Annotated in this window: 120 protein-coding genes, 3 tRNA genes and 1 other RNA gene (2 of these 124 running past the window's edge); 31 read left to right on the forward strand and 93 right to left on the reverse strand. The window is 44.8% G+C overall.

All coding sequences use genetic code 11. The features are described 5' to 3' along the window. Positions 1–7: the end of a DUF2759 family protein gene (locus tag C6Y45_RS00880; RefSeq protein ID WP_107583022.1), read on the forward strand. The gene continues 179 nt to the left of window position 1, outside the view; the window shows 7 of its 186 coding nt (coding positions 180–186); the start codon falls outside the window, past its left edge; its stop codon occupies positions 5–7. 135 nt (positions 8–142) lie between these two features. Here C6Y45_RS00880 and C6Y45_RS00885 read toward each other — a convergent pair whose 3' ends face one another. The 4 genes from C6Y45_RS00885 to C6Y45_RS00900 form a co-directional block, all read right to left on the reverse strand. Beyond that, positions 143–835 (reverse strand): DUF1385 domain-containing protein, encoded by a 693-nt coding sequence (locus C6Y45_RS00885; RefSeq protein ID WP_107583024.1) that lies wholly within the window; start codon positions 833–835, stop codon positions 143–145. A 4-nt stretch (positions 836–839) separates the two neighbouring features. Then, positions 840–1,358, reverse strand: a complete 519-nt coding sequence (locus C6Y45_RS00890; RefSeq protein WP_107583026.1) for a hypothetical protein — start codon at positions 1,356–1,358, stop codon at positions 840–842. A 3-nt stretch (positions 1,359–1,361) separates the two neighbouring features. After that, positions 1,362–2,327 carry an ROK family glucokinase gene (locus C6Y45_RS00895; protein ID WP_107583028.1) on the reverse strand — a complete coding sequence of 322 codons (966 nt, stop codon included), beginning with the start codon at positions 2,325–2,327 and terminating at the stop codon, positions 1,362–1,364. Positions 2,328–2,562: 235 nt separating this feature from the next. Beyond that, positions 2,563–2,772: a YqgQ family protein gene (locus tag C6Y45_RS00900; protein WP_107583030.1), complete on the reverse strand. Its 210-nt coding sequence runs from the start codon at positions 2,770–2,772 to the stop codon at positions 2,563–2,565. 172 nt (positions 2,773–2,944) lie between these two features. Here C6Y45_RS00900 and C6Y45_RS00905 point away from each other — a divergent pair, with 172 nt between their 5' ends. After that, the gene (locus C6Y45_RS00905; RefSeq protein WP_107583032.1) at positions 2,945–3,346 is read left to right on the forward strand and encodes a YueI family protein; all 402 of its coding nucleotides are present in this window, start codon (positions 2,945–2,947) and stop codon (positions 3,344–3,346) included. Positions 3,347–3,369: 23 nt separating this feature from the next. On the opposite strand, the gene C6Y45_RS00910 is transcribed toward C6Y45_RS00905, so the two are convergent. From C6Y45_RS00910 to C6Y45_RS00925, 4 genes are all read right to left on the reverse strand, one after another. Further along, complete coding sequence (locus C6Y45_RS00910) at positions 3,370–4,968, reverse strand: rhomboid family intramembrane serine protease (protein ID WP_107583035.1); 1,599 nt, start codon at positions 4,966–4,968, stop codon at positions 3,370–3,372. 113 nt (positions 4,969–5,081) lie between these two features. Then, positions 5,082–6,038, reverse strand: coding sequence for an L-lactate dehydrogenase (locus tag C6Y45_RS00915; protein ID WP_107583037.1), 957 nt, complete (start codon positions 6,036–6,038; stop codon positions 5,082–5,084). A 96-nt stretch (positions 6,039–6,134) separates the two neighbouring features. After that, a complete protein-coding gene (locus C6Y45_RS00920) occupies positions 6,135–6,914 on the reverse strand; it encodes a DUF92 domain-containing protein (RefSeq protein ID WP_107583039.1) in 780 nt (259 codons plus the stop codon). A gap of 7 nt (positions 6,915–6,921) precedes the next feature. After that, positions 6,922–7,479, reverse strand: a complete 558-nt coding sequence (locus tag C6Y45_RS00925; RefSeq protein WP_107583041.1) for a 5-formyltetrahydrofolate cyclo-ligase — start codon at positions 7,477–7,479, stop codon at positions 6,922–6,924. Between the two features lie 343 nt (positions 7,480–7,822). Between C6Y45_RS00925 and C6Y45_RS00930 the strand changes: the two genes are divergently transcribed. The 3 genes from C6Y45_RS00930 (at position 7,823) to C6Y45_RS00935 (ending at position 9,066) form a co-directional block, all read left to right on the forward strand. Next, positions 7,823–8,287: a hypothetical protein gene (locus tag C6Y45_RS00930; RefSeq protein ID WP_107583043.1), complete on the forward strand. Its 465-nt coding sequence runs from the start codon at positions 7,823–7,825 to the stop codon at positions 8,285–8,287. A gap of 22 nt (positions 8,288–8,309) precedes the next feature. Continuing rightward, entirely contained in the window at positions 8,310–8,447 is a 138-nt protein-coding gene (locus C6Y45_RS17240) for a hypothetical protein (protein ID WP_160058031.1), read from the forward strand. Between the two features lie 340 nt (positions 8,448–8,787). Next, on the forward strand, positions 8,788–9,066 hold the full coding sequence (locus C6Y45_RS00935; RefSeq protein WP_107583045.1) for a hypothetical protein: 279 nt from the start codon (positions 8,788–8,790) through the stop codon (positions 9,064–9,066). 647 nt (positions 9,067–9,713) lie between these two features. Here C6Y45_RS00935 and rpmG read toward each other — a convergent pair. From rpmG to C6Y45_RS00980, 9 genes are all read right to left on the reverse strand, one after another. Further along, positions 9,714–9,863, reverse strand: coding sequence for a 50S ribosomal protein L33 (rpmG, locus tag C6Y45_RS00940; protein ID WP_107583048.1), 150 nt, complete (start codon positions 9,861–9,863; stop codon positions 9,714–9,716). Positions 9,864–9,979: 116 nt separating this feature from the next. Further along, a complete protein-coding gene (locus C6Y45_RS00945; RefSeq protein ID WP_245922449.1) occupies positions 9,980–12,013 on the reverse strand; it encodes a peptidoglycan D,D-transpeptidase FtsI family protein in 2,034 nt (677 codons plus the stop codon). A 164-nt stretch (positions 12,014–12,177) separates the two neighbouring features. Next, positions 12,178–12,361, reverse strand: a non-coding RNA gene (ssrS, locus tag C6Y45_RS00950) — 6S RNA. A gap of 192 nt (positions 12,362–12,553) precedes the next feature. After that, a complete protein-coding gene (locus C6Y45_RS00955; protein WP_107583052.1) occupies positions 12,554–13,162 on the reverse strand; it encodes a superoxide dismutase in 609 nt (202 codons plus the stop codon). Positions 13,163–13,268: 106 nt separating this feature from the next. Then, complete coding sequence (locus tag C6Y45_RS00960; RefSeq protein ID WP_160058033.1) at positions 13,269–13,616, reverse strand: iron-sulfur cluster biosynthesis family protein; 348 nt, start codon at positions 13,614–13,616, stop codon at positions 13,269–13,271. A 100-nt stretch (positions 13,617–13,716) separates the two neighbouring features. Next, positions 13,717–13,809: transfer RNA gene (locus C6Y45_RS00965), tRNA-Ser, on the reverse strand. Positions 13,810–13,817: 8 nt separating this feature from the next. Continuing rightward, a tRNA-Ile gene (locus tag C6Y45_RS00970) sits at positions 13,818–13,894 on the reverse strand. 18 nt (positions 13,895–13,912) lie between these two features. Beyond that, a tRNA-Met gene (locus C6Y45_RS00975) sits at positions 13,913–13,989 on the reverse strand. A 152-nt stretch (positions 13,990–14,141) separates the two neighbouring features. Further along, positions 14,142–15,737 (reverse strand): Na/Pi cotransporter family protein, encoded by a 1,596-nt coding sequence (locus C6Y45_RS00980; RefSeq protein WP_107583257.1) that lies wholly within the window; start codon positions 15,735–15,737, stop codon positions 14,142–14,144. A gap of 233 nt (positions 15,738–15,970) precedes the next feature. Here C6Y45_RS00980 and C6Y45_RS00985 point away from each other — a divergent pair, with 233 nt between their 5' ends. The 3 genes from C6Y45_RS00985 to C6Y45_RS00995 all read left to right on the forward strand — a co-directional run bounded on the left by C6Y45_RS00985 (position 15,971) and on the right by C6Y45_RS00995 (position 17,604). Further along, a complete protein-coding gene (locus tag C6Y45_RS00985) occupies positions 15,971–16,753 on the forward strand; it encodes a DUF1189 domain-containing protein (RefSeq protein WP_107583056.1) in 783 nt (260 codons plus the stop codon). A 142-nt stretch (positions 16,754–16,895) separates the two neighbouring features. After that, entirely contained in the window at positions 16,896–17,234 is a 339-nt protein-coding gene (locus C6Y45_RS00990; RefSeq protein WP_107583058.1) for a helix-turn-helix domain-containing protein, read from the forward strand. A 148-nt stretch (positions 17,235–17,382) separates the two neighbouring features. After that, entirely contained in the window at positions 17,383–17,604 is a 222-nt protein-coding gene (locus C6Y45_RS00995) for a helix-turn-helix domain-containing protein (RefSeq protein ID WP_107583060.1), read from the forward strand. 121 nt (positions 17,605–17,725) lie between these two features. On the opposite strand, the gene C6Y45_RS01000 is transcribed toward C6Y45_RS00995, so the two are convergent. Together C6Y45_RS01000 and C6Y45_RS01010 are read right to left on the reverse strand one after the other, a co-directional pair. Beyond that, positions 17,726–18,382: an NfeD family protein gene (locus C6Y45_RS01000; protein ID WP_107583062.1), complete on the reverse strand. Its 657-nt coding sequence runs from the start codon at positions 18,380–18,382 to the stop codon at positions 17,726–17,728. A 315-nt stretch (positions 18,383–18,697) separates the two neighbouring features. Beyond that, positions 18,698–19,585 (reverse strand): DUF1002 domain-containing protein, encoded by an 888-nt coding sequence (locus tag C6Y45_RS01010; protein ID WP_107583066.1) that lies wholly within the window; start codon positions 19,583–19,585, stop codon positions 18,698–18,700. Positions 19,586–19,878: 293 nt separating this feature from the next. On the opposite strand from C6Y45_RS01010, the gene ispG reads away from it, so the two are divergent. Both ispG and C6Y45_RS01020 read left to right on the forward strand, forming a co-directional pair. Then, on the forward strand, positions 19,879–20,994 hold the full coding sequence (gene ispG / locus C6Y45_RS01015; protein WP_107583068.1) for a flavodoxin-dependent (E)-4-hydroxy-3-methylbut-2-enyl-diphosphate synthase: 1,116 nt from the start codon (positions 19,879–19,881) through the stop codon (positions 20,992–20,994). 158 nt (positions 20,995–21,152) lie between these two features. Continuing rightward, on the forward strand, positions 21,153–21,731 hold the full coding sequence (locus C6Y45_RS01020) for a 5' nucleotidase, NT5C type (RefSeq protein WP_107583071.1): 579 nt from the start codon (positions 21,153–21,155) through the stop codon (positions 21,729–21,731). A gap of 36 nt (positions 21,732–21,767) precedes the next feature. Here the strand turns inward: C6Y45_RS01020 and C6Y45_RS01025 are convergent, their stop codons facing one another. The 4 genes from C6Y45_RS01025 to C6Y45_RS01040 are packed head-to-tail and all read right to left on the reverse strand — an operon-like array spanning position 21,768 to position 24,722. Then, positions 21,768–22,193: a Fur family transcriptional regulator gene (locus C6Y45_RS01025; RefSeq protein WP_107583073.1), complete on the reverse strand. Its 426-nt coding sequence runs from the start codon at positions 22,191–22,193 to the stop codon at positions 21,768–21,770. Further along, positions 22,190–23,047 (reverse strand): metal ABC transporter permease, encoded by an 858-nt coding sequence (locus tag C6Y45_RS01030; protein WP_107583075.1) that lies wholly within the window; start codon positions 23,045–23,047, stop codon positions 22,190–22,192. The genes C6Y45_RS01025 and C6Y45_RS01030 overlap by 4 nt, the downstream gene beginning before the upstream one ends. Positions 23,048–23,052: 5 nt before the next feature. After that, entirely contained in the window at positions 23,053–23,901 is an 849-nt protein-coding gene (locus C6Y45_RS01035; protein WP_107583077.1) for a metal ABC transporter permease, read from the reverse strand. Beyond that, complete coding sequence (locus C6Y45_RS01040) at positions 23,898–24,722, reverse strand: metal ABC transporter ATP-binding protein (protein ID WP_107583079.1); 825 nt, start codon at positions 24,720–24,722, stop codon at positions 23,898–23,900. Before C6Y45_RS01040 ends, C6Y45_RS01035 begins: the two co-directional genes overlap by 4 nt. Before the next feature lie 207 nt (positions 24,723–24,929). Here C6Y45_RS01040 and C6Y45_RS01045 point away from each other — a divergent pair, with 207 nt between their 5' ends. Further along, positions 24,930–26,474: a Ppx/GppA family phosphatase gene (locus tag C6Y45_RS01045; RefSeq protein WP_107583081.1), complete on the forward strand. Its 1,545-nt coding sequence runs from the start codon at positions 24,930–24,932 to the stop codon at positions 26,472–26,474. A gap of 42 nt (positions 26,475–26,516) precedes the next feature. After that, the gene (locus C6Y45_RS01050) at positions 26,517–28,592 is read left to right on the forward strand and encodes an RNA degradosome polyphosphate kinase (protein ID WP_107583083.1); all 2,076 of its coding nucleotides are present in this window, start codon (positions 26,517–26,519) and stop codon (positions 28,590–28,592) included. A 273-nt stretch (positions 28,593–28,865) separates the two neighbouring features. Here the strand turns inward: C6Y45_RS01050 and C6Y45_RS01055 are convergent, their stop codons facing one another. The 4 genes from C6Y45_RS01055 to C6Y45_RS01070 form a co-directional block, all read right to left on the reverse strand. Beyond that, the gene (locus C6Y45_RS01055; protein WP_107583086.1) at positions 28,866–29,744 is read right to left on the reverse strand and encodes a metal ABC transporter permease; all 879 of its coding nucleotides are present in this window, start codon (positions 29,742–29,744) and stop codon (positions 28,866–28,868) included. After that, positions 29,741–30,493, reverse strand: coding sequence for a metal ABC transporter ATP-binding protein (locus tag C6Y45_RS01060; protein WP_107583088.1), 753 nt, complete (start codon positions 30,491–30,493; stop codon positions 29,741–29,743). The genes C6Y45_RS01055 and C6Y45_RS01060 overlap by 4 nt, the downstream gene beginning before the upstream one ends. 413 nt (positions 30,494–30,906) lie before the next feature. Further along, positions 30,907–31,809 (reverse strand): deoxyribonuclease IV, encoded by a 903-nt coding sequence (locus C6Y45_RS01065; RefSeq protein ID WP_107583090.1) that lies wholly within the window; start codon positions 31,807–31,809, stop codon positions 30,907–30,909. Positions 31,810–31,830: 21 nt separating this feature from the next. Further along, on the reverse strand, positions 31,831–33,114 hold the full coding sequence (locus tag C6Y45_RS01070; RefSeq protein WP_107583093.1) for a DEAD/DEAH box helicase: 1,284 nt from the start codon (positions 33,112–33,114) through the stop codon (positions 31,831–31,833). Positions 33,115–33,276: 162 nt separating this feature from the next. Between C6Y45_RS01070 and C6Y45_RS01075 the strand changes: the two genes are divergently transcribed. Next, a complete protein-coding gene (locus tag C6Y45_RS01075) occupies positions 33,277–33,771 on the forward strand; it encodes a CarD family transcriptional regulator (protein ID WP_160058035.1) in 495 nt (164 codons plus the stop codon). A gap of 89 nt (positions 33,772–33,860) precedes the next feature. Next, positions 33,861–34,820 carry a 4-hydroxy-3-methylbut-2-enyl diphosphate reductase gene (locus C6Y45_RS01080; RefSeq protein ID WP_107583097.1) on the forward strand — a complete coding sequence of 320 codons (960 nt, stop codon included), beginning with the start codon at positions 33,861–33,863 and terminating at the stop codon, positions 34,818–34,820. 415 nt (positions 34,821–35,235) lie between these two features. Here C6Y45_RS01080 and C6Y45_RS17245 read toward each other — a convergent pair whose 3' ends face one another. From C6Y45_RS17245 to lepA, 34 genes are all read right to left on the reverse strand, one after another. Further along, the gene (locus tag C6Y45_RS17245) at positions 35,236–35,421 is read right to left on the reverse strand and encodes a hypothetical protein (RefSeq protein ID WP_160058037.1); all 186 of its coding nucleotides are present in this window, start codon (positions 35,419–35,421) and stop codon (positions 35,236–35,238) included. 65 nt (positions 35,422–35,486) lie between these two features. Further along, the gene (locus C6Y45_RS01090; protein ID WP_107583101.1) at positions 35,487–36,626 is read right to left on the reverse strand and encodes a Nif3-like dinuclear metal center hexameric protein; all 1,140 of its coding nucleotides are present in this window, start codon (positions 36,624–36,626) and stop codon (positions 35,487–35,489) included. Next, the gene (locus C6Y45_RS01095) at positions 36,602–37,306 is read right to left on the reverse strand and encodes a tRNA (adenine(22)-N(1))-methyltransferase (protein WP_107583104.1); all 705 of its coding nucleotides are present in this window, start codon (positions 37,304–37,306) and stop codon (positions 36,602–36,604) included. The genes C6Y45_RS01090 and C6Y45_RS01095 overlap by 25 nt, the downstream gene beginning before the upstream one ends. A 104-nt stretch (positions 37,307–37,410) precedes the next feature. Further along, positions 37,411–37,782 (reverse strand): c-type cytochrome, encoded by a 372-nt coding sequence (locus C6Y45_RS01100; protein ID WP_107583106.1) that lies wholly within the window; start codon positions 37,780–37,782, stop codon positions 37,411–37,413. 152 nt (positions 37,783–37,934) lie between these two features. Beyond that, entirely contained in the window at positions 37,935–38,654 is a 720-nt protein-coding gene (locus C6Y45_RS01105; protein ID WP_107583108.1) for a glycerophosphodiester phosphodiesterase, read from the reverse strand. Between the two features lie 83 nt (positions 38,655–38,737). Beyond that, on the reverse strand, positions 38,738–39,853 hold the full coding sequence (gene rpoD / locus C6Y45_RS01110) for an RNA polymerase sigma factor RpoD (RefSeq protein WP_107583110.1): 1,116 nt from the start codon (positions 39,851–39,853) through the stop codon (positions 38,738–38,740). A gap of 49 nt (positions 39,854–39,902) precedes the next feature. Continuing rightward, positions 39,903–41,699 carry a DNA primase gene (gene dnaG / locus C6Y45_RS01115; RefSeq protein WP_107583112.1) on the reverse strand — a complete coding sequence of 599 codons (1,797 nt, stop codon included), beginning with the start codon at positions 41,697–41,699 and terminating at the stop codon, positions 39,903–39,905. A 34-nt stretch (positions 41,700–41,733) separates the two neighbouring features. Beyond that, positions 41,734–42,183 (reverse strand): DUF188 domain-containing protein, encoded by a 450-nt coding sequence (locus C6Y45_RS01120; protein ID WP_107583115.1) that lies wholly within the window; start codon positions 42,181–42,183, stop codon positions 41,734–41,736. Positions 42,184–42,435: 252 nt separating this feature from the next. After that, positions 42,436–43,251 carry a pyruvate, water dikinase regulatory protein gene (locus C6Y45_RS01125; RefSeq protein ID WP_107583117.1) on the reverse strand — a complete coding sequence of 272 codons (816 nt, stop codon included), beginning with the start codon at positions 43,249–43,251 and terminating at the stop codon, positions 42,436–42,438. 23 nt (positions 43,252–43,274) lie between these two features. Then, on the reverse strand, positions 43,275–43,901 hold the full coding sequence (gene ccpN / locus C6Y45_RS01130) for a transcriptional regulator CcpN (RefSeq protein WP_107583119.1): 627 nt from the start codon (positions 43,899–43,901) through the stop codon (positions 43,275–43,277). A gap of 38 nt (positions 43,902–43,939) precedes the next feature. Further along, a complete protein-coding gene (gene glyS, locus C6Y45_RS01135; protein WP_107583122.1) occupies positions 43,940–46,030 on the reverse strand; it encodes a glycine--tRNA ligase subunit beta in 2,091 nt (696 codons plus the stop codon). After that, positions 46,023–46,907: a glycine--tRNA ligase subunit alpha gene (glyQ, locus tag C6Y45_RS01140; RefSeq protein WP_107583124.1), complete on the reverse strand. Its 885-nt coding sequence runs from the start codon at positions 46,905–46,907 to the stop codon at positions 46,023–46,025. Before glyQ ends, glyS begins: the two co-directional genes overlap by 8 nt. A 259-nt stretch (positions 46,908–47,166) precedes the next feature. Beyond that, positions 47,167–47,943, reverse strand: a complete 777-nt coding sequence (gene recO, locus C6Y45_RS01145; RefSeq protein ID WP_107583126.1) for a DNA repair protein RecO — start codon at positions 47,941–47,943, stop codon at positions 47,167–47,169. 24 nt (positions 47,944–47,967) lie between these two features. Then, positions 47,968–48,876 carry a GTPase Era gene (gene era / locus C6Y45_RS01150; RefSeq protein WP_107583129.1) on the reverse strand — a complete coding sequence of 303 codons (909 nt, stop codon included), beginning with the start codon at positions 48,874–48,876 and terminating at the stop codon, positions 47,968–47,970. After that, complete coding sequence (locus C6Y45_RS01155; protein WP_107583258.1) at positions 48,869–49,267, reverse strand: cytidine deaminase; 399 nt, start codon at positions 49,265–49,267, stop codon at positions 48,869–48,871. Before C6Y45_RS01155 ends, era begins: the two co-directional genes overlap by 8 nt. A 20-nt stretch (positions 49,268–49,287) precedes the next feature. Next, the gene (locus C6Y45_RS01160) at positions 49,288–49,680 is read right to left on the reverse strand and encodes a diacylglycerol kinase family protein (protein WP_107583131.1); all 393 of its coding nucleotides are present in this window, start codon (positions 49,678–49,680) and stop codon (positions 49,288–49,290) included. Further along, complete coding sequence (ybeY, locus tag C6Y45_RS01165) at positions 49,664–50,131, reverse strand: rRNA maturation RNase YbeY (RefSeq protein ID WP_107583133.1); 468 nt, start codon at positions 50,129–50,131, stop codon at positions 49,664–49,666. The genes C6Y45_RS01160 and ybeY overlap by 17 nt, the downstream gene beginning before the upstream one ends. Before the next feature lies 1 nt (position 50,132). Further along, entirely contained in the window at positions 50,133–52,325 is a 2,193-nt protein-coding gene (locus C6Y45_RS01170) for an HD family phosphohydrolase (protein WP_107583135.1), read from the reverse strand. Positions 52,326–52,390: 65 nt separating this feature from the next. Then, a complete protein-coding gene (locus tag C6Y45_RS01175; protein ID WP_107583137.1) occupies positions 52,391–53,371 on the reverse strand; it encodes a PhoH family protein in 981 nt (326 codons plus the stop codon). 260 nt (positions 53,372–53,631) lie between these two features. Then, positions 53,632–54,150: a hypothetical protein gene (locus C6Y45_RS01180; protein WP_107583139.1), complete on the reverse strand. Its 519-nt coding sequence runs from the start codon at positions 54,148–54,150 to the stop codon at positions 53,632–53,634. A gap of 22 nt (positions 54,151–54,172) precedes the next feature. Beyond that, on the reverse strand, positions 54,173–55,183 hold the full coding sequence (floA, locus tag C6Y45_RS01185) for a flotillin-like protein FloA (protein WP_107583141.1): 1,011 nt from the start codon (positions 55,181–55,183) through the stop codon (positions 54,173–54,175). Beyond that, positions 55,183–56,541, reverse strand: a complete 1,359-nt coding sequence (locus C6Y45_RS01190) for an NfeD family protein (protein ID WP_107583143.1) — start codon at positions 56,539–56,541, stop codon at positions 55,183–55,185. Before C6Y45_RS01190 ends, floA begins: the two co-directional genes overlap by 1 nt. 300 nt (positions 56,542–56,841) lie before the next feature. Further along, entirely contained in the window at positions 56,842–57,162 is a 321-nt protein-coding gene (locus C6Y45_RS01195; protein WP_107583145.1) for a hypothetical protein, read from the reverse strand. A 492-nt stretch (positions 57,163–57,654) separates the two neighbouring features. Continuing rightward, on the reverse strand, positions 57,655–58,104 hold the full coding sequence (locus tag C6Y45_RS01200; protein WP_107583147.1) for a GatB/YqeY domain-containing protein: 450 nt from the start codon (positions 58,102–58,104) through the stop codon (positions 57,655–57,657). A 13-nt stretch (positions 58,105–58,117) separates the two neighbouring features. Further along, entirely contained in the window at positions 58,118–58,291 is a 174-nt protein-coding gene (gene rpsU, locus C6Y45_RS01205) for a 30S ribosomal protein S21 (protein WP_107583149.1), read from the reverse strand. Between the two features lie 96 nt (positions 58,292–58,387). After that, positions 58,388–59,725: a tRNA (N(6)-L-threonylcarbamoyladenosine(37)-C(2))-methylthiotransferase MtaB gene (gene mtaB, locus C6Y45_RS01210; protein ID WP_107583151.1), complete on the reverse strand. Its 1,338-nt coding sequence runs from the start codon at positions 59,723–59,725 to the stop codon at positions 58,388–58,390. A gap of 6 nt (positions 59,726–59,731) precedes the next feature. Next, positions 59,732–60,478 (reverse strand): 16S rRNA (uracil(1498)-N(3))-methyltransferase, encoded by a 747-nt coding sequence (locus C6Y45_RS01215; RefSeq protein WP_107583153.1) that lies wholly within the window; start codon positions 60,476–60,478, stop codon positions 59,732–59,734. Position 60,479: 1 nt separating this feature from the next. Beyond that, on the reverse strand, positions 60,480–61,427 hold the full coding sequence (gene prmA / locus C6Y45_RS01220) for a 50S ribosomal protein L11 methyltransferase (protein ID WP_107583155.1): 948 nt from the start codon (positions 61,425–61,427) through the stop codon (positions 60,480–60,482). Between the two features lie 26 nt (positions 61,428–61,453). Then, positions 61,454–62,578 carry a molecular chaperone DnaJ gene (dnaJ, locus tag C6Y45_RS01225; protein WP_107583157.1) on the reverse strand — a complete coding sequence of 375 codons (1,125 nt, stop codon included), beginning with the start codon at positions 62,576–62,578 and terminating at the stop codon, positions 61,454–61,456. Between the two features lie 122 nt (positions 62,579–62,700). Then, positions 62,701–64,524, reverse strand: coding sequence for a molecular chaperone DnaK (gene dnaK, locus C6Y45_RS01230; protein ID WP_107583159.1), 1,824 nt, complete (start codon positions 64,522–64,524; stop codon positions 62,701–62,703). 23 nt (positions 64,525–64,547) lie between these two features. Continuing rightward, positions 64,548–65,093, reverse strand: a complete 546-nt coding sequence (gene grpE, locus C6Y45_RS01235) for a nucleotide exchange factor GrpE (protein WP_107583161.1) — start codon at positions 65,091–65,093, stop codon at positions 64,548–64,550. A 22-nt stretch (positions 65,094–65,115) separates the two neighbouring features. Beyond that, positions 65,116–66,144, reverse strand: coding sequence for a heat-inducible transcriptional repressor HrcA (gene hrcA, locus C6Y45_RS01240; protein ID WP_107583164.1), 1,029 nt, complete (start codon positions 66,142–66,144; stop codon positions 65,116–65,118). A 96-nt stretch (positions 66,145–66,240) separates the two neighbouring features. Then, positions 66,241–67,386, reverse strand: a complete 1,146-nt coding sequence (gene hemW / locus C6Y45_RS01245) for a radical SAM family heme chaperone HemW (protein WP_107583166.1) — start codon at positions 67,384–67,386, stop codon at positions 66,241–66,243. A gap of 66 nt (positions 67,387–67,452) precedes the next feature. After that, on the reverse strand, positions 67,453–69,279 hold the full coding sequence (gene lepA / locus C6Y45_RS01250) for a translation elongation factor 4 (protein WP_107583169.1): 1,827 nt from the start codon (positions 69,277–69,279) through the stop codon (positions 67,453–67,455). 188 nt (positions 69,280–69,467) lie between these two features. On the opposite strand from lepA, the gene rpsT reads away from it, so the two are divergent. Continuing rightward, the gene (gene rpsT, locus C6Y45_RS01255) at positions 69,468–69,743 is read left to right on the forward strand and encodes a 30S ribosomal protein S20 (RefSeq protein WP_425427842.1); all 276 of its coding nucleotides are present in this window, start codon (positions 69,468–69,470) and stop codon (positions 69,741–69,743) included. Positions 69,744–69,854: 111 nt separating this feature from the next. Here the strand turns inward: rpsT and holA are convergent, their stop codons facing one another. After that, a complete protein-coding gene (gene holA / locus C6Y45_RS01260) occupies positions 69,855–70,892 on the reverse strand; it encodes a DNA polymerase III subunit delta (protein WP_107583173.1) in 1,038 nt (345 codons plus the stop codon). 150 nt (positions 70,893–71,042) lie between these two features. Between holA and C6Y45_RS01265 the strand changes: the two genes are divergently transcribed. Further along, entirely contained in the window at positions 71,043–71,174 is a 132-nt protein-coding gene (locus C6Y45_RS01265) for a YqzM family protein (RefSeq protein WP_107583175.1), read from the forward strand. An 86-nt stretch (positions 71,175–71,260) separates the two neighbouring features. Here C6Y45_RS01265 and C6Y45_RS01270 read toward each other — a convergent pair whose 3' ends face one another. The 11 genes from C6Y45_RS01270 to C6Y45_RS01320 form a co-directional block, all read right to left on the reverse strand. After that, positions 71,261–73,480 (reverse strand): DNA internalization-related competence protein ComEC/Rec2, encoded by a 2,220-nt coding sequence (locus tag C6Y45_RS01270; protein ID WP_160058052.1) that lies wholly within the window; start codon positions 73,478–73,480, stop codon positions 71,261–71,263. A 96-nt stretch (positions 73,481–73,576) separates the two neighbouring features. Continuing rightward, positions 73,577–74,146: a ComE operon protein 2 gene (locus C6Y45_RS01275; protein ID WP_107583179.1), complete on the reverse strand. Its 570-nt coding sequence runs from the start codon at positions 74,144–74,146 to the stop codon at positions 73,577–73,579. A 99-nt stretch (positions 74,147–74,245) separates the two neighbouring features. Continuing rightward, positions 74,246–74,857: a helix-hairpin-helix domain-containing protein gene (locus tag C6Y45_RS01280; RefSeq protein WP_107583181.1), complete on the reverse strand. Its 612-nt coding sequence runs from the start codon at positions 74,855–74,857 to the stop codon at positions 74,246–74,248. Between the two features lie 209 nt (positions 74,858–75,066). Further along, positions 75,067–75,792 carry a class I SAM-dependent DNA methyltransferase gene (locus C6Y45_RS01285; protein WP_107583183.1) on the reverse strand — a complete coding sequence of 242 codons (726 nt, stop codon included), beginning with the start codon at positions 75,790–75,792 and terminating at the stop codon, positions 75,067–75,069. An 18-nt stretch (positions 75,793–75,810) separates the two neighbouring features. Beyond that, complete coding sequence (gene rsfS / locus C6Y45_RS01290; protein WP_107583185.1) at positions 75,811–76,164, reverse strand: ribosome silencing factor; 354 nt, start codon at positions 76,162–76,164, stop codon at positions 75,811–75,813. Between the two features lie 4 nt (positions 76,165–76,168). Continuing rightward, a complete protein-coding gene (yqeK, locus tag C6Y45_RS01295; RefSeq protein ID WP_107583187.1) occupies positions 76,169–76,741 on the reverse strand; it encodes a bis(5'-nucleosyl)-tetraphosphatase (symmetrical) YqeK in 573 nt (190 codons plus the stop codon). After that, a complete protein-coding gene (gene nadD / locus C6Y45_RS01300) occupies positions 76,734–77,312 on the reverse strand; it encodes a nicotinate-nucleotide adenylyltransferase (RefSeq protein WP_107583189.1) in 579 nt (192 codons plus the stop codon). The genes yqeK and nadD overlap by 8 nt, the downstream gene beginning before the upstream one ends. A 15-nt stretch (positions 77,313–77,327) precedes the next feature. Beyond that, entirely contained in the window at positions 77,328–77,621 is a 294-nt protein-coding gene (gene yhbY / locus C6Y45_RS01305) for a ribosome assembly RNA-binding protein YhbY (protein ID WP_107583191.1), read from the reverse strand. A gap of 2 nt (positions 77,622–77,623) precedes the next feature. Continuing rightward, positions 77,624–78,460 (reverse strand): shikimate dehydrogenase, encoded by an 837-nt coding sequence (gene aroE / locus C6Y45_RS01310; protein WP_107583193.1) that lies wholly within the window; start codon positions 78,458–78,460, stop codon positions 77,624–77,626. Positions 78,461–78,475: 15 nt separating this feature from the next. Further along, positions 78,476–79,582 (reverse strand): ribosome biogenesis GTPase YqeH, encoded by a 1,107-nt coding sequence (yqeH, locus tag C6Y45_RS01315; RefSeq protein WP_107583195.1) that lies wholly within the window; start codon positions 79,580–79,582, stop codon positions 78,476–78,478. After that, positions 79,567–80,082, reverse strand: a complete 516-nt coding sequence (locus C6Y45_RS01320) for a YqeG family HAD IIIA-type phosphatase (protein ID WP_107583259.1) — start codon at positions 80,080–80,082, stop codon at positions 79,567–79,569. Before C6Y45_RS01320 ends, yqeH begins: the two co-directional genes overlap by 16 nt. Positions 80,083–80,467: 385 nt before the next feature. On the opposite strand from C6Y45_RS01320, the gene C6Y45_RS01325 reads away from it, so the two are divergent. Genes C6Y45_RS01325 through mnhG form a run of 7 tightly spaced genes read left to right on the forward strand, consistent with a single transcriptional unit; the run spans position 80,468 to position 86,221 of the window. Further along, positions 80,468–82,891: a Na+/H+ antiporter subunit A gene (locus C6Y45_RS01325; protein ID WP_107583197.1), complete on the forward strand. Its 2,424-nt coding sequence runs from the start codon at positions 80,468–80,470 to the stop codon at positions 82,889–82,891. After that, positions 82,888–83,313 carry a Na(+)/H(+) antiporter subunit B gene (locus tag C6Y45_RS01330; RefSeq protein WP_107583199.1) on the forward strand — a complete coding sequence of 142 codons (426 nt, stop codon included), beginning with the start codon at positions 82,888–82,890 and terminating at the stop codon, positions 83,311–83,313. Before C6Y45_RS01325 ends, C6Y45_RS01330 begins: the two co-directional genes overlap by 4 nt. Beyond that, complete coding sequence (locus C6Y45_RS01335; RefSeq protein ID WP_107583201.1) at positions 83,313–83,651, forward strand: Na(+)/H(+) antiporter subunit C; 339 nt, start codon at positions 83,313–83,315, stop codon at positions 83,649–83,651. Before C6Y45_RS01330 ends, C6Y45_RS01335 begins: the two co-directional genes overlap by 1 nt. Next, complete coding sequence (locus tag C6Y45_RS01340) at positions 83,644–85,128, forward strand: Na+/H+ antiporter subunit D (RefSeq protein WP_107583203.1); 1,485 nt, start codon at positions 83,644–83,646, stop codon at positions 85,126–85,128. The genes C6Y45_RS01335 and C6Y45_RS01340 overlap by 8 nt, the downstream gene beginning before the upstream one ends. 3 nt (positions 85,129–85,131) lie before the next feature. Then, the gene (locus tag C6Y45_RS01345; protein ID WP_107583205.1) at positions 85,132–85,608 is read left to right on the forward strand and encodes a Na+/H+ antiporter subunit E; all 477 of its coding nucleotides are present in this window, start codon (positions 85,132–85,134) and stop codon (positions 85,606–85,608) included. 48 nt (positions 85,609–85,656) lie between these two features. Continuing rightward, complete coding sequence (locus C6Y45_RS01350; RefSeq protein WP_245922451.1) at positions 85,657–85,893, forward strand: Na(+)/H(+) antiporter subunit F1; 237 nt, start codon at positions 85,657–85,659, stop codon at positions 85,891–85,893. Beyond that, complete coding sequence (mnhG, locus tag C6Y45_RS01355) at positions 85,874–86,221, forward strand: monovalent cation/H(+) antiporter subunit G (RefSeq protein WP_107583260.1); 348 nt, start codon at positions 85,874–85,876, stop codon at positions 86,219–86,221. Before C6Y45_RS01350 ends, mnhG begins: the two co-directional genes overlap by 20 nt. Positions 86,222–86,542: 321 nt before the next feature. Here the strand turns inward: mnhG and asd are convergent, their stop codons facing one another. Continuing rightward, the gene (gene asd / locus C6Y45_RS01360; RefSeq protein ID WP_107583210.1) at positions 86,543–87,328 is read right to left on the reverse strand and encodes an archaetidylserine decarboxylase; all 786 of its coding nucleotides are present in this window, start codon (positions 87,326–87,328) and stop codon (positions 86,543–86,545) included. Positions 87,329–87,519: 191 nt separating this feature from the next. On the opposite strand from asd, the gene C6Y45_RS01365 reads away from it, so the two are divergent. From C6Y45_RS01365 to deoD, 3 genes are all read left to right on the forward strand, one after another. Further along, on the forward strand, positions 87,520–90,102 hold the full coding sequence (locus tag C6Y45_RS01365) for a CBS domain-containing protein (protein ID WP_107583212.1): 2,583 nt from the start codon (positions 87,520–87,522) through the stop codon (positions 90,100–90,102). Between the two features lie 171 nt (positions 90,103–90,273). Further along, positions 90,274–90,717, forward strand: a complete 444-nt coding sequence (locus tag C6Y45_RS01370; RefSeq protein WP_107583214.1) for a TlpA family protein disulfide reductase — start codon at positions 90,274–90,276, stop codon at positions 90,715–90,717. A 196-nt stretch (positions 90,718–90,913) separates the two neighbouring features. Then, positions 90,914–91,627 (forward strand): purine-nucleoside phosphorylase, encoded by a 714-nt coding sequence (gene deoD, locus C6Y45_RS01375; protein ID WP_107583216.1) that lies wholly within the window; start codon positions 90,914–90,916, stop codon positions 91,625–91,627. 112 nt (positions 91,628–91,739) lie between these two features. Here the strand turns inward: deoD and lplA are convergent, their stop codons facing one another. Next, the gene (lplA, locus tag C6Y45_RS01380) at positions 91,740–92,729 is read right to left on the reverse strand and encodes a lipoate--protein ligase (RefSeq protein WP_107583218.1); all 990 of its coding nucleotides are present in this window, start codon (positions 92,727–92,729) and stop codon (positions 91,740–91,742) included. Between the two features lie 321 nt (positions 92,730–93,050). On the opposite strand from lplA, the gene C6Y45_RS01385 reads away from it, so the two are divergent. Next, positions 93,051–93,875, forward strand: coding sequence for an aldo/keto reductase (locus tag C6Y45_RS01385; protein ID WP_107583220.1), 825 nt, complete (start codon positions 93,051–93,053; stop codon positions 93,873–93,875). 284 nt (positions 93,876–94,159) lie between these two features. Further along, positions 94,160–94,396, forward strand: a complete 237-nt coding sequence (locus C6Y45_RS01390; protein WP_107583222.1) for a hypothetical protein — start codon at positions 94,160–94,162, stop codon at positions 94,394–94,396. Here the strand turns inward: C6Y45_RS01390 and dapF are convergent. The 3 genes from dapF to C6Y45_RS01405 all read right to left on the reverse strand — a co-directional run bounded on the left by dapF (position 94,363) and on the right by C6Y45_RS01405 (position 96,818). Further along, positions 94,363–95,340: a diaminopimelate epimerase gene (gene dapF / locus C6Y45_RS01395; RefSeq protein WP_107583223.1), complete on the reverse strand. Its 978-nt coding sequence runs from the start codon at positions 95,338–95,340 to the stop codon at positions 94,363–94,365. The genes C6Y45_RS01390 and dapF overlap by 34 nt on opposite strands. A 208-nt stretch (positions 95,341–95,548) precedes the next feature. Continuing rightward, positions 95,549–95,686, reverse strand: coding sequence for a hypothetical protein (locus tag C6Y45_RS17250; RefSeq protein WP_160058054.1), 138 nt, complete (start codon positions 95,684–95,686; stop codon positions 95,549–95,551). A 208-nt stretch (positions 95,687–95,894) separates the two neighbouring features. Next, positions 95,895–96,818 carry a metal ABC transporter substrate-binding protein gene (locus C6Y45_RS01405; RefSeq protein WP_107583261.1) on the reverse strand — a complete coding sequence of 308 codons (924 nt, stop codon included), beginning with the start codon at positions 96,816–96,818 and terminating at the stop codon, positions 95,895–95,897. Between the two features lie 196 nt (positions 96,819–97,014). On the opposite strand from C6Y45_RS01405, the gene C6Y45_RS01410 reads away from it, so the two are divergent. Beyond that, positions 97,015–98,967, forward strand: coding sequence for a S9 family peptidase (locus C6Y45_RS01410; RefSeq protein WP_107583225.1), 1,953 nt, complete (start codon positions 97,015–97,017; stop codon positions 98,965–98,967). A 71-nt stretch (positions 98,968–99,038) separates the two neighbouring features. After that, on the forward strand, positions 99,039–99,674 hold the full coding sequence (locus C6Y45_RS01415) for an NUDIX hydrolase (protein WP_107583226.1): 636 nt from the start codon (positions 99,039–99,041) through the stop codon (positions 99,672–99,674). Positions 99,675–99,700: 26 nt separating this feature from the next. Here the strand turns inward: C6Y45_RS01415 and mtnN are convergent, their stop codons facing one another. Further along, the gene (mtnN, locus tag C6Y45_RS01420; RefSeq protein WP_107583227.1) at positions 99,701–100,402 is read right to left on the reverse strand and encodes a 5'-methylthioadenosine/S-adenosylhomocysteine nucleosidase; all 702 of its coding nucleotides are present in this window, start codon (positions 100,400–100,402) and stop codon (positions 99,701–99,703) included. A gap of 475 nt (positions 100,403–100,877) precedes the next feature. On the opposite strand from mtnN, the gene C6Y45_RS01425 reads away from it, so the two are divergent. Continuing rightward, entirely contained in the window at positions 100,878–101,093 is a 216-nt protein-coding gene (locus C6Y45_RS01425) for a DUF2536 family protein (protein ID WP_107583262.1), read from the forward strand. A gap of 118 nt (positions 101,094–101,211) precedes the next feature. Here C6Y45_RS01425 and C6Y45_RS01430 read toward each other — a convergent pair whose 3' ends face one another. The 14 genes from C6Y45_RS01430 to cymR all read right to left on the reverse strand — a co-directional run. Continuing rightward, the gene (locus C6Y45_RS01430; RefSeq protein WP_107583228.1) at positions 101,212–101,952 is read right to left on the reverse strand and encodes a YrrS family protein; all 741 of its coding nucleotides are present in this window, start codon (positions 101,950–101,952) and stop codon (positions 101,212–101,214) included. Between the two features lie 224 nt (positions 101,953–102,176). After that, positions 102,177–102,647: a transcription elongation factor GreA gene (gene greA, locus C6Y45_RS01435; protein ID WP_107583229.1), complete on the reverse strand. Its 471-nt coding sequence runs from the start codon at positions 102,645–102,647 to the stop codon at positions 102,177–102,179. A 199-nt stretch (positions 102,648–102,846) separates the two neighbouring features. Further along, positions 102,847–103,482: a uridine kinase gene (gene udk, locus C6Y45_RS01440; RefSeq protein WP_107583263.1), complete on the reverse strand. Its 636-nt coding sequence runs from the start codon at positions 103,480–103,482 to the stop codon at positions 102,847–102,849. Positions 103,483–103,529: 47 nt separating this feature from the next. Next, a complete protein-coding gene (locus C6Y45_RS01445; protein ID WP_245922453.1) occupies positions 103,530–104,186 on the reverse strand; it encodes an O-methyltransferase in 657 nt (218 codons plus the stop codon). Between the two features lie 101 nt (positions 104,187–104,287). After that, positions 104,288–105,409, reverse strand: a complete 1,122-nt coding sequence (gene mltG / locus C6Y45_RS01450) for an endolytic transglycosylase MltG (protein WP_107583265.1) — start codon at positions 105,407–105,409, stop codon at positions 104,288–104,290. A gap of 412 nt (positions 105,410–105,821) precedes the next feature. Next, entirely contained in the window at positions 105,822–106,121 is a 300-nt protein-coding gene (locus C6Y45_RS01455; protein ID WP_107583230.1) for a DUF1292 domain-containing protein, read from the reverse strand. A 16-nt stretch (positions 106,122–106,137) separates the two neighbouring features. Continuing rightward, a complete protein-coding gene (ruvX, locus tag C6Y45_RS01460; protein ID WP_107583231.1) occupies positions 106,138–106,551 on the reverse strand; it encodes a Holliday junction resolvase RuvX in 414 nt (137 codons plus the stop codon). Continuing rightward, positions 106,548–106,814, reverse strand: coding sequence for an IreB family regulatory phosphoprotein (locus C6Y45_RS01465; RefSeq protein ID WP_107583232.1), 267 nt, complete (start codon positions 106,812–106,814; stop codon positions 106,548–106,550). Before C6Y45_RS01465 ends, ruvX begins: the two co-directional genes overlap by 4 nt. A 95-nt stretch (positions 106,815–106,909) precedes the next feature. Next, a complete protein-coding gene (gene alaS / locus C6Y45_RS01470; protein ID WP_107583233.1) occupies positions 106,910–109,540 on the reverse strand; it encodes an alanine--tRNA ligase in 2,631 nt (876 codons plus the stop codon). Between the two features lie 443 nt (positions 109,541–109,983). Beyond that, the gene (recD2, locus tag C6Y45_RS01475) at positions 109,984–112,239 is read right to left on the reverse strand and encodes an SF1B family DNA helicase RecD2 (protein ID WP_245922455.1); all 2,256 of its coding nucleotides are present in this window, start codon (positions 112,237–112,239) and stop codon (positions 109,984–109,986) included. A gap of 16 nt (positions 112,240–112,255) precedes the next feature. After that, entirely contained in the window at positions 112,256–112,927 is a 672-nt protein-coding gene (locus C6Y45_RS01480) for a tetratricopeptide repeat protein (protein ID WP_107583235.1), read from the reverse strand. Between the two features lie 99 nt (positions 112,928–113,026). Beyond that, positions 113,027–114,127, reverse strand: a complete 1,101-nt coding sequence (gene mnmA / locus C6Y45_RS01485) for a tRNA 2-thiouridine(34) synthase MnmA (RefSeq protein WP_281260566.1) — start codon at positions 114,125–114,127, stop codon at positions 113,027–113,029. A gap of 14 nt (positions 114,128–114,141) precedes the next feature. Further along, entirely contained in the window at positions 114,142–115,287 is a 1,146-nt protein-coding gene (locus C6Y45_RS01490; protein ID WP_107583236.1) for a cysteine desulfurase family protein, read from the reverse strand. A 14-nt stretch (positions 115,288–115,301) separates the two neighbouring features. Next, a protein-coding gene (gene cymR / locus C6Y45_RS01495; protein ID WP_107583237.1) for a cysteine metabolism transcriptional regulator CymR crosses the window boundary here: on the reverse strand, positions 115,302–115,343 show its final stretch. 378 nt of this gene lie beyond the right edge of the window; only the last 42 of its 420 coding nucleotides appear in the window; its start codon lies beyond the right edge, outside the window; the stop codon is at positions 115,302–115,304.

Consider the following 115,343-nt stretch of genomic DNA (forward strand, 5'->3'; position numbering starts at 1 on the left):
AGCCTGATCAAATGAACACTTTATGAAGCCCGGCACCACGAGGATTTTTTCCCGTGGTGCTTTTTATTACGTATAAAACTTTCCATATTAAAAACGGATTTCCTTCGTTGTGGTGCCGCCGTTTACAAAAAGCCTTTCTTTATTAATACTTCCCAACTGCCTGCTGAAGCTGCGTGTAAGCATATAGGGCAGTTTCTACATGTTTTTTTTCAGGTGGGGAAGTAGTATTATTTTTTTGAATCCAGGCAGAAAGAAACAGCAGTTTTTCTTTTAGAAACGATGACTTTTTATTCTTCATCCAGGGATGGAGAATAACTGTTCCTGCCAGCGCCCCGTAGGCAGCTGCCGGCAGCACGGATTCAAACCTGAGAAAAGGTGCAGCCAATAAGGTCAGAAAAATTGTCAGAGCTGCATACAGCAGGGCAGTATTCGTAGAGCAGTGCCTGTTCACTACGGGTTTCTCCAGAACTTTCTCTACCGTCAGTTCCGCTGTCTTTCCCTTTAAAGCAAGAACCTGGTGTTCTGCCGCATGAAATTTTTTCATCTCCTTAGGGAACAAGAAGTGAAAACCAACAATCAGCCATAAGTATATATACATCGGCAGAGATGGTACAATTCCGGAAGCCCCGCCCCCCAGAAAAACTATTATCCCGAAAAATATGAGCCGTGAAATCACGGAAAAAGTACCCGCAGCTGTCCAGAAGGCATAAAAATATGCTTTCATATTTAATGGGCGCAGCCAGGTACTTCTTTTTCCTTTTTTATAATAAGCACAGGACAGCCAGCCCCCGCCGGCAAACATTACTCCTCCAGGAAAAGAAAGTCCCCGTACCATCTGTTTACCAGCTTTCTTCAATGACCCAGTGATTTTCAGGAATACGCTCCTGTAAAACCTCTGTCAGATCAACAGGCCCCGTCGATGGAACCTCGGCCGCAGACCACGTATGGTAATATCTGACTGCTTCCACTTCTCCATTCAATGCAATTTCCCATGTTCCAGAAGCTCCATATATCTGCTCTTCTTCTGCGTACGTAGGAAATGGAGCAGCTGCACCTTCGGTAGTTTCAATCCACTCATCGGAAGAATATAATACTTCATCAGCCTGCGTCAGACGAAGTTCTGCTTCTTCCAGATCCCCATCCGTTACTATTTCTATATAGTCTTCCCCAGCAACTCCACTTTCCGGGAAACTTCCCCACTGCCACGCGACAATGTTTTCGTCCATTGTTATATCCATGTTCTGCTGCAGGTCACTGTTTGAAAATCCCGATGACTGATTTAACGAAAAATAGCCGAAAATAAATAATCCAAGCATTACCGCTATCGGCAGAAATATAATAGTTTTATTTCCTTTCATTTGTCACCCCTCCTCTTTAACAAAGAATTCTTTAGCAAGCCACGCTGCACCGATAACACCTGCATCATTACCAAGAGCAGCAAGGTTTATTTTCGTTTCACGCCCTATTTTAGGAATAGCATACTTTTGAAAAGAAGCTTTTATTTTATCGATGATAAAATCACCCGCTTTTGAAACCCCTCCGCCGAGGACAATCGTCTCCGGATTTAAAGAATTGCACAGATTTGCCAGCGCCAGTCCAAGATGTTCCATTGCTTCATCGACAACTTTTTCAGCAACAGGATCTCCAAGCTTGGCTCCATCGAGAACATCTTTGGCCGTAACCGTTCCAACGCTCTGCATTTTTTCCATTAAATAGCCTTTTTTCTCCCGCTGGACTGCCTCCAGTCCAAGCCGCGCAATCCCTGTAGCAGAAGCAACGGTTTCCAGACACCCTCTTTTCCCGCAGTTACAGGGAGCTCCTCCTTCTTTCAAGGCAGTTATATGCCCGATTTCACCAGCCATTCCACTTTCACCGTGAATAATCTGTCCACCGGCAATGATTCCTCCACCGACCCCTGTACCGAGTGTTACAGCGAGGAGATTTCGGGCGCCTTCTCCGGCTCCTTTCCATTTTTCCCCGCCCGCAGCCAGGTTGGCATCATTGTCTGCCACTACCGGTATTTGAAGCAGCGCCTCCAGTTCTTTTTTCAATTCATACTCTTTCCATCCTAAATTCACCGCTTCGTAAATAAAACCTTGCTCCACATCAATAAATCCCGGTGCCCCGACACCGGCTGCTGTTAATTCCCAGGAGCTTTCGAGCTGCTGTTTAATGGATGCTGCCGTTTCCACCATAATATATTTCCCGTTTTCTTTCTGATTCGTTGTAATTTCCCATTTCTTTTTTATTTCACCGTCTTCGGTAATAAAAGCTATTTTGATTGTCGTACCACCGACATCTATTCCTGCAATCACTTGTTCTTTCATAGTGTATCCCTGCTTTCCTGAATATAAATTATGATTTTATAACCGGTTTGCTTTTTATAGAGATGGACCTGTTCATATTCCACATTATTATGAAGGTCCCTGTGTTTCCTTTCACCACCCGCGTAGAAAGCTTTCGGCTTTACTAATCCAGCGGAAAATCGAAAACCGCTCCTTGGAAAAAGAAGACCGGAATTTTCCGCCGGAGCAGAAGTATACGCAGTACTCTGTCACTGCATCAGTCCTTGTCATTTCTGTTCTTTTTAAGTTTTGAACGCTCTCCTGATAGTACAAGCAGAGCATCTCGCAGAAATTTGTCATCAATAAGGCCGAGCTGGTGCTGCTCCTTTATTTCATCGGTAATCATGTCCAGGTCTGCTTCTTTATCCCCGGTATAAATAAACGCCTGATAAGCGCGCAGATGCTGCAGCAGTTCCAGATAAGTCATTATATAATAGGCCTCCCTGCTTTGTATTACAGATCACATTATACCAACAACAAGAAAGAGAAAACAGTTTTTCTTCAATAGAAGAGATGCTTATTGAGCTCTTCGGTACAACGTGATAAAATAAGATTGTGCACAACTTCACAAAAACATCTTTAGAATTGAGGGTTCCATTATGAAAAAGGCAAAACTTGAGCAGATCATACAGCAGGGAATATTCGGCACTCCGGAAATCCGTCCGGAAGAAAAACATTTGTTTTTAGGAACGTTTGCTGAGCGGGTCCGTCTGGCACTGACGAACGCTCAAGTATATAAAACCGGTATGTACGATGAAGCTCTCCGTCTCATGAAAACGAAAAAGGATGTGCGGATGCTCGTAAACGGCAGTCTGCCGTATTCGTCCTACAGTAATTACGTAAAAGCCGCCAGTGAAAACGATATTCCATTTACAATCCATAACGATTTTCATTCCACACCGATGGGAATAGTTTTCGCAGCAGAGCGGGCTGTGCATAATGAAAAAAACATGTTCATAAAAGATGAATTTTTTTATTATGATATGGAAGGTGAACAATAAAAAAATCACCGGGAGAATTGTATCTACCCGGTGATTTCATCCTGGATTTCGTTTTCGAGATCCTGGTATTCCTCCGTTTCCTCAATAGCTATTGCTTCCTGTATTAAATCCAGAGCTTCTTCATACTCCCCCTGCTCATAATACACCAGCGCCAGATTATAGTAGGCTTCGTGAAAATCCTCCCTTATTTCAAGCGCTTTCCATAGATTTTCTTCTGCTTCCGCCAGATTATCTTCCTGCAGATGAGCATAAGCCAGAAGAAAATAAATATTGGCATTCAGTTCGTCTTCTGGAATAGGGATATCAGATTCCCCTTCCATATCCCGTGCCTCTTCCAGATAATATACTGCATTTTCCATGTTGTCTGCTTCTACCGATTCCCTTCCCATTTCATAATAGATAACTTGAAGCTGACCGCTTTCCACATCCTGTGAATAACCTGCAAAAACGAGTATGAAAGCTCCTGCCACCGCTGCTGCTCCAGCGAGAGGCTGCGTCCTGATTACTTTCTTGCCGGGAAGGCCGGCAGCCGCTGCAGCTGCAAACCCTCCTACCAGACCGCCAATGTGAGCACCGTTATCAATCATCGGGACGGTAAAACCAAACACAAGATTAATGATAAGTATCACAACAATATTTACACCAAACGTACGAAAAAACAGCCTTCTGTACCGCGTTCCAAAGTAAAGAAGCGCTCCAAAAAGTCCAAAGATTGCGCCGCTGGCTCCTGCTGAAATATTGTCATTAAACACAAAACTCGATACGGAACCGAAAAAACCAGCTACAAAATAAACAAATAAAAATCTTCCGGAACCAAATATTCTTTCCACAGCTCCCCCCAGAAAAAATAAAGCGAGAGAGTTCATAAAAAGATGCAGGAAACCAATGTGCAGAAACATGGCGCTGAAGAACCTCCACCATTCCCCTTCGAGAATAAGCGGATCAAATTTTGCTCCCATCTCAATCAGCGTCAGTGTACTTGTAGAGGAGCCTTCCATTTCCACATACAGAAAAACTGCAAATACTGCAATGATCAACGCAAAAGTAAAAGAGGGGGTACCGTGCATGAATACACTGCGCTCTTCCTCCTGTTTATCTTCATACAGTCTTTTGACCTTCCGCTTCATCCTGCGGAGATACAGTTCCTGCTCTTCTTCTGATTCCAGATATTTATCCGGGAGATAGGAAGGCATATCCCGGAGCTTCCATTCAGTAGCAAGCGGGAAAAGCTGTTCCTGCATTTCCTGAAGAGGAAGCAGAATTGTCCTCATCTGATTTTTTCCACCAGCGGTCAGCGGAAGCGGCCGGGACGTAAACTGTTCGTAACTGTCCACCGGAGGATAGGGAGCCATAATTACATTGGTTACATTTGCCCGCGGAAGTTTCAACTTTTTCCTGACTGTTTTAGCTGATGAATACACTCTGTTGATATCCCCCCGGAGCTGATTGCTCCAGTCATAGCTTTTCAGCTGAAGGCGCAGAATACTGCTCTTTTTTTCTCTTACGTCCTCAAACCATACAATGCAGCCTTCTTCATTCAAATGAATAATTTGAAAGCCTTCCGCCCCGGCCAGGTGATAGGCAGTTTCCCAAAAGCGTATTTCTGCGTAATTATGCTCCAAATGATTGTCCCCCCTTCTCCCTCAGTAAAACATTCCGTAATAAAAAGATGCCTGTTTATGTGTTCCCGTTTCTCCGGGCATCATAAACGAAGCATCTTAACTTCTAATCTGGATTATACATTAAATATAGGTTTCATTGCTTCTTTCAGCACCTGGGCAGAATGATTGAGTTTTTCTTCCTCTTCTTTATTCAAGTCGATTTCAATCACTTTTTCTATTCCCTGCCGGCTGACAACGGCGGGAACTCCAATGTAAAGATCGTCCAGACCGTACTCACCTTTCATAAGTGTGGAAACCGTCAGGATAGAATGTTCATTTCTTAATATAGCTTTTGTTAACCTGGCCAGTCCCATGGCTATAGCATAATGGGTGGCGCCTTTACGTTCAATAATGTGATAGGCAGCATCCCGGACATTTATAAACATGTCGTCAAGATCCTGCTGCGTTCCTTCCGGCTTGTATTTTTCCATATAGCGTCCAATATGCTCCGAGCCGATGCGGGTCTGGCTCCATACCGGAAGCTCCGTATCACCATGTTCCCCCATAATATAACCGTGTACATTGCGTACATCCAGGTCAAAATACTCCCCGAGCATGAAACGGAACCGGGCCGTATCCAGTATAGTTCCTGAACCGATAACACGCTCCATTGGTAGACCGGAATACTTCCAGGTAGCATACGACAGTACATCCACAGGATTGGTTGCAATGAGGAAAATACCGTCAAAACCGGAATCCATCACACTAGTAACGATATTTTTGAAAATTTTAGCATTTTTTTCTATCAGGTCAAGTCTCGTTTCTCCAGGCTGCTGGTTTGCTCCGGCGGTAATAACGACGAGGTCAGCATCAGCACAGTCTGCATATTCACCAGCCCATATTTTCGTAGGTGCGCCGAAAGGAACACCGTGATTCAAATCCATAGCATCCCCTTCGGTTTTTTCCTTATTCAAATCTATGAGCACCATTTCATCTGTCAGATTTTGATTAATCAGAGAAAATGCATAGCTTGAACCGACATGTCCTGTCCCAATTACTACTACCCGCAAAGTTTTTTTAGCTGCTGCCATAAGTGCTTCACACTCCTTTTATCTTTGTGAAACTATTCACATTAATTGTACCTTATTCTTTCAAGTATGTCCAAGTATTTCTTATCAATGTATATTTCACCCTGTCACAATCATATAAAGCAGCATGGCAGATACAGCTCCCAAGGAAACTGCAGCAAAATTGACAGTATCGTTATTCCACCATTTGTTACCCTTTACTAATTTGGTTGATTCACTGCAGTGTACGGCCTGCTCTGTCTTTTCACCACAAACACGGCACTGAAACAACGATTGATAGACCGCGCCTAGCCACGCATCAGCGAACTGGGATAAAAACGCTGTTATAAACAGCAGGAGCACAATAATCATAGAAAAAACTTCCGGTTCCAGGAGCCAGGCAGCCGCTGTCACAAAACCACTTCCACCTCCTGCTGCCAGATTACCTAATCTCGTTACCCCTCCGGAAATACCCGGTTCTACTAAGCCTCCGGTACGGATAGAAACCGGCTGTTCTGTACTTTTCCTGCCGATAGCAGATGCCCATGTATCCGCCGCTGCTGCTGCATAGGCTGCTGTAAAACCAATTAAAAACACTGGATGAGGAAAAAAAAGCTGCAGAAACGCGCACACCGACGCCGGTCCGCCGTTTGCGACTACCTGCACTGCATCCCTTCTCGCTCCTTTTGCTTCTTTCTTATCCTCACTTTTCAATACTTTTTCCAGCAGCACCGAACTGAGAAAGAAGCTTCCCATTACAGCCATTCCCGTAAATCCAAAACCTGCCACAGCCAGTCCTCCGACGATAAATGCTCCAAAAGCTCCACCAGGCGTAAGAGATTTCATGCTCCATGCTCCGAAGGCCGCAGCGGCTGTGAGCATATAAAGAAACAGACTCATATTAATATTATTCCTCCGCTCTTTTTCCGATGAGCAGGCGGTTTACGGGAACATCAAAGGATTCTCTCGGTATATTTTCCATGAGCTGCTCCTGAAAAACGAGACTAACGGTGGAAACTGGGAGCCCCTGAAGAAACCGGTCAAAAAAACCGCCTCCGTATCCAATTCTAAAACCTTCTTTATCAAACGCCAGTCCTGGGGTAATTACAAGATCAATATGTTCCGGAGAAACATATTCGCATTTTGACGGATCCGGTTCAATTAGTCCGAAACCGGCTTCCCGGCAGTCCTCCATTTTATTTACAATATAAAAATCGAGCTCTTTTTTGCTCCCTTTTACTACAGGTGCTGCTATTTTTTTACCTTCCTTCCAAGCCCGGATGAAAATAGGATACGTATTCAGCTCATTTCCGACTGAAATCGTACATGCAGCAACCTCTGCTTTTTTCCACTCCGGCATTTCAAAAAGCTGTGAATACAGCATGCTTTCCTGAGAAAGCCGTTCTTCTTTTGAAAGTGTCTGCAGTTTTTCTTTAATAGTAATTCGAATTGATCGCTTATCCATAAGATTCCCTTCCTTTAAAACAGAACTTAATCAGACACCTCTGAATAACTGACAGGTGATTCTTAATATACACCGGTTTCGCTTTCTATCAGAAGCGCCCGTTTGAGACATTCCTGACCATGTTATCAGATCTGTACACCTTTGTTTTTAAAAACTTGAGGTGTCCCGCAGTTCTTAGCTTATCTGCACCTCAAATTGTACCCTTTTCAAATTCCTTTTAACTAAATCGTACTTCTTTTGAGAAATTAAGGTCAAATCTTATTATTTTGTAGATTGAAGTTTAACGAAGCTGCCAATAGAGGTAAATTAATAATAAACTAAAGCAGTTGAAGGAGGAAACGATGTGAAGCAGATTGTTTTAAAAACCCCTCACCCATTACGTCAGGTGGACGTATTTGAGGGAAGCTTTCGGGATGCACGATTATCCATAAGCCCCGGACGCGATCCGGAGGAAGACCTTATTTTCCACGTGGAGATTAACCACCCTTCTTTCAAAAAAACATTCTACGCCCAAAAGTACAGTCTTGCTGATGCTTTGGAAACGTTGAGAATTCAGTTGCATTACCTTTTCAAGGAAAAGTTTTCCACCGAGTTCTACATTATCGGTGAAGATCAAAATCTTTCGTCAGGTTATGAACAGGAAAAAAAATATTTGGTTTATGTATACGATTCAATTAAAGCTTCTGTACAGAAAGAATTTTCTCTTTCTGACGCTGAATTAAAAAAGGAAAGCCAGGCACCCTCGAATGATGAAGCGCTGAAAGATTATTTAAGCAGTAATGAAGAATTTTCTTTTGAAAAGTCTTAAAACAAACGGAAGGATGATATGTTTGAAAAAAGCCGGGATTATCCTGTTGTTAAGTACTTCTTTTTTGTTTACCGCATGCGGGGATCAAAACGAGCGCAATACCGTCGACCCGGAGGAGCTTAACGAAAATAATATACCTGATAATGAAACAGAAGAGTAGTTGCAGAGCATAAAGGCACGTTCAGTTTCACACGGTATGCAGGCATGTTAAAGAATCATTTCGAAGTTCACAAAAAGTCTGGAAGTTTTCAGAACACTTCCAGACTTTTTAAATAACCGCCTTCACTTTTTTCTGAATTTCATATTAACAGAATTTTTAAACTCTTCTTTGTAACTTCCAAGCGGTTCCCTGAAAATATAAATAACTATAACGATTAACACTGCAGTAAATACACCTAGAATCATGTCCATTTTATCCCTCCTCGTTACTTTGTTCCCTTTTTTTAATGCATTAATGCAGAAATAAACCGGTGTTAAGCTTTCTGAAAGGAGGTGCAGCTATGGCAGTTTACGTAGTAACCTACAAACTTAGTGCTCCGGAGAAGGAATATAAAGAATTAGAAAAAGTAATGAAGTCCTTTGGAAGCTATTCCAAACGATTTGACTCTTTCTGGATCGTGGACACCTATCACAGCGCAAAGGATATTAAAGAAAAGATTTTTTCCGCTCTTTCGGAAGAGGATCAGCTGTTTGTTATTGAAACGAAAAAGCACTGGTCTTCACGGAACACTCCGGATGGAATGGTAAAATGGCTGAAAAGTTCCCGACGTACTTTTTAACGGTGCACCCAAAAGCCTCTATAAGGCATTTTTGAGCAGAAATACGAGCTGTGATCTCTTCAAAAAAGCTATGTCAGAGTCGGCTGTTGATAACCGGAGAAAAACTTCGTTTTCCACCGGCCTGCCGTGGAGGAGATTTCCGGCTGTGCTTACGCCCTGCGGGATCTTCCAATCTCCTTCTTCCACGGGCCGGTTTTCGCTTCATTTTTCATAAAAAAGAAAAGTTCTGTTTTCATAGACGCTGCTCTTAAAAAAAAATCGATGCCCAGGCGATTTTTCGAGACGCCTGCTGAAAGCTTTCTCCGCGGCAAGCGAAGAAAAAAGGAGCTGCAGGCAACCTTCTAAAACAACCCGGAACTTTAACAGAGACATCCATGCAGCCTCATTGCACCATGATGAATGAAAATAGTTTTTTGTAGTAACATAACCGCCTCTCTAAACGGAAGATCGAAGCTTGTTTAAACAGAAGATCCTGTTCTGTCTTTTTACTGTAAGCTGAAGTGGACATGGAGGGACTCCGGAGGGATCAAGGCCGAGCCTTTCCTTGGAAACGAAAGCTAACGGCCCTCTTTATTTTCAAGTCATCCTCAAAAAAAAGCACCTGCCCTTCCTTGGCATCCAAGGAAAAAGCAGGTGCTTTTTTATACTTACTTTGTTTCTTTATGCATAGTGTGACGGCCTAGACGTGGGCTGTACTTTTTCAGTTCGATACGATCTGGGTTAGTACGCTTATTTTTTGTTGTAATATAATTACGGTCACCAGTCTCAGTGCAGGCAAGTGTTACTTGTACACGCATATTAATACCCCTCCAAACTCTGTTTTACTCATACCTTAAAATAATAGCAGACTATTGCTTCAGATTCAAGTAGATGTGTAAAGGAAATTTCCTTATCAGCATAAAATTTAAGCAGACTACTGACCTTCCACGTCATCTCCCTGATTTTCTTCTGTTTCTGCTTCTTCGGAGTCGTCCTCGCTCTCGTCTTCCTCAAAGTCTTCCACTTCCGGACCATCTTCGGGTTCCTGCGGGCCGCTTCTTTCTTCTTTCAAGTCAAAATATTCTTCCATGGCACGGCTTGCGATACCTGCAGCTATCCCGCCGCTTCCAGCCTGGTTACTAGTGCCGGGTACTACGACGGAAAAAGCTACTTCCGGCTCCTCAAATGGCGCGTACCCTACAAATGTCTGGTTGTTTCCGGGCTCCTCATCCACAAAGATCTGTGCTGTTCCAGTTTTTCCTGCAACTTCCTCATCGACCAGTGAAAAGAAATTCCGTGCAGTTCCCTGGCTGCCGTGCACTACCCGGTAAAAACCTTCCTGAATTCTTTCGAAATACTCCTCATCCACATCGATTGTGTTGAGAATTTTCGGTTCGAACTGGTGAGAAATAGTTCCAAGCTCTTCCCCTCCCGGATCGGGCTCAAGAATTTCACTTACTACCCGCGGTGCAATACGCACTCCACTGTTGGCTACTGTAGAAACATACTGGGCCAGCTGCAGCGGTGTATATGTGTCAAACTGTCCGAAAGCAAGAAACAGCATACTGCCGGGCGGAGCATCATTTCCCCCGTCTATTCCTGCAAACTCGTTCGGCAGATCAATCCCCGTCTCCACCCCGAGTCCAAACTGGGCGTAGTAGGACCGAAGAATATCAAATCCTCTTGTGTAATTCCCCCAGTTACTTCCGGAAACGCCGGGTGTGTAATCGACAATTCTCATAGCTACTTCCACCATGTAAATGTTGGAAGACCGTTCCAGCGCTGTCAGGTCGTCTACTCTACCAAGGTTGTTTACAGAACTGATCGTTCTTTCAGTACCCGGGAGCCGGATCGGCCTGTCATTGATCGTCGAGCCCGGCGGCAGGACGCCTGTATCGTATCCTGCCAGGACGCTTGCAGCTTTCATGGAGGAACCGACCACATAGCCCTGCGTAAAGGTTCCCAGATCGTTGCTTCCTCCAGCCATAGCGAGCACTTCACCGGTATCCGGCTCCATCATCACGACATAGGCGTCCTCGTCCGCTAAGAAATTGCCGCTTCTTTCATCGAGAGCTTCATCAATAATGTCCTCCAGACGCTGCTGCAGTTCCATATCAAACGTAAGTTTCAAATCGTATCCTCTGCCTCCAGGTGTGTCTTCCACACTCCGGATGACATTCCCATCAGTGTCGGTAAAGTTTTCAAGGGCTCCTTTACGTCCTCTGAGAACTGCTTCGTATTCCTCTTCCAGATAGCTCGTTCCTACTTCTTCATTTCGTTCATACCCTTCCGCGAGAAACCTTTCCACGCTTTCACGGGGAATGGACCCTACTTCCCCGAAAACAGGCCGGAGACTGTCTCCATACGTATATTTCCGGGCCGCATCTCTGATGATATCCACCCCCGGCAGACTTTCTATCTGTTCTGTAATAAGGGCTGCTTCTTCATATTCAAGACCGCGCTGCACTTTATGAGGGATATTATTGTACCCGCTGTTCAATTCTCTCCAGATCATAAAAACTTCCAGGTCTTCGTCACTCAGAGAAGCAAGTTCTTCGTCGGATACAGATTCGATTCTTACTGTATGTGCTTCTCCATCATCGAGACCTTGAGCATTCTGTTCCTCTACACTCAGCTTATCTTCAAACGCTTCAGGGTTTTTTAAAGCCCAGAATTCACGACGGTCTCTTTCGTAGCTTGAAGCCGCATTCTCCGTGTCCAAAGATATGAACTCGTTCAGCTTTTCTGCCGTCTCCAGAATGTCTTCCTGGGGTCTGTTCCGGTTCGTATAGGTTACGGTAAGAATCAGTTCATTGCCTACCATCAGATTCCCGTACCGGTCATACATATGTCCCCTGGGGGCTTCGATCGGCTCCATTACACTGACTTCCCGGTTCACCTGTTCATCATATTCCTCTCCCTGCACAATCTGCACGATGCCAAGTCGGAGGATTAATATCGAAAACAAAATGAAAACGAGAAAAAAGAGGAAATTGAGCCTCGTTGATAAATGTGTTCTATGTACCAGTTTTTCTCCCATATAAGCCACCCTCTTAATTCTTCCTGTGCCAACATTTATGTTTGTTTAAGTAAAGTGTCCCAAAAGCACAGCTTCTGGGACACTTCAGGAAAGGATTGCCCGCATGTGCGGTTATCTTCCAGATTTCACGAACCCGCCTAAGGCAGGTGGGTGCCTGCAGGGCGATTTTCAGCTTCCTCATAAAGGCATGCTGTCCGTCGCCCAATGTAAGGCTCCCAAAGTGAATTGGTGTTCGGTTCGAATTAAACTCGAAGTTCACCAACACCGCAGGCAACTTTTCTATTGATTTCATTATACAATAGGTCCAGAAAGTTTTTCAATCCTCATTCCAGCTTATATTGAGTCTTCTCTTTGTGCTGCCGGCTTACCGCTCGCCATACTGAAAGTTTTTCAACGGTCCGGTTTCCCATATAAAACACAACAATAATAAAAAGCCCGGCGCAGGACCGGGCTTTTAGTGTATTTAAATTATTTAGCGTTCTCGTAACGCTTCGCAACTTCTTCCCAGTTAATTACGTTAAAGAAGGCTTCCAGGTAATCAGGACGCTTGTTCTGGTACTTCAGGTAGTAGGCGTGCTCCCACACATCTACACCAAGAACCGGAGTTTTACCATCGCTGATTGGCGTGTCCTGGTTAGGTGTACTTGTAATTTCAAGTTCTCCATTGCTCACTACGAGCCAGGCCCATCCGGAACCGAATCGTCCGACACCTGCATTTTTGAATTCTTCCTTGAATTTGTCAAAACTTCCAAACTTGCTGTTGATAGCATCTGCGAGCTCACCCTTAGGTTCACCGCCGCCATCCGGAGACATGAGCTGCCAGAAAATAGTGTGGTTGTAGTGACCGCCGCCATTATTGCGGACTGGTGTCTTAATGTCATCCGGCAGAGAATTAAGATCAGTTAAAAGCTCTTCAATGCTTTTATTCTGAAGGTCGGAATGTCCCTCAAGCGCATCGTTTAACTTCGTCACATACGTGTTGTGGTGCTTACCGTGGTGGATGTTCATTGTTTCCTCATCAATGTGAGGTTCAAGTGCGTTTGCTGCGTAAGGTAAATCTGGTAGTTTAAATGCCATTCATATCTCCTCCTTAAATTATCGTTCAAAGTACTGGAGTTCCTTCCGATCATCGAAAAGTACCAGCATGATACACATTACCAAATATTCCACATCCATTCAAATGTTAAACCTTTGATTCTTTTCCTCTGTAAGTCATGCGCGGATTAAGCATCTGATTCGGCGACTTCAACTGAAACATGGAAGGAGTATCATTAAAATCGACGATGAGATGTTCGTCATAAATCCAGTCCACCCTTTTATCAATAGCTGCTGTAAATTCATGCGGTACTGTTTCCAGGCGGACAGCCGCATCCGGCAGATCTTCACTTTTCATGGCTATCAGGTCGCTCACTCCGTTGACGACACAGCCTGTTCCTGCTGTTTCGTGACTGATAAACAGAACACTTTCCTCCGGCAGAAATTCTTTCTGCCTAAGCTCTTCCACAGCTCGATCTGTAATTTCAACTTTCATACGTACCACTCCTTTCATCACCCTGTTTCCCTTTTTAACGGTAAAAGAAAACAAAAAAAGAGAGAAGCAGCTGCTTCTCTCTTTGGGAATTAATTTAAAATGGAGGAGGAAGAGGGATTCGAACCCCCGCGGGCTTTGACACCCCTGTCGGTTTTCAAGACCGATCCCTTCAGCCAGACTTGGGTATTCCTCCGGATAAAATGGTGGACCCTGCAGGACTCGAACCTGCGACCGGACGGTTATGAGCCGTCAGCTCTAACCAACTGAGCTAAGGGTCCAGAAAAGGTATGTAATTATGGTAGCGGCGGAGGGAATCGAACCCCCGACCTCACGGGTATGAACCGTACGCTCTAGCCAGCTGAGCTACACCGCCCTTTTGCAAAGACAAGTTATATATTAGCATGCTTTTTTCAGCATAGTCAATAACTTTTTCAATAAAATATATTTGATAATTTTCGATACCGTATCACATAAGACAGTCAAACGTACTCCGGAGCCCGAAAACTCCGGAGTACGTCTGCTGTTCTATTCCTCCACTACTGTTTCTGCAATATTTACAGCATGGTCCCCTACCCGCTCCAGGTTACTGATCATGTCCACAAAAACAATTCCTGCAGAGCCTTCACACAGTCCTTCATTGAGACGCATGATGTGTTTTTTCCTGAGCTGGCGCTCCATTTTATCGATTTCTTCTTCTTTGAGAATAGCTGCTTTAGCAATTGTCACATCATCTTCTTCCAATGATCTCACAGCTTCGTTCAGCGTTGCTATTGTCAGTTTAAACATATTATCCAGATCTTCAACAGCCGATTCAGACAGCTTGACCTTATTCGCAATCTGATAATCTTTCAATTCCACGATGTTTTCCATATGATCTCCAACCCGTTCAATATCCCTTACCGTATCCATAAGCACGGAATGGAGCCGGGAATCTCCGGCAGTCAGTGAATTTGTGGAAATTCTGGTTAAATAGTCTGTAATTTTTCTATCCAGGTTATTTATAGCATCTTCAAACTGATACGTCAGTTCAGCGTGACGCTTCTGCCCGGTAAGCACATATTGAGCGGATTCTTCCAGCCCCTGAGTGGAAAGCTCTGCCATACGGAGCGTTTCTTTTTTCGCCTGGGACAGAGCAATAGACGAAGACTGCGTTATAAGCGTCGGATCCAGATGCTGTGCCTTATATTCAATTACCTGTTCGTTGCCTGGAATAAGCTTTGTAACTACTACAGCCAGCACTGCTACAAACGGAAGCTGTATCAGTACGTTGGATGTGTTAAATATTCCGTGGGCCACTGCAATCGTCATTTCAGGATTCAAATTCCAGTTTTCCTGTATAAACGCAATCATCGAGATAAACGGCTGAATGACGATCAGTACGATGAATGTCCCTACAAGGTTGAAAATAACATGGGAAAGCGCTGCCCGCTTTGCAGCAATCGAAGCCCCGAGGGAGGCGAGAACGGCAGTGATCGTTGTCCCAATGTTATCCCCGAACAATACGGGCAGTGCTGCGTCGAGATCCATCGCCCCCTGGGCAAAAAGCTGCTGCAGAAGCCCGATAGCCGCTGTGGAACTCTGCACACTTACCGTAAATATAGTACCGATCAGCACCCCGAGAAGCGGATTCGTGCTCATGCTGACTGTTAACTCAGCGAAAGCCTCCACTTCACGTATCGGCCGGAGCCCGTCACCCATTAAACTGAGGCCGTAGAAAAGAGCACCGAAGCCGAAAAAGACCTGCCCGAAGTTGTTAATTTTTTTGTTCTTAAAGAAAAAGATTAAAAAAGTTCCTACTGTAAGTATTGGCAGAGCATATTCGGATATGTTCAGTCCAATTATAAAAGCTGTCACAGTTGTCCCGATATTCGCACCCATGATCACTCCAATAGCCTGACGGAGCGTCATAAAACCGGCGTTTACAAGTCCAATGGCAAGAACTGTCGTGCCGGTACTTGTCTGAAGAAGAATAGTCACAATAATTCCGGCGAGCACTCCCATTACCGGGTTACTCGTAAATTTGTCAAGGATGTCCCGCAGCTTATCACCGGCAACTTTCTGAAGACCATCCCCTAAATATTTAATTCCAAAAAGAAAAATAGCCAGTCCCCCGAAAAACATAAACAGTATATCTCTTAATTCCAATTCCAAAACGTCAGCCCCCTGAATTAAATAATCGACTCTAAATAGTTTATATCTTCATCCTTATCCATCCTACTCCTGCTTTGTTAATAATTAATTAACCGATTGTAAAGATTTTATTAAGATTGTTACTTTTATTCAACAGTTGTTTTAAGGTGCTATAATCTGTAAAATAAATTGCGCATCTTACATAATTGTGAGGAGAGAGAACAATGAATATTTTCCAGCAGTTTTTTAAAAGTCTTTATTCGCCGCCGACGATTGCAAAATTCCGGATGGCAAAAATAGGCCGTACCATTCTTTATGTTTTTTTACTGATGCTGATAGCTTCCATTCCAATGCTTATATCTCTCACCATCTCCATCAACTCGCTTTTTCAGGCTGGAGACCGGTATATTGAGGAAATGCCGGAGTTCGCCATAACTGACGGTGTTCTCGAATCGGACATGGATGAACCTACCATCAATGATGATGAAGACATGACTTTAATTTTTGATTCCACCGGTGAACTTAGTGCGTCTGACGTGGAAGAGTACGGAAACGTTGTTGCACTTCTGGAGCGCGAAATGATATTTGTTACAGGCGGCGCTTCCGACAGAATCAGCTACCAGGAATTTGGTATTAACGTTTCGAAAGCAGAGATTGAAAGTTTCTACAATACACTTGATGATCTTTCTTTTTTAATTATCGCTGTCGTACTGGCTGGTTTTTATCTTTTTAATACCGCCTTGAAATTTGTTGGTATTTTCGCCCTGTCTGTCATTGCGCTTCTGATTAAGCGGAAAAAAGCACCTCAGTTATCATACAAACAGTTATGGGTTCTTTCCGCCTATACGGTTACGCTCCCTACTATCCTGATGGCAGTACTTGAAAGCGTCGGCTTGTTTATACCATTTTCTTTCGCTGTCTACTGGATTATTGCTGTTGTCATGATGAACGCAGTTTTAAACCACGTGCCTGCACCAAGACAGCAGCCGGCAGAATTAAACGATTAATTTTCACCGGGGCTGGAATTAGTCATTTCGGCCCCCTTCTTTTTTGTAATATGCTTGTATTTCTAAGTATATATGTTTCCGATAAGGTTAATTTGATGTATATTAATAATAAGCAGGATTGTTGTGGAGGTGAACAAGTATTATGATAGGTGCCCGGGTAAGACAGTTCCGTACGGCAAGGGGTTTGACTATGAGTGAACTTGCTGATAGAGCGGGAGTGGCAAAATCCTATTTGAGTGCCATAGAAAGGGATCTTCAGACGAACCCTTCGATTCAATTTATCGAAAAAATCGCCAACGTTCTTGATGTCGATATCAATGCCCTTCTAAAAGATGAAGCAGCGACGAACAGCTCTGATGAAACTGCAGCACTGGACGAGGAATGGCAGAAATTGATAGCAGAAGCTATGGAATCAGGTGTTTCGAAAGAAGAGTTCAAAGATTTTCTTGAGTACAACAAATGGAAGCTCAAACAAAAATAAAATGCAGAGAAAAGCCGTCTACTGTCTGAGCAGGAGACGCTTTTTTTATACCCTTTAAGTTCTTAATAAAGTATTTTACATTTTATGTTTACATTATTAAGAACGTGCGTTATAATGAACAAAAGATATAGGGAGGGGCAGTGATAATATGAGTATTGGCGATATGATCCGCTATGAAAGAAAGAAAAAGGGATGGACATTATCTCAGCTTTCACGACGTACGGGGGTCTCCAAGTCTTATTTAAGCTATTTGGAGAGGAATCAGAAAAAGAATCCTTCTATTACTATTGTGAAGCGTTTATTTACCGTTCTCGATATACCATTGGATAAAGTAATGGATGAGGAAGATGACGATAAGCTTTCCATGTGACCGGGCAGGTCAACTTTGGTAAAGCTGATTTGCATCGGATCTCCCCTTTTAAAGGTAAAAAAAGTGCCGCCACAAATATGTGCCGGCACTTTTTTAGTTTTTCAACATCACCTGAGAGGAATTATTTGCTTTCTTCCTGCTTTTCTTCCTCTTCCATAGGAGTAACAAGAATTCTCGTTCCATCGGCCTGTACTACTTTGACTCTGCTCGCTTCGCCGAGCCAGAAATTATCGGTCGTTGCACTGTAGTACTTCCCTTCTATTTCCACTGTGCCGGTAGGACGGAAAGGAGTTTTTGTCTTTCCTTCCTTACCTATAAGTTCTTTGTAGCTCTCATTCATCGTACTGTATCCTTCTTCACTCGTCAGTCTGTCTTTCAGCAGAACTTTCTCCCACATTGTTCTCGACGGGAAGACTTTTGTGAACAAATAGGAAGTTGGTGCTGCTGCTACAAAAGCCATCGCTACAAGAAGACCGTACGTGAAAGATGGCGCGGGCAGGGCCAGACCAAATATCATAAGAAGCACACCTACACCGGCGATTGTACCGTCTGTAGTAACTTTTCCATCAAATATAATCAAAGCGAGTCCTGCGACATACAAAATCACAACCCAGAAGCTGTCTCCCGCCTGAAGATGATAGGAAAAGTAAAGAGTCATTATAACAATACCTATTACAGCAAATAATCCTTTGGCTTTTACCATTACTTCCCCAAAGATGAAAAGTGTTGCAATAAACACTACGAGAAAACCAATTACGGCCATATCGAGAAATTCCATAGTTCCTCACTCCCTCTCCTCTCGCTTACAGTTCAATTTTATCAGAACACTGTACTTAATTACACGTACGAAGGAGCCTGAAAAAAGTTTCAGTTCTACTATTCCCTTTTCAACTTCTTTTAAAGCTTTTATTACTGTTACGTCCGAAGAGAAGCCTCTGATCCCGTGAATACCGTAAATGTTAACAAACGGAAGACTTAAACAGCTTGACAAAAACAGCCAGAGAGGGGGCCGGACGATTTCTGTCCGGCCCCCTCCTGATTCATGCTTTCTCAAAAAAAGTTTTAAGAGCTTCCGCTGCGGTTTTTTCTTCTGTTATTTACCTATCCACTGAATCTGAGCGAGCCAGCCGGCTGCACGATCCAGCAGGGAATGAAAGAAATCAATTATCGACTGAATAATTCCCTTTCCTTCATCGCTTTCCACAAACTCAGTAATATTACTTCTTACATTGTCCAGCTGGCCTCTTACCTGATCCCAGTCTATATTCAGTCCTTTAATACGCTCAAAAAGTGAAACGAGACCATCAATTTCGTCATCGGTCAAATTCATGCCAAGTTCATCAGCAAGTCTCACGATCAGCTCCCGCAGGTCTTCCTCGGTTTCTATATCCTCTTCCGCTATCGCTTCCTTAATCCGTGCCATCAGCTCAGCCGCATCCTCCACGCCGTGTTCTTCCCCGAGTTCGGCTGTTTTAACGAGCTCTTCGTTAGCGGTCTGTTTCTGTTCTTCCGGAATTTCTTCTTCTGTTGTTTCCTCATAAGCTTTTATCAGTCCCGTAAGCGCTCCTGTGCCGGAAACGTTGGAAGGAGCAGTGACGTACACTTCGGCATCCTCCACTCCAGCTGTGATCAGTGCATTCGCATACATGCCTTCCGACACCCACGTAATTCGATTAGTCTCCACATCAATGCCGCTGCTCTCTTCCCTTATCGTAATTTTCGAAGAAGACAGAGCATTGGAGCCTATTACCGAAGCGTCAATATAATCTCCTAAGTACTGATGTTCTTCCTCGTTAGTAACCTCGATAATTTTATCATTTTCATCTGCGTCCATTTCCTGCAGCAGCTCTTCCCGCTGCTGCGGATTTAAATCTTCTCCAAGAGTGATTGTTTCATCTCCCGGAGAGGCTGCAGAAGCCCCTGACGCTCCACCCAGACCAATAAGAAATGCTGCAGCTCCTGCTTTGATCCACTGATACATAATTAATCCCTCTCTTTTCTCATGCGAAGCTGAAAGCCCCGCTCTCTATTGGAGTTTACAGTATTTTAACTGTCTTCCAAATATATTGACGCTGCAGACTGCTGAAAAGTTTCATTCTTTCTGCGATTCGACTTCCGGGACTCGTTAAAATGTCTGCCACAGCCCTCTTCCGGTTCCAATAAGGTTTAACTCAGCCTCAGTTGGCGCTTGTAAGTTGCCAATCGCGTTGTTACAATGTATTCTGAACCTAAACGTTTATTCGTTCGAAGACTATAAAGGGGCGATGATGAAGAATGAGTGAGATTACACACCGTAAAAATACCAGACCGGTGAAAGTCGGTCCACTAACAATAGGCGGGCATGACGAAGTGATTATGCAGAGCATGACCATGTCCAAAACCCACGACGTAGAAGCCACAGTAGCTGAAATTCTGCGGCTCGAGGAAGCAGGGTGCCAGATTGTGCGTGTAGCCTGCCCGAATATGGAGGATGCGGAAGCTATCCCTGAAATTAAAAAACGTATCAATATTCCACTTGTGGTTGATATTCATTTTGATTATAAAATGGCTCTTAAAGCTATCGAAGGCGGCGCTGATAAAATCCGTATTAATCCGGGTAATATCGGCCGTAAAGAAAAAGTTGAAGCTGTCGTAAATGCTGCAAAGGAAAAAGGCATACCCATCCGGATCGGTGTTAATGCTGGTTCTCTCGAAAAACGAATTCTTGATAAATACGGCTACCCAACAGCTGAAGGTATGGTGGAAAGTGCGCTTCATCATATTAAAATTCTGGAAGATCTCGACTTTTATGACATTATCGTTTCCATGAAGGCGTCGGATGTCCATCTGGCTGTCGAAGCATATGAACAGGCTGCAAAAGCCTTTGATTATCCTCTCCACCTTGGAATTACCGAATCCGGTACCCTGTTTGCCGGCACCGTTAAAAGCTCTGCCGGGCTGGGTGTGCTGCTTCAAAAAGGGATTGGTAATACGATGCGTATTTCCTTAAGCGCAGACCCGGTTGAAGAAATCAAAGTACAGAAAGAACTTCTTAAGAGCTTCGGTCTCGCGACAAACGCTGCAACACTTGTATCGTGTCCTACATGCGGACGGATTGAAATTGATCTGATCAGCATTGCAAACGAAGTTGAGGAATATATTCAAAATATTAAAGCCCCTATCAAAGTTTCCGTTCTCGGGTGTGCAGTAAACGGTCCGGGAGAAGCTAAAGAAGCAGATATCGGGATAGCCGGTGCACGCGGGGAAGGACTTCTCTTCCGAAAAGGAAAGACTATCCGTAAAGTTCCGGAAGAAATTATGGTGGAAGAACTGAAAAAAGAAATTGATATACTTGCTGAAGAACATTACAAAAAACAGAAACTTGAGCAGGAAGCAGAACAGAACGCCTGATAATACTATTTTACAGACTGACTGCTGCTGGTATCTGACCAGCAGCAGTCAGTCTTATTTTATTTCTTCGTTGACGGGCCTCAAAAACTTAACTTTAATGATTAACGAAAGTATGAGATAATGCCTTCAGCAGAAGATACGATGAGGTGAATTAACTTATGAAGAAATACCGCTTTGGCATAGATATTGACGGAACTGTTACAGACCCTGCCACCTTTATTCCCCACTTAAATAAGCACTTTAATAAAAACCTGACGCTCGATGATATTGTTGAATATGATCTGACAAAAGCGCTCGGAGTCACCGAAGAGGAGTTCTGGCAGTGGATGCAGAAGCATGAACCGATGCTTTACAGCAGCTCCACGATCGCTGATAATGCAAAAGATATTCTTCATACGTGGAGAAGCCAGTTTGAGCTCTTTTATATCAGCGCCCGGCCGAACCATCTGCTCGATGTGACGGAAGACTGGTTCCATCGTCAGGAAGTTCCGTATGACCATATCGAACTGCTTGGACAGCACGATAAAATTGCCGCTGTCAAAAAACATGAAGTTGATACGTTTTTTGAAGATAAACATGACAATGCAGTTAATATTGCCGAAGAATTTCAAATTCCTGTCGTGCTGATGGAAACACCCTACAACCAGATGCCGGTTCCGGATAATGTTTACCGGGCAAAGAACTGGCTTCATGCTAGAACGATCGTTGAAAATATTTTTCAGCCGGTGAAAAAATAAAATCCTTTTATTCATCCAAGAAAAGCAGCCCCTTCATTACGAAGCGGGCTGCTTTCTGCATTCACTGCAGTATCCATAAATTTCAAACTTGTGGCCGATAACGTCAAATCCGGCTTCCTGAACCGGCTGATCGTCCATAGGACAATGATGAATATGCTTTGTTTTGCCACATTCCAGGCAGATAACATGATGATGATGTTCATCCACTGCACACGTGAAACGAAAACGTTTTTCACCATTAAGTTCTGTTGCTTCGAGAATTCCGAGTTCGGTAAACAGGGACAGATTCCGGTAAATTGTATCGAAGCTCATGCCATCGTACGTTTTCTGCATCGTTTCCAGTACATCTTTTGCCGCAAGGTATCTGCTCTCTTCAGAAAACAACTGCAGCATGTCCTGCCGTTTATCTGTATACTTATAGCCTTTCTTTTTAAGAAGATCCATTGCCTCCTGCACATTCATGCTGTTTCCTCCTTACTAAAAAATCCTTCAGGCAGAAGCTTTTTTACAGCCGCTGCTCCTATCAATATAATTATACCAGTTACAACAATCATACCCCCTGTTGCAACATTTAAATAGTAGGAAGAGACAATCCCCCCCAGCACAGCCGCTTCCCCGAAGATAATACCGAGAAGCAGAACGTGCCGGAAACTTTTTGCAAAGAGAATAGCCGCTGCCACGGGAAGTGTAATCAGGGCGCCGACGAGAAGTATTCCTACCACCTTCATTGACATGGAAATCACGAGAGCTATAAGCAGAGAAAACAAAAAATTAATTTTCCTTACAGAAATACCGGATGTGGAAGCAAACTCCTGGTCAAAAGAAATCGACAGCAGTTCTTTATAAAAAAATCCGATAATAAGCATGCTTAGTACTCCGGTAAGAAATATAAACAGGAGATCACTGAGCGTTACCGTCAGTATACTTCCAAATAGATACGCGTACCACTCTGTGTACCCGGTTTCCGCTATGCTGATCATCACTGCACTTAACCCGACGCCGGCAGAAAGTATAATCGGTATAGCAAGCTCCTGAAAATGTTTGTACACCTGCCGCAGCTTTTCGATAAGCAGCGACCCGGCGAGGGCAGCAAGCAGTCCCGTGTACAAAGGGTTGATAAAAGCAAAAACAGCTGAAGTCTGCATCATTAAAACGCCCGCTGTAATGCCTGTCAGCGTCACGTGGGAAAGCCCTTCCGAGATGATCGTCATTCTTCGAACGAGCAGGAAAGCTCCGATCAGCGGGCTGATAAATCCAATCAGAAGACCGGCAGCAATCCCTCTCTCTAAAAAAGTAAGCTGCTGAAAAATTTCCATTCCGGTCACCCGCCTTTCCGGTTCAATATTTTTTCTGAGGTTGCTGCTAATACCAGCAGAAGAATAAGAACGTTAATCACAACGATCATACCACCCGGCGCAACATCCAGGTGAAAAGCTGCAAACATGCCTGTAAGCACCGAAATTTCTCCGATAACTACGGAATAAAGAAACATCTGTTTGAAAGACACAGCAAGACGCATAGCTGCTGCGACCGGAAGAGTCATCAGTGCAGACACGAGCAGAATGCCTACAATCTGCATTGAAATACCGATAACCACTGCCGTAATCAGTACAAATAAAAAATGCAGGGATCTGCGCGGTATACCAGAAATGACTGCCTGCTCTTCATCAAAACTTAAAAAAAACAGTTCTTTGTAAAACAGGCCGAAAATAGCAGTGACAGCAGTTGTCAAAACAAGTACTACAGTAAAATCGGTACGGGAAATTGCCGCTATGCTTCCGAACAAATAGCTGAACAGATCCGTCGTGAATCCGTCGGCGAGAGAAATAAATACCACTCCGACACCAATTCCTGAAGACAAAATAATCGGTACGGCAAGTTCCCGGTAGAAACGGTATGTGTGACGCAGTCTTTCAATGAGAAGTGATCCTCCAGCAGCAAAAATCATTCCCATATATACCGGGTTTAATACAGCAAAAAAGTTAATATATCTCCCAAGAAGCAGACTGAAGGCAATGCCTGTCAGCGTAATGTGGGAGAGCGCATCGGCCAGAAGAGAAAGGCGCCGGACCACGATAAATACCCCGGTCAACGGCGCCAGAATTCCTATCAGAATTCCTGTAAACAAAGAATACCGCAGGAAATCATACTGAAAAAACACTTCGATCATGAGCGGACGCCGCCCAGATCGTCGTGATCGTGAGAATGATCGTGATGGTCATGTGAATGATTATGCTCGATAACATTCACGTTGTGGCCGTACATCGCTGTCATCATCTCTTCCCTGTTTACTTCAAAATCATTTTTATTCCCATGAAAGTGAAGGCATTTGTTCAGGCAGGCAACATCCGTAACATACTCACTCATCGCACCGATATCATGCGTTACAAGAATGAGTGTGATATTTTTCTTATCATTCAGTTCTTTGAGCATATCATAAAAATTCCTGACAGAGTCAGCATCGACACCAACCGTAGGTTCGTCCAGTATGAGCAGTTCAGGCTCGCTTACGAGAGCTCTTGCAATAAAAACCCTCTGCTGCTGTCCACCTGACAACCGTCCGATATTCTTATGCATATACTGCTCCATTCCTACCTGTCCAATCGCTTCTTTAATTTTTTTCTTATGCTCTTTTTTTAAAAACCGAAACAGCCCGACTTTTCCGTAAAGGCCCATAGCCACGACTTCAAAAACGGTCGCCGGAAAACCGCTGTTAAAACTGTTCGCCTTCTGGGAAACAAAGCCTATCCTGCTCCAGTCCCTGAAGCTCTGTACAGGACTGCCGAAAAGCTCAATATTTCCTTTGTCTGCTTTTAAAAGTCCGAGCAGAAGCTTCATAAAAGTCGATTTTCCGGAGCCGTTTGGACCTACGAGGCCAAGAAACGAACCTTTTCGCACCTGCATATTAATATCTTCCAGTACCATTTGTTTCCCGTAGCTGAAGCTGACATTTTTAACTTCCAGTACATATGGGGCAGCTGAATTTTTCATTATATTTCCCCTTCTTTCTACCATCCATCTTTATCAGGCAGGTTTATCTCTTCTGCCTTTTCATAATAGTAATAATTCCGATTTAATCAATAAAAGTATACATGACGCGCAGAAGAATGTAAATAATGCTGATTTTACCTTAGTATATGTCGCAGCGATTGAGCATCAAAGTTATAATAGAAGAAACAGTGTGAAGGAGGCTTTAATATGGAAAAGCAGCAGATCGGTATTATCGACATGGGATCCAACTCAGTACGTTTTGTTATTTACGAAGTTGATACTGATGGATATCATCAGGAAATTCAAAATTTGAAAGTTTCTGCACGCTTAAGTACATATATAAATGATGAAGGAGAAATGACCGGCGAAGGAATCGAAAAAATCTTGAACCTGCTGGACAAATTTTCTGCCATCGCCGCAGGCTACAAATTAACTACAGTCCGCGGTGCTGCGACGGCTGCCGTCCGTAACGCTAAAAATCGGGAGGCAATACTTAAAGCAGTCGCCCAGCACTCCGCGTTTCCTTTTGAAGTTCTTTCTGAAGAGCAGGAAGCTTATTACGGGTATCTGGCCGTTACCAATTCCACTGATTTTCAGGAAGGCGTCACCATTGATATAGGCGGTGGCAGTACGGAGATTACGTATTTTGAAAACAGAGAGATGAAACATTCTGTAAGCTTCCCCTTCGGTGCCCTTACACTCAAAAAAAAGTTCGTGAAAGGCCATACTCCGACAAAAAAAGAAGAAAAGCGCCTATTCGAATTTCTTCAGGAATCTTATCGTTCGCTTCCGTGGCTGAAAGATCTGCAGGTCCCTGTCATTGGTATAGGAGGCTCTGCAAGAAACCTTGCGCTCGTTCATCAAAATCGTCATTCCTATCCCCTTTCCGGTCTGCACCAGTATGTGATGACAGCTGAAGAAACAGCAGAAACAGCAGCATGGCTTACAGACATGCCTCTGAAAAAACGTGAAAAAACTGACGGGTTGTCCAAAGACCGGGCTGATATAATTCTGCCGGCAGTTCATGCGATGCAGGCACTTTTGACAGAAACTAACTCCAACGAGTTTATTATAAGCAATTACGGACTGAGAGAAGGTCTCTTTTTTGAAAAACTTCTCCAGCCGATCGAGGTCACCCATTTTCCGAGCGTAAAAGAAGAAAGTCTTTATCAGCTGAGTAATCATTACCGCCTTAAAGCAGAAGATCAAAAACAGCTGGCAGTACTCTCTTCCTATATTGCAAATGAACTTATGCGGCACAGGCTGGTCGATTTTTCCGAGCAGGAAGCCCAGCTTCTTCGTCTTGGAGCAAAAATGTTTTATGTCGGGAAAACGATACATCCGGAATCCAAAAGCCAGCATACGTTTTACATGCTGACGAATCAGTCTATAGACGGTCTTTCCCATATGGACCGTCTTGGCCTGGCTTTTACCGCTTCATTTACTTCCCGTTCCCAGCTGAAGTTTTATGCCCGGCCTTTCAAACAATGGGTGGATAAAGAGTCTCTTTCTTCTTATGAGCTGCTTGGTGCTGTAAACAAACTTGCCTATGCATTGAACATCACCGGCCAGCAGGCTGTGAAAAAAATCGAAATTACAAAAGCAGATAAAAAGAACCTTTATCTGCGGCTCACCTGCCGGGGGGATGTTCACTTTGAAGAAGAGCAGGCCGACAAGTACAAAAAACATCTGGAACGCGCTCTGAAACGGAATGTTCATCTTCGTTTCGTACAGGAAGAGCTGTCTTTATAAGTTCACCGAAAGTCATTATTCAAGACAGAACGGAGGAAACAGATGCCGTCCATCAATAATTTCGATCGTCCTGACTATTATCATAACAGAGAGTTAAGCTGGCTTCGTTTCAACGAAAGAGTACTGGAAGAAGCAGAGGACGAAGGAAATCCCCTCTTGGAAAGACTCAAATTCACTGCTATTTTCAGTTCCAATCTCGACGAATTTTTTATGGTCCGTGCAGCAGGATTGAAAGATCAGGTGAAGGCCGGATATACAAAACCGGATAATAAAACCGGCCTTACGCCAGGTGGACAGCTGCAGCAGATCGGACAGTTTAATCGTTCCCTCATACAGAGGCAGTACCTCCACTATAAAGAAAAGCTGCTGCCCCTTCTTCAAAAAAAAGGTCTTGCTTTTACACGTATGAGTGAGCTGTCCTCAGCAAATAAGAAGCTTGTAGAAAAACATTTTAAACATTATATTCTTCCTGTATTAACACCAATGGCAATCGATGCCCACCGGCCTTTCCCTATCGTTTCCAATAAAAGCATCAATCTTGCAGTTGCATTAAAAGAAAATGACCTGCGCAGACTCGCTATCGTCCAGGTACCTTCTGTTTTAAACCGGACAATCCCCGTGCCCGGGACCGGGGAAACATCATGGCTGATGCTTGAAGATGTAATTACAGCATTTCTGCATCATTTATTTTCGGGCTATGAAATTGAATCGGTCTCCTCTTTTCGCATTACAAGAAACGCGGATTTAACGATACATGAAGAAGGTGCGAGAGACCTTTTGAGGGAAATTGAAATAGAACTGCAGAAAAGACGGTGGGGAGCGGCCGTGCGTCTCGAAACAGAGGCAGGCAGAATGGATGAAAATGTGCTCTCCCTGCTGATAAGTGTACTTGAGCTTCAGAAGGAAGACATCTATCTCGTTGACGGGCCGCTTGACCTTTCTTTTTTATTTCAATTCTATAAGCTTACGTCCCCGAATTTTGAAAAGCTTACGTATACCCCGGCAGTGCCCCAGACGCCAGCTGACTTAATCGATGAGGAAAATATACTGCAGGCAGCTCTAAAAAAAGACATTTTTCTTCACCACCCGTATGAGTCTTTTCAGCCGGTCATTGATTTAATGAGACAGGCAGCCGAAGACGAAAATGTTCTCGCCATTAAACAGACCCTATACAGAGTCAGCGGTGATTCTCCCATTATTGCAGCTCTTGCAAGAGCTGCTGAACTCGGCAAACAGGTAACTGTACTCGTTGAATTGAAGGCACGTTTTGATGAAGAAAATAATATTCAATGGGCCAAAAAACTTGAAAAAGCCGGCTGCCACGTCATTTACGGAATAACCGGATTAAAAACTCACAGTAAAATCACTCTGATTGTAAGACACGAACAGGATAAAATACAGCGTATTGTTCATCTTGGAACCGGCAACTACAACGATTCTACTGCGGAACTCTATACAGACATGGGAATTCTTACGAGCAGGCCTTCTTTCGGTGCGGATGCGACACATTTCTTTAATTATTTGAGCGGGTATACGAGCAGACCGGAATGGAAAGAAATTGCAACGGCCCCTTTCGAAATCAGGGAGTTCTTTCTTAAAGCTGTGGACAAAGAGATTCAAAGTCATAAAAAGCACGGCCGGGGACGGATTGTTGCTAAAATGAATTCATTAACCGATAAGCCGATTATTATGAAGCTTTATGAAGCAAGCTGTGCGGGAGTGACAATTGAACTGATCATACGGGGGATCTGCTGCCTGAAGCCGGGAGTTGCCGGGGTTAGTGAAAATATTACTGTCCGCAGTATATTGGGCCGTTACCTTGAACACAGCCGTATTTTTTATTTTCATCGCAATGGGAAAGAAATCACCTACCTGTCTTCCGCCGACTGGATGACCAGAAACATGGAGAAAAGAATTGAAATCGTTTTTCCTGTGTACTCAGAGCGCATTAAAGAGCGTATAAAAGAAGTGCTGTTTATTTCGCTGGAAGACAATCAAAAAGCAAGAATGCTGCAGCCCGACGGCTCCTACGAATATGTACGCCCCCGTTCGAAGGCCCGGCTTAACAGCCAGGAAATCTTCCGAAAAAAAGCAGTCCTGCCTTTTGAAGATGATTAAGCTTTCACATCGTAAACAAGAGCGTTCACAGCTTCAAAGCCGTGATATGCTCAACAACAAATATAATAGACCTGCAAAAAAGGCTGTCAACGTATTATTGGACAGCCTCAGGGTTTTGATTAAGTTTTGTATTCATAATAATTAAATTGCCGTACCGGTGTCTCCTGCCCCCTTTCCTTCCGGAACGATTTTTATGAGGAGCTGCAGCATTAAGTTCCGGAAAATCTGTAAGGAAAACTCTTTCATACAGAAGACCGGCTGGAAAGTAATATTTTATGCCGCTCTTTCAGATTGCTTTTCCGGACGCCTCAAGTTTTTGAACAACAATCCCTGTTTCGGTGCAAAAAGAAAGGCAAGCAGGAAAAACACGGATGCAGCAAGTACAATAGAGGCACCTGAAGCCACATCGTACATGACAGAAAAGAAAAGTCCGATCACTGCTGAGAGAGCTCCAAAAAAGGCGGAAAGTACGAGCATAACCGGGAATCTGTCTGTCAGCAGATAAGCCGTAGCACCTGGTGTAATCAGCATAGCTACAACAAGAATGATTCCCACCGTCTGCAGGGAAGCCACCGTTACAAGTGAAAGAAGAAGCATAAACAAATAGTGTATCCATTTAACAGGAAGCCCTGCTGCCCTCGCCATCGTTTCATCAAACGTGCTGAGAAGAAGCGGGCGGTAAAATAACAGCACAGAAACTAATACAATTACTCCAATAATCAGTGTAATAACAAAATTCACGGATGAAACAGCCAGCACATTTCCAAACAAATAGTGCATCAAATCCACGGATGTGCCTCTCAGGGAAGTCATAACGACGATCCCGAGAGCAAACATGGCGGTAAACATGATCCCGATGGCAGCATCATCTTTTATTCTGCTGTTTCTCGAAATAAATCCGATCGCAAGAGCTGTTACAACTCCCGTAATGAAAGCGCCGATAAACATGCTCGTACCAAGCATATACGAAAATACGACACCGGGAAGGACAGCATGGGAAATAGCATCCCCCATCAGCGCCATTCCCCTGAGAATGATAAAACATCCAATAACGCCACAAATAACACCGACCAGCAAGGCGGTTAAAAGAGCGCTTTGAAGGTACGGATACATCATCAGCTGGCTGGTAAAATTCTGTATTTCGCTGATCATGGGCCGACAACCACCATTTCCGAATCATCAGCCAGTACTGCAGCATTTCCCCCGTAAGCCTGTTTTAAATTCGCAGGAGTAAACACTTCCTTTACACCTCCTGAAGCAATAAGCTGCTTGTTTAATATAAGAATCTGATCAAAATATGTTTCTACTTTGCTTAGATCGTGATGGATAACAAAGATCGTTTTACCTTTTGACCTGAGCTGTTTAAGCAGATTAACGATGATTTCTTCCGAGTTTACGTCAATACCTACAAACGGCTCATCGAGAAAAAACAGATCTGTATCCTGTGCGAGAGCTCTCGCGATAAAAACACGCTGCTGCTGCCCTCCGGAAAGTTCTCCGATCTGCCGGTTCTTATATTCCTCCATTCCCACTTCCTCCAGTGCTTCCTCTGCCCGTTCCCGGTCTTTTCTGCTTACGTTTCTATACCACGGAACATGAACATATCTGCCCATCAAAACTACGTCCTTTACAAGAACGGGAAAATCCCAGTCTATCGAAGTGCGCTGAGGTACGTAAGCAATATTTTTTCTTATGTGATCCACTTTCTGTCCGAAGACAGATACCGATCCCCTGTACTTTACAAGCCCGAGCACCGCTTTCATCAACGTTGATTTCCCCGCCCCGTTCGGGCCGACTACTCCGATAATATTACCTTCTTCCACGTTCAGTGAAATATTTTCGATTGCTGTGTTTCCGTAATAATGTACTGATACATTTTTTAATTCTATTGTTTGTTTCATTTGTGGTCCTCCTTTCCAATCAAAACTTGTGTGATAACTAAAAAGTTTCCTTAATACAACTTTTTCTGCTGATTCTATTATAATTCATATCGTTTCTCATGGCAAATGTCTTCATCCGTCTTTACAAACTGCTTTCTCCATAAATTATTTCCTTAACGGAACGTTTTCCAGTAATACACACCATCAATACATGAAAATAAAAGTGTTGTTAAATGGGAATGCTTTTTCATAAGAAGATGCTTAAACGGGAATCTCAAACCGCAGAGGCAGTTCCCGGCATCATTCGGAGGAAATTTTGCCAAAGGCGTTGAAGTTTTTACCCGGTCTGTCTGTTACTTATGAACGGAATATAAAAAAAGCCCTCCGTTATAAAGAGAAAGTAAAATTCTCATTAACAGAAGGCGTACAGCTGCTTATTTGATAGATATTTCTGCGGTTAATTCATCTTTCAGCGATGCATCAAATTGACGCTGTCGAAGCATAGCAATTTCTCGTTCGTACGGAGCCTTTTTGTTCTTTTTATCCGGTCCTACATAAGGTGTTTCAAGTATTTTGGGAATATCTTTAAAAGCCTCATGATAAACGATTCTCTCGATTGCGTCGTATCCAATATATCCGAAGCCGATGTTTTCATGACGATCCTTATGGGCTCCCTGTTCATTTTTACTGTCATTTACGTGAAGTACCTTTATACGGTCGAGGCCGACAGTCTGATCAAAATGCTGCAGTGTTGCGTCGAGGTCGTTTACCAGGTCATATCCGGCATCGTGTACGTGACACGTGTCAAAGCAGACGGAAAGACGGTGGTTGTGTGTTACTCCATCGATTATTTCTGCTATTTCTTCAAATGTTCTGCCGCATTCGGATCCTTTACCGGCCATGGTTTCCAATGCAATCTGAACGTCCTGATCCGGATCAATAACTTCATTCAGACCTTCTACGATTTTTGCAATTCCTTTTTCAGCCCCCTGACCGACATGAGCCCCCGGATGCAGAACGATCTGCTTCGCACCGAGTGCTTCCGTCCGGTCAATTTCACTTTTGAGAAAATCGACACCAAGCTGGTATGTTTCCGGTTTTACACTGTTAGCAATGTTAATGATATAAGGAGCGTGCACAACAATATTGGAAATATTATGTTCCTTCATGTGCGCCTGCCCCTGATTGATGTTCAGATCCTCCACAGATTTACGTCTCGTATTCTGTGGAGCACCTGTATAAATCATAAATGTATCTGCTCCGTAAGAGGCGGCTTCCTCACTTGCCGCCAGGAGCATCTTCTTTCCATTCATTGAAACATGGGATCCAAGAAGCATTGTTTCTCCTCCTGACAGGTATTATTTTTTTCTTCGGTCAATGCGGCGCTTCCGCTTCATTTCCCGCTCGGCTTTTTCACGTGCTTTTTTCTTATATCCGGGTTTCACTTTTGTTGTTTTTTTCTTTGGAGGCAGAGGAGCTTCCTTCTGTTTCGGCCGGCTGTCGCTTCGTTTCTCTACCGTTTTCCAGCTCCCCTGCTTCCATTCTTTATATACAAACTGTATACCGCGCTGTTTCAGCTTGGCAATTGCTGCCTCATCCGTCCGGCCATAAATCGTCAGGGCCATTCCGTCCCACCCGGCTCTTGCTGTTCTTCCGACCCGGTGCACGTAATACTCCAGCTCTGTTGGTATTTCCGCATTAATTATGTGACTCACACCTGTAATATCAATACCACGCGCGATCAAATCTGTCGCTACCACGTATTGAATCTCGGCGTCCTGCAGTTTTTTCAATACTTTTTTTCTTTTTCTCGGTGGAACTCCTCCATGAAGGACGTCGACGTTCAGTCCTTTATCCAGAAGCACCTTGTAAAATTCATCTGCTGACTCTTTCGTATTCGCAAAAATAATGGCAAGAAACGGATTGATTCTATCTGTCAGACGGGAAAGAACTTCTTTTCTTTCTCTGTCGCGGTCGTTGATCAGCCAGTGCTCTATCTTCTGCGGTGCAGCTGTTTCCGGCTCCACTTCCACCTGTTTCGGCTGATTCATATATTTTTTAAGAAATGGCATGAGACTTTCCGGAATCGTCGCAGAGAAAACGAGCAGCTGTACATTCTCGTGCAGAGAAGCTGCAATGCCGTTTACTTCTTCAAGAAACCCAAGGTCCAGCATCTGATCAGCTTCATCCACGACAAAGCCTTTTACTGCGTCTGTCTTAATGGCATTTTCTCTAATCATATCCAGTACTCTTCCCGGGGTTCCGACTATAATGTGCGGTTTCTGGGAAACTTTTTCGGCCATACGCTTCCGATCGGTTCCCCCGACAATAAGCTGGGAAGTAACATCTGTCCCTTCAGTATAGACCTGACATACATCATACAGCTGAGAAGCAAGCTCTCTTGTCGGAGCTGTTATCAAATACTGGGTTTCCCGCTGGCTTGTATTTATCTGATTGATAATCGGAAGAAGAAAAGCCAGAGTTTTACCGGTTCCGGTCTGGGATTTTCCGATAACATCGCTTCCTTTATCTATGGAAGGAATAAGTCTCTCCTGTATAACTGTCGGCTGCTCAATCCCCTCTTTTTTTAACGTTTCAATTAACACGGGGTTCAGCTGAAATCTTTCAAAGTTATGTTTCATTTATTCATCATCCTTTTTATTCGTACCTGTACGTTCAAAATCACTAACAGTTTATTTTAGCATGAATGCATCCGTGTGCCTACTGTTATGTGAGTTATGATTAGGCTTATTTTTTGGAATATGGTAAACTGGTACTATTACACAAAGATAGGAGGAGTGCGCATGTTTAAAGTAGGAGATCATGTCGTATATCCCGGACACGGTGCTGGAAAAGTACAGGAAGTTATGGAAAAAACAATTTTAAATGAGAAACAGCTGTACTTTGTCGTATTTTTCCCTCTACAAGGTATTACGCTTATGCTTCCTGAAAAAAAAGTTATGAAGTCGGGGCTGCGTCCGGTTACAGACGCGGACCATCTGATGCAGCTTCTCGCAGACTGCGGAAGGAAAAATATTATGGAAGAATTTCAAAAGCCTTCCCGCCGTCAGGACGAACGGCTTGCTTCAGGCACTATTGAAGACTGCATCGAAGTTTATTTCGAGCTGACATGCAAGAAATCCCACAGTCCACAGAAACTCCACATAGAAGAAAAGAAAAGCCTCGATCTTGCACGGAAACTTTTAATCAGTGAACTCATGCTTGTTCATAACACTACTGAGATGGAAGCTGTTTCCATGCTTGAAGCCCGGGTAAATACTCCTCTTAAAGAAGCATAACCCTTTCAGGATGAACATTATTTGTCACAACTTTTCTCCCGTACTATAATGGAAACAGTACGAACTCAACCGGAGGAGGATTTAGTCGAATGGAAGTATTAAAAATATCCCCCCGCGGCTACTGTTACGGTGTAGTAGACGCAATGGTAATGGCTAAAGAAGCAGCAGCAAACCCTGATCTGCCGAGGCCGATTTATATTCTGGGGATGATTGTCCATAATAAACATGTAACCGACGCATTTGAAGAAGACGGAGTTGTTACGCTCGATGGTGAAAACCGTCTTGATATACTGCGAAAAGTGGAAAAAGGAACAGTTATTTATACCGCGCACGGTGTTTCTCCTGAAGTCAGACGCCTTGCTGACGAAAAAGGCCTGACTGCGATAGATGCCACCTGTCCCGATGTGACTGTGACACACGATCTGATACGCGGACGTATGGATCAGGGATACGAATTTATTTATATAGGTAAACACGGCCATCCAGAACCGGAGGGTGCCATCGGTGTGGCTCCCGATATTGTTCATCTCGTTGAAAACCTTGAGGATGTAGCTGATCTTGATATTAAATCGGATAAAATTATTATTACAAATCAGACGACGATGAGCCAGTGGGACGTCCGTCATCTTATAAAAGCCGCAGCGGATAAATATCCTCATGCCGAAATTCATAATGAAATCTGCAATGCCACGCAGGTAAGACAGGAAGCCGTTGCAGAACAGGCCGGAGGAGCAGATCTCCTGCTCGTTGTCGGAGACCCGAAAAGTAATAACTCCAACCGCCTCGCGCAGGTTTCCAAAGAAGTTGCAGGTACACCTTCCTACCGTATAAGCAACGTATTTGATATCAATGTAGAATGGCTCCGCGGTATAAATAAAGTAGCTGTAACAGCCGGAGCAAGTACTCCTACACTGATTACAAAAGAGGTTATCAGATTTCTCGAGCAGTTCGATGAAGATGACCCTCATACGTGGGATACTACGAGCATGGTAAAACTATCTAAAATCCTTCCGAAAATCCGTAAAAAAAGGAATCCCGGGGCTAAATAAACAGATATGAAAGCTTGAAGCTCCTCCCGCATGCTGCGACGAGAGAGCTTCAAGCTTTTTTATGCAGATATTTAAAGCGTTCCTCCGGATAAGATATTAACTTCAGCCGCCCATGCCGAAACAGGAGCTTCAGGCCCATCCCGCTCTCCAAATACGGCAGCATTAACACAAAAAAACTGATCCGGATCTCGGATCAGTTTTTCCAGAGTGTTGATTAAGTCTTGGTTTCAGAATAATTATTCTTCTGAATGTATAGCTTTCTCCTGCACTCCCCGGCGGAAGCTTGCCGTGGGGCTCGCCGTCAGCTGTTTGCCCTGCGGCCGTGTAGGATCTTCCGACTTCGCTCTATCCCACCGGCGTCCCCGCCGGACGTTCCGGAGGAAAAAGCATCTCCTTTATGAAAGAAAAGACGGAATCAACACGTTTTTAGAAGAGAAACCTTCTTTTTATTTTCCTGCTGGAGCTGCAGCAGGCGACTCCGAGGCGAGATAGGACGAGCGGAAGATCCATTTCTTCCGAGCATGGAGAGGAAGAAATTAGCTGAGGCCGGCCCGCCCGGAAAGCGTCCTGAGGAGGCGAAAGCAGGAAATCGCATAGGCATGTATAAAAAACACTTTATAAACAACCTGAAAAAACTGATCCGGCATTCCGGATCAGTTTTTCAGCTTATACAAAGCGAAAGGGGTCGGTATTAACAGCTGAAACAATTACTTCCGTCTCCCATTTTTCTTCCTTCACAAAATTGTTGAGCCTGTCTGCTGTATCCTGCTTCATGATCTGTTCAACATGATGTCCGGGATCGATCATCATGAGCCCTTCCATCCAGGCGTCATGAGCTACATGAAAATACAGATCTCCGGTTACGTAGACGTCAGCTCCTTTATGAAGGGCTGTCATTGCATATTTGTTTCCATCCCCGCCGAGTACTGCCACTTTCTCCACTTCAGCTGACCCGTCACCGACAACCCGGAGCCCTTCGACACCGAATGCTTTTTTTACTTTCTCTGCAAAATCATTCAGCGTCGTTTTTTCCGGAAGCCTGCCAATACGCCCAAGCCCCTGTTTCCTGCCAGGGACCGCCATATCGAAAATATCGTAGGCCACTTCTTCATATGGATGGGCTTTTTTTACTGCCTGCAGAACTTTCTTTTCCTCTGACGCATAAAAAAGTGTTTCTACTTTTTCCTCCGCCGGTCTTTCCAATTTGCCGGGTTCTCCGATAAATGGATCTGCCCCTGCTTCGGGACGGAAAGCCCCTCTGCCTTCTGTTGAAAAGGAACAGTGCGTATAATTGCCTATGTGGCCTGCCCCCGCATTTCCGAGCGCTTCCCGAAGGTCATCTGCGTGATCTACTGGAACAAAAACACTGAGTTTCTTCAAGGTATCTTCAAAAAGGGGAACGAGCACTTCTGTATTTTCCAGCTGAAGAGCATCAGCCATAAGGTCGTTGACTCCACCTTCTGTAACATCGAGATTAGTGTGCGCGGCGTAAACCGTTATATCATGCTTAATCAGTTTTTCAACCGTTCGTCCATAGGCTGTATCTGTATTTAGTACTTTAATTGGACGGAAAAGAAGCGGATGATGGGCGATAATTAAATCCACTTCCGCCTCAACAGCTTCATCAACCACCGGTTCCAGCACATCGAGCGTTACCATAACTTTTCGAACCGGTTTCTGAAGAGAACCTACCTGCAGTCCGATTTTATCCCCCTCCACAGCAAGGTGTTTAGGAGAATATTTTTCAAATGCCTGTATAATTGTTTGAGCATGTGCCTGTTTCAATACAATACCTCCTCCAGCCATTTCATTTTTTGCTGCAGTTCCTCTTCCCTGTGTCTTGCCTGTTTTTGTCTGGCGAGCTGCAGCTGACTGTATATTCTTTTCAGCTGATCATATTCCCTTTCCCATTTAACATGAAACGCTTCCGGCCGTTTTTCCATTAAGTAGGGTCCCAGCCAAAGCTGTTTTCTTATCTTATCCGCTTCGTATGGGTCCACCCCTGAGCGGTCTGCTGCGAGTATTTCGTATACATGCCCATCTTCCATTACTATAGCTTCATCGATTAACGACCACCCATTGCTCTTCAGCCAGTATCTCACCTGATCAGCAGCTACATTCGGCTGAAGAACAAGTCTTTTCACGTCCGGCAGATATTTCTGCCCTTTTTTCAGGATGGATACAATTAATGGGCCGCCCATCCCTGCTATTACTACCGTGTCTGCTTTTCTTCCTTCAAGAACGCTCAAACCGTCTCCCTGCCGTGCTTCCACCCGGCCTTCCAGATCATTTGCCCGGATTTTTTCAATAGCCGAAGCGTACGGGCCTTCATTAAGCTCTCCGGCAATTCCGTATTCACATAACCCGTTTCCTACGAGATATACGGGAAGATAGGCATGATCGGAACCTATGTCAGCAACCGTTCCTTCCTCCAATACATATTCTGCTACCTTTTCAAGCCGTTTTGATAAATGCTGCTCATTCACCTGTACCACCTATTTTCTTAAAATTTCTCATATCTGCATACATTTTACCAACAAAGAAGGTGTCTTAAAAGAAAATCCTTTAAGACACCCTGCTTTGTTGGTTATTAATTTTCGGAAAGAATAAATTCTGCAACAGCGTCGGCTTCTTCGCCGTCCACAAGTCCTGCCGGCATGCTGCCCGGACCTTCTTCAATTGCCGTCAAAATAGTTTCCTCGTCGTAATCGCCGGAATCAAGCGCCGGACCTGTTCCGCCTTCAAGTTCGCCTCCGTGGCATGATGCACACTGTCCCTCATAGACGCTCTCGCCGAGTTCAATTGGGTCATCAAATTCCTGTTCTGCATTGTTTCCTTCCTCTGCATTGTTTTCTGCTGCTTCTTCCCCGCCGATGTTAAGACCTACGAGCGATAAAGCAAAAACAAGCAGAAGCCCAAGCAGAGCTGTCGCTGCAAATGGGAATAGAGGTGCTCCTCTCATACGTATGTACCTCCCTTACTACACTGAAATCAAAATTAAATAAGGCGATAAACGCCAGTTTTTCACTCTATTACATTGTATATGAAATACCCCTGAATGGAAAGTGTTTTCAAAATAACTTTCCACCGCAGTTGTATAAGTTCATAAATTAATCAAATGTTGAGGGCCGTCATCTGTTCAGGATCGTCTGTAATAACACCAGTTATCCCTGCTTTTCGGCAGCGGTTAAAATCAAAGGGTGTCCGGATATTGTATGCTCTCACAGTAATATCCTGCTTTTTCCAGGGACGGTAATACATAGATGCCTGAACACTGTGACGGATGTGAATACCATCTGCTGCCACTTTATTTGCGTAATTACGCCCCCTCCGGAAAGGAGTTTTCGTAAGCAATGCCGTTTCGAGCAGCGGCTGCTGCTTTTTCACTTCCCGGATATACCGGTGATAAAAAGTCGATATCACTGTATTCATTACTATCCCGTGGTGCTTTAAAACAGCGAGGCAGCTCTCTACAAAAGCTTCTTCACTGACGCCTGTCTGTTCCTTCAGTTCCAGATGAAGGGTAAGCTCTTTACTTGAAATCCAACTGCAGAGTTCGTCCAGTGCAGGAATTCTTTCCGAGGCATAACGTGGATCAAAATAACTTCCTGCGTCCAGCTTCTTCAGCTCCTCCCACGTATGTGAGGCAACAGGTCCACTGCCGGAAGTTGTTCTGTCTACGTCAGGATCATGGATAATAACAGGCACGTGGTCCTTTGTCCATTGGACGTCGCATTCTATTCCCTGTATTGGAAAAGCAGAGGCAGCCTTAAAAGAAGCCATCGTATTTTCCGGGAGTTTTCGTTTAAATCCCCTATGTCCTATAATCTCCATAGTAACTCCTTTCTATACAGCATATCTGTGTCGTAATTTGAATCAACAAATAATAAGCCGGCTGTATACACAGCCGGCAGGTATTATTCCAGAAAATCCTTCAGACGTTTACTGCGGCTTGGATGACGCAGTTTACGAAGGGCTTTGGCTTCAATCTGCCGGATCCGCTCCCTCGTTACCCCGAATACTTTTCCTACTTCTTCCAGAGTACGTGTACGGCCGTCGTCGAGTCCGAAACGCAGTCGAAGAACGTTTTCCTCCCGGTCTGTCAACGTATCAAGTACATCTTCGAGCTGCTCTTTTAACAGCTCATAAGCTGCAGCATCTGACGGTGCCAGCGCCTCCTGGTCTTCTATAAAGTCTCCAAGGTGAGAATCGTCTTCTTCCCCGATTGGTGTTTCGAGCGATACAGGTTCCTGGGCTATCTTCAGGATTTCACGTACTTTGTCAGGAGTAAGGTCCATTTCTTTAGAAACCTCCTCCGGTGTAGGTTCACGACCGAGGTCCTGAAGCAGCTGACGCTGTACGCGAATCAGTTTATTAATCGTTTCCACCATGTGAACCGGAATACGAATCGTTCGTGCCTGATCGGCAATAGCTCTCGTAATAGCCTGGCGTATCCACCAAGTAGCATACGTGCTGAATTTGTATCCTTTATTATAATCGAATTTTTCAACCGCTTTGATGAGACCCATGTTACCTTCCTGTATTAAATCAAGAAACAGCATTCCCCGGCCTACATAACGCTTTGCTATACTGACGACAAGGCGGAGGTTCGCTTCTGCAAGACGTCGTTTCGCCTCTTCGTCACCGTCTTCTATCTTTTTGGCCAGTTCAATTTCTTCCTTTGCGGAAAGCAGCGGCACACGTCCGATTTCTTTCAGATACATTCTTACCGGATCGTTAATTTTAATTCCCGGTGGTACACTCAGATCATTCAGATCAAACGCCTCTTCTTTTTCCACCTGCTGCAGACTTGGAACCGTTTCGCTTTCGTTAATGATTTCCACGCCCTGCTCTCCGAGGTATTCAAAGAATTCATCCATCTGCTCGGAATCCTGATCAAAAGCTCCCAGGCGTTCCGTAATTTCAGCATATGTCAAGGATCCCCTTTTCTTTCCGGATTCCAGAAGCTGTTCTTTTACCTGATCGATGGTCAAATCTCCTTCCGCCAGCGGGCGGATTGGTTTCTCAGCCATACGATCCCTCCTTCCACGTTATCAAGGTGCTTTTTCTCCGATGTGCTGATTACTGCATTTTCGTTTTAAGCTCCAGCATCTTAGCGGCATAATTTTTAAGCTGCTCCACGTCATTTGTCTGTTTCATCAGCTGCTGAAGCTCCTCTATCTGTTTTCTTGCAGGAGTGCGGTGTATAATCTGTCTGGCATAATCCTCCATCACCTGCTCAGAAAGGTCAACGTGGACCTCCTTCATTGCAAGTGCTGCAGCAGTCTGCTTTAATTCCGCATCTCCGATTGTTTCCAGAAATCCTGCGGGATCACTTTCATGGCCGGCTGCATAGAAACTGTAAAGAAGTGCCGCAAGCGCCTGATAAGTTTCGTATTGAAAAGCAGAACCGATCCGATTCTCAACATCTTCGGCAGCTTCCCTTGAATGAATCATCATGGCAATGAGGTCACTTTCTGCCTTCTCATCTGCTGTAAGCATTTTTCTTACCTGCTCGGCAGTGACTTTCCGCTGTATTTGTTTCTGCTGTTTAGTCCGCGCCTGTACATTATTCTGGACGTGTTCCTTCATTTCCTGCTTCAGGACATCATAAGATAAAGAGAATTCTTCTTCCAGCCGTCTGATATAATGATCTCTTTCTATCGCTTTAGGAAGTCTGCTGATTTCAATCAGCATTTCTTCTACGAAACGAAGCTGATCCGCTTCCTGGGACATATTTTTATTTCTGCGCAGATAAACAGATTTAAATTCCATTAAAGTGCGGGGCTGGCCAATTACAGTATCGGCGAAACGGTCAGCCCCGTACTCTTTAATATAATCATCCGGGTCCATTCCTTCCGGAAGTGCAGCTACAAAGACCTCCAGCCCGGATTTTTTTAAAATCTCCGCGTTCTTCCAGGCCGCTTTCTGCCCTGCTTCATCTCCGTCGTAACAGAGGATCACTCTATCAGCATTTCGGCGGAGCATTTTCGCCTGCTCTTCTGAAAGTGCCGTCCCGAGTGCCCCTACTCCATGTTCTATACCCGCACGGAATGCAGATATAACATCAACGTATCCTTCGAACAGGACAGCTTCATTTTTACGTTTCACAGCCGGCCTGGCACCGTGGAAGTAGTAGAGAAGCCGGCTTTTATTGAACACCTGGGATTCTGGACTATTTAAATATTTCGGCTTGTCGTCCGCCTCCAGCACACGCCCTCCAAAAGCTATAACTCTGCCTGACTTGTCCCATATAGGAAACATAATTCTGTTCCGAAAACGATCAAATGGTCTGCCGTCGCTTTCTCTTAAGGCAAGCAGCCCACAGTCTGCCATATCGCGTGGGAGAAAATTTCTTTTCTGAAGAAAATCGGTCAGAAAAGACCATGAATCAGGAGCATATCCCAGCTGAAACCGCTCAATCATTTCTTTCGTGAATCCACGCTTCCTTAAATATTCACGAGCTTTCCTGCCTTCGGGGGAGGAAACAAGCAGATGATGGTAAAGCTTCATAGCGAGTTCGTGGCCATCGTACCAGACGCCAGCTTCTTCCTGCTCGGGTGTACTTTGTTCCGGAGCTATTTCCGGAAGTTCGACAGATGTCTTAGAAGCCAGTTTCTGCACTGTTTCCAGAAAACTCAGTCCTTCAAATTCCATTACAAAAGTAAATATACTGCCTCCCGCTCCGCAGCCGAAACAGTGATAAAGCTGCTTATCCTGGGAGACAGAGAAAGAAGGTGTTTTTTCTCCATGGAATGGGCAGAGTCCGGTAAAATTGCGGCCTTGCTTTTTCAGCTGTACATACTCACTTACGACATCAACTATATCCAGTTCCCTCCGGACTTTCTCCACCGTCTCTTCAGGAATACGCTGGGCCATGCTTTGTCACCACCTCTGTTAGTCAAAGAGATACTTATGTACAGTCTGCAGCAGCCTTTCTCAGAGAAGCCGCAAAAGCTTTTTCATCCTCTATCGTCCTTTTAGCGGGCCCTGAACGATACTTCCCCCGGCGTCGTTCCTTTTGTGCAGCATGACGGATTTCCAGAAGAAGATCCATCTCCTGATGCTGGATCAGTTTACCTGAAGAGTTCACTACTTTGACTCCTCCGGAAAGGACTATACCTGCGAGCCCGAGATCATCTGTAATGACGATATCTCCTTTTTCAGCCCGGCCGGCTATTTCATAGTCTGCCGCATCCGGGCCGGACTCCACGATAATTACCTGGACATCCTTCGGCAGAGCATCTCTGCGAAGATGAGACCGGGAATGAACGAGAACTACACGAGCTTTCAGTTCTTCTCTCATGGATAATACAGTTTTCACGACCGGACTGGCATCAGCATCAATATATATGGTAAGCATAGTTATCCTCTTTATCTCAAGTTCTTTCAGTATCAGCTGTCATTGCAAGAATATCTTTTCGGACTTTAATAAATCTTCACCTTAAAAGAGATTCGTTCTTTATAATAAAAAATCCTGCTTGTTTCGAAAATCTAATTTTCTTTTAAACTCAACACTTCATTATAATAGATATTCTTAAAAATAGCCAGCGGAAAATTCAAAAGGACCCACCGGCAGCGCAGGTCCGATGGGTGCTGCTTCTGAAATTTATTTCTAATCAGACTGTACCATCTGGAAAATAATATTTGCTGTTTCTTCTACGGCCTTCGCTGAAACATCAATGACACGGCAGCCAAGACGTTTCATTACTTCTTCCGAATAGCTGAGCTCTTCTTCAATCCGCTGCAGTGTGGCGTAGTTAGCCTCTGATTTCAATCCAAGAGCCTTCAGACGCTCTGTACGGATCCCATTTAATTTTCCGGGGCTGATTTTCAGCCCGACTATTTTTTCAGGACTTATGTTGAACAGCTCCTCCGGAGGCTCTACTTCCGGGACGAGGGGAACGTTTGCTACTTTCAGCCGTTTATGAGCGAGATACTGGGAAAGAGGTGTTTTAGACGTTCTGGAGACTCCCACAAGCACAACATCCGCTCTTAAAACTCCTCTTGGATCTCTGCCGTCGTCGTATTTCACAGCAAATTCTATTGCTTCCACTTTACGAAAATAATCTTCGTCAAGTGTATGAATCAGGCCCGATTCATTTTTGGGCGGTACCCGCAGCCGCTCTTCCATCATCGTCAGAAGAGGGCTGAGTATATCATAGACAGGCAGCCCTTCTTCGTTCGCACGTTTAACAATGTGCTGTTTCACGTCCGGAAGTACCATCGTAAAAGCAATCATGCCCTGGTTATCCCGCGCTTCCGCTATTACTTCATCAACAGTACCTATATCTTCGACGTAAGGAATTCTACGGATAGTCGTTTTATTTTCATCGAACTGGCTTATCGCTGCTTTTACTACGAGCTCAGCAGTTTCACCTACCGAGTCAGAAAGCACATATACAGTAACGTGGTCCTGCTTCTCAGACATAGTACCGCTTCCTTTCTTCAGCTTTACTCTTCCGCCCCGATGTAAACAAAGGCTTTCGTTATATTAGTTTTAGTAATACGACCGATGACATCATATTCTCCATTGTCATCCTTTTTCACCACAGGGAGGCCGTCGATCTGCTTGCTGATAAGCTTATTAGCGATTTCCAGCATGGAATCCTCTGCTGTACATGTCGTTACGTTCGGCATTCTCGTCATAATAATACCGATGGGCAGAGCTTCCAGGTCCTGCTTTCCCATGCTGGCTCTGAGAAGGTCTTTTCTGGAAACAATCCCGATCAGCTTCCCGTTTTCATTTACAACGAACAATGTTCCAACGTCTTCCAGAAACATGGAACAAATTGCATCGTAAACAGAGGAATTTTCAGGTATGACTACAGGAATGGACTGAAAATCTTTGACTTTCATTTTCAAAAGCCGCTCCTGAAAAAGCTGACTCCCTGTTTTCCCTGTATAGTAATAGCCTACTCTCGGCCTGGCATCCAGGTAGCCGGACATAGTGAGTACTGTGAGGTCCGGCCTGAGTGTAGCTCTGGTCAATTCCAGAATATCTGCAATTTTCTCACCGGTGATTGGACCTTTTTCTTTAACAATCTCTACGATACGCTGCTGTCTAGCTGATAATTCCACATTTTTCACCGCCTTTACGCACCGTATTTAAAGTGCTGTTAACTTTGAGAGTGGAACACGATTTTCTGAAATTCTGCAAATGAGAGAATCAAGGCAGCTGTCTGTTTCATCTGTGCCAGTCTGTTTGCCTTTATTTTTTCATCTTCTGCCATCACCATAATATGATCGAAATAATTATGAATATATGGCACCAGCTTCTGTAACGATTCATACGTTTTTTCCACGCTGTCAGATGCAAGGCTTTCGGAGGCCTCTTTAGCTGCTTCTTTAACTGCAGCATCCAGGTCTTTTTCCTCCTGCTGCTCGAAAAGCTCTTCATCCATTGTATTGTCCAACTCAGATGCTTTGCGTGAAATGTTTGTTACCCGGCTGAAAGCTTCCACTTCTTTTTTGAATTCCGGGCTCTCCAGACGGTTCATTAGAAATTCTGCTTTTTTTACAATGAGCCCAGGGTAGTTCAGCCCGGTCTCCATAACCGCTTCTGCTACATCGTACCGTACACCGCGGTCTTTAAGAAGGTTTTTCCACCGGAGTTTAAAAAATTCCTGCAGATCTTTGAGAACTGATTCTTTATCTTTTTTAAGAAGACTGAGCGAATCGGTGTGATCCACCGCTTCTTGTATTAAATCAGATAAATTAAATTCCCATCCGTCGGCCAGATAGATCTGGAGAACCGCCGCCGTCTGCCTGCGGAGGCCGTGGGGATCCTGAGAACCTGTCGGTATATTCCCTATACCAAAACTCGTTACGAGTGTGTCGAGCTTGTCTGCTGCACTGACCAGGCTCCCCGCTTCAGAGGAAGGTGTCTTATCCCCGGACTGTTTAGGAAGATAGTGCTCTTTTACAGCCAGAGCAGTTTCCGGCGTTTCCCCATCATGAAGAGCATAGTATTCTCCCATTCTGCCTTCAAGCTCCGGAAATTCATCCACCATGTGCGTGACAAGATCTGCTTTGCACAGTTGAGCTGCCCGGTCGGCGGTCTTTTTCGTTTCCTCAGAGACTTGTGTTTTATCTGCAAGCAGTGCAGTAAGCTGCCGGATTCTTTCGGTTTTATCTGCAATAGTTCCGAGATCCTCATGGTACACAACGGATGCAAGCTTGGGAAGGCGGTCTTCGAGAGAAACCTTCTTGTCTTCAGCAAAGAAAAATTCAGCATCGGCCAACCGGGCCCGCAGTACTTTTTCATTACCTTTCTGGACATTTTCCAGATGGCGGTGGTCTCCATTGCGGACAGTGATGAAATGTGCAAGAAGCTCTCCTTCCTGGTTCATCACCGGAAAGTAGCGCTGATGTTCCCGCATTGAGGTAATTAATACTTCTGCCGGGACGCTGAGAAAATTCTTATCAAAATCTCCTGAGAGAGCGGTAGGGTACTCCACAAGGTTATTAACTTCTTCAAGAAGACCTTCGTTCACAGGGACGTTCCAGTTTTCAGCTGCCGCAATTTCTTTTATCTGGTTATGAATAGCATTTTTTCTTTCCTCCGGGTCTGCAATCACGTGCTGTGATAAAAGAACGTTTTCGTAATCCCCTGCACTTTTCAGTTCAGCAGATTCTCCAAGAAAACGATGTCCCCACGTGGTTCTTCCGGATGTCACATTTGTTACTTCAAACGGGATTATCTCCTCACCAAATAAAGCAGTAATCCATTTGATCGGCCGGACGTAGCGCAGTTCATAGCTGCCCCAGCGCATATTTTTAGGAAAAGTAAGCTGAAGCATAACTTCCTTGATTTCCGGAAGAAGTGTTTCCAGCTCTTTACCTTGAGTATGCTTTTTTGCAAACACGTAATTTTCACCTTTATATTGTTTCATGTACAGGTCGGACGGCGATACACCCTGGCCGCGCGCAAATCCTTCAGCGGCTTTCGTCCAGCTGCCATCCTTTACAGCAATTTTCTCTGCCGGCCCCTTCGCTTCTTCTTCCGTGTCCGGCTGCTTTTCGGGCATTCCGGTCACCTGGACGGCCAGTCTTCTCGGAGTAGAGAAACGGTTAACATGATCATAATCAATGCTGCGTTCTTCCATCCATTTTACGAGCCGTTCGGCAAGTTCATTCATTGCACCGGTCACAAAACGCGCCGGCATTTCTTCCAGCCCGATTTCAAATAAGAGAGTTTTTTTATTCATAGCTTTTCTCCTCCTTACGCATCGGGAAGCCGAGTTTTTCCCGGGATTCATAATAAGTTGCGGCACAGTTTCTTGCAAGTGTCCGGACTCTTCCAATGTAGCCTGTGCGCTCTGTAACAGAAATAGCTCCCTGGGCATCAAGCAGGTTAAAAACGTGGGAGCATTTCAGGACATAGTCGTAGGAAGGAATAACAAGACCGAGTTCCAGTGTTCTTTTCGCTTCTTTTTCGTATGTTGCAAACAGATCGAACAGCATCGTACGGTCAGCCGCTTCGAATGAGTATTTGGACTGTTCATATTCATTCTGCCTGAACACATCACCGTACGTAAAATCACCGACCCACTCCAGATCGTATACATTTTCCTTGTCCTGAATATAGGAGGCGAGCCGTTCAATTCCGTAGGTGATCTCCACGGTAACAGGATTTGCTTCCAGTCCCCCTACCTGCTGGAAATAAGTAAACTGGGTGATTTCCATTCCGTCGAGCCATACTTCCCAGCCGAGGCCCCAGGCTGCCAGTGTGGGTGCTTCCCAGTTATCCTCTACAAAGCGAATATCATGCTCATCCGGGTTAATACCTAACTTTTTCAGGCTTTCAAGGTATAACTCCTGAATATTGTCCGGGGACGGTTTCATTACTACCTGGAATTGATGATGCTGGTAAAGACGGTTTGGATTTTCTCCGTACCTTCCGTCAGCCGGCCGTCGTGAAGGCTCCACGTAGGCGGCGTTCCACGGTTCGGGGCCGATACTTTTTAAAAACGTCATAGGGTTCATTGTCCCTGCCCCTTTTTCGACGTCGTACGGCTGAAGAAGCAGACAGTTCTGCTTTCCCCAGAAGTCCTGCAGTGTTAAGATCATCTCCTGTACGTTCATTACAATCCCTCCATTGTCATTAGTTGACTCCGCGGCAAAAAAACTCCCGCCGCTATATCTTGAGTCAAGATATAGGGACGAGAGTTACCCGCGGTTCCACCCTATTTGTGCCATTCCGGCACCACTTTCTGCGTACTGCTCCAAAGCGCCTTCCCTGAGCAGTAATCACCCGGCTTGCACTATCCCGGACTCGCTGACAAAATGATTCTGTCTTCAGGTACTATTCTTCTTCCACACAGCTTTTATACGTGTTTAAATACTACGAGAAATCCTTGCCGCTGTCAAGATTTCCTGCTTCAAGATCCTCCATTTGTTTAAGAAAACGCTTGGCTTTAATATACACTCCGACATATTCTTCGTAATATGCCTCCAGCGTGTCCTTAAGCTCTTTTTTCGTTGACGATTTTACGGAAATTTTTCCTATTCTTGAAGGGTTGATCTGCTGGAAAAGCCGGAGCAGCTTTACTGCATGGGGCCCTGCTGGAGACGGCCTATCATCGATATGAGCACAGTGGCGGCAGAGGACACCTGCATACTTCAGGGAGAAACGTGTAATTTCATCCATATTTCCGCAGTTTACGCAGGCATTCAGCACCGGTGCAGCCCCGGATACGTAAAGCATTTTCGTTTCGAAAATACGTATGAGAATTTCCGGATCATCTTCTTCGTTCATTCGTGAAAATATTTGAAGCAGCAGATCGAAAAGCGGAGCAGCCGGCTGTTTATCCTCCGTCAATTTATCCAGCAGCTCCACGGCATAGGAAGCGTAGGCTGTTTTCATCAGATCACTGCGTATATATCGGAAAGAGTCCACTATATCCGCCTGATTAAGACTTCCCATTCCCCGGGACTGGTGGTAAATAAAAACTCCGTGGACGAACAGCTGGCTTGCCGAGGCAAATTTACTTTTCGTTTTTTTAGCCCCTCTCGCCATAAGAGCAGTTTTTCCGTTTTCACGGGAATAGATAGTAATTATTTTATGGTTCTCACCATAATCTGTTGTCCGGAGTACAATTCCTTCTACTTTTTGCAGCATTGAACTCCCTCCGCCCGGCCTGGTTTAGTATTCGTCCTGATCGTAGCCGAATTCCCTGAGATATTTCGGTTTATTCCGCCAGTCTTTTTCCACTTTCACCCAAAGCTCAAGAAATATTTTCGTTCCCAGCAGATTTTGTATATCCTCCCGTGCACGCTGACCAATTTCTTTAAGCATCTTTCCCTGGCGCCCGATAAGAATTCCTTTCTGGGAACTTCTTTCTACTACTATCACGGCTCCAACGTATAATGTATCGCTGTTTTCGCGCTCCTTAATCTGTTCAATATCGACAGCTATGGAGTGCGGAATTTCTTCGCGGGTTAAATGCAGGACTTTTTCCCTGATCATTTCAGACATAAGAAACCTTTCGGGATGATCCGTCACCTGATCCTCCGGATAAAAGCGGGGACCCTCCTCGAGCTTGGCAAACACCTGATCCACGAGTGTTCCGACATTGTTACCTTCTATAGCGGAGACAGGAATGACCTCATCAAATGCATAACTTTCCTGATAAGAAGCAATGAGAGGAAGCAGCTCATCGGGGTGCACCTGGTCAATCTTATTTACTATAAGGAAAACCGGAGTCTGCACGTTACGTAGACGCTCGATAATAAAGTCATCTCCGGCTCCTCTTCCTTCTTTTGCATCTACAAGAAATAATACTACATCTACTTCCTTCAGTGTGCTCTGCGCAGCTTTTGCCATAAAATCCCCGAGGCGGTGCTTCGGTTTATGGATCCCCGGCGTATCAATAAAGACGATCTGTCCACGTTCCTCAGAATAAACGCCTTGAACCCGATTACGGGTTGTCTGGGGTTTATCGCTCATAATCGCTATCTTCTGCCCGAGAAGCTGGTTCAACAGCGTTGATTTACCTACGTTCGGTCTGCCTATAAGTGCCGCAAAACCTGATTTATAAACTTCCTTATCCATGAAGATCCTCCTTGGAAAACGCTCCAGGCAGGAGAGTCGCTACTGTCGTTTCCTCAATATCACCTTTAAGATTGGACAGATAAATTACGGTGTCCTGCTGCAGAAGCTCTGCCATTACCTGCCGGCAGGCTCCGCATGGAGAGACCGGTCCATCAGTATCCGCTGAAACCGCAAGCGCGGCAAAGTCCCTTTCGCCTTCAGAAACAGCTTTAAAAATCGCAGTACGCTCACCGCAGTTACACATGCTGTAAGCCGCGTTCTCTATGTTGCATCCGCCGTATACCCGGCCGTCTTTTGTTTCCAGTGCAGCTCCTACTGCAAACTTGGAGTAGGGTACGTATGCCTGATTTCTTGCTTCTTCCGCTTTTTTAATCAGTTCCTCTCTTTTCATCATGCTGATCCCGCCTTTATTTAAAATAAAATATGTACAATCCTGGGTATGAAAATAATCATTCCAACGACAGCAGCCGTTGCTGAAAATACAAGAACCGCCCCGGCTGCTGTATCTTTAATTATTTTGGCTCTTTCATCAAACGTCTGGATAATAAGATCTGTTATGTGCTCAATGGAAGTATTGAGCAGCTCCAGGCATAGAACCGCGCCTATAGAGACAGCGAGCAGTGCCTGTTCAGCAGCTGAAACGTTTAATAATTGAGCAGCAACAAAAACAACGACCGCTGCACTCGTGTGGATACGAAAATTCTGTTCATTTTTCCACGTATAAGCAATCCCCTGCGAAGCATAGTAAAAACTTTTTTTCAACCGGGTCCAGGAAACAAACGAACGGTTATTTTTCGATTCCATGAGCTTTCAATATCTCTTCCTGAAGTGTAAACATTTCTTTCTCTTCTTCTTCCGATTCGTGAATATAACCATTTAAGTGGAGAAAGCCGTGCACTGCAAGAAAACTGAGTTCCCTGTCAAGGGAGTGGCCGTATTCTGCGGCCTGGGCGGCAGCTCTCTCCATTGATATAACTACATCCCCCATGATGTTCGGTACATTCTCCATCGGTCCCGGATCCTCCGATCCTTCATTAAGGGCGAAGGAAAGTACGTCTGTCGGCTGGTCTTTCCCCCTGTAATCCCGGTTTAAATTCTGAATTTCTTCGTCATCCACAATACTCAGCGACACTTCTGAACCGGCAGCAACTTTTTCCTTTGTCATCGCTGTTGCAATTACCTGTCTGATAAGACTGCTCTGCTCTTTTGTGAGCTGCCCGGTATGGTCCGTTATTTCGATATCAAAATCGTTCATCCTATTTTCCCTCCGCTTTTGGAAGTTTGTCATCTTCCGGATAATCTATTCTGGAATGGAACGTGCCTTTTAACGTTTCGCAAATAGAAGTATAGACGATATGAAGCTCCTTTAACGTGAGATCGCATTCGTCGAACTGACCGTCTTCCAGTCTGTCATTAATAATCTTTTTAACAAGCTGTTCGATTTTCTGCTGGGTAGGTGCCTGCATTGATCTTACCGCGGCCTCCACGCTGTCTGCAACACCTACTACGGCACTTTCTTTTGAAGATGCTTTCGGTCCCGGATATCTGTATTCTTGTTCCTGAGGCTCTTCGCCGGCTTCTTTGGCTTTAAAATAAAAATATTTTAATAACGTCGTTCCGTGATGCTGCTCTGCTATATCAATAATCTCCCGGGGCATTCTCTCTTTTTTCAACATTTCTGCCCCATCGTAAGGATGGGCTATTATTATTTCTGCACTCTTCTTTGGAGGAGTTCTGTCGTGCGGATTTGCCATTTTAAGCTGATTTTCAATAAAATATTGAGGCTTTTTCGTTTTTCCTATGTCGTGGTAGTAGGCTCCCACTCTGGCGAGAAGACCGTTTGCGCCTATAGCTTCACACGCCCCTTCAGCAAGGTTTGCCACCACCACACTATGGTGATACGTCCCCGGCGCTTCCAGCAGTATTTTTCTAAGAAGCGGTTTATTTGGATTCGATAGTTCAATCAGTTTGGAAGCTGATAACACCCCAAATCCTGCTTCAAAAAATGGAAGCAGACCGACAGCCAGAATAATGGAAGCATACCCGCCTGCCACAGCAAATCCGGCATAAAATCCGGTCTCAGCAAGAGGGAGAGGCAGCCCTTTCAGCAGCAGAAGTGCTGCAACGACACACAGGTTGACTGCGGCAATCAATGTTCCGGTTTTCAGCATATAGGAAAGCCGATTCGACTTATTCAGGAAAAACACCGAAGCTACCCCGCTGAAAAATACATACAGCATATATGAGTAATCCATTACTGCTGTCGTCTGCTGGTTGAAAATAACTCCCGCCGCGACGCTGAGAAGAAAACTCAGAAACAGTGCTGCCCGCTTCTGCAGCAGCATGCCTGCGAGAAGAGTCCCTGCAGCTGCCGGGACAATGTAGACAATTCCTTCTACATCATACACCTGGAGCAGACTCGTCAGCTTCATGATAACGAGAGTAACAGTGTATATAAGTACAAAAAGCAGAAGGTGTGTATTATTGGATTTTAAGCTTGTGTTTGCCTGACTTAAATATTGAGAAAGCATCACCATAAGCAGCGTAATAATCAGCGCTAGTCCACTGAAGGGAACCAGAGCGGAATTTTCCTCCGTCAACCCTGCCAGATTCAGCTGGTTATATATTTCTGAAGTAATAACCTGCCCTTCCTCCACAATGAGTTCTCCCTCGCGGATCAATACAGGATCCACTTCTTCGGCAGCTGCCTCACGTGCCTCCATGGTAGCTTCTTCGTCAATCATATAGTTCGGAGTAATACTGTGGCGTGCCAGGTCTGCCATAGCATCCTCCATCGTTCTTCTGACAGAAGCTGCTCTTACACGTGATTCGGCACTGTCACGGGCTTCTGTAACTTCGTTCAGTCCGATCTCTTCTGACATAACATCGTATACTGCACTGCCTACTGTTTCCTGCATATTTTGCAGTTCCTCTGAAGAGGCGTCCAGGAGGGTTTCAAATGTGTCCTCCTCGAGCTGTTCTCCAATCTCAGGGGAAAATCTGGAACGCAGTTCATCCATCTGCTCGGCTCTTGTCCAGAGCTCTGCTTCTTCCGAATTTTCCGCTCCTTCATCACCAACTGCTGCAAGTTCACCTTCCTGCTCACGAATTTCGAGCTGCACAAGCCGCACAGACTGAAAAACATCGTTCAGCCGCTCGAGCTGATTATCAGCGTACCTTGATTTTAATGAGTAAACAGGCTCCACACTTCCGGCGGCTTCCTGTTGTCTTCTTTCTGTTTCTTCTCTATCCTCCACAGTAACAGGTGAACGGATGTCTTCAGGAGAAACTTCTCCGGTTTCTACATCGAGATTTTCCGGAGCAGTATTAGTGAAGAGCAGGGCAAATGTTATCAGACCTGCTGTTAAAAATAAAATAAATCGGATATAGGGATGGTCCTTTATTTGCTTCCACCATTTCTGCTGATCTATAGATGAGCGGTCTGCCAAGCAGTTCCCTCCTCTCCGCACCTGAAGGTAATGGAAAGCGTGCATGAGATACACTCATCCACGCTTCAGATTTTATCCGGCTTTTTCACTTCTTCTTTATCATAAGCATCAATAATTTTCTGTACGAGAGAATGACGGACAACATCTGTTGACTGCAGATAAATAACAGATATTCCATCAACTTTCTTTAAGGTATGCAAAGCTGTTTTCAAGCCGGATTTTTTGCCGGCGGGAAGATCCACCTGCGTTAAATCCCCGGTTATGACCATTTTGGAATCGAACCCAAGACGGGTCAAAAACATCTTTATCTGCTCCGGGGTTGTGTTCTGCGCTTCATCCAGAATAACAAAAGCATCATCGAGAGTTCTTCCTCTCATATACGCGAGCGGAGCAATCTCTATCGTTCCCCGTTCAATCAGCCTCGCTGTATGCTCGGTCCCGAAGACATCGTGGAGCGCGTCGTAGAGAGGTCTGAGATAAGGATCCACCTTTTCTTTCAAGTCTCCCGGAAGAAAACCAAGGCTTTCCCCCGCCTCTACAGCCGGGCGGGTAAGCACAATCCTCTGGACGTGCCCTTCTTTGAGCGCGTGCACTGCGAGTACAACAGCGAGATAAGTCTTTCCTGTGCCGGCAGGACCGATTCCAAAAACTACATCGTTTTTACGGATGGAGGAAACGTAGTGCCTCTGCCCTAATGTTTTAGCGAGTATCGGCTTTCCTTTGGCTGTAACTGTAATTTTATCATCGTACAGTTCGTTCATTTCACCGAGCATGTTTTCTTTAGCCAGCTGGGCCGCATATATTACGTCACGCTCATGAATTCTTATTCCTTTGCGGATAAGCTGGAGCAGTGTAACCATTATATCTTCTATCTGCTTTGCCTTTTCTTCATCCGCCTGAACAATGATGTCCTGCCCCCGTGTTACAAGGGATATATTGTATGCTTCTTCCAGCCGGGAAAGATGCCTGTCATTCGGGCCGAAAAGGGCCTGAACTTCATTTGCACTATCCGCCGGAATAGCTATCGTACGGTTCAATTCTGTCAATAGCCTCAGTCTCCTTAACTTTAAGAGGTGTTTTCTGTAAACTACCTTTACTTTACCACTCCCGCTAACGAGGTGCAAAACGTTTTATAATTATATGTATTCCCGGGAATCTATAAAAAGTAACGGTTCTTCTTTTAAATCCGGAACATTGCCGCCGCTTCGAAAATCGGCCATCTCCTTATTTAATAAAAAAAGCGCCGGGACCTTAAAGTCACGACGCTTTTCCATCTTTTCAGTTAATACTTCTTTAACAAAAAGTATTAACGGTGCTTTTTCTGTCTTGAACGCGGCTTCCCCAGTACTTCAGACCATACTACACCTTTCACAACATCCTGTTTCGAGATGTTTTTAAAGTCCAGATCTATTTTCTGGTTTGCCTGGCTGGTAATATCTCCTTTAACTATAGGGGAGTTTTCTATTTTCCCGGCAGACTCTTCTGCCCGGCGCTGCTTTTTCTTCGCTTTTTCATAATGCTCCTGAATAGCAGTCATAGATTTTGAAGACTCAGCCTCAGCAGGTGCATGTCTCTGCGGCTCCTGCTTTTTCGGTTCCTGCTTCGTCTCTTCCCGTTCGAAAAAGATATCTTTCCAGTCTATGTCAGGACGGCCTTCCCCGGGAGGACGCTGTGTTCTCCCTTGCTCCTGCTGCTGAGGTCGGGGTCGCTCCCTTGATTCTTCCTGCTTAGAAGAGTTCCGGGACTGTATAAAACTGAAAATAGCAGCAAGAATAAGAAATAAAAGGAGCGGCGATTCCAACAAAAGGTTAATAAAACCTGTCATACTGATCGCTCCTCTCTACTCATCATAGCTTGGAAGTGCGGGACTGCTGGGAATCGTCTTCCTCTCCATCACCAGTCGCTTTACCAATAGAATCACGCATATCAGTGTCCGCTTTAATATTATTGTAGTTCATATAATCCATTACTCCGAGATTACCCTGGCGGAGCGCTTCGGACATAGCCATAGGAACTTCAGCTTCAGCTTCCACCACTTTCGCACGCATTTCTTCAACTCGGGCTTTCATTTCCTGCTCCTGGGCTACTGCCATCGCACGGCGTTCTTCAGCTTTTGCCTGGGCAATCTTCTTATCTGCCTCAGCCTGGTCTGTCTGAAGCCCTGCTCCAATGTTTTTACCGATATCAATATCAGCAATATCGATGGATAAAATTTCAAATGCTGTTCCGGCATCCAGACCTTTTTTAAGTACAGTCTGGGAAATCATATCCGGATTTTCAAGGACAGCTGCGTGGCTGTTCGCAGAACCAATTGTTGATACAATACCTTCACCTACACGCGCAATAACCGTATCTTCACCTGCACCACCGACAAGGCGGTCAATGTTGGCACGGACTGTAATACGTGCTTTAGCTTTTACTTCAATTCCGTCCATTGCTACACCGGCAATAAACGGCGTTTCAATTACTTTCGGGTTAACACTCATCTGTACTGCTTCCAGTACGTCCCGGCCGGCAAGGTCAATTGCTGCACAGCGTTCGAATGTGAGTTCAATATTTGCACGCTGGGCGGCGATAAGCGCATTAACTACACGGTCTACGTTACCCCCGGCAAGATAGTGACCTTCCAGCTTATTTGTGCTGATGTCCAGTCCTGCTTTAACCGCCTTGATGAGCGGGTTGACTACACGATGCGGGATTACCCGGCGGAGCCGCATACCAACCAGCTGAAAAATTCCTACCTTAACGCCGGCTGCCCATGCAGAGATCCACAGTGCGACCGGCACGAACGTAAATAATACGACGACCCCGATCACGATAATCCCTAGGATGATATACACCCCGATTTGATCTGGCATTATTCATCTTCCTCCTTCTTTTTTAAAGTTTCATCTTCCGTAATTTCACGGACGACAATCCTCGACCCTGAAACGGAAATGACCTTTATTTTCCTACCTTGTTCAATATATCCTCCCTCGGATACTACGTCAAGACGTTCCTCATTAATCAGGGCTGATCCTGAAGGCCGGAGTACGGTAAGAGCTTTCCCCGTGCTCCCCTGAAGTTCGCTGCGTGTTTCAGTGGAAACATATCCGAGCTCGGAAGTTGTAGCATCTGTCAGTATAACGCGCTTCATAGGACCGGCACGGTCTGCATACTTTATAAGCAGTGCCATTCCGGCAATGGTAACGAGCATAGCAATCACAAAAGATATAAGAATATTTACTGTTGAAAAAGAGCTGAGCACAAGGCTTGCAAGAATCGCGCCGAGACCGAGTATACCAAAGATACCAAAGCTCGGCGAAAAAACTTCCAAAACAAGCAGCCCGGCCCCGACAACAAATAGAATAAGTGACTCAAGACCAGCAAATCCAGCTACCGTATGCCCGAAAAAGAATAGAAAAAGAGCTGAAGCCCCCATAATTCCCGGTATACCAAAACCCGGTGAGTACAGCTCCAGTATAAGTCCAAGTCCCCCGATAGAGAGAAGAATTGGAATTACTACGGGGTGAGTTACGAGCCGGGCAATATTTTCAGCCAGGCTGAGTTCGAATTCTTCCTGGGAAGCTTCCTCAAGTCCTAAATACTCCATTAATTCTTCCCGGTCGTCAACTACCGCTTCTGCATACCCTACTGAAAGCGCTTCTGAAGCAGTCAGCGTAAGAAGTTCTCCTTCTCCAACGTTGAGATCTTCCAGCTCAATGGAGGGATCTGCCATAGCGAGAGCATACCGGGGATCCCGGTCATTTATTTCGGCCGCTGACCGCATATTGCCGAGCCACGCCGACTGTGCTTTATCGTCCGCTGCCTGTCCTGTCCCATCGATCACCTGAGCGGATCCCATTTCGGTGCCCGGCTGCATGACGATTTCGTTCGCATTAAGCGATATATAGGCACCGGCAGACATAGCTTCCCTTACAATGAAAGCTGTAGTGGGAATTTCCGTTTCCCGGACTATCTTAGCTATTTCTCCGGCTGCATCAACCCGGCCGCCGGGGGTGTTCATTTCAAATACGATGTGATCAACGTTTTCTTCTTCAGCAGTTTCCACTGCCCTTTTCATAAAAGCTTCAAGTCCACGTTCCACCGTTTCCTCCACGGGAACAAAGAAGACAGTCTGACCTTCTCCATCTTCTGCCTGGGAAGGTGAAACCCAGATTAGAACAAAAGCGACTGCGAGCAGCGCTGAATACAGGGCAATCCGAGTCAGTTTCACTTTTCCGGCCTCCTCTCCTGTACCTATAGTTACAGTATAGCTTACGTACGAAACCGGGGAAAGTTTCAGAGTTTATGTAGCCAAACCATTTTTTCTACTCTTTTCCTTTATAGTGCCAGTGCATTTTTTGAGCAGGAGCGTGTATAAACCTGGAAGCAGTCGACGCACCGGAGCGGGAAAAGATAAAGGCAGTATGCCGGCATTCAAAAAGCCTGTCGCTCAAATTGACAGGCCATCGTCCGGAAGCCGCCCTTATTATACAGGGACGGCTTTTCATCCACAGGGAAATTCAATTTACTATCAGGATTCGTAATACAGCTCTTCCAGCTGTTTTTTTGTTTTCGTGGAACCATACTTGTAGATTAAATGAAACAAGTCGTTTTCATCTTCTCCCAGTTCCATTTTTTCTTTCTCATCTTTTGTTTCATCAAATGGAGAACCGAATACCTGTTCAGGCATAACATCTCCACTCCGTACTTCTGCCAGTTTGTCTTCCAGATTTCCTTTTTCTGCACTATCAAGTTCTACCTCATAGTGGATGAGCTGGGTATCTGGGAGAATTGGAGATAATTCTACGTACGATCCACTTCTCCAAATTACAAAATGAGTTTCTTTAGTCATTTATATTCCTCCTTTAGCTTATTTTTCTATACCCTAATGTGAAATTCATTATTCATCCGTATACAAATTTCTAAGCATAAAGTTACAGAAAACTGAATCCGCGGGAACCTCAGGCTGAAATTTTTCACTTTATGGCATGAAAGGAAGTTCATAACTAATCCAATATAACGCTGCGGCCGCTGTTGAGGACTGGAGGAATACTTCAGGCTGCAACGAATCCTTCATACGTCGCCTCACCGTCTCCCCCTTCAGTCTTTTAAGCAGACGAAAAGTTTAACAGGAACCCCCCCATTTGTTTTTTAAAACTTTACTCATGAAATTGATTCAGAACAATATAAAAAACTGCTTTAAAAGTCGAGGATAGTATTATAAGGGCCTCAGCAGTTTTTCTGTATTCCGAACCAGCAAAGTTCCTGACAATTAACAGCAGTGGTCATCAAAAGAGAAAAACAAAAAAGCACAGGATTTGATCCTGTGCTTTCATTCGTTAACTTATTTTAAAGACTGCTGAACGAGACTTCTGACTGCGGTACCATCTGCTCTGCCTTTTACTTTCGGCATCACGGCTCCCATCACCCGGCTCATATCGGCCTTTGAGGAGGCACCGGTTTCTGCAATCGTCTCGTCGACAACCGCCTGCAGCTCCTTGTCGGACAACTGTTCAGGCATATAGTCTGCCAGTATAGAGATTTCCTGCTGTATTTTATCCACAAGATCTTCTCTGCCGGCTTTTTCGAACTCCTGGAGGGATTCGCGGCGCTGCTTCATTTCCCGATTCAACACAGTAAGCACTTCTTCATCAGATAGCTCGTGACCAGCGTTGATCGCTTCATTCTGAACAGAGCTTTTCACAGAACGGATCACGGTCAGGCGCTGCTTCTCTTTCGCACGCATGGCCTCTTTCATGTCCTGATTAAGCTTATCAAGAATCGATAAAGACACGGCAACCCTCTCCTTAGAACTTACGCTTGCGAGCTGCTTCAGACTTTTTCTTGCGGCGAATACTAGGCTTTTCGTAGTGCTTGCGCTTTTTTACCTCCGCTAAAGTCCCTTCTTTAGACATCGTTTTCTTAAAACGACGAAGAGCAGTATCGAGATTTTCATTTTTGCGAACTCGTGTTTCTGCCATTCTGTATCCCTCCCTCCGGACAACCAGTAACACATACATTACTGCATGTATAGATAGATTATATAAGATTTGCTCCTTCAGGTCAATATTGGATTTTTATGACAGTACTGAAAAAGCAGTTTCGTTCTCCTTTTTAACAAAAATTCCTTCGTTAAATGGATAACCTGCCTTTGTTATTTTCACTTTTACAATTTCTCCAATGTACTGTTCCGGCAGCTCCACTTTCACCTTCATATAGTTATCCGTATATCCTGTTAAAAGGCTGCTGTTTTCTTTGTCTGCTTCTTCCGGAATCATTTCCAGTACTTCTCCTTCAAAAAGCGAGGCGTATTCTTTCGCCTGCTGATTGCACAATTCGATCAGGCTGCGCACTCTTGCGTGTTTACGGTCGTCATCTACCTGATCTGTCATCCGTGCAGCCGGTGTACCTGTACGCTTGGAATAAGGGAAGACGTGAAGCTCTGAGAATCCGATATCTCTTACCGCATCGTATGTCTCCTGAAATTCTTCGTCTGTTTCACCTGGAAATCCGACGATAACATCGGAAGTTACTGCAAGTCCCGGGAGAGCTTCCTTCAGGCGGTCTACGCGCTCTTTATAAAATTCCATCGTGTATTTCCTGCGCATACGTTTTAATACTGTATCAGACCCCGACTGCATCGGTACATGAAGGTGTCTGACAATTTTATCCGAAGCATCAATCGCCTGAATTACCTCATCTGTAATCTGGCTTCCTTCAATGGAAGAAATTCTGATTCGCTTAAGCCCTTCCACGTTTTCGAGTTCTTTAAGAAGCCGGGCAAGGTTATAATCTTTCATATCTTCTCCGTATCCCCCTGTATGGATACCTGTGAGAACAATTTCTTTATAGCCTGCTTCCACGAGCTGACGGGCCTGCTTCAACACTTCTTCCGGATCCCTTGAACGCAGCAGGCCTCTTGCCCATGGAATAATGCAGAATGTGCAGAAATTATTGCAGCCTTCCTGTATTTTAAGAGAAGCACGGGTCCGATCGGTAAAAGAAGGTACGTCAAGCTCTTCATACACTCTTGTCTTCATAATATTACCTACTCCGTTGATCGGTTCTCTCTCCTGCTGGAACTGTTCAATATAGGGAATCATTTTATGCCTGTCCTGAGTACCGACTACAATATCCACGCCGGGTACAGCCATTACTTCCGCTGGAGAAGTCTGGGCATAGCAGCCGGTGACACATATTACGGCATCTGGATTTCTCCGCACCGCCCGCCGAATAACCTGCCGGCTCTTCTTATCGCCTGTATTCGTCACAGTACACGTATTGATGACGTATACATCCGCCGTCTGATCAAATTCTACTTTTTCATAATTTTCTTTTTGAAACAGCTGCCATATTGCCTCTGTTTCATAGTGGTTCACTTTGCACCCTAACGTATGGAATGCTACTTTACGCATACCTTTTCACCTCAATAATTCAAAATGGTAGGAAAGCACAGACAGGGCATACAGCGGTGCCGTTTCTGTACGGAGTATTCTCGGTCCAAAAGCACAGCTTATGCCTCCAGCCTTCTGAAGTGCTCTGACTTCTTTTTCACTCAATCCGCCTTCTGGTCCAATTACTACCATTACACTGTTTCCTTCTTCCATTGCTGAAAGAGTCCTGTGTAAAGCAGACGCCTCTCCCTGTTTCGCATCTTCTTCATAGGCTATCAGAACGAATTCTGTTTCCTCCGCCCTTTTTACGAGCTGTTCAAAGTCCTGCACAGGAATAACAGAAGGAATTTTTTGGCGGTGAGCCTGCTCCGCTGCTTCTTTAACTATTTTCTGCCATCTACTCTCTTTTTTAGCTGCTTTTCTTTGATCCAGCTTCACGATCGATCTGTCTGCACGAAAAGGAAGGAAAGTTTCTGCTCCAAGTTCTGTTCCTTTTTGAAGGACGGATTCCAGCTTGTCTCCTTTAGGGAGTCCATGCGCTATCGTAACTTTTACCGGCAGTTCCACGGACGATTCTTCTTCTCTCAGCAGCCTGACGGAAGAAGCCGGTTCTTCCTCCAGTTCTGCGAGGTAACAAATTCCATCCATCCGGCATACAATTAACTTATCTCCCGGACTCATCCTCATAACTTTATAAGCGTGATGGGATGATTCTTCGTCAAGCAGTGCCTTCTTTTCCTGAAACAGACTATTGGCCAAAAAATAGCGCTGCATGTTAAACCTCTTCCGGTTTGAGGGCAGCTACGGCGATCCAGTCTTCCATTTCCGTAATTTCCTCAATATAAAAACCTGCCTGAGCAAGTGCTTCTTTCACCATTTCTCTTTTGCGTTCTATAATTCCAGATACGATGAGCTTACCACCCGGACGAAGTGCTGTATAGGCGTCTTCTGTCATATTTACGATAACTTCAGCCAGGATGTTTGCAGTAATCACATCATATGTACCTTCAATGTGATCCAATAGATTGGCTTTTGTCACCTTAACCCGATTTTCAACATTATTCCACTTCACGTTATCTGCAGCCGACTGAACAGCTACGTCATCGAGATCAAGTGCTTCGACAGTCTCTGCACCGAGCCTTGCAGCAGCTATTGCAAGTACTCCGGATCCTGTGCCGACGTCGATCATCCGGTCGCCGGGGTTCAGATGTTTTTCCATCGCCTGAATACAGAGAACTGTCGTAGGATGGGTCCCGGTGCCGAAGGCCATCCCGGGATCCAGTTCCACTACCAGCTCCTGCTCGGTAACCGGCTCGTACTTTTCCCAGCTCGGGGAAATCGTAATGCGCGAGCCGACTTTAACCGGTTTGTAATATTTTTTCCAGGCAGTAGCCCAGTCTTCTTCATCCACTTCGCTTATGGAAACGAGGTTCTTTCCAATGTCGATGCTGTACCGGCGGAGCTGGGTGATGGACTCCTTAATCTCTTTCACTGTTTCTCCAAGGAAGCTGTTTTCAGGAAGGTATGCTTTAAGCAGCACTCCTTCTTCCGGATAATCCTCTTCCGACAAGTAGTATATTTCTCCAAATGCAGACTCCCTGTCCCGGTAAAGATCCTCTCTATCTTCAATTACTACACCGCCCGCTCCGGCTTCGTGAAGAATATTACTGATAGGCTCCACAGCTTCCTGAGTCGTGTGAATACAGATTTCAGACCATTTCATGTTCATTCCAGCTCCCTGTTTTTAATCTATTCCCCGAAGCTCTTAAAGGCTCTTTTTACTTTTGCAAAGAAATTCCGGCTTTGTTCGTCCGGTGCTTCTGTTCCGCTTTCTTCTGCAAAATCACGAAGAAGCTCTTTTTGTCTGTCGTTGAGTTTTTTAGGCGTAATAATCCTTACCTGGATATGCTGATCGCCCTGTCCCATTCCCCGGACATTCGGGGCTCCTTTTCCACGAAGACGGAAGTGTGTTCCTGTCTGCGTACCTGCAGGCACTTTCACTTTTACTTTTCCTTCAAGCGTAGGAACCTCTATTTCATCGCCTAGAGCAGACTGGACGAATGTAATCGGCATTTCACAATGAATGTCGTCCCCTTCACGGTGGAAAAATTCATGTTCTTTTACATTAAATACAACATAAAGATCTCCTGGAGGTCCTCCATTGACTCCCGGCTCTCCTTGTCCGGCTACACGGATCTGCTGACCCGTATCCACTCCGGCAGGAATTTTGATATGAATCTTTTTTCGTTTTTTTACCTTACCACGTCCGCCGCACGTACCGCACTTATCTTTTACCTGCTGGCCTGTTCCTTCACAGCGGTCACATACTCTCCGGTTGACTACCCGTCCGAAAGGCGTGTTCTGTTCCACATTCAGCTGCCCTGCGCCGCCGCACTGCCGGCATGTTTCAGGCTGGGTTCCGGGTTTCGCCCCACTTCCGTCACAGGTGGTACACTCTTCCTCCCGCGGAATTTCAATGTCTGTTTCTTTACCGAATACGGCTTCTTTGAATTCCAGTGTCATTGTGTACTGCAGATCGGATCCCTGCATCGGGGCGTTTGGATCACGACGTCTGCCGCCTCCACCGAAAAACATATCGAATATATCGCTGAAACCGCCGAAATCACCTGCTCCCGCTCCGCCGAATCCCTGGTTAGGATCTGTATGGCCGAACTGGTCGTAATGTGCCCGTTTGCTGCTGTCACTGAGCGTGTCATAGGCTTCCTTAACTTCCTTGAATTTCTCTTCTGCATCATCTTCTTTATTTACGTCCGGATGATACTTTCGTGCCAGTTTTCTGTATGCTTTTTTTATTTCCTGTTCTTCGGCATTTTTATCCACACCGAGAACATCATAAAAATCTCGTTTACTCATTTTTTTACCACTCCCGACTTTTCTCCATAACGAGTATCTTATCATCTGTCTCCTGGACAGTAAAGGTGCACTTCAGAGAAAAAAGTCAAAGCCAAGATACCCTGACTTTGACTTTCTTTCTCTTACTCTTTTTTCTCGTCGTTCACTTCTTCATACTCAGCATCCACTACGTCGTCCTCTGACTGGCCGGAGCCTTCAGAAGCGTCTGCCTGCTGCTGTGCAGCCTGTTCATACATTTTTGTGGTAAGCTGGGTTACAATTTCCTGAAGCTCTTCTTTTGCAGTTTTAACAGCTTCAAGGTCGTCTCCCTCAAGAGCTGACTTTAGTTTATCCTTCGCAGCTTCTGCCTTCTCTTTTTCAGAAGCTTCTACGTTGTCTCCGAGATCTTTCAATGTTTTTTCCGTCTGGAACACAAGCTGGTCTGCTTCGTTGCGTGTATCCACTTCTTCACGGCGCTGCTTGTCTGCTTCCGCATTTTCTTCTGCATCTTTCACCATCTGCTCTACTTCTTCGTCAGACAGACCGGAGCTGGACGTAATCGTAATAGACTGTTCTTTGTTCGTTCCGAGATCTTTGGCGCGTACATTTACGATACCATTTGCATCAATATCAAAAGATACTTCGATCTGCGGTACTCCACGCGGTGCCGGCGGAATATCTGTCAGCTGGAAGCGGCCGAGTGTTTTGTTGTTTGCAGCCATTTCCCGCTCACCCTGGAGCACGTGAATATCTACTGACGGCTGGTTGTCAGCAGCTGTAGAAAATGTCTGCGACTTGGATGTCGGAATAGTAGTGTTTCGTTCAATGAGCTTTGTAAATACTCCGCCCATTGTTTCTATACCAAGAGAAAGAGGCGTCACGTCAAGAAGTACAACGTCCTTAACGTCTCCTGTAAGAACTCCAGCCTGAATGGCAGCACCAAGTGCTACTACTTCATCCGGATTCACGCCTTTATGAGCGTCTTTTCCAGTGATCTGCTTGATCGCTTCCTGAACAGCAGGAATTCGCGTAGAACCACCTACAAGTACAACCTTGTCCACTTCTCCCGCGGAAAGTCCCGCGTCTTTGAGTGCCTGACGGGCAGGACCCATCGTACGCTCTACGAGTCCGGAAGTAAGCTCTTCGAACTTAGCACGTGTAAGGTTTAGCTCAAGATGTTTTGGTCCTGACTGATCTGCTGTAATAAATGGAAGACTGATCTGCGTCTGGGAAACACCGGAAAGATCTTTTTTCGCTTTTTCTGCTGCGTCTTTCAGGCGCTGAAGTGCCATTTTGTCCTGATTCAGATCGATGCCGTTTTCTTTTTTGAATTCTGAAACGAGATAGTCGATCACAGCCTGGTCAAAGTCATCCCCGCCGAGCTTATTATCTCCGGAAGTCGACTTAACTTCAAAGAAGCCGTCTCCGAGCTCAAGGATTGATACGTCGAACGTTCCACCACCGAGATCGTAAACAAGAATTGTCTGATCATCTTCTTTATCCAGACCGTAAGCGAGGGCAGCAGCAGTCGGCTCGTTAACGATCCGCTCTACTTCAAGTCCGGCAATTTTTCCGGCATCCTTTGTTGCCTGACGCTGGGAATCATTAAAGTAGGCAGGAACTGTGATTACCGCTTTTGTGACCGTTTCACCAAGATAAGCTTCAGCGTCAGCCTTGAGCTTTTGAAGAATAATCGCTGAAATTTCCTGCGGTGTATACTGCTTTCCTTCTGCTTCTTCTTTATGATTTGTACCCATATGACGCTTGATCGATGTAATAGTGTTCGGATTTGTAATCATCTGACGCTTAGCAACTTCCCCCACCTGGCGCTCTCCATCTTTAAAAGAAACGACTGACGGGGTTGTACGTGCACCTTCTGCGTTCGCAATAACTGTGGCTTCTCCACCTTCCATTACTGCTACACATGAATTTGTTGTTCCTAAATCAATGCCGATTACTTTACTCATGACTATATTCCTCCTCGATATCGTTATGCGTTAACTTTAACCATTGCCGGCCGAAGGACTTTATCCTTAAGCATGTATCCTTTTTGCAGCTCTTCCACGACAACATTGGAGTCAAATTCTTCTGACTCTACCTGCATAACTGCTTCATGCTTCGTCGGATCAAATGTTTCACCAACCGTTTCCATTACAGTTATTTCTTCCGTATTTAAAGCTTCATTAAGCTGATTATAGATCATCTTCATGCCTTGAAGAAGGCTTTTCGCTTCTTCCGACTCCACTTCTGTCATTAGTGCCCGGTCGAAATTGTCCATAGCCGGCAGCAGGTTTTCTGCAAGCTTTTCGGATCTATATTTAGCCGCGGATTCTTTTTCCTGTTTTGTCCGCCGGCGGAAATTATCGTATTCAGCCTGAAGACGGAGGAGTCGGTCTTCTTTCTGCTCCAGCTGTTTTTCAAGCTGTCCCACTGCATCATCTTCCTCTGCAGCAGACTCGTCCGTCTGGACACTTTCATCTGCTTCCTCCTGCTGAACCTCTTCTTCATGCAGTTCTTCCTGTTCCTTTTTTGACACTGCTTTCACCTCCTTCTATTAGTTAGTTTTTATTTTTTCTATCCAATAGGTCTGACATGTCCCGCGAGAAATATTCCATAAGGCTTATCACCCTTGGATATTCCATTCTTGTAGGACCGAGCAGACCGATGGTGCCTACATACTTACCATCCAGCGTATAGGTCGCTGTAACGAGGCTTAAATCTTCAAACGGCTTGAAATCATTTTCTTCCCCTATTCTGATGGTGAGTCCCTGATCCTCGGACCGGATCAGCTTTGATACAAGAGCATCTTCTTCAAAAATATTCAGGATGTTCCGTACTCTTTCGACATCATTAAACTCAGGCTGACTTAAAATGTTTGTTTTACCGCCATAGTAAACCTTCTCCTGCTGATGATCCTGGAACACTTCCCGTAATGCCGTAAGCATCGTTTCATATTTGGAAACGTATTTTTTAAATACGGATGCAATTTCCTGGGAAAGTTTCTGCTGAAGCTGGTAGATAGGCACGCCCCGCAGGCGGTCATTAAGAATGTTCACAACTTTTTCCACATCTGATCCGGAAACATTTTCCGGAAAATAGACCGTCTGGTTTTCTACATGGCCTGAATCAGTCACGATAATGATAACTGCCTGGGTGGCGGAAATAGGAATAAGCTGAATCTGCTGCAGTTTCGATTCAAACACTTCCGGACCAAGAACAATTGACGTGTAGGAAGTCAGCTGGGAGAGAATTTTAGCGGACTGCTGTATAACCTGTTCCGACTCCTGAAATTTTTCTGCCAGCTGGGAGCGGATGTCTGTCACGTCCCTGGAAGACAGCTGCATAGGTGATAAAAGGTGATCTACGTAGTAGCGATACCCCTTCTGGGAAGGAATGCGTCCGGCTGAGCTGTGGGGCTTTTCAAGAAAACCCATTTCCTCCAGGTCCGACATTTCATTACGTATCGTTGCGGGACTGAAATTGATATCCTGACGCTTGGAAATGGTCCGGGATCCGACAGGTTCTGCATTCGTAATATAGTCGTCGACAATCGCCTTTAATATATACAGCTGCCTTTCTGTTAACATCATCATCCCTCCTGTTAGCACTCTTAATCAACGAGTGCTAAATCTATTATATAAAGTACCAAAGAAGGATTTGGTTTGTCAACGAATCAGCGCGTATTAATCTGCAGCAAACAGAAATTTTTCAAAAACTTCATTACCGAGAAGGAGACCTTCATCCGTGAGCATAAACTGCTCCGGTGTTTCATAAAGCCATCCTGCTCTTTTAAGATCTTCCGTAACTCCCGGAAATGCTTCCTGGACTGTCCGGCCGTAGCGGTTCTCGAAACGTTCCTTTGACACTCCTAACCGTTTCCGGAGCCCCATAAACATTTCTTCCTCCATTTTTTCTGAAAAAGTTACTTCATGCACTTCCAGGTAGGGGAGCTCTTTTTCTCTGACAGCTTTCATGTATTTCGGAAGCGGACCATGGTTTCTGATCCTCAGTCCCTCTACATAGCTGTGGGCACCCGCTCCAATCCCGTAATATTCATCGTTGTTCCAGTACGCAAGATTATGTCTGCTGACGGCTCCCCTCCGGGCAAAGTTGCTTATTTCATAAGCATCGAATTCATTTTCTTTGAGGAATTTCAGCATGAAAGCATACATATCTGCTTCAAGTTCCTGTTCCGGAAGTTTGAGTTTCCCTTTGTTCATCATTTGATAGAAGACAGTTTTCGGTTCGATTTTTAAAGAATAAGCACTTATATGGGTAATAGGAAGAGAGACCGCTTTCTGCAGTGTATCTTTCCACTGCTCCATCGTCTGCTCCGGAAGCCCGAACATCAGATCAATCGACAAGTTTTCGATTCCCGCTTCCAGGGCAAGCCGTACTGTTTCTTCCACCTGGTCCGGCTGATGATCTCTATTAATCGCTTTAAGCAGGACCGGATCAAACGTCTGGGCACCGATACTCAGGCGGTTTACGCCTGCTCTGCGCATCATTGCAAATTTGTCTGCCCCGGCACTTCCCGGATTTACTTCGACAGTCCATTCTACATCCGCCGCCAGATGGAAATGCTTTGGTACGGCTTCAAGAAGACGCTGGAGCTGATCTGTCGTCAGCGAAGTAGGGGTTCCTCCACCTACGTAGATCGTTTCTACAGCATTTGTCTGCGGATACTTTTTTACCGTATGCTTCATTTCTTCTATTGTTAAATCAATATATTCATCCACCGGCTGGTTTTCCAGAAAAAATTTATTAAAATCACAGTAATGGCATATCTGCTCGCAGAACGGCACGTGAATATAAATTGATTTTCTCATACATCATTTTCCTTTCTTCAAGTAAACAAACAGAAAAAGGGTGACCAGGTCACCCCTCTTTTCTGTTTACTTATTTTCATCCATGCTGAGAACGGACATGAAGGCTTCCTGGGGAACTTCCACGTTCCCGACACTCTTCATCCGCTTCTTACCTTCTTTCTGCTTCTCCAGAAGCTTCCTCTTACGTGATATGTCTCCCCCGTAACATTTGGCAAGAACGTTTTTACGCATCGCCTTAATTGTAGAACGGGCGATAATTTTCTGGCCTATACTTGCCTGTACAGGCACTTCGAACTGCTGTCTCGGGATAAGGTTCTTTAACTTTTCAGCAATAATTTTTCCGCGGTCATAGGCGGAGTCCCGGTGAACGATGATGGACAGCGCATCCACCTTTTCTCCGTTCAGGAGAATATCCATTTTTACGAGATTGCTTTCTTTATAGCCGATCAGTTCATAGTCAAAAGAAGCGTAGCCTTTCGTGTTCGATTTGAGCGCGTCGAAAAAGTCATACACAATTTCCGAAAGTGGAATTTCGTAAACGATGTTCACTCTGTTCTCGTCCAGATATTTCATATCCAGATAGTCTCCGCGCTTCCGCTGGCACAGTTCCATCACTGGCCCAACATATTCGTTCGGCACCATGACTTCCGCTTTTACATAAGGCTCGCGTACGTGGTCCACCTGCTGCGCGTCCGGCATCTCGGAAGGGTTATCAATTTCAATAACTTCTCCATCGGTTTTCGTCACTTCGTAAATAACACTCGGTGCTGTAGTGATGAGATCAATACCAAATTCTCTTTCAATACGCTCCTGGATAATCTCCATGTGCAGAAGTCCTAAAAATCCGCACCGGAAACCAAAGCCAAGAGCCTGTGAAGTTTCAGCTTCAAATTGAAGCGAGGAGTCATTCAGTTCAAGTTTTTCCAGCGCCTCCCGCAGGTCCGTATAATTGTTTGTATCTACAGGATAAAGCCCGCAGAAAACCATAGGATTCAACTTTCTGTAGCCGGGCATAGGCTCAGCAGTAGGTTTTGCGGCATGAGTCACTGTATCACCGACCTGACTGTCCCCCACATTTTTTATGGAAGCAATCATATACCCTACATCTCCAACGGTAAGCTCTTCTTTAGGAACCGGCTTAGGGGTAAAAACGCCGATTTCCTGCACTTCGAACTGCTTGCCGTTAGCCATCATTTTAACTTTCTCCCCCGGCTTAACAGTACCTTCCATAATACGGATATACACGATTACTCCTCTGTATGGATCATACAGCGAATCAAAGATCATCGCCTTAAGAGGAGCTTCCGGATCACCGGATGGTGCAGGCACTTTTTTCACTACTGCTTCAAGAATCTCATCGATACCGATCCCTGCTTTTGCAGAAGCTGGTATACAGTCTTCTCCCGGAAGTCCAATGACATCCTCCACTTCTTTGCGCACCCTGTCAGGCTCTGCACTCGGAAGATCAATTTTATTAATTACCGGCAGTATTTCCAAATCATTATCCAGTGCTAAGTATACATTTGCAAGTGTCTGAGCCTCGATACCCTGGGCAGCATCAACTATCAAAAGAGCTCCTTCGCAGGCTGCAAGACTCCGGGACACTTCGTAGGCAAAATCGACATGGCCCGGTGTATCAATCAGATGAAAAATATATTCCTCTCCGTCTTCCGCTTTATACAGCAGCTGCACGGCATTCAGCTTAATCGTTATGCCTCTCTCCCTCTCCAGATCCATAGCATCCAGCATCTGATCCTGCATTTCTCTTGAGGTAAGCGCACTAGTTTTTTCCAAAATACGGTCTGCCAACGTGGACTTTCCGTGGTCAATGTGGGCGATGATAGAAAAGTTTCTAATTCTGTCCCGCCTGTTAATTCGATCTTCTGGTTTCATAATCATATCACTCCTACTTCCTGCTTCCGTGCAATAACACTGCTTTCTATTATAACAAGAATAAAAGCTCTTGTTCAATTATTGTTTATAAAGGCTCCTGCGTAAAATTATATTGCTTTTTAAATTTGCTTTTGATAAAATCTCTATTGTTGCAATTATTGAGAAACGGTAATGTTGCATCAGAGGAGGTGAAGCAGTTGGCAAACATTAAATCCGCTAAAAAGCGTGTCGTCGTTAACGAACTGGCCCGCGCACGTAATAATGCGTTCAAATCCGACCTTCGTTCTACAATGAAAGGCTTTTATGCAAAAGCTGAAGAACAGGAAGTTGAAAAAGCACAGGAACTTTTCGTCAGCGCCACTAAAAAGCTGGATAAGGCCGTAGGTAAAGGCCTCCTTCAGCGTAATGCCGCAGACCGACGCAAGTCGCGCCTGCAGAAGCGCCTGAACGAAATTACTGCATAATTTCTTTTAAGCAGAAAAAGCTGTACAGAGGTGATAATTCACCTCTTGTACAGCTTTTTTATTTTCCCGGGATTCTTGATATGTGTGTATAGAACTCTGCAGTACGTTATTCTACGTTCGTTTCTGTACTGACCGGCTTCTTGCCAGCAGGAACATTTCTACTCCCAGCTCTTCACTCACCTTCCCGGTTTTAATCCGGTAATCCAGGTCTGCAAGGTCATCGAGCAGCTGAAGAAGCATTTCTGCCTGAAAGCTGCGGGACTGTTTTGCAGCAAGTTTTACAGCAAAAGGATGCAGCTTCAGGCGCGAAGCAATCATTTTTTCTCCATAGCCCTGCTGCGCAAGCTGCTTAACCTGATAAAGTATACGGAACTGCCGGACCATAAGCGCCAGGATTTTCAGGGGAGCTTCCTTCTGTTTTATTAAATCTCTGTATATACGCATTGATGAAGATACGTCAGCTTTTACGACGTAATCCACCAGTGCAAATATATCCTGCTCGAGAGACCGGGTAACAAGCTCCTTTACCGCTTCTTCCTGAATGATTCCACTCGTTCCGGCATGTACTGCCAGCTTATTCATTTCAGAAGTAAGCATCAGCAGATTATCCCCGGCGAGTGTCAGCAGTCTTTCCTTTGCACGATCATCAATCGAAACTTGCAGTTCAAAAGCTTTCTCATCCAGCCACTTTCGCAGCTCCCCACTCTGAAGAGGCTTGGCTTCAAGTATCCGGCCGGCTTTACGAAGCTGTTTTACGAGTTTTTTCCTCTCATCCAGCTTTTCGTAAGGAGCTGAAACGATCATAATGGTTTCTTCCGGAATATTTTCCGTATAGGCTGCGAGTTTAGCTGTGTCGTGTTCTACTTTTTCCCTGTTTTTTTGAGCAGTGAGAAAATAAGCATCCTTGATGATAACTACTTTTTTCCCTCCCATGAACGGGAAGGTGTAGGCCTCTTCCACTGCGAGGTCCACAGGCTGCTCCGTCATGTCGAAGCGGAGCAGGTTCATTTCCTGCTCTTCAGGGGAGAGGGCACTGTTAGTAAGCCTTTGAATTAAATCCTCCATCAGGTAGGTTTCCGTCCCGTACATCAAGTACAATGGGCCCATATCTCCTTTTTTCACTTCTTTAAGCCGTTCTAAATAGGACATATATTTCCCTCCATGTTTTGCTTTCTATATATTATCACACTTGTTTTTACTCGATCATACAAAAAAATTTCCGGCGCTTTACATTTTTATATTCCTCTATGGATTTTTCTTTAATTTTCGCTTATACTTTTTATGACAGGAGGGATACGTATGAACGAGTTCGAAAAAGACGTGCAGTCGAACCGCAACGATGCGATTGATAGTGGGATCGGCTTTGTCGTTTCCTTTGTTTTCTTTATGATTATTTTCTCTATCGGTCATATTGTAGACCTGTTTTTTTAAGAACTTACACAGAAAGGCTGCCCCGAATCGATTATTATCGGCTTCGGGGCAGCCTTTTTTTCTCCGGTACATCTGGAGAAAAAAGTTCACCCGTCTTCAGTATCATGTAAAAAAGGCAGGGTTTCCAGTACTCCCGCTTTTACTTTCATCGTTACAGTCCCGTGCAGATTCGTTTGATATACTGTAATTCCCTTTGATTCCATCCGTTCCAATACTTCTTCATGAGGATGCCCGAAGCGGTTATCCACTCCCGCTGAAATTACTGCGGTATGCGGATGTGAAGTGTTCAGAAAAGTTTCAGATGACGAGGTGATACTTCCGTGATGTGCTGCTTTCAGCACGTCAGCTTTTAAAAGCTCCGGGTTCTTTTCCAGTTCCTTTTCCGCCGGCTCCTCAATATCCCCTGTAAATAAAAAGGAAAGCCCTTCTATTTCTGCTTTCAATACGATAGAACGGTCATTTTCACTCCAGCTTTGACTTTCTGCAGGATGGAGAACGTAAAACCGGCTTTCTCCCACTGCCCATTGGTCGCCTTTATTTACAAAATAAACAGGTACGTTTTGTTCCTCCAGACAGGCGAAAGCTTCCGTTACAATTTCCGGTACCGTTTCGGATACCGGATAAATAACCTGACCAATAGAAATTCTACTGCTCAAATAACATATTTCTCCCATATGATCAGCATGGCCGTGGGAAATAATCAAAGCATCAATCTTATCGATGCCCCGCCCTTTTAAAAACGGCAGCACTACCTGCTTCCCCGGTCCGTTACGGGATATCTCCGTTCCTTCTTCTGTATACTTTACGAGTCCTCCTGTATCGATCATATATACCGCTTCTCTTCCCGGCAGTTCAATTACCGAAGCATCTCCCTGACCAACATCGAGAAAGTGTATATAGGCGTTTTTATCTAAAACAGGGGGCACGAGAAGAACGAGCAGTACGGCAGAAGACAGCAGCGCAGCCGCAGTCCATTTTTTTCTTTTTTCCCATATGATGAATCCGATCAATATAAAAACGTACCACAGGATGATAAATACAGGCAGAGGTTTTCCGGCTGCAACCAGATGCCCGGGAATAAGCTCCATCATATCCAACCACTGATGTAAAATATACATACACGTTTCCACCCGGGAAAATACCCACTCTGTCCCCCAGGGAAAGCCGGGCTCCATAAAAACGCCGGCAAATGAAAGCGGCAGAACAATAAATGAAATAACTGGAATAAACAGAGCATTCGCTGCAAATGTCATAAGGGATATGGAATAAAAATAATATATGAGGAGAGGCAGCGATATAATCTGAGCGGCAAATGTTACTTTCATCATTAACGAAAAACCGTTTCCCTTTAAAATTCCTGCGGATAAAATCAACCCTGCCGAAGTAACAAAAGAAAGCTGAAAACCTATATGGTAAATAATAGAAGGCTGCATTAATACATATAAAATACCTGTTACGCTGTATATTTCAAGAAGTGGTATCTTTTTTTTACTAAATAGAAAAAGCAGTCCGAGCATAGTCATTACGCCTGCTCTTATTACAGAAGGAGCCGCTCCGGCATAAACAATGTACAAAGGCATGAGTAAAAAAAGAATGACAGCTGCCGTCTCCCTCGTCATTCCGATTCTCACGAGCAGAAGCCAGACTCCTGCCGTGATCAGGCCTACGTGCAGGCCGGAAACTGCAAGAAGATGAATGACTCCCAGCATCTGATATTGATCGATTCTTTCCTCTTCAATAAAACTCCGTTCACCAAAAACAAGCGCAGCTGCAAGTGCACCTCCCGGCCCCATCCCTCCTATTCGATGAAGCTGTTCAAAACGTCTGTCGAAAAATTCTGCTCTTAAGTTCCTACCTTCCGAACACTCTATTTTATCAGCAAATATCTGCCAGTATATGTTCTGCCTCAGCAGATAATTTTTATAATCAAACTGGAAAGGACTTCGTGCTTCCTCCGGTTTAATGAGTGTTCCGTACACAAGACACTTATCCCCTGCTCCCGGGCGTTCAGAAGCATAGACAGTAATTTGGTCCTTTTCTTCTGTCCGGAGTATAAAACGATATCCTTCCCCGGCCACTTCTGCACTACCGGCTGTTCCTTCTACGTATTCTTCCTCTCCTGTCAGATGACTTGAAAACTCTTCAAAAGCAGGGGCAAACAAAACTCCCAGCAAAAACGCGGCAGCCACTGAAGGCTTCCGGGACACACGTATAAAAACGATCAGAGCAGCAGCTGCCGCTCCCACTCTCCATTCTATTCCTGTCCCGGAGGCAGCAGCCATTCCGCAGAGCAGTGAAATGAACATATAAAAAAACGGATACACGGCGCTGCTCCTCTCCTGTTTAATAAAGCACTGCGCCGTATATCCGTTCCGTTAAAAAGTCTTTCGAATTCTGCTTATTTACATCGGTTGTGTAAAAAGCGAATTCGCTTTGTTTCTCATGTCCTGCAGCTCTGCGTCCGAAAGCCCTTTTTCTTCGAGTTTTCCGAGCAGTTCTGCTGTAAAGGCGAGTTTTTCTTTGTTTTTAGTATCGAGTATCATTTCTTCCAGTTCCACCTGAGCCACTTCAACGCCTGCTTCTTCAAATAAGTTTTCAGCGAACGGATGATTTTTATAATCCGCTGCATAGTACATTTTCTTAATTCCCGCCTGAATAATCGCTTTACAGCAGTTAAGACAGGGGAAATGTGTAACGTAGATTTCTGCTCCTTCCGACGCTACACCAAACTTTGCACATTGGATTATCGCATTGATTTCAGCATGAATCGTCCGTACACAATGGTTATCAACAATATAGCATCCGTCTTCAGAACAGTGGCTGCCCCCGGAGATTGAACCGTTATAGCCTCCGGCAATAATGCGTTTTTCTCTTACTATCGTCGCCCCGACCATCAGCCTTGTGCACGTGCTTCTTAGTGCAAGCAGATGACTCTGGGCCATAAAATACTGATTCCAGGAAATACGTTCCATATCGTTCTCCCCCTTATGATGTCTTTCATCAGTTTAGGGAAAAATATATCCTTTCGTCAACTTATTGTTTCTGCAGGCTTCTGGCAGCGAAGAAATAATTTAGTAAGTTGAGAGATGTTCTCTCAGCGTCTCCATAGTTTTCTCGCCGATCCCCGGTACATTGATTAAATCATCCACCTGCTGGAATGGACCGGTTTCCTCCCTGTAGCTGACGATCGCTTCTGCTTTTGCAGGACCTATTCCCGGAAGCGTCTCCCACTCTGCCTGTTCCGCCATGTTCATATTCAGCCTGGAATTATCTTCCTGGGGAGACTCCCCACTTTCCCCGGTTACTTCAGAAGTGCTGACCGCTGGAACGTTTATGACCATTTCATCAAATGCACGCTGGGCAAGATTCACTCCAGCTATATCTGCCTCCTCCGTGAGACCCCCCGCTTCCTTTATCACTTGTTCAACCCGCTGGCCGTCCTGCATTTTATATACTCCGGGATATATCACCTCTCCTTTTATATCCACTTTTATATCCCCCTGCTCTGTTAAGGCCGTTTCGTTTTCCTGCAGCCCTTCTGCTGCTGTTTCGGCGAGGGGACTTTCTGCTTCGGAATGATTCAGTGTGTAAATTATTATCAGCAGCAGTATAGCAGCTCCACCCGCAATTTTCATCAGCAGACTCCGGTCGACACTGATCAGCCAGGATTTCAAATTCTCCATTTTTTCACCTCTTTTACGTTTTTATTTCTACTTAATCAATGAGTGTAACGGCCGCTGCCCGTAAAGATTACTCCGGCGCATAAAAAATCCACCCGGCCGGTCATCGGCGGGTGGATACGAAGTTATCAGGTTCTGTTAAGGTGTACCGCCTAAAGCGGTAATTATTGAGAGTGTCTCTATATTATAAGAAATAACTGGAAAAAAATCCACTATTTTTTCACGGCTTTAAAAAAGTACCTGTCATCCTCGGGGCCGGGATTCTTTTTTCCGAAGTCTCCGGAAAGTTCAATTTTATAAAATCCGGCTTCTTCCAGCCATTCTTTGTAGAGGGAAGGCTCAAAGGTCCGCTGGTACAGTTCTTCATCATACCTTTCATAATTCCCATTTTCTTTTTTTAGAAAAAAAGTGAGGATGTGATGTACGCTCATCGGTTCTTCGCCGGGTTCACAATACCACATATATGTGAGGTGATCCCGGTCTTCCCCGTAAAGCTGCTCAAAAAACTCATTTTCCATTTTGTGAACAGAATGTACATCAAACAGGAAAACTCCTCCCGGCTTTAAACTGGCTGCTGCGCGGCGGAAAGTTTGTTGAACTTCCTCCCTGGAGGGAAGATAGTTTAATCCGTCACAAAACAGCGTGACCGCATCCATGTTTTCGAATCCATCCAGTTCTGTCATGTTCTGCTCATAAAAAGAAATCCCGCTTCCTTCTGCCCTGGCTTTCTGTTCGGCTTCCGCAAGCATTTCTCCTGAAATATCGACGCCATGAGCTTTAAAGCCTTCTTTCTCAAGCAGAAGCGTAAAAGATCCGGTACCGCAGGCCGTATCCACTATCTCGGCTCCAGCCGGTACGTTCTTCTTCGTATATTCGAGCCATTGGCTGTATGGGACTTCCTCCATCAGCTCATCATACAGTGAAGCAAAGTGGCGCATAAATGATCTCCTTCCCGGCTACCTTAAAACTTCCTCTGAACTGCTTAAAGGAGCGTCTCCCCACAGTTTTTCCAACTGATAATAGTCACGATCTTCTTTATGGAAAACGTGGACAATAACGTCCCCGAGATCGATTAGCACCCACCTTGACTCTTTCAAGCCTTCCATACGGTTGATTTCAACACCGGCTTCCGCTGCTTTATGCTTAATTTCATTAGCAATCGCTTCCACCTGCGTTTCAGAATTACCGTGGCAGATAACAAAATAATCGGCAATCGAAGAAAGCTGGTCCATTTCCAGTGTAATTATATCCCGTGCATTCTTTTCATCGGCAGCACGTACCGTTAAATCCAGCAGATCTTTATTTTTCATTAATTCATGCATCCTTTCTTTTTTGTATGAAATCATTGTACGCTTCAAAGGTATCCGGATACACCGCTGTGCGCTTTGACACCAAAAATTCTATTGTCTGGGAAAGAGCGGTCAGACACCCTTCATCAAGACTTGAAGCCGCTGCTTCACGGGCCTTTTCTGCCCCGGAAAACGTCCTGCCGGGCTCAATATAATCTGCAAGAAAGAGAATCTTCTCCTCCAGGGTCATGTTCTTCCGTCCTGTCGTATGCACAGCGATCATCTGGATAATATCCTCGTCCGAGATACCAAGCTCCTCTTTTACGAAAAGGGCCCCGACGAACGCGTGCAGCAGTTCATCTCCATAATCGTTCAGCCGGGACGGAAGCTCCGGATGCTCTTCCACCTTTTTTCTCATTTCTTCTGCCGGCCTGTATTTAGCATAATCGTGGAGAATAGCTGCCTTACGCACTTTTTCGGTATCTCCTCCATATTTACGACAAAGTTCTTCCGCTGTCTGTACTACACGCCGTGTGTGTTCATACCGTGCAGGTTTCAGGGAGTGTCTGACTGCTTCATAAGCTTCTGTTTCATTCATACAGGTCCTGCTCCTTTATATAGGCATCCACGTCTTCTGTTACAAGAAATTTGTTCCACATCCCTGTCGATGCTCTATCTCTTAGAGCTGTGGAGGATATGTTCAGTTCCACCTGATTCAGGAACAGAATCTCTTTAAAATCCTTTTCCTTTACCTGCGCCCCTGCAGTCCCTGGTCTTTTCATAACTATGAAAGAAATAAGCTGCTGCAGCTTCTCATAATTATTCCACAGATGGAAGTTTTCATAACTGTCCCCGCCCATGATAAAGTAAAATTTATCTTCCGGGTACTGTGCAAGAAGAGACTGAAGAGTTTCAGTCGTATAGGAAGGCCCTTCCCGTTCCATCTCTTTCAAGCATAGCTGAAAACTTGAAGATAATCGAACCATGTGCTTAACCATGTCGATCCTTTGTTCTTCCGTCGTATCCGTCCGGGCTTTGTGGGGAGGGATTTTGTTCGGCATCCACCATACTTCATCCAGCTCCACCTCCAGCCGGGCTTCTTCCGCCATAATAAGATGTCCTGTGTGGGGAGGATCAAACGTCCCTCCGAGTAGACCGATTTTTTTCATCACCTGTAAACTCCCTCAGCTTGGAAGTACTATTTCTTTGTTTTCTTTTGATTCCTTATAAAGAATAATAGTACTGCCGATGATCTGTACAATCTCTGCACCGGCTCCTGAAGCAATCTCTTCTGCTGTAGCATTTTTATCGTCAGAATTATTCTGAAGAATGCTTATTTTAATCAATTCCCGGGCTTCCAGAGCATCTTCCGCCTGTTTAATCAGGTTCGAGTTCACTCCGCCTTTTCCTACTTGTAGAATAGGCTTAACATTATGTGCCTGCTTTCTCAAAAAGCGCTTTTGTTTTCCACTGAGCATATTTACACCTCTCTTAATTTTTCCACAACTGTTCTTTCCATTACCTTTACAGGCGCCTGAATGCCTGTCCAGATTTCAAATGCCATCGCTCCCTGGTGAACAAACATGCCGGCACCGTTTATCGTTTCTGCTCCCTTTTTATCAGCTTCCCGAAGAAACCGCGTCTTCCACGGTGTATAGATCAAGTCACTGACGAGGGTTCTGCTGGACAGTTTTTCAAGAGAAATCGGCATCTGCCCCGTGTTGGGTGTCATTCCGACAGACGTAGAATTGATTACGATATCAAATTCCATCAATGAAGCCTGGGCGGTTTCCAGAGGAAGAGCTCTTACTTCTTCACCGCAGTCTTCGGCCAGCGCCTCGGCAGAAGAAAGTGTCCTGTTGGCAATTGTTAGCTGCCGGACTCCCTTTTTAGCAAGCGTTACTGCCACTGCTCTGCCTGCACCACCTGCACCGAGCAGAAGCACCCTTGTGTCTGCAAGCGGCTTTTTCAGCCGTGGACGTAAAGAACGAAGGTACCCTTCGCCGTCTGTATTATAGCCTATCAGTTTATTCTGCTTTTTATCGTGAATAATGGTGTTGACAGCACCTATCATTTCGGCGGTTTCATCCAGCTCGTCCAGATATTCCATAACGGTAATCTTATGAGGAACCGTTACGTTAATTCCAGCAAGGCCAAGCCCCCGGATACCACGTACAGCATCAGACAGACCGTCATCTTTTACGTGAAACGGGACGTAGGCAGCGCTGATACCGGTTTCCCTGTATGCTGCTGTATGCATCATTGGCGAAAGACTGTGAGCTACCGGATTACCTATTACTCCAAAAACCTGTGTCATCCTATCATTCCTCCACTAAAAAATTGAGTCACGCATCGTTACGTGCACACCTTCCGGTACATGAGTGCGAATAACACTTCCTTCCCCGCTGACAGTGACCCAGCCGAGTCCGGAAAAAACAATGTCCACTTTTCCAGATGGAAGTTTCCACTCTTTCATTTGCAGCGGAGGGAAACTTTTTAAATCTTCCACATCGGGCGGAGAAAGCATTTCTCCGGCATGCTTATCGTACAGCTCATCCGCTTTTTCCGTTTTCGTTCTGTGAATATGGAGTTCATTTGACATATATACGATAAAGGACTGCTTCTGTCCCTCTTTGAAATCCATCCGGCTCAGTCCACCGAAGAAAAGCGTCTGGGCTTCCTCCAGCTGAAAGATAATCGGCTTTACTTCTTTACGGGGATTTATAATTTTGAGGTCTTTTTTCGAAACGAGATGAGCCATTTGATGATGATTGATTATTCCAGGGGTATCATAAAGCGTTTTCCCATCTTCCAGTGGAATATCTATCATATCCAGAGTAGTTCCCGGAATGTTGGATGTAGTAATCATTTCTTCTTCTCCTGCCCCAAACTCTTTCAGAAGCTTGTTGATAAACGTGGATTTACCAACATTGGTGCAGCCTACTACATAGGCATCGCCGCCGTTTCGGAGCTCGTCTATTGCTTTTGCCGTTTCCATCACGCCTTCTCCGGATTCTGCACTCATAAGCATGACATCCACCGGTTTAAGTCCGTATTCCTTTGCCTGCCGGCGCATCCAGTTTATTACCTTATTTCTTTTAACCGATTTCGGCAGCAGGTCGATTTTGTTTCCGACGAGAAGTACAGGATTTCCTCCCGTAAATCGGTGCATACCCTCAAGCCAGCTGCCATCAAAATCAAATAGATCAACCACTTTGACAATAAGCGCTTTTTTTACGGACAGCTGATTCAGCATATTTAAAAAATCATCATCCGTCAGGGAAACATCCTGAACTTCATTATAATGCTTCAGCCGGAAACATCTCTGGCATATTACAATATCTCTTTTCAGAGCCGAAGGAGGGGCGTAACCCGTTTCCCCTTCATTTTCTGTCTGTATTTCCACTCCGCATCCGGAACAGATTATTTTTTCTCCCATTCAATTAACCCCTTTCGTTTCATTGCTCTGAATACCCGGCGTTCGATCGCCCGGTTAAACTTCGTAGCCAGCCCGTCCGTTTCAGCAACCGGAACAACGAGTATTGTTTGAAATCCCGCTCTGTTGCCCCCCAGAATATCTGTCAGAAGCTGGTCTCCAAGAACTACAACTTCGCGGCGCTGCAGGCCCATCAGTCTGCATGCAGACTTAAATGCTCTGCTGAAAGGCTTTTTGGCACTATGAATAAATGTCAGGCCATGCGGCGCAGCAAAGGTATGCACTCTTTTCTCATTATTATTAGATACAATCACCACTTCGAATCCAGCTTCCTGCAGTTTTTCAAACCAGTGAAGCAGTTCCTCAGTAGCATCTTTTCTGTCCCATTCGACCAGTGTATTATCAAGATCTGTAATGATTCCTTTAATGCCCCGTTCTTTCAATTCCTCGATTTGTATATTATATACAGATTGAACATACTGATCGGGTATAAAATTTTTCAGCATAGGCTTCCTCCATTTCTGCTCATCACAATATCATACATTTATTTTAACAATCATTTCAATCGAAACAACAAAATCTGTTAAAAATATTGTGCGTTTTCTGCTTTCTCGCTGAGATTTATAAATTTTTATGAAAAATTTTTTCTGCGTCTCTACATATATATTAGTTTTATAATTATTCGCCTTACGTACAGCACCGGGGATGCAAGGCTTTACGTTTTATATTATAATTTACGTTGTGTCTGACTAAAGGATAATACCTTGTCATTTTGTGGAAGGAAGCGCATGCTTCCTTTCTTGTTTTCCCGGGGTGTAAACGGGGAAAGTAAAGCAGAGCGCTGAATGCACTGGCTAACAAGATAAATTATTAAGGAGGTTATAACCGTTGTCGACTTTACATTTTGTTGCTTTAGCTCCATTTATTATGGCGGTTCTGATCCCGGTATTTTACTTCAAATTCCGTAAAATACATACCGGGTGGTTTGTTCTGCCGCTGCCGCTGGTGCTGTTCATTTATCTTTTGACATACATACCAGCCGGTGGAGATCCAATGAACCCGGTGCTGAATTCAGTCCCGTGGGTGCCATCTCTCGGTATTGACTTTACTGTCTACCTGGACGGCCTGAGTTTATTATTCTCCCTTTTGATCACAGGAATTGGTACACTCGTAGTTCTTTATTCTATCTATTATATTGCGAATAAAAATGGAGAGCCCCTCCATAATTTCTACGTATACCTTCTTATGTTTATGGGGGCTATGCTCGGCGTTGTGCTATCGGACAATCTGATAGTTCTTTATGTGTTCTGGGAATTAACGAGCCTGGCATCTTCTCTCCTTATTGCTTACTGGTTCCATAAGGAAAAATCCCGGTACGGGGCACTTAAATCCATGCTGATTACAGTTACCGGCGGATTTTCGATGCTGGCCGGGTTCTCTTTTCTTTATGTACTTACCGGCTCCTTCAGCATACAGGAAATTATTGCTGCCGCCGGGACAATTTCAGGAGAACCGCTCTTTATTACAGCGATGCTGCTGATTCTTGTCGGTGCTTTCACTAAATCAGCTCAGTTCCCTTTCCACATCTGGCTTCCCGATGCTATGGAGGCACCGACTCCAGTCAGTGCCTACCTGCATTCAGCTACTATGGTGAAGGCCGGCCTTTATCTTGTCGCAAGAATGACGCCGGTCTTTGGAATGCTGACTGAGTGGTTCTGGATTCTTGTCATTTTCGGACTGACAACCCTTTTATGGGGATCTGTGTCGGCCGTCAGACAAACTGATTTAAAAGGGCTTCTTGCCTTTTCCACCATAAGTCAGCTCGGATTGATAATGTCCCTTCTCGGTATGAGTTCAGCTGCTATGCATTATGGAGCAGCCGGTTCAGAGGCACTTTACACGACTGCAGCTCTTGCCGCTGTTTTTCATTTGATCAACCATGCCACCTTTAAAGGAAGCCTGTTTATGGTAGTCGGTATTATCGATCACGAAACAGGAACGAGGGACATACGCAAACTCGGCGGCCTGATGACAATCATGCCGGTAACGTTCACCGTTTCGCTTATCGGGCTCGCATCCATGGCCGGTCTCCCTCCATTTAATGGCTTTCTGAGTAAGGAGACGTTCTTTACCGCTTCTTTGAATGTAGCAAGTATGGACATTCTCAACCTGGAGACTCTCGGATTTTTCATTCCGGTTCTCGCCTGGACTGCCAGTGTTTTCACTTTTGTCTATTGTATGATCATGTTCGTACGCACGTTTACCGGACGATTCAAACCTGACAATTATGAAAAGCATGTGCACGAAGCACCTGCCGGCCTGCTCGTTTCACCGATCATTTTAGGAGGTCTTGTCATTTTGTTCGGTATGTTCCCGAATCTTCTGGCTTACACAATTATCGAGCCTACTATGCAGTCCATTCTTCCGGGTCTATTGAACGGTGGAGAACAGTTTTATGTTAATATTTATCACTGGCATGGCATTAACGCGGAAATTATGATGACGATCGGAGTCGTGTTTGCCGGAGCTGCTATTACACTCAATTTGAAAAAATGGCAGCAGACTTTCTTTTTCAACCGGGAACGCGACCCGCTTAACGCAGTCTATGATTCTATGCTCGATAACCTTGTCACAGGCTCCCAGATTGTTACAAGAGCCCAGATGACAGGGCGTCTCAGAGATTATATGGTGTACATGTCCATTTTCATCAGTGCTCTTGGACTTTGGACATTCTTCCGCTACGATTCATTCGCGGTGGATTTAGGAGCTCAGACTCCGGTCCCGGTTTATATGTACATCATCACGGCTGTTCTGCTGATTTCTACCCTGGCACTGCCGTTCGTAACAAACCGTATAACGAATATTGTTTTGATTGGTGTTGTAGGATTTGTTATCGCCCTTCTTTTCGTTGTATTCCGAGCGCCGGACCTTGCACTTACTCAGCTTCTCGTAGAAACGGTTGTAGTCGTTCTTTTCCTTCTGGTATACCGTCACCTGCCGGAAATTAAAAAAGAAAGCGTCAAAGGCTGGTCAAAGGCTGTTAATGCCATTGTGGCCGCTTCCGTAGGGGTTTTCGTAATCCTTGCCGGACTATCCGTTCATGCGATGAGGTCAGCTTCCGATATTACGCCAATTTCAGACTTTTTTATAGAAAACTCCTACACGCTCGCAGGCGGTAAAAACATGGTTAACGTAATCCTTGTTGATTTCCGGGGACTCGATACTCTGCTCGAAGTACTCGTGCTTGGAATTGCCGCATTATGGGTAGTAACACTCGTTAAACACAGAATGAAGGGGGACGAAGACGTATGAGAACGAACTTTTTAATGCTCCATACCATCACGAGAATCGTTTCGTTTATTGTAATCTCCTTCTCTGTCTACCTTTTCTTCGCGGGGCACAACGCCCCGGGGGGAGGGTTCATCGGCGGCCTGATGATGGCTGGTGCCCTTATTCTGCTCTATGTATCATTTGATTTAACCACCATTAAAAAGGTACTTCCTTTTGATTACACATTTATTATCGGTCTTGGTCTGCTCATTGCTATACTGACCGGCCTCAACAGCATGATTTTTGGTGATGCTTTTCTTACCCAGTATTTTGATTATTATCAGATTCCTTTCATCGGTGAAGTTGAGCTGACAACGGCTCTGCCATTTGATCTGGGTATTTATCTGGTTGTAATTGCCATTACACTGTTGACTATTCTAACTATTGCAGAGGATGTTTCATAATGGAAATTTTAATGATTGTAACATCTGGCGTTATTATAGCTGTGGGTGTCTATCTGCTGATGACGCGGAGCATTCTTCGTGTAGTATTTGGCATAGTTATGCTTGCTCATGGAGCACATCTACTTATACTGACATTATCAGGGCTGCAGCAGGGAGCACCTCCCCTCTTAACAGAGGAAGCTGCTTCCTATGCAGATCCGCTTCCACAGGCTGTAATTCTTACAGCTATTGTTATCAGCTTCGGTATTACAGCGTTTCTGCTTGTTTTATCCTACCGAACGTATAAAGTACACCAAACTGACGACTTAGAAGAATTGAGAGGTAATGCTGATGAATAATATTGTACTGCTTCCAGTTCTTATACCGTTTATAGCTGGAACGCTGCTTATTCTTTTCCGCCATTACCCGCGGCTCCAGCGGATTTCCAGCGGAATCGTAGTTTTTCTCCTGCTGTTCAGTGCAGCTTTCCTTCTGTATTTAGTTTATCAGGAAGGCATACAGACCATCGCCCTCGGGAACTGGCCCGCACCATTCGGAATTGTGCTGGTAGCCGACCTTTTCTCCGTACTCATGGTCGTTCTGAGCAGTATTGTCGGGGTAGCGTGTTTATTTTTCGCCTACCAGACTCTTTCTCCGGAAAGGGAAAAATATTTTTTCTATCCTTTTTATTTCTTTCTGTTAACAGGAGTTAACGGTTCCTTTTTAACGGGAGACCTTTTTAACCTTTTCGTATTCTTTGAAGTTATGCTTATTTCTTCGTTTATTTTGATTGTTATGGGAGGAACTAAGTATCAGCTGAGAGAATCTTATAAGTATGTAGTTATTAACATGTTCGCTTCTATACTATTTCTCGTGGCTCTTGCGTTAATCTATGGATTGACAGGAACACTGAATATGGCTCATATCGCTGTACAGGTAGCCGAACTGGAACAGGCGGGAGTGCTGAACACAGCTGCTATGCTGCTTCTTGTCGTATTCGGAATGAAAGGAGCCTTGTTTCCACTTTATTTCTGGCTTCCGAAATCCTACTACGGCCCTCCGGCAGCAATTGCTGCACTGTTTGGCGGACTGCTGACGAAGGTTGGAATTTATGCGATAATCCGCACGTTTACACTTATATTTGTCCATGACACCGGCTTCACGCATACAGTTATTCTTGCACTTGCCGGCTTCACGATGTTCTTTGGAGTACTAGGAGCTGTTTCCCAGTTTGATTTCAAACGAATCCTTTCCTATCACATTATCAGTCAGGTAGGCTATATGGTGATGGGACTCGGACTGTTTACTCCATTGGCACTTGCCGGGGCGATCTACTATATTGCCCACCATATCATTGTTAAATCTGCTCTCTTCCTGTTTGCCGGTGCTACACAAAAAATTACCGGAACGACAGATTTGAAGAAAATGAGCGGACTGCTTAAAACACATCCGGTGCTGGCATGGACATTCTTTATCACAGCAATATCTCTTGCAGGGATACCCCCGCTCAGCGGATTTTTCAGTAAGTTTCCACTTATTCTTTCAGGTATTGAACAGGCAAGCTACGCGATCGTCATCGTTGCTCTGATTGTGGGACTGCTGACACTATTCTCTATGATGAAGATCTTTATTTACGTATTCTGGGGCACGCCCTCTTTGAAGAAAAGCGATTACGAACATATTAAAATGAAGCCGCTGCTTCTCCCGATTATGCCTCTGGTTGCCCTGACTATTATTCTCGGTTTTGCAGCCGAACCGATCTTTTCTTTCTCTGAAGTAGTTGCCGACCAGATTATAGACCCTTCGATTTATATCGATGCGGTATTGGAGGAATAAACTATGCAGTTTCAAATACTTGTAAACATTGTCATAGCGTTTATATGGATGTTCCTTCAGAATGAGTTCAGTGTTGTACAGTTCATGTTCGGCTATATCGTCGGTCTCGGAATGCTGTTCTTTTTAAGAAGGTTTCTCCGATACGAATTTTACTTTAGAAAAGTTGTCGCGATTTTCAAATTGATTTTTCTTTTCATTTATAAGCTCATTCTGGCCAATATTGATGTGATCAAGGTCATTATCAAACCAAAGCTTGACATTGAGCCTGGTATTATCGCCGTTCCCACTGTGCTTAAAACTGACTGGGAAAAAACACTGCTTGCTAATTTGATCTCTCTCACTCCGGGAACTTTAACGATGGATTTCTCCGAAGATGGACAGACACTTTTTATCCACGCTCTTAACGTTCCGGATAAAGAAGCGGCTGTGAGAGAAATTCATGATTCTTTTGAAAAAGCTATTTTGGAGGTGACAGAATAATTGCTGCCAATCGTAACTCAAATCTCAATAGTTTTTCTGTCCCTTTCCATGTTTTTTCTATTGATCCGTCTCGTGAAAGGTCCTTCCATGGCGGACCGGGTCGTAGCGCTTGATACGATAGGTATCAACCTGATCGGTTTTATCGGGCTGCTTATGATTATGCAGAATACCATTTTGTACGCAGAAGCACTGCTTATTATTGCTATTCTCGCCTTCATCAGCACCCTTTCCTTCGCGAAATTCCTGGAAGGAGGGATTGTCATTGATAGTGGAAATTCTGATTAGTATTTTCCTTCTTCTCGGCTCCGGTCTGAGCCTGCTCGGTTCATTCGGCATTCTAAGGTTTCCGGATGTTTACGGGAGACTGCATTCTGCTACAAAAAGTGCTACTCTTGGGGTTATCGGTATTCTTACCGGAACGTTCATCTACTTTATAGCAGTTCAGGGTGTGTTTGCAGGTAAGATCCTCCTTGGAATATTGTTTGTTTTCCTTACCGCACCTCTTGCAGGTTTCATGATTTCACGGACAGCGTACAGAATGAACGTGAAAATTTCAGACAGAACAGTCCAGGACGATCTAAAAAAGTACCGGGAGAATACGCCGGAAAAATAATCAAAAAAGCTGTCCCCTCGGGGGACAGCTTTTTTCAGAATGTTGATTAAGTCTTGGTTTCAGAATAATGATTCTTCTGAGCGTATAGCTTTCTCCTGCACTCCCCGGCGGAGGCGAAAGCAGGGAAATGCATAGGCATGTATAAAAAACACTTTATAAACAGCTTTTTTCAGCGTATTGAGTAAGTCTTATTTTAAAATAATCATGCTTTTGGTCAGGCGTGGACTTTTTCATAGCGTTTTTTAAAACAGCTCAGCATAAGCCGAATGACGTTCGGATTCAGAAAGCAGCGGGAGTAATGTTACGAACAGTTACCCCATTTTATTTATAAATATTTTTGAAAAATCCGGCTGCCTCCCCCTGCTTAAGAAAGTCACCTTCCTCTCCGCTCCATTTCATGACGCCCGGCTCGGCAAGCAGGATAACACTTGACCCGAACCCGAAAGAGGCAAACTCCTCCCCTTTCGTTAATTCCCGGCGCGTGTGCGTGTAATGAACACTGTTCACGTTCAGAGCTCCTACTTTAACAACTGCGAGTCTTCCTCCGGGCGTATCCATTTCCGTTATAAGCCGGTAGTTGGAAGCGAGCGGCTGAATCCCAAATTGAAAAGCGAGGTCATTCACCGGTTCCGAATAATCTCCGAGAGCCCATCTTGCAGTAACTATCCCGTCCGCCGGACTGTGAATCCGGTGATACTCTTTTGGTGAGAGATAAAACACCCCGTACGTTCCCCCGGCGTATTTCTCCACCTTTTTTTCGATACGAAGAAGCGAAGCAAGGCTGTGTTCTTTGCCTTTAACTGAAAAGTGATCATCTGCAGTTAATTCCCCACATGCAGTCAGCACTCCATCAACAGGACTGACCACTGATTTTTCCAGCTGGGACACCGGGCGTGAGCCCGGCTTCAGCTCTCTCATAAAGAATTCCTGAAGGGAGCCATATTGTTTAAGCTCCTCTGCGAGTTCTGCTTTATTTATGTTGAACGTATCTGCAAATGATGCGATTAAATATCTGCTCGCACCGCTTTCTGCCATTTTTTTTAAAAGAAAAGCATAGAAAGGATTATGTGATAAATCCATAAGCAGACGATAGGTTTCTTTTTTCATAACCGGCACCTCATTTATCTCCCTTACTATTTGTTTTATACTGGAGACAGCATAACCTTATAGAAAAGTATTTTTTTATATCCGCGAAATTCATTATACCAGAAAAAAACACTATAAAATAACCTGTCTGCCTCTTTATAAATTACCGGTCCTATCGGTAAAGTCTGACGGGCGGCGAAAGGAGTACAATTATGCAGGTCATACTTTCACACAACAACCTGGACTTCGATGCACTTGCCTCTATGATCGCTGCAGGTAAGCTGTTCCCTGACGCCTCCGCAGTGCTTCCTTCGAGAACGACTTCTGAAGTAGAACACTTTATAACTATTTATAAAAACGTTTTTCCTTTCCTGCGTCCGAATGAATGTTCCTGGGAAGAGGTAACCGAAGTCATTCTTGTTGATACGTCTCTTATCGACAGACAGCTGCCTGAATATCTCTACAGCCTTCCCGTTCATATATATGATCATCATACGGAACAGGAGCCTCCGATGGAAAATATTATAACCTATCACTGTGAGGGCGTCGGAGCCACTATTACACTTCTGAGTGAAAAACTGCGGGCCGAAAATTTTTCTGTTACACCGCTCGAGGCTACTGTTTTTGCCCTTGGTCTTTATTCAGATACAGATTCCTTTACCCTCCCGGGAACAACACCGCGTGATCTGCAGGCAGGCGCCTATTTCCTCACCGAAGGTGCCAATCTGAAAGTAGTCGATCAGTTCCGGGAAGTGCCCCTGACCCAAAGCCAGCAGCACCTCTTTCAAAAACTGCTTGAAGAAAGCGACGTACATACTGTTCACGGAATGGAAATTATGACTTCCTTTCTGGAGCAGGATGAATACACAGGGCACCTGGCACACATTACGAGAAAACTGCTTCAGATTTCAGGACTCGATGGAGTTATTGCTGTAGTAAGAATGGGCAGGAAAATTTTCGTAACCTGCCGTGCCCAGACCGAACACATCGATTTCAGGCCTGTTGTAAAAAAACTTGGCGGAGGCGGACACCCCCAGGCAGCTTCCGCCACCCTGAAAGATAAACAGCTTCACGATGTGCGTGGAATCATCGAGGAAACACTCCCTAAAGCTGTCCTCCCCGCTCTAACAGCCCGGGACATCATGACTTCTCCTGTCCGTGTTATCGCGCCGGAAACAGCAGTGGAAACGGCCTCGAAAATGCTCTATCGTTATGGACACAGTGGATTTCCTGTTGCCGACAGCGGCAGACTGGCTGGCATTATTTCACGCAGAGATATTGACAAGGCCCTCCATCACGGCCTCGGTCATGCCCCTGTCAAAGGGTTCATGCAGCATGATCCATTCTGGATTACCGAAGATGCCCGCTTGGAATCCATACGCACAATGATGATGGATGAGCAGATCGGCCGGCTGCCCGTACTAAAAGAAGGGGAAATGATCGGGATCGTTTCACGGACAGATGTTATTCAGGCTATGCACGGCTTTTCTGTGTATGACCGTCCGGCAGAATTTTCCTCCCCGATCAAAAGACAGGTAGCCAAAACGATGGAACACAGTTTTCCTCCCGTTCTTCTGGAACTTTTGAAGCAGGTGCAGAAAAAATGTGACGAGCTGGACGTAAAAGCTTTTTTAATCGGCGGTATTGTCCGGGATATGTTCTTAAATATCCCGAACGAGGATCTTGATATTGTAGTGGAAGGAGATGCGGTGACTGCAGGAGAAAAACTCGTAGAAGAATACGGCGGGAAACTGCGCTCTCATGATATTTTCCGGACAGCAACCTGGTCCCACCCCGGAGGCTATAAAATTGATCTTACAAGTGCCAGAACGGAATATTATGATTTCCCTGCTGCTCTTCCAAATGTAGAACCTTCCACTATCAAGGAAGATCTTTACAGGAGAGACTTCACCGTTAACACGCTGGCTGTTTCAATTAACCGGGAAACGTATGGTGAACTGACGGATTATTTTAATGGGTTAAAGGATATTTACGCAAAAAGATTAAAAGTACTTTACAATCTGAGCTTTGTGGAGGATCCTACAAGAATTCTCCGCGCACTCCGTTTTGAATCACGTTTTGGTTTCCGGATGGAACCTCAGACGAAATTTCTGGCTGAAGAAAATATGCATCTTCTCGGATCCGTTTCCTATGCACGTCTGTCCGACGAACTGTCCCGGCTGTTCTTAAATTCAGACCCCCGCATAGGTACTGAGCGGCTTATTGCTTTTTCAGCAGGAAATGCTCTTTTTAAAGAAACAGCTGCCCATACGCTTACTTCCCTCCGGGTCCGGAGACTGAGCAGATATGAAACGTTATTTAAGAAATGCGGCTGCAGCTTTCCATCCAGCATATGGATCGGCTACTGGCTTCAGTTTCTTCCACCTAAACTGGAAGCTGTGCAGGAGCTTCCCGCTTATTCCCTGAATAAGCAGGATGAAAAAGCTTCCCTGACCTGGGTCCAGTGGCTCGAGGAGAACCGGCTTCAGGAGTGGAACTATACAGAAACGGCCTCTCTCCATAAAATTTTCGTTCACATTCCCGTTCACATTATTCTTCCTTTTGCCACAGCATTTGCACCAGAAAAACTTCTGCAGAAAATAACCCGTTATCTATACCGAAGGGAAACTGCTTCAGACTGGCTGACTGGAAAGGATTTAATTCAGGCAGGCTACCGGCCCGGACCGGACTTTTCCAAAATACTTTTTGCAGCAGATATTAAAAAATTGGAATATCCGGAGACAACTAAAGCGGAGCTGCTCGATTTTGTTTCCGACCTTTCTTTCAGTAAATAGCATCCCCCGGCAGAAGGCGCATTCGTTCATCCGCAGCCATGCAAAACCAGAAAAATTGGCTTTCAGCATTCGGACATACATCGTTTTTCCACCTGAAACAATGGCACAGCTGAAAATCATTGGTTACATTCGGAAATATTATTGTGCCATGTTAACTTAAGGGGGGATATTATGAAACTGCGTGAAACAATGCCTGAACTTAAGGGTGTTTCGGGGTGGCTCAATACAGCTGGGAATGAAGAACCTGCAGTACAAAAACCGGTTTTGATTCATTTCTGGTCTGCCAGCTCTCCTGTCTGCAGAGAATCTATGCCTGATTTAAATAACATCCGGGATGATTTTGAGGCAGATATGCATTTTATTGCCGTTCACGTTCCCCTTTTGGAGGAGGATGTTTACCGATCTGTTATAAAAGAAACAGCCGAAAACCTGAACATTATCCAGCCGGTCGCTCTGGATAACCAGAGAGTGCTGGCTGACGCTTTTGAACTTCCAAAAGTCCCTGCCTATTACGTGTTTGACAGGAACGGCAGACTGCGTCATTTTCAAAAAGGCGGCCGCGGTATGAAAATGCTGCGAAGGCGTATCGAACGGGTCCTGAACAGGAGTAAATAGAACCTGTTCATAGGCTGTATTCCGAGGCGAAGCATTGATACTTTCCAATTATACTGAGTACTCTTCTGCCGAGTCCGGTGTTTAATGGGTTCCTTCCGACTAGCTCCCCCTTAAAACTTTCAGCTGTCTGCTTGGCATGCCGGTCCCTGCTGTGTTAAATTTATAAAGAAGACTTATGAATGAGGAGATGAACAGAATGAGTGTACATATCGGAGCCGAACAAGGAGAAATTGCAGAGGCTATTCTGCTTCCCGGCGATCCCCTGCGGGCCAAATATATAGCGGACAACTTTCTTGAAGATGTAACACAATACAACGATGTACGGGGAATGTATGGGTTTACCGGTACTTATAAAGGGGAGCGTGTTTCTGTACAGGGTACAGGGATGGGAGTTCCTTCCATCTCGATTTACGCCCACGAACTGATTAACAGCTACAATGTTAAAAAGCTTATCCGCGTAGGCACGTGCGGTGCGATTCAAAAAGATGTTAAAGTGCGTGACGTCATTATTGCGATGAGTGCAACGAGCAACTCCGGCGTGAACAAACAGTATTTTAATGGTATCGATTTCGCTCCTACCGCCGATTTTGCCCTTCTTAAAAAAGCTTATGACGGAGCAGTTGCCCAGGGGCTTCAGGTAAATGTAGGAAATGTCTTCACGAGCGATGTATTTTATAATGAGGACGAAAATCTTATTCCGATGCTTGCCCGTCATCAAGTGCTGGCTGTAGAAATGGAAACTTCCGCCCTGTATACAATTGCAGCCCGCTTCAACGTGCAGGCTCTGTCTGTTCTCACTGTAAGTGATCATATTCTCACTGGTGAAGAAACGTCTTCACAGGAGCGCCAGGAAACATTTAACGAAATGGTTCATGTAGCTCTCGCTGCCGCTGTTGACCACCAGGCTTAAAGATACCCTGGATATCAAAAAGCTGTCCTCGTCGAAATGACTGATGGACAGCTTTTTTAATTTTGGATTTTGGTCCCTGCCGTATTATTGAAAACAGGCAGCAGCGGAACCATTAATATATTAGTTCGACGAGACTTGTCTTTTCTACGGGACCAAAATAATAAGAAGGATCAATGTCTTCCAGTGCCTGATGAATAGCATTTTTTTCGTATTTTGTTCCGGTCAGACGCTGTTCAATTTCCTTGACATCTCCGACACCGAAAAAATCCCCGAATATTTTACTTTCGGTAATTTTCCCTTTGGAAACATTCAGCCGCACATCGATTGTCCCTGCTCCTTCAAATCTTTTGGAACGCTGAAGATCAAACTTCGGAGATCTTCCGTAGTTCCACTCCCAATTTTTATATCTTTCTTCTGCGAGTTTCTCAATTTCCTTCCATTCTTCCGGAGTAAATCTTTTTACCGGAATATCCCCCTCCTTGAAAATATAGCTGAGAATAATTTGTTTCAGCTCTTCCACATCAATTTCTTTTTCGATAAGTTCGTTTATATTTGCTACTCTGGCACGGACTGATTTAATTCCTTTGGAACGGATTTTTTCTTCGTTGACGTTAAGTGAGTCCACAATGTTCTCCATTTTCACATCGACAAGCAGCGTCCCATGGCTGAACATCTTACCTTTCGTCGAATACTGGGCGTTCCCGGAGATTTTTCGTTCCCCTACCTGAATATCATTCCGGCCGCTCAATTCGGCGTGCACACCGAGTTCCTGGAGCGCCTCGATCACAGGACGGGTAAACTTCGCATAATTGGAAAAGCTGTTTCCGTCATCTTTTGTTAAGAAGCTGAAGCTTAAATTACCGAGGTCCTGATAGACCGCTCCTCCACCGGACAGCCGGCGCACAACTTTCACGCCATTGTCCTCCACAAATTTTTTGTTAATTTCCTGATGAGTATTTTGATTTTTTCCTATAATTATGCAAGGCTCGTTGACGTAAAAAAGCAGATACGTCTGATCGGCTGGAAGCTGCTTCAGGGCGTATTCCTCTAGAGCGAGGTTGATCCCCGGATCGGTTATGTTTTCGTTATCAATAAAGATCATCATTCTTCCTCCTTCTAAAATAGCTCTATTTATTTTATCATATTTTTTGATTTCCCATGATCAGCCGGCTCCGGAAGCTTCTTCGCTTTAAAAAATATATGATACAATAAAAAACACAAAATTAATGTTTCTTTTTCACAAAAAAGGTCTATTAAGTATAGTGCAGGGATTTGTATTTATAACTGTATATATGGGCAGCTGTAAAAGAAGTAACAGCATCTTCAAAATACAGTAACTAGAATTTCCTGTAACAGAACGGCCGTTGACAGTGTGGTTTAGATAGAAACAGAATAGTTATTTTATAATTCAGGAGGCGTCCGCATGGAATATGTTACTTTGAACAATGGTCAGACTATGCCGAAGCTCGGATTCGGCGTATGGCAGGTTGAAAACGACGAAGCCGAGAAAGCCGTGAAAAATGCAGTAAAAGCCGGGTACCGCTCGATTGACACGGCGATGATCTATAAAAATGAAGAAGGTGTCGGAAGAGCGCTTAAGGCAATTGATGTTCCGCGCGAAGAAATGTTTATAACTACAAAGGTGTGGAATGCCGATCAGGGCTACGACAATACGATTAAAGCGTTTGAAGCCAGTCTGGAGCGTCTCGGCCTTGAATATGTAGATATGTATTTAATCCACTGGCCGGTGCCCGAACACGATAACTACGTGGAAACATATCAGGCAATGGAAAAACTGTACGAACTTGGCCGGGTAAAAGCCATCGGCGTGTGTAACTTTGATCAGAACCACATTGAAAGGCTGCTGGAGGAGTGCAGCGTGCCCCCTGCTGTCAACCAGGTGGAGTGCCATCCTTTTCTGGCCCAGAATGAATTGAAGGACTTCTGCCGGAGTAACGATATTTTTATAGAAGCGTGGAGCCCTCTTATGCAGGGAGGAGAGGTTCTGAATCATCCTGTTATTCAGTCCATTGCAGACGATCACTCGAAAACGGGTGCACAGGTTATACTCCGCTGGCACCTTCAAAACGATTCCATCGTTATTCCTAAATCAGTTACTCCCGAACGAATTAAAGAAAATATTGATGTTTTTGATTTCGAACTTTCAGACAATGAAATGGATCTGATCAATAATCTTGACCGGGGTATCCGCAAAGGTCCTAAACCTGCTGAAATGAACCGGCTGTAAAGATCTTTTTAAAGATGGAAAAACGATAAATATGTTTATAAAAGATCAGGCCTGCCGTGGGGATCGTCGTCAGCTGTTTGCCCTCCGGCTTTGAAAAGGATCTTCCGGCTTCGCTTTTTCCCACCGGCCTCCCCGCCGGACGTTCCGGAGAAAAAAAGCCTCTCCTGAATGGAAGAAAGGGCGGAATCAACACGTTTTTTAGAAGAGAAACCTTCTTTTTATTTTCCTGGTGGAGCTGAAGCCGGCCCGCCCGGAAAGCTTCCTGCGGAGGCGGAAGCAGGGAAATGTCTACGCATGTACAAAAAATACTTTATAAACAGCCTGGATCGGGCCTGCCGGAGTTGCCGGCAGGCCCGATCAGTTTATTAATGAAGTTTTTTATCGGAATAGATGCCCTGCCGGCTGAATCACTGCCGTGGGTCATTTATCATATACTGAAGCTGTTTCAACTTCACCTGACGAATCTTTTTGATGAACTGCTATATGCTCAGTATGCCTGTACACCAGTTTCAGCAGCATAATGTGCCATTTTTTCGTAAAGTCTTTTTTCTTCCGTAAAGTCTTTTTTCTTCCGTACACTCATCCCCGATGGATTGTTCAGATCGAGGGAAACGGTGCCTTCAAATTCATAAGTGGCATTTCCACGCAGTTTGATATAAAAGTTTTCGTCTTTTTTATTCACAACTGTCTGCACCATGCCTCCCGGGTTATAGACAGTAATAACTTCGTTAAACGGCTGACCTCCGAGAATGCAGGACACAAGTGTGGAAGCCGACATAGCCGTTCCACAGGCATTCGTTAAACCCACTCCCCGTTCATAAGTCCGGACGAAGATTTTTTGATTTGCGAGGATTTTTACAAAACTCACGTTTGTACCGTTCGGAAAAAGCTGCCTGTTGTCGTTCGCTCGTTCTCCCGCAGACTGGACTGTACTGTCGTCCACATTATCAACTACTGCTGCGAGATGGGGATTAGGAACGCTCAAAGCAGTGAAGGATATGTCTTCCTTAATTTCCGGAAGAGGAGTGTTTATCCACTCAGCTTTCTTTGTGATCATTGGAAGGGAAGCAGGATCGAATGAAACGGGTTCAATTGCCACTTCAAACGTGCGGATTCCTTCATAAATTTCTGGAACTTCCGCCACCGGCAGATCAGCTTTCATAGTTTCAAACACGAGCTCCTTTTTACCGGTACGGTCAATGGCATATCTGGCTGCACAGCGCAGACCGTTTCCGCACATTTCTGCTTCACTTCCGTCAGAATTAAACATGCGCATCCTTACATCAGCCGTTGTACTGCTCATGACGAAAAGAATTCCATCCGACCCTATCGGTCCGCCCCGGCGGCTGAGCTGAACCGCGAGCATTTTTCTTTCTTCTTCTGAAAACGAATAATCATTATTCCATTCATCAATAATTATAAAATCATTGCCTGAACCGTGACATTTTAAAAATTCCAGATCCACTTTATCTTCTCCTTTTATTAAGTTTTAAAGCCATGTTTCTACATATTGCCAGGGGCATTACGGGAAAAGTATTTGAATACGTCCAATGGATTTCGTTTTTCGTCCGCAGACAGATAAAGGGAATCCTCCGGAGTCTTCCAAAAAAAGCCTTCATAACACACTGTGTTATGAAGGCTTTTTTGAACCGTCAGGCTTTGGACCGCCAGCTTTAACAGCAGTCGCTGCTGCCATTGTTCATGACAAGTCCACCGCCGTCGTCTGTCTGCTGAAAAGCAAGTTCCAGATTTCCAGACTGCTCGTGGGCAACCCGGTCAAAAGCTACCTGGAGCCCGTTGATTTCTTCCACAATATCTTCTTCTGCCGGCGCATCCAGCGCCAGTCCAAGCTGAGGCCCTCCTCAGCCCATACCTGCTGTGAAGATTTTAATGTTGGAAGCTTCGTGTTCTTTCATAATATCAGTAATATACTGCTTTGCTTTTTCAGTAATCTGCATGATTTCACCTCTTTTACAGCTTTTCTTCAAGTATTTTATCAATAAAATCATAAGAAAACAATTACTCTGCCTCATTTCCACTTAAACCTTCTATAAAGGTTTCCGCATTATGTCTCATCATATCTATATACGAGGCTGCTTCGCTTCCTTCCTCTCCTATTGCGTCAGTATACACTTCTCCGGCAATTTCCACTCCGGAGTTATCCGCCACCGTCTCCATGTAACGTGGATCAACGGTTGACTCTACGAATACAGCCGGAACTTCTCTTTCCTGGATGACATCGATGATCCGGTTAATCTGTCCGCTCGTTCCTTCCTCATGAGAATTCATTTCCCAGATTCCATCGGAGTCAAAGCCGAAATCTTCTGCAAAATATTTAAACGCATTTTCACTGACAATGATCATACGCTGATCTTCCTCAATTTCCGCTGTACCCTCTTCGATTTCAGCTGAAAGATCTTCTATCTCCTGTTTATAATTTTCAGCGTTTTCTTCGAATATTTCTGCTCCTTCCGGGTCTCTTTCTGAAAGGTCGGCAGTAATATTATCAATATAATACTCTGCATTCTTTGGGCTCAGCCAGGCATGGGGATCAGGAGCCTCTTCTCCTTCCAGCGGAATCGGTTCAACTCCTTCTGATATTTCAATAATCTCCGTATCTGCCGCATTATCCATTATCCGCTCCAGCCATTCTTCAAGATTAAGTCCATTTGTGTAAAATACATCCGATTCGTTTACTTTTCTAAAATCGCTCGGTACAGGTTCGTATTCATGGGGTTCTTCTCCGATCGGCACAATATAATCAACTTCGCCCCGTTCTCCAAGAACTGCCTCGGTCATGTCTGCCAGTACAGAAAAACTGGCTGTCACATAAAGACCTTCACCGATATTACCTTCATTTCCGCCTTTGGCTTCCTCATTATTACTTCCGCACGCCGAAAGCAGGAAGAGCGACAGGCCAGATAAAACAAATATTTTTTTCATGTGCATGTTCCTTCACTTCTCCTAACGTATTTTTACTCTGGTTATAAATGTTTCTCCAAGGAAACATTTTCTCAATTATAATAATTAAAATGTTTGTTGTAAAGGAAAATAATTTGCCCTTAGGCAAATTATTTATATTTCGTTTCCCGAATTTTTCTGCTACGATATACATAATTCAATTTCAAGGAGGCATTTGATGAATAAACGAACAGTAACGATCAACGATTTGGATAAACTACATATGATACAGGAGCCGGTCTTTTCCCCTGACGGTAAAAAGCTGGCATTCGTACGAAAGAAAATAACGGGGGATGACTACTGCTCCCACCTCATTGTGCAGGACGTGACTTCCTCAGAGTCAGTACAATGGACATTTGGAAACGGCACAGCAGCCAGCCCTCAGTATTCCCCGGATGGAAAATGGCTCATTTTCAGCGGCACAAAAAGCACCGGTGATAAACCCCAGCTTTTTTTGTTTGCAGTAGACGGTGGAGAAGCAGAACAGTTAACGGACCTTCCTGAAGGAGCATACCGCCCTCGATGGAACGAAGATTCTTCCGAAATTCTTTTCTCAACTCCACTGGCACCCGGCGGAGACCCTGTAGTCCCTGAAGAAATATCAAAAAAGCCGGAGCCGCTAATAATTGACTCATTAAAATACAAATCAGATGCTGCGGGATTTTTTACAGACAAACGAAAGCAGCTGGCTGTGTTATCTCTTTCCACAAAAAAAATAAACGTACTTACAGAAGAAAATTTTGATCTGGCACCTGCTGACTGGGACCAAAAAGGCGGTCAAATTCTTTACCTTGCCGATAAACACGAAGATTCCTCCGTGGGAACTGACCTTTATCTTTTTAATAGAAAAAGCGGGCAGCATAAGAAAATCATGCAGGGGGCTTTTTCCCAGGCTTCGTTTTCCCCTGACGATACAAAAATAGCTGTGCTTGGACATGAACAGGAATTTAAAGGGGCGACGCAGAGTAAAGTCTGGGTGTATGATGTGGAATCAGCGCAGGCCGCTTGTTTAACAGGCCGTAACGATCTTGGTTTTACCGATACAATGATCGGTGATATTCAATCTGCTTCTTCCAGTGACGGTCCTTATTGGAGAGAGGACGGAAAAGCAGTTTACGCCTCTGCCTCCTATCACGGCAGTACTAATTTGTATGAAATTACGACAGATGGTACCGTAACCCCAAAAACAGAAGGAAACCATCACGTCTTTGCTTATGCTGTACACGCCCCGACAGGTGCAGCTGCCGCAGCCATCAGCCGTCCGGACGACCCGGGAGAAATCTATTTTTCGCCCCTTGAGGCCCCCGACTGGAAGCAGCTCACTTCGCTGCACGAATCTTTTCATGAAGAGATTCACCTGTTTTCGCCGGAGGAAATCTGGTTTAAGACAAAAGATGGACTGGACCTGCAAGGATGGGTCATACGACCGGATCATTCAGCTGGGGAGGGGCTGCTTGAGATTCATGGAGGCCCCCACGCGATGTACGGCAGCACGTTTTTCCACGAAATGCAGCTTTTAGCTTCCCGGGGATATACAGTTTTTTATTGCAACCCGCGGGGCAGCCACGGCTATGGGCAGCAGTTTGTTGATGCTGTAAGGGGGGATTACGGAGGAATGGACTATGAGGACATTATGAGCTTTACAGACGAAGTCCTTAACCGCTTTGAAGAAATCGATAAAGACAGGCTCGGGGTTACAGGAGGAAGCTATGGTGGTTTCATGACCAACTGGATAACCGCCCACACAGACCGCTTTAAAGCGGCTGCTACGCTGCGATGTATATCCAACTGGATCAGTTTCTACGGAGTGAGCGATATTGGCTACTTCTTTACAGAATGGGAAGTTGGCCGGGACTTTCTCGACGATCCGGATACGCTGTGGGCACACTCCCCTCTTAAATACGTCAGCCGGATGAAGACACCACTGCTGATTATGCACGGTGAACAAGACTTAAGGTGCCCGATTGAACAGGCAGAACAGCTTTTTGTGTCCTTGAAGAAACTTGGACGCTCTACCAGATTTATACGCTTTCCAGAAGCAAATCACGATCTTTCACGCAGCGGTCCGCCACATCTCCGCAGAAGACGTCTGGAGGAACTTGCAGCCTGGTTTGATGAGTATCTGCGTTGAAACAGTGCAGAGGACAGGGTGGTTTCTGCATGCTACAATACAGTCAGTAACTGTTGAAAGGAGGCTGTCTATTGTCCTGTCTTCCCGAAAATCTGCATCATTATTTTAAACAGCGAAAAGCTGGTGTGCTTGATTCTGAACAGTACAGACGATACGCCATCTTTGTACCTCTTGCAGTAGAGGATGGAGAATTAAGCGTTATTTTTGAAGTGCGTTCCGAATTTGTACCGCAGCCGGGGGAAATTTGTTTTCCCGGCGGCAGGATTGATGAAGGTGACAGCAGTGCCTCTGCGGCTGCAGAAAGAGAACTATGTGAAGAGCTCGGTGTTTCTCCGGAAGAAGTGGAAATTACTGGAGAGCTGGATTACATGGTTACTCCCTCCAAATCGATGATTTTTCCTTTTCTTGGAGAAATTAAGAACAGTTCTGTGCTGGAACCGAACCCTGGAGAAGTGAAGGAGATTTTTTCAGTGCCTTTAAAGGATCTTCTCGAAATGGAACCTTATGAGCATCGTATTCAGCTCGCTGTCCAGCCGGAGGATGGTTTCCCCTATCACCTGATTCCAAACGGCGAAGACTATCCGTGGAGTGCGGGGGTTATATACGAACATTTTTACCAGTATAAAAATTATATTATCTGGGGACTCACCGCACGCATTCTTACACATGTTCTGGAAGAAATGAAAAAAGCCCGGACCACAGTTTAAAGTGGCCGGGCTTTTTGTATGTGATGTCATCCTCTGCGGCGTATTTCCTCAAGCATGAGCAGTACCATCTTCGCGGAGTTTACTGAAGCTGTTTCTAAAAATTCGTCGTAGGATATTTTTGCATCCTGTCCTGCAATGTCTGACAGGGATCGAATTATAACGAATGGGCATTGAAACTGATAGCAGACTTGAGCGATGGCCCCTGCTTCCATCTCTGACGCATAGGCATCTTCAAATCGGCTGCGTATTAAAATTTCCTGTTCAACACTGCTTATAAAAGAGTCTCCGGAAATAATCAATCCTTCTACAGAGTTAATACCAACCTCCCCAGCGCATTCTTTCGCCACTCCGACTAAAAATTCATCCGGTTCGTAAAAAGCCGGCATACGGGGTACCTGGCCGTATTCGTATCCAAAAACAGTAGCATCTACATCATTGTACCGCACTTCGCTGGAGACCACGATATCCCCGACATTCAAGCTTTTGTAAAATCCTCCGGCTGAACCGGTATTTATAATATAGTCCGGGTAAAAAAGCTGATTGAGAAGTGTCGTACTAACAGCAGCATTTACTTTCCCAATACCGGATTTACCAACTATAACATCTAATCCCTGAAGCGTTCCCTCATAAAATTCACACCCTGCGATCACAGTTTCAGAAACGTTTTTCAATTCCGACTTCAGAAGCTCTACTTCTTCCTCCATAGCACCGATTATTCCAATACGCATGTAAACATCCTTTCCTGCCGGTTTATTTTCATTTTTTTATCTTACCCTACAAATAAAACATAAACAAGCAGTAACTGGAATGCAGAAAGAGACTTTCCTTTATTATTGCCGGATAATAGTTTTGAGATGTATTCTCTTTGGTTCCTTTAGAAAAATATCAAAAAGATCGGTATAATTTTTTTCAATAGTTTATACTGCGTCTGTATTTAAATAGCTATGTTAAAGTTCACTGACTGCTGGAGATACACTTCGCTTCCAACCGTCCTGCTGTGGACAAGGAGGGACTCCGGAGCGATGAAGACCGAGCCGAAGATCTATTCTATCCGACGGGAGAAGGATGGAATTAACTGAGGCCGCTCCGTTCGGAAAACATCTCCAGGAAAACGAAAGCAGACATTCATTTTTTATTTTCAAGGCACCCTTTAAATTGCCGGGCTGTTCCGATAAAATCATAGATGGAACAGGAGGGTGTATTATGATTTTAAGACCAGATGCGATCCATGATAAAGTAGAATTTTTTGAAGCGGCAGACCTTCAGAGGCTGGAAGAACAAATTCAGCAGAAAATTGATATTAATGCCGATCTGCTCCTGGAAGTCCATCACGTAACTTATCAAGTGGTAGCGGACGATAAAACAGGCAGAAACTACGCAACAGCTTCTGTTCATTTTAAACAGCGGAGCAGCCGGTAACCGTAAGCTTATATGTGAAAAACAACTCCACAAACAACCTGAAAACCTGCCGGACCTTATCCGGCAGGTTTTCCTGTTCGTGAAGTTTTATTCACTTAAGTGTTTAGCTTTTTTGATTTTAATAAGGATTGGAATTGAGACGTTCTACACTTACTGGCTGCCAGCCTTCATTTTCAACCCACTCCAGGTGAACACGGTAAGGCCGGTCACGATCTCCGTCAGAGGCACTGACAGTTCCTACAGCCGAATACTGATCACCGCCGTTTTCAAGCCGGTGGACGTTCAGTTCATCTTCATTTGAAGGGAGCCCGGTCGCATAGCTGATTGCTTCGATCATTTCATTCCAGTTCTGCCCTCCACGGTCAAAGTTCAGGGAAAAATTGTCCTGTGACGTTCCTATCGGCTCCCATTCCCCATCTTCAGGTGCTTCATTATTTTCGTTGTTCTCATTGTTTTCGTTATTGTCGTTTTCATTGTTACCGGTATTATCGTTGTTTTCGTTATTTTCATTATTTTCGTTGTTTCCTTCATTCGAATTATTTTCGTTGTTTTCTTCATTCGAATTATTTTCGGCATTGCCGCTGTTGTTTTCGAGATTTTCTCTTCCGGCATTCAGATTATTATCAAAGCTGTTATCATTATTATTTGTCCCGGTATCTGAGCCGTTGTTTACTGAAATATTTTCCGTGCTGTTATTTTCATTACTATCGGTTGCTGTTTCGTCCGAGCCTCCTCCTATAATCAGCCCGATGCTCACGACTACTATGAGAAGTGCTACCATACCTATGGATAAGTTTAAAACGGTGTTCAGCTTCCGGTTTTTCTTCTGTCCGGAGCGTTGTGGAATATTATTACTCACTTTTTTAAATCCTCCCTTGCCTGCTTTCCTATTCTTTCGTTATTATAAGCTATTTCGGCTTAAAATTCGACATAATGAAAGACTTTCAACTTTTTTTTGCAATTGCTTCTCTACAGTTCATCCTTTATTACTGTTTTCAGCAGGTACCGGTCTCCTTCGTTTTCCCGATAGAAACCGGCGAAAAAAAGAGAGGAGCTGCTCAGCAGCCCTCTCTCAATCCCCGGTTAAAATATTTCAAGTATTTCCACTTTCATGTCGCCTCCAGGAGTTGTTACAAGTACTTCTTCTCCCGGTCCTTTGCCAAGAAGGCTTTTAGCCATCGGAGAATCATTGGAAATTTTACCTTCAATCGGATCGGCTTCTGCACGTCCAACGATCGTATATTCTTCTTCATCCCCATCAGGAAGTTCTTTGAATTTGACAGTTTTACCTACCTGAACTGTAGTAGCATCCGTGTCCTCTTCAATAATTTCCGCGTTACGGATCATTGTTTCCAGCTGCTGAATGCGCCCTTCAACAAATGCCTGTTCCTCCTTGGCGGAGTCATACTCCGAGTTTTCGGAAAGATCCCCGAAGCTCCGGGCCACTTTGATTCTCTCTACTACTTCTTTACGACGTTCTGTTTTTAATAGTTCAACCTCTTTTTCGAGCTTTTCTTTTCCTTCTTCAGTCATAAAATGCTTTTCATCCGTCATATGGTTCCTCTCCTTCATTCCGATAAAATATGCAGGGAGCGTTTACAAAATCAAACAATCCACCGTATATAAAGGGTAAGCGCCCAACAGCTTTCCTAAAAAAGGCAGCTTATCAGGGCGCTTCATAACTGGGTATTTGATTAATATTCCTGCTGTACAAATGCTATTATAAAGAAGTTTGGTATAAATGCCAAATTTTTTATAACATTGCTTTAGATTCCAGTATCGTTTTTATTTTTGTAACCATTAAATCAATTGCGACGTGATTGTGTCCGCCTTCCGGAACGATAATATCCGCGTATCTTTTCGTCGGTTCTATAAACTGCAGATGCATTGGTCTTACTACCGATGTATACTGATCTATTACCGAGTCAATTGTCCGGCCCCGCTCATTGATGTCTCTCAGCAGTCTGCGGATGATTCGCATATCCGAGTCAGTATCGACGAATAATTTAATATCCATCATATCACGCAGCCGGTCGTCCTCCAAAATCATAATACCTTCGAGAATAATGACGTCTCTCGGTTCTACAGGAATTACTTCTTCTGCCCTTGTATGGTTAGGATAATCATATACCGGCTTTTCTACACTTTTTCCTTCACTGAGCTTTTGCAGATGCCTGATCAAAAGATCGTTATCAAATGCCAGAGGATGATCGTAATTTGTTTTCAACCGTTCTTCCATAGGAAGGTGCGCCTGATCTTTGTAGTAGGCATCCTGTTCTATCATCAGAATTGACTGCTCAGGAAATTGTCTGTAAACTTCCTTCGCCACTGTTGTTTTTCCTGAACCGGAACCTCCGGCTACACCGATAATAATAGGTTTTTTATGCATCATCCTAAATCCTTTCCTATCCTAATTCAAATATTTTCAGTCGGTAGTTATTTATCCAGTTTTTGTTTCCGGGAAACGAGCAGGCCGTCCCCTGCCGGGAGGAGAAAAGTGTGGAAACGGGGATGGTCCATCAGGCTTGTATTGAAATCGTGTATACGTTCCACCATTTTTTTAATTCTTCTGCTTTCCGGTTTGTTTTCTCCGGTAACAAAACCTTTAAAAAGAACATTGTCCGAAACAATAAGTCCCCCTTCTTTCACGAGCGGTTCGTAAAGCTGGAAAAACTTTTCGTACTGACCTTTTGCAGCGTCAATAAACAGTACGTCATACGGGGCAGAAGCTTTCACATCAGCAAAAACATCGAGAGCCTCTCCCTCTATAAGCTGAAAACGGTCTTCCATCCCTGCTTTTTGAATATATTCTTTTGCAGTCGCTGCCCTGCTTAAATCCCTTTCCAGAGAAACAACCGCTGCCCCCGGCAGGAATTCAAGCATTCGAATAGCAGAATAACCGATTGCTGTACCGATTTCAAGAATTTTTTCTGTCTGATTGATTTCAAGAATCATCAGCATTGTATAAATTCCTTCCTCATCCATAATAGGGATATGATGCTCCTGAGCATATATCTGCATTTCCTTAATAAGCTCATCTTCCGGCGGAAAAAAACGTGCCATATATTCATTTGTTTTTTTCGAAATTTCCACTTTTTGCGCGCCCCTTTATCAGCAGTAAGCAGTTTTTAACCGGGACAGCTTACCATAAAAAAGAGTACGGTGTCAAAAGGTTCCTGCACCGTACCTCTTTGTTACTCCCGGTATTCGCCGACAACAGCATTATGTTCATCGAGAGTTTCGTTGAAATATACCTCTCCGTCTGGAGAATGGAAAAAATACAGATAGTTATGCCCATCCGGGTCTGAGGCTGCTTCAAGAGAAGCATATCCCGGGTTATTAATCGGACCGGCAGGAAGCCCATCTACGTGATAAGTGTTGTATGGAGATTCTATTTCTGTATGAGTAATCAGCGTACGCGAAAACTGTTCCCCATGTGCATACTGCACGGTCGGATCCATTTGAAGACGCATTGGAACACGGAGCCGGTTTTCAATAACTCCGGCAATCGCCGGTCGTTCGTCATCGTTCCTTGCTTCTCCTTCGATAATGGAAGCCTTTGTTAAAAATTCATGAAAAGAGTCAACGGAAGAAGCTTCTGCCGCATTTTCCAGTTCTCTTTCCATTCTGGTAACCATTTTTTTCAATACTTCTTCCGCAGACAATTCTTCTTCGGTTAAGTCGTAGCGCGCTGGAAATAAATATCCTTCCAGAGGCTCCCTGATTTCGTCTGTCAGAATTTCTTCGGTAACGATACTGTACTCTTCTATAAGAGATTCCAAAAATTCTTCATCTCTGGCAGTTTCCTGGATCTCTTCTTCTGCAATATCCGTTTCCTCCGCTATCCGGTTATATATCTGTTCTGCCCAGAATCCTTCCGGCACAACAAAAGAGGCGGCATAATCCTCATAAAGCGTTCCTTCCTGAAGCTCCATAATGATTTCATCTGCACTCATTGACGGAGACAATTCATAATTCCCTGCCTGGAAATCGCTTTCCCCCTGGAGACGCACGTAATAGCGAAAAATTGCCGCGTTGCTGATAAGATTATTTTCTTCCAGCCTGTCCGCAATTCCTCCGGTAGAAGACCCTATCGGAATTTCCACTTCCACTGTTTCATCACTTTCTTCATCCATCGGCTCCAGGGCCCCTGCTATGTAACGATAAGCTCCAAACCCGGCTGCGGCTAAAACGAGGATAATAATTACGACTACCGCAAGCACAATCTTTCGAACTGTTCCCGCTTCCTGCTTGCGCTCTTCCACTTTTCTTTTATGCTCTTCTTTTTTCAGTTTTTTTTGTTCTTTTTTTGACATACCTTCCAAAAATACCTCACCCCTTCCCCGCTAATTATACAATACTTCCTTTCAAATGCCGAAAGAAATTACATGTTTTTTAACATTTCCTTCCCCCCTGGGCACGAAAGCTGCGTGTCAAAAACCTTCTGCTGATTTCTATGAAAAGAAGCAGCTCTACTCAATAATTACTTCCCTTTCTCCATTCCAATTGGCTGTTGTTCTATCAAAATCCCGCTTCGCTCCATATGACATGGATAAAGAGGCACTCCTCCTCAAACACTGACCGGACGAAAGAGAAGCTTTATTCAGTAATTGCCCATAAACTTTGCCCCAGCTATAAAAAAGGGCCTTCCCTGACCGGCATACCGGTTCTGGGAAAAGCCCCTGCTTCATTCCGTTTCATATTCCAGGTTATACTCCCGGAATCTTGTTATTCTTCAGGTTCGGTAAAGGTGTTCAGAAGCTCTTCTACCATTTCCCATTCCTCTTCCGTTTCTATAGGGAACAGGGAAAGATCTTCCCCTTCTTCTTCAAAGCGGAAAGCATGAACTTCGACCTCTTCTGATTCATCTTCGTTTGTTCCTTCCGGGGCAAGCACCATATAGGATGTTCCCGTACTGTCCACATCAAATGTGAAAAGTATCTCAAATAAATGTTCATTTCCATCTTCATCAGGAACAATAATACGGTTGTCGTCACCTTCCGGCCGGTTCAGTTTAATTTCAGACATTGTGCACCTCCATCATTTAGTTGCTTCTGCTGTCCAGATAGCCCTGCAGAATCATTACTGCAGCCATTTTATCAATTACTTTTTTTCGTTTTTTCCGGCTGACATCAGCCCCTACGAGCATTTTTTCTGCTGCCATTGTGGAAAGCCGCTCGTCCCACATAATAATCGGGAGGCCGGTGTGCGCTTTTATATCTTCAGCGAATGTCCGGCAGAATTCTCCACTTGGACCTATCGTACCGTTCATATTTTTGGGCAGACCGACCACTATGGAGCTTACTTCGTGCTCTTTCATTATTTCATCGAGCTTTTGAAAATCTTCTTCCTGTGTGGAACGGCGGATAGTAGTAATCCCCTGGGCTGTCCAGCCCAGGGCATCACTTACTGCCACCCCGATCGTTTTCGTACCTACGTCAAGACCGAGTGTTTTCATTCATTCTCCTTATCTTCTCCAGCAAGGTACGCCCTTACCAGCTCTTCAATTATTTCATCCCGTTCTATTTTTCTAATGAGCGTTCGTGCATCATTATGACGCGGGATGTATGCCGGATCTCCGGATAAAAGATACCCGACGATCTGATTGATAGGATTATATCCTTTTTCTTCGAGTGACCCGTGGACGCTGAAAAGTACTTCCCGGACATGCTTATCCATAGAATCATCTTCATTAAAATTAAATTTCATCGTTTTATCCATAGAAATTCTCTCACTCCCGCCCTCCTGGAATTGGTAAGAATAGGTCTGATATATTTATTTTAGTACGAACAGGCGAGAATGTATATGAAAATGAGTTATTTTCTTACAAGCTCATAAACCTGCTCCAGTGCCTCCGTGACTTTAGATGGGTCTTTACCACCGGCCTGTGCCATATCCGGACGGCCTCCGCCGCCTCCACCGCACATAGCAGCTGTTTCTTTGACAAGCTTACCGGCATGATAACCTTTTTCTGTAAGATCTTTGGAAACGCTGGAAACGATACTTACTTTTTCCCCGTTCACGGCGGCAAGAACCAGAATGCCTGAACCGAGCTTTTCTTTTAAGGAATCCGTCAGACTTCGGAGAGCATTCATATCTGAGGCGTTCACTTCTTTAGCAAGCACTGTTACGCCGTCAATATCTTTTGCTTCATCCAGCAGGCTCCCTGCCTGAAGCTGACTGAGCTTCGCAGTAAGAGAGTCGTTTTCTTTGTCTTTTTCTCGAAGCTGTTTCTGCAGCTGCTCCACCCGGTTCGGAACTTCTTCCAGGTTCGTTTTAAGCATGCCCGCAGCTTCTCTCAGCTTATCCACCTGACCGTTCATAAATTCATACGCTTTTTTACCGGTAACAGCTTCAATACGACGGACACCGGCCCCTATTCCACCTTCAGATACGAGCTTGAACAGACCGATTTCTGCTGTGGAATTAACATGGCATCCCCCGCAGAGCTCAAGGCTGTAGTCACTCATCTGTACCACACGGACCTGACTGCTGTATTTTTCACCGAAAAGAGCCATCGCTCCCATTTCTTTTGCTTCTTCCAGAGAAGTTTCCTTAATTTCCACAGGCACAGCTTCCCATATTTTTTCATTCACAATATTTTCGATTTCCTGCATTTCTTTTTCATTTACTTGACCGAAGTGGGAGAAGTCAAAACGCAGCCTTTCTTTTTCCACAAGTGAACCGGCCTGATTCACGTGATCACCAAGAACATCTTTCAAAGCCTGATGAAGCAGGTGGGTCGCTGAATGATTCTTAATAACTGCTTTTCTTATATCTTCAGAAACGACAGCGGTAACTTTCTCTCCTGTTCTTAAAGACCCGCTTACGACGACTGCTTCGTGCAGATGCTGACCGTTCGGTGCTTTCTGAACATCTTCTACACGCAGTTCTGCTTTATCAGTCGCAATAGTACCTGTATCCGCTTTTTGCCCGCCACTCTCGGCATAAAAAGGTGTTTCAGAAAGCATCAGGTGAACCCGGTCGCCCTCATAAGCCATGTCCGTCAGCGCTTTATTCTTAACAATCGCAGTTACCTTTGTTTCAGTAGTAAGCTGAGTATAACCTGTAAACGTGGACGGCTCCGTAATTCCTCCAAGAATTTCATCCTGCTGCTGCATGGAACCCGATTCCTGTCGTGCAGCCCGGGCCCGTTCTCTTTGTTTCTTCATTTCGGACTCAAAACCTTCCCGATCCGCTTCAAAACCGGCTTCCTGCACGTATTCCTCTGTCAGGTCGACTGGAAATCCATACGTGTCATAAAGCTTGAAGATATCACTGCCTTCAATACGGGATTTCTCTTCTTTACGGGCACGCTGAATTACTTTTTGAAGCTCTGTCAGTCCATCGTGCAGTGTTTCGTGAAAACGTTCTTCCTCGTTTTTCATAACCTTCTGAATAAACTCCGACTTATCGGGGACTTCCTTATAGAAATCGGACATGATACTGCTTACTATCGGCACAAGACGGTACATAAACGGTTCTTCCACACGTAATACTTTTGCATAACGTACCGCGCGTCGCAGCAGCCGCCGCAGAACGTAGCCCCGCCCTTCATTGGAAGGAAGCGCCCCGTCAGCGACAGCAAACGTGACAGTACGGACGTGGTCGGCAATTACTTTAAAGGCCGTGTCCTCTTCCTCAGAAGAACCGTATCTTTTTCCGGAGACTTTTTCTGTCTCTTCAATGATAGGTCTGAAGAGGTCTGTATCGTAATTTGTAGGAGCGTCCTGAATCACTGATACAATTCGTTCCAGTCCCATCCCCGTATCAATATTTTTCTTTGGCAGCGGCGTGTAGCTGCCATCCGGATTATGGTTAAACTGCGAAAACACGAGGTTCCAGATTTCCAGATGTCTCTCGTTCTCGCCTCCCGGATACATCTCGGGATCATTTTCATCCGCACCGTATGAAGGACCGCGGTCGTAAAAAATTTCTGTATTCGGTCCGCACGGGCCCTCTCCGATATCCCAGAAATTTTCTTCCAGCCGGATAATCTTTTCTTCCGGCAGACCGATTTCATCTTTCCAGATCTGAAAAGCTTCTTCATCTTCCGGATAAATGGTAACAGCCAGCTTTTCCGGATCGAATCCGATCCAGTTTTTATCCGTTAAAAATTCCCATGCCCAGTGTATTGCTTCTTTCTTGAAATATTCACCGATCGAAAAATTACCGAGCATTTCGAAAAACGTATGGTGTCTCGCTGTTTTTCCGACATTTTCAATATCATTCGTTCGAATGGATTTCTGTACATTTACAATTCGCGGGTTATCGGGGATAACACGTCCGTCAAAGTACTTTTTCAGCGTAGCTACACCGCTGTTTATCCATAATAAAGATGGATCTTCATGTGGAACAAGGGACGCGCTCGGCTCCACAGCATGCTGTTTTTCCTTAAAAAAATCAAGAAACATTTGTCTTACTTCTGCAGATGACAATTTATTCATTGATATGTTTCCTCCTTTGAATATGTTTGATCGGGGGCTCCTGGTATAAGATTTTCTGCCGTTATAAATTGGAATTCCCACGCCGCTTAAGTTGCCTGCGGAACAGGCCGGGACTTTCCCAGAACCTGTCCGATACAGAATGGAACGATAAAAAAATCCCCTCCCTAAGCTTCAGCTAGGGACGAGATTATATTCACGCGGTACCACCCTGGTTACAGCATAATCTGCTGTCACTCTGGACTGCACGTAACGGATGCATGCCGGCAGTTTTTACCTGCACTCGGGAGACAGCTGTCCAATGCACTTCTTACGGGGATCCTTCCAGCCGTGGGATCCTCTCTCTGTGTAAGGGCTGCAGTGACGTTTCTCCGTCATCATATTAATCTATATCCGTAAATTATTATAGATAAAATGCTGGATAATTGTCAATCGAAATATTCGCATTACTCTTCTTTCTTCAGCCTGCTGACGAGAGACGTATTTCTGACGAGCTCCCGGCTGCTTTCCACTCCTATCTGCAGAGCATCCCACTCCCCGCATAAAAGCAGAAATTTCTTTGCTCTCGTTATACCGGTGTAAATCAGTTTCCTCCTCAGCATCCGATAATAACTTTTGACAACCGGCATGATAACAATTGGAAATTCGCTGCCCTGGGATTTGTGGATCGAACAGCAGTAAGCGTGTGTAATTTGTGTAAGATCCTGTTTCGAGTAAATAACTTCTATGCCGTCAAAGGAAATAACAACCTGAAGCTTGTTATCCGCAGTTTCCCGCTCTGTTAAGACAGCAACAATTTCGCCGCGGTCTCCATTAAAGACGTTTTCCTCCGGATTATTCACGAGCTGCAAAACCATATCACCGACTCTGTATACGATATCCCCAAAAGGAACTTCCTTCGTTTTTTCTCCTTTTGGATTAAAAAGCTCCTGGAGCATACGGTTGAGACTGTCGATACCGGCAGCTCCCCTGTACATAGGAGCAAGCACCTGAATATCCCTTGCCGTATAGCCTTTGGAAGCCGCCCCCCGGCATATTTTTTCCACAGCTTCTGCTGCATCAGCAGGAGCACAAGGGAAAAACCGAAGATCATCACTTGATTTATCGACCCCCGGCGGCAGCGTTCCATTTTTTACTTCGTGGGAAAAAGTAATAATTCTCGAGTTTTCCGACTGCCTGAAAATTTCCGTCAGCCGGACGGTTGGAATACGGTCCGATTCCAGCAGATCTGTCAGCACCTGACCGGGACCGACAGAAGGAAGCTGATCCTCATCTCCGACGATAATGACCTGCATCCCGGAAGGTACAGCCCGGAACAGCTGATTGGCAAGCCAAGTATCCACCATGGACATTTCATCAAGAATCAGCAGTTCCCCATCCAAAGGGGTGTCTTCATCTTTTTCAAATCCTTCTTCATCCACTCCTTTATAACCGAGCAGGCGGTGAATCGTAGAAGCCGGCAGTCCGGTCGATTCCGTCATCCGCTTGGCAGCCCGTCCTGTTGGAGCAGCCAGCAGAAAAGGAAAAGGAGCGCTTTTTCCCTGGTAGTCTTCCGGGTTCAATGATAAATTTTTTAAGGATGCAAAAACTTCAATAACACCTTGAATGACTGTCGTCTTGCCGGTACCCGGGCCGCCTGTCAAAAGCATAACCGGCGTGTCGAGTGCTTTTTCGATCGCCTGCTTCTGTGATTCCGCATAGGAAACATTGTACTTCTCTTCTACTTCTCCTATCGCCTTCAGCATCTCAGATTCCGGATAATTTTCCCTGTTGTCAACGTAAAGCAGCCGGCTGAGACTCGTTGAAATTCCTTTTTCTGCATAGTAAAGAGAGGGAATATACATCGCGTCGTCTTCCACAATAATTTTTTCTTCTTCTGCCAGGCCAGTAATAATATCTGCCGTTTTAAGCGGATCCACGGGAGGCTGTCCACCGTGTTCAAGCAGTTCTATGGATTTTATGACTACTTCTTCATTTTTGACGAATACGTGCCCTTCATTCAGGCTTTGTTCGTAAAGTGTAAAAAGCACGGCTGCCTTTATACGGTCCGGATGATCCCCGGTAACCCCCTGCTTTCTGCCGATCTGATCCGCTTTAATAAAGCCGACCCCTTCAACATCCTCTACCATCTGGTAAGGGTTTGTTTCAATCATCCGAAGAGCCTCTGTCTGGTATGCCTGATAAATTTTTATGGCAAGCTTCAGTCCGAAGCCGTATTCATAAAGCTTCATAAGTACTTCTTCAATTCCCTGATCTTCCATCAGCTGTTCATGAATGAGACCGGCTTTTTCCGAATCAAGCTTAGGCACTTCCTCCAGCCGGCTTGGATGGGCCAGAATGAGGGAAATGGCATCTGTTCCGAAAGTGTTTACTATGTTTTCTGCTGTTTTTTTCCCTATTCCGGGAAAACGGTCACTGGAAAAATACAGTACGAGTCCCTGCTTCGTATCGGGCAGTTCTTTTTTGTATGTATCGAATTTAAACTGTTTTCCAAATCGGGGATGATCGCTCATATTTCCATGAAAAAGGTACGTTGTATCTTTTTCGGGTCTGGCCATCAGTCCTACTACCACCGCTTCTTTTTCCTGTACCTCGTCTGATGAACTGATTACTTTTAATTTGGCTACTGTATAAAGAGAATCTTCCTGATGATAAATCAGGTGGAGAAGTTCCCCTTTAATATACGGCTGCTGTTCCTCCACCTGATCCACCTCCTGTTTACTCTTCCATCTCTCCGGACAGAATTTTTTCCATCTGCTTTTTCCCATTCGCGCTTAATGAATGTTCCGGCTGAATTTCAAGTGCTTTATTGAACATATCCAGCGCCTGTTCTGCATCCTGTTTGTATGCATAACCTACTCCCAGATTAAAATAACTGTCGGCATGTTCTTCATCGAGCTTTAATACGGCGTTAAACTGTTTCATCGCTTCGTCTATTTCTTCCGCCTGGGCAAGCGCCAGGCCATAGTGAAAAGCAGCATCCTTGTCTTCGGGATTCAGTTCTGCCGCGCGGCTTAAGTGAGGAAGTGCGCGTACAAAGTCTCCTCCCTGGAAAAAGCTCATACCGAGCATATAATAAACGTCTCCCTGAATGAGTCCCTGTGCCAGGGCTTCCTGGTAGGCGTCCACCGCTTTTTTAAATTCTTCTTTATTGTAGTAGATGTTGCCAAGCCCGTAATGAGCTGTTCCTATGCTGTGATCGATTTCTGCCGCCTTTTCGAAAAATACTGCTGCACGATCTTCTTCCCCCACTGCAGCAAGGAGATTTCCGAAATTCGTAAATGCGACAGCATCGGAAGGGTTTTCCTCGATAGCATCATTGAGAAGCTTAGCCGCTTCTTCGATGTTGCCCTCCTGCATCTGCTTGACTGCTTCTGCGTTTCTATCCATTGTGTTTTTTCCTCCTGACCAAATAATATAATCTGCAAGCTGATAAACTGCAACAGCAAAGAAAGCTGCTGAACTGCGCGTTCTGCAGCTTTCCTCTGTTTACACTGGTGCTGCGGCTTTGATGATTTCGTCAATCGTTCCGCCGCCGAGACACTCTTCTCCATCGTAAAGAACGATGTACTGCCCTGGTGTTACAGCCCGCTCCGGCTCCTTAAATTCCACGTATAAAGTCCCGTCTTCCTGTGGTATAACGGAAACGGCGTGATCCTCCTGACGGTATCGGAATTTGGCGGTACATTCAAACGTACTTTCAGGCGGAGACCCGGAAATCCAGTTGACGTCCACGGCGTACAGACCTTCAGAATAAAGCTGAGGGTGATGATACCCCTGTCCCACTACCAGAACATTTCTTTCAAGGTCTTTGTCCACTACAAACCACGGTTCGCCGGCTCCTCCGATTCCGAGCCCCTGCCGCTGGCCGAGCGTATAATACATTAACCCGTCATGGGTGCCTTTTACCTCACCATCAAGAGTTTCCATATTTCCTTTTTGAGCCGGAAGATATTGAGATAGGAACTCTTTAAAATTTCGTTCACCTATAAAACAGATGCCTGTGCTGTCTTTCTTTCCTGCTGTGGCAAGTTCTGCCTCCTCTGCAATCTCACGCACCCTCGGTTTATCAATCTCACCAAGAGGAAACATCACTTTTTGGAGCTGCTCCTGACTCAGCGCATTAAGAAAATACGTCTGATCCTTATTACGGTCTTTTCCACGGAGCATTTTCACACGTCCGTTTTCGGTGATTGTTCTCGCGTAATGACCAGTGGCTACATAATCTGCTCCAAGAGCCATGGCATGTTCCAGGAAAGCTTTAAATTTTATTTCTTTATTGCACATGACATCAGGGTTTGGCGTCCTGCCGGATTTGTACTCTTCGAGAAAGTAGGTGAATACTTTATCCCAGTACTCTTTTTCAAAGTTGACGCTGTAATATGGTATGCCGATCTGGTTGCAGACACGGATAACGTCATTGTAATCTTCCGTAGCCGTACACATTCCGCTCTCATCTGTGTCATCCCAGTTTTTCATGAAAATACCAATTACTTCATATCCCTGCTGTTTGAGCAGGTGAGCAGTTACGGAGGAATCAACACCTCCGGACATCCCGACTACTACTCTAATATCTGCATTATTTGTCACTGCAGACTCCTCCTTTATTTAATTGCTTTAATACGACCGAGTATTCTGGAGACTGTTTTGGCTGCTCTTTCCACCTGCTCAGCCGTATTACCGTATCCAAAACTGAACCGTACGGCTGATCTGCTCCTGTCGTTTACACCGTGCATGCCAATCAGGACGTGGGAAGGATCGACAGAACCAGCCGTACAGGCAGAACCGCTTGATACTGCAATTCCTTCCAGATCCATGTTCATCAGAAACTGCTCCACGTTAACTTCAGGGAAGCTTACGTTCAGTACGTGGGGAAGCCCTTCTTCAGCATCCCCGTTAACTTTATAGTTAATTTTTTCTTCATCGAAAACATCCAGCATAAGCTTCCGGAACTGAACAGCCGATGCTGTTCTCGCTTCCATATTCATCGACGCTGTTTCAAGAGCTGCTTTCATGCCAGTAATTCCTGCTGTATTTTCTGTTCCGGCCCGTCGTTTTCTTTCCTGTTCTCCGCCGAAGGAGATCGGGACAAGTTCCGTACCTTTCCGAATATAAAGAAATCCGGTGCCGTTCGGTCCATTGAATTTGTGGGCGGAACAGGCCATTAAATCCACGTTAAGATCATCCACATTCAGCGGACACTTCCCGGCTGCCTGCACGGCATCCGTATGAAAAAGAGCCTGGTGCCCCTTCAGAATATTTCCAACTTCTTTTATCGGCTGGATCGTACCGGTTTCATTATTTACTGTCATTAAGGAAACGAGAATGGTATCTTCCCGTAACGCATCCTTCAGATCGCCGATGGAAATCTTTCCGTTTTCCGCCACTTTCAAATAAGTGACTTCATACCCTTCCTTTTCAAGTTCTTTGCAGGCATGAAGCACCCCGTGATGCTCTGTAACTGCTGTAATAATGTGATTTCCTTTATGACGGTTTTTCTTCGCTCCGCCAATAATGGCAAGGTTATCAGCCTCGGTGCCTCCTCCGGTAAAGATTATTTCGTTATAGGAAGCGCCGATTACCGATGCTATTTTTACCCTCGCTTCATCCAGTGCCGCCCGTGCTTCCCGGCCGAAGGAATGGATGCTGGAAGGATTCCCGAACTTTTCTGTAAAGTAAGGAAGCATAGCTTCAACCACTTCCGGATGGAGAGGTGAAGTGGCAGCGTGATCCAGATATATTCGTTCCATCAGAGTAATTCCTCCTAAATGTAAAACATGTAATTATCCTGGCTTCCCTCATCTTT

The sequence above is a fragment of the Alkalicoccus saliphilus genome (assembly GCF_003044065.1).
GTDB classification, from domain to species: Bacteria; Bacillota; Bacilli; order Bacillales; family Salisediminibacteriaceae; genus Alkalicoccus; species Alkalicoccus saliphilus.

Coding starts and splice junctions, on each gene's coding strand:
- C6Y45_RS00885 (WP_107583024.1), bottom strand. CDS start 835: ATGGTACGGGGACTTTCTTTTCCTGGAGGAGTAATGTTTGCCGGCGGG.
- C6Y45_RS00890 (WP_107583026.1), bottom strand. CDS start 1,358: ATGAAAGGAAATAAAACTATTATATTTCTGCCGATAGCGGTAATGCTT.
- C6Y45_RS00895 (WP_107583028.1), bottom strand. CDS start 2,327: ATGAAAGAACAAGTGATTGCAGGAATAGATGTCGGTGGTACGACAATC.
- C6Y45_RS00900 (WP_107583030.1), bottom strand. CDS start 2,772: ATGACTTATCTGGAACTGCTGCAGCATCTGCGCGCTTATCAGGCGTTT.
- C6Y45_RS00905 (WP_107583032.1), top strand. CDS start 2,945: ATGAAAAAGGCAAAACTTGAGCAGATCATACAGCAGGGAATATTCGGC.
- C6Y45_RS00915 (WP_107583037.1), bottom strand. CDS start 6,038: ATGGCAGCAGCTAAAAAAACTTTGCGGGTAGTAGTAATTGGGACAGGA.
- C6Y45_RS00920 (WP_107583039.1), bottom strand. CDS start 6,914: ATGAGTCTGTTTCTTTATATGCTCACAGCCGCTGCGGCCTTCGGAGCA.
- C6Y45_RS00925 (WP_107583041.1), bottom strand. CDS start 7,479: ATGGATAAGCGATCAATTCGAATTACTATTAAAGAAAAACTGCAGACA.
- C6Y45_RS00935 (WP_107583045.1), top strand. CDS start 8,788: ATGGCAGTTTACGTAGTAACCTACAAACTTAGTGCTCCGGAGAAGGAA.
- rpmG (WP_107583048.1), bottom strand. CDS start 9,863: ATGCGTGTACAAGTAACACTTGCCTGCACTGAGACTGGTGACCGTAAT.
- C6Y45_RS00955 (WP_107583052.1), bottom strand. CDS start 13,162: ATGGCATTTAAACTACCAGATTTACCTTACGCAGCAAACGCACTTGAA.
- C6Y45_RS00960 (WP_160058033.1), bottom strand. CDS start 13,616: ATGAAAGTTGAAATTACAGATCGAGCTGTGGAAGAGCTTAGGCAGAAA.
- C6Y45_RS00980 (WP_107583257.1), bottom strand. CDS start 15,737: ATGTTTTTCGGGGGACTGGCTATTTTTCTTTTTGGAATTAAATATTTA.
- C6Y45_RS00985 (WP_107583056.1), top strand. CDS start 15,971: ATGAATATTTTCCAGCAGTTTTTTAAAAGTCTTTATTCGCCGCCGACG.
- C6Y45_RS00990 (WP_107583058.1), top strand. CDS start 16,896: ATGATAGGTGCCCGGGTAAGACAGTTCCGTACGGCAAGGGGTTTGACT.
- C6Y45_RS00995 (WP_107583060.1), top strand. CDS start 17,383: ATGAGTATTGGCGATATGATCCGCTATGAAAGAAAGAAAAAGGGATGG.
- C6Y45_RS01000 (WP_107583062.1), bottom strand. CDS start 18,382: ATGGAATTTCTCGATATGGCCGTAATTGGTTTTCTCGTAGTGTTTATT.
- C6Y45_RS01010 (WP_107583066.1), bottom strand. CDS start 19,585: ATGTATCAGTGGATCAAAGCAGGAGCTGCAGCATTTCTTATTGGTCTG.
- ispG (WP_107583068.1), top strand. CDS start 19,879: ATGAGTGAGATTACACACCGTAAAAATACCAGACCGGTGAAAGTCGGT.
- C6Y45_RS01020 (WP_107583071.1), top strand. CDS start 21,153: ATGAAGAAATACCGCTTTGGCATAGATATTGACGGAACTGTTACAGAC.
- C6Y45_RS01025 (WP_107583073.1), bottom strand. CDS start 22,193: ATGAATGTGCAGGAGGCAATGGATCTTCTTAAAAAGAAAGGCTATAAG.
- C6Y45_RS01030 (WP_107583075.1), bottom strand. CDS start 23,047: ATGGAAATTTTTCAGCAGCTTACTTTTTTAGAGAGAGGGATTGCTGCC.
- C6Y45_RS01035 (WP_107583077.1), bottom strand. CDS start 23,901: ATGATCGAAGTGTTTTTTCAGTATGATTTCCTGCGGTATTCTTTGTTT.
- C6Y45_RS01040 (WP_107583079.1), bottom strand. CDS start 24,722: ATGAAAAATTCAGCTGCCCCATATGTACTGGAAGTTAAAAATGTCAGC.
- C6Y45_RS01045 (WP_107583081.1), top strand. CDS start 24,930: ATGGAAAAGCAGCAGATCGGTATTATCGACATGGGATCCAACTCAGTA.
- C6Y45_RS01050 (WP_107583083.1), top strand. CDS start 26,517: ATGCCGTCCATCAATAATTTCGATCGTCCTGACTATTATCATAACAGA.
- C6Y45_RS01055 (WP_107583086.1), bottom strand. CDS start 29,744: ATGATCAGCGAAATACAGAATTTTACCAGCCAGCTGATGATGTATCCG.
- C6Y45_RS01060 (WP_107583088.1), bottom strand. CDS start 30,493: ATGAAACAAACAATAGAATTAAAAAATGTATCAGTACATTATTACGGA.
- C6Y45_RS01065 (WP_107583090.1), bottom strand. CDS start 31,809: ATGCTTCTTGGATCCCATGTTTCAATGAATGGAAAGAAGATGCTCCTG.
- C6Y45_RS01070 (WP_107583093.1), bottom strand. CDS start 33,114: ATGAAACATAACTTTGAAAGATTTCAGCTGAACCCCGTGTTAATTGAA.
- C6Y45_RS01075 (WP_160058035.1), top strand. CDS start 33,277: ATGTTTAAAGTAGGAGATCATGTCGTATATCCCGGACACGGTGCTGGA.
- C6Y45_RS01080 (WP_107583097.1), top strand. CDS start 33,861: ATGGAAGTATTAAAAATATCCCCCCGCGGCTACTGTTACGGTGTAGTA.
- C6Y45_RS17245 (WP_160058037.1), bottom strand. CDS start 35,421: ATGCCTATGCGATTTCCTGCTTTCGCCTCCTCAGGACGCTTTCCGGGC.
- C6Y45_RS01090 (WP_107583101.1), bottom strand. CDS start 36,626: ATGGCTGGAGGAGGTATTGTATTGAAACAGGCACATGCTCAAACAATT.
- C6Y45_RS01100 (WP_107583106.1), bottom strand. CDS start 37,782: ATGAGAGGAGCACCTCTATTCCCATTTGCAGCGACAGCTCTGCTTGGG.
- C6Y45_RS01105 (WP_107583108.1), bottom strand. CDS start 38,654: ATGGAGATTATAGGACATAGGGGATTTAAACGAAAACTCCCGGAAAAT.
- rpoD (WP_107583110.1), bottom strand. CDS start 39,853: ATGGCTGAGAAACCAATCCGCCCGCTGGCGGAAGGAGATTTGACCATC.
- dnaG (WP_107583112.1), bottom strand. CDS start 41,699: ATGGCCCAGCGTATTCCTGAAGAGACGGTGGAGAAAGTCCGGAGGGAA.
- C6Y45_RS01120 (WP_107583115.1), bottom strand. CDS start 42,183: ATGCTTACCATATATATTGATGCTGATGCCAGTCCGGTCGTGAAAACT.
- C6Y45_RS01125 (WP_107583117.1), bottom strand. CDS start 43,251: ATGTCTGAGAAGCAGGACCACGTTACTGTATATGTGCTTTCTGACTCG.
- glyS (WP_107583122.1), bottom strand. CDS start 46,030: ATGAATAAAAAAACTCTCTTATTTGAAATCGGGCTGGAAGAAATGCCG.
- glyQ (WP_107583124.1), bottom strand. CDS start 46,907: ATGAACGTACAGGAGATGATCTTAACACTGCAGGACTTCTGGGGAAAG.
- recO (WP_107583126.1), bottom strand. CDS start 47,943: ATGCTGCAAAAAGTAGAAGGAATTGTACTCCGGACAACAGATTATGGT.
- era (WP_107583129.1), bottom strand. CDS start 48,876: ATGGATAAGGAAGTTTATAAATCAGGTTTTGCGGCACTTATAGGCAGA.
- C6Y45_RS01155 (WP_107583258.1), bottom strand. CDS start 49,267: ATGAAAAGAGAGGAACTGATTAAAAAAGCGGAAGAAGCAAGAAATCAG.
- C6Y45_RS01160 (WP_107583131.1), bottom strand. CDS start 49,680: ATGGAATCGAAAAATAACCGTTCGTTTGTTTCCTGGACCCGGTTGAAA.
- ybeY (WP_107583133.1), bottom strand. CDS start 50,131: ATGAACGATTTTGATATCGAAATAACGGACCATACCGGGCAGCTCACA.
- C6Y45_RS01180 (WP_107583139.1), bottom strand. CDS start 54,150: ATGACAGGTTTTATTAACCTTTTGTTGGAATCGCCGCTCCTTTTATTT.
- floA (WP_107583141.1), bottom strand. CDS start 55,183: ATGCCAGATCAAATCGGGGTGTATATCATCCTAGGGATTATCGTGATC.
- C6Y45_RS01195 (WP_107583145.1), bottom strand. CDS start 57,162: ATGACTAAAGAAACTCATTTTGTAATTTGGAGAAGTGGATCGTACGTA.
- rpsU (WP_107583149.1), bottom strand. CDS start 58,291: ATGGCAGAAACACGAGTTCGCAAAAATGAAAATCTCGATACTGCTCTT.
- mtaB (WP_107583151.1), bottom strand. CDS start 59,725: ATGCGTAAAGTAGCATTCCATACGTTAGGGTGCAAAGTGAACCACTAT.
- C6Y45_RS01215 (WP_107583153.1), bottom strand. CDS start 60,478: ATGCAGCGCTATTTTTTGGCCAATAGTCTGTTTCAGGAAAAGAAGGCA.
- prmA (WP_107583155.1), bottom strand. CDS start 61,427: ATGAAATGGTCTGAAATCTGTATTCACACGACTCAGGAAGCTGTGGAG.
- dnaJ (WP_107583157.1), bottom strand. CDS start 62,578: ATGAGTAAACGAGATTTTTATGATGTTCTCGGTGTGGATAAAAATGCC.
- dnaK (WP_107583159.1), bottom strand. CDS start 64,524: ATGAGTAAAGTAATCGGCATTGATTTAGGAACAACAAATTCATGTGTA.
- hrcA (WP_107583164.1), bottom strand. CDS start 66,144: ATGTTAACAGAAAGGCAGCTGTATATATTAAAGGCGATTGTCGACGAC.
- hemW (WP_107583166.1), bottom strand. CDS start 67,386: ATGAGAAAATCAATTTATATTCACGTGCCGTTCTGCGAGCAGATATGC.
- lepA (WP_107583169.1), bottom strand. CDS start 69,279: ATGAAACCAGAAGATCGAATTAACAGGCGGGACAGAATTAGAAACTTT.
- holA (WP_107583173.1), bottom strand. CDS start 70,892: ATGTCCTATTTAGAACGGCTTAAAGAAGTGAAAAAAGGAGATATGGGC.
- C6Y45_RS01265 (WP_107583175.1), top strand. CDS start 71,043: ATGAACGAGTTCGAAAAAGACGTGCAGTCGAACCGCAACGATGCGATT.
- C6Y45_RS01270 (WP_160058052.1), bottom strand. CDS start 73,480: ATGTTCATTTCACTGCTCTGCGGAATGGCTGCTGCCTCCGGGACAGGA.
- C6Y45_RS01275 (WP_107583179.1), bottom strand. CDS start 74,146: ATGGAACGTATTTCCTGGAATCAGTATTTTATGGCCCAGAGTCATCTG.
- C6Y45_RS01280 (WP_107583181.1), bottom strand. CDS start 74,857: ATGGAGAATTTGAAATCCTGGCTGATCAGTGTCGACCGGAGTCTGCTG.
- C6Y45_RS01285 (WP_107583183.1), bottom strand. CDS start 75,792: ATGCGCCACTTTGCTTCACTGTATGATGAGCTGATGGAGGAAGTCCCA.
- rsfS (WP_107583185.1), bottom strand. CDS start 76,164: ATGAAAAATAAAGATCTGCTGGATTTAACGGTACGTGCTGCCGATGAA.
- yqeK (WP_107583187.1), bottom strand. CDS start 76,741: ATGAATGAAACAGAAGCTTATGAAGCAGTCAGACACTCCCTGAAACCT.
- nadD (WP_107583189.1), bottom strand. CDS start 77,312: ATGAAAAAAATCGGTCTACTCGGAGGGACGTTTGATCCTCCCCACACA.
- yhbY (WP_107583191.1), bottom strand. CDS start 77,621: ATGCTCAGTGGAAAACAAAAGCGCTTTTTGAGAAAGCAGGCACATAAT.
- aroE (WP_107583193.1), bottom strand. CDS start 78,460: ATGACACAGGTTTTTGGAGTAATAGGTAATCCGGTAGCTCACAGTCTT.
- yqeH (WP_107583195.1), bottom strand. CDS start 79,582: ATGGGAGAAAAAATAATCTGTTCCGGATGCGGAGTGGAAATACAGACA.
- C6Y45_RS01330 (WP_107583199.1), top strand. CDS start 82,888: ATGAGAACGAACTTTTTAATGCTCCATACCATCACGAGAATCGTTTCG.
- C6Y45_RS01335 (WP_107583201.1), top strand. CDS start 83,313: ATGGAAATTTTAATGATTGTAACATCTGGCGTTATTATAGCTGTGGGT.
- C6Y45_RS01340 (WP_107583203.1), top strand. CDS start 83,644: ATGAATAATATTGTACTGCTTCCAGTTCTTATACCGTTTATAGCTGGA.
- C6Y45_RS01345 (WP_107583205.1), top strand. CDS start 85,132: ATGCAGTTTCAAATACTTGTAAACATTGTCATAGCGTTTATATGGATG.
- C6Y45_RS01350 (WP_245922451.1), top strand. CDS start 85,657: ATGTTTTTTCTATTGATCCGTCTCGTGAAAGGTCCTTCCATGGCGGAC.
- asd (WP_107583210.1), bottom strand. CDS start 87,328: ATGAAAAAAGAAACCTATCGTCTGCTTATGGATTTATCACATAATCCT.
- C6Y45_RS01365 (WP_107583212.1), top strand. CDS start 87,520: ATGCAGGTCATACTTTCACACAACAACCTGGACTTCGATGCACTTGCC.
- C6Y45_RS01370 (WP_107583214.1), top strand. CDS start 90,274: ATGAAACTGCGTGAAACAATGCCTGAACTTAAGGGTGTTTCGGGGTGG.
- deoD (WP_107583216.1), top strand. CDS start 90,914: ATGAGTGTACATATCGGAGCCGAACAAGGAGAAATTGCAGAGGCTATT.
- lplA (WP_107583218.1), bottom strand. CDS start 92,729: ATGATCTTTATTGATAACGAAAACATAACCGATCCGGGGATCAACCTC.
- C6Y45_RS01385 (WP_107583220.1), top strand. CDS start 93,051: ATGGAATATGTTACTTTGAACAATGGTCAGACTATGCCGAAGCTCGGA.
- C6Y45_RS01390 (WP_107583222.1), top strand. CDS start 94,160: ATGTCTACGCATGTACAAAAAATACTTTATAAACAGCCTGGATCGGGC.
- C6Y45_RS01405 (WP_107583261.1), bottom strand. CDS start 96,818: ATGAAAAAAATATTTGTTTTATCTGGCCTGTCGCTCTTCCTGCTTTCG.
- C6Y45_RS01410 (WP_107583225.1), top strand. CDS start 97,015: ATGAATAAACGAACAGTAACGATCAACGATTTGGATAAACTACATATG.
- mtnN (WP_107583227.1), bottom strand. CDS start 100,402: ATGCGTATTGGAATAATCGGTGCTATGGAGGAAGAAGTAGAGCTTCTG.
- C6Y45_RS01425 (WP_107583262.1), top strand. CDS start 100,878: ATGATTTTAAGACCAGATGCGATCCATGATAAAGTAGAATTTTTTGAA.
- greA (WP_107583229.1), bottom strand. CDS start 102,647: ATGACGGATGAAAAGCATTTTATGACTGAAGAAGGAAAAGAAAAGCTC.
- udk (WP_107583263.1), bottom strand. CDS start 103,482: ATGCATAAAAAACCTATTATTATCGGTGTAGCCGGAGGTTCCGGTTCA.
- mltG (WP_107583265.1), bottom strand. CDS start 105,409: ATGTCAAAAAAAGAACAAAAAAAACTGAAAAAAGAAGAGCATAAAAGA.
- C6Y45_RS01455 (WP_107583230.1), bottom strand. CDS start 106,121: ATGTCTGAAATTAAACTGAACCGGCCGGAAGGTGACGACAACCGTATT.
- ruvX (WP_107583231.1), bottom strand. CDS start 106,551: ATGAAAACACTCGGTCTTGACGTAGGTACGAAAACGATCGGGGTGGCA.
- C6Y45_RS01465 (WP_107583232.1), bottom strand. CDS start 106,814: ATGGATAAAACGATGAAATTTAATTTTAATGAAGATGATTCTATGGAT.
- alaS (WP_107583233.1), bottom strand. CDS start 109,540: ATGAATAAATTGTCATCTGCAGAAGTAAGACAAATGTTTCTTGATTTT.
- C6Y45_RS01480 (WP_107583235.1), bottom strand. CDS start 112,927: ATGGATAGAAACGCAGAAGCAGTCAAGCAGATGCAGGAGGGCAACATC.
- C6Y45_RS01490 (WP_107583236.1), bottom strand. CDS start 115,287: ATGGAACGAATATATCTGGATCACGCTGCCACTTCACCTCTCCATCCG.